Below are 91,948 nucleotides of genomic sequence, written 5' to 3'. Positions count from 1 at the left end.
CCAGCACAGCATAAAGCGCCGCCCGCCAAGTCGACTCGGCGGGCGGCGCTTTTCGCGTGGACGGATCAGACGCCGGCCAGCTCGCGCTTCTTGGCTTCGCGGGCGAGCATCTTGTCGCGCTGCTCCTCGAACTTGAGGACGTCCTGGCCGAGCTTGTCCAGGAAGCCGGCCAGCCGCTCCCGGGTGGCCTCGCCGCGGGCGGTGAAGTCGGTGCGCTCGAAGATGTTCCACTTCTTGAGCACCGGCTGCACGACCTCTTCGAGGTGCTGACGCAGGTCGTAGATGCCGTGCTTGGCCATCAGCACGCCGTTGCGACGGAAGTTCGGCATGCCAGCGCCGGGCATCTGGAAGTTCTCGACGATCAGCGAGATGGCCTCGATGGCCTGGTCGGGGCTCAGGTCGAGCGCCGCGCCGCAGAGGTTGCGGTAGAAGATCATGTGCAGGTTCTCGTCGGCGGCGACGCGCTGCAGCATGCGATCGGCGATCGGGTCGTCGCACACCCGGCCGGTGTTGCGGTGGCTCACGCGGGTGGCCAGCTCCTGGAAGGTCACGTAGGCGACCGAGTGCAGGAATCCGGCGTCGACTTCGGCGGGGGAGGCGAACCCGTTGGTCATGTGGACCATGCGCGCGTTCTCCAGGGCGACCGGGTCGACGCCGCGGGTCACCACCAGGTAGTCGCGCATCACGATGCCGTGGCGGTTCTCCTCGGCGGTCCAGCGGCCGACCCAGGTGCCCCAGGCGCCGTCCTGGGAGAAGTTCTCGGCGATCTCCCGGTGGTAGGACGGGAGGTTGTCCTCGGTGAGCAGGTTGGTGATCATGGCCGCCTTGGCGACCTCGTTGAGCTTGGACTGCTCCGGATCCCAGTCGATGCCACCCATGGCGGCGAAGTTGCGGCCCTCGTCCCACGGCACGTAGTCGTGCGGGTGCCATTCCTTGGCGAGCGACAGGTGCCGGTTGACGTTTTCCTCGGCAACCGGCTCCAACTCCGTGAGCAGTTCGAGTTGAGTCAGATCCCTTGCCATGTAAAAACCCTTCGCTGTCTGGCTTGCGGTCGAACGTCGCGATGCGGCCATACCTTACGGCACCGTAGGTGTGATGCGAAACATTCGTGCGAGGCCACATCGTCGGCTTATGCCGATTTGGTCGTGCTTACGAGTCTAGGTGCTCGGCCCGCAGCGTAGGGACTATCGCTGCGGGCCGCGCGGTGTTAGCGCTTGCCGCCGAGCAGGCCACCGAGCACGCTGCCCAGCGCGCCGCCCGAGTTCTTGGACAGCGCGTCGCCGATCATGCCACCCAGCCCGCCGGTGGAGCCCGCGCCGCCGAGCAGCCCGCCCAGCAGATCGCCGAGCCCGCCGCCGGAGGCCTGTGGTGCGGGCGCCGCCGCACCGCCACCACCGGTGACCTGCTTGGCCAGGTAGGCGAGCACGATCGGGGCCAGGATCGGCAGCAGTTTGCCGATCAGGGCGCTGCCGCCGGCCTCCCCGGTGCCGCCGAGCGCGCTGATCACCGTGTTCTTCTCGCTGCCGAAGACGTTATCGACGATCTTCTCGCCGTCGGCCACGTCGACCTGGTTCAGGTCGACCGCGCCCGCGCCCTCGACGAGGCCACCGTGATTGTCGAGCGCCCCGAGCAGTGCGGCCGCGCCCTGCGGCTGGGCCGCGTTGGCTTGCAGGCCGCCGAGCAGTGTCGGCAGTGCGGCCGTCACGGCCGTCGTAGCGGTCGCCTGGTCGACGCCGAGCTGATCGGCGATCTGGGCGATCGGGACTTGGGAGAGCAAATCATCGAATGAAGTCATCGGCTCCGCCTGGGTAGAGGGGTGCCCGGTAGGCCCGGGTCGCGGCCCAGGGTATCCGTGGTGCCCCCTGTAGGACTCGAACCTACGACCTAGTGATTAAAAGTCACCAGCTCTACCAACTGAGCTAAAGGGGCGCGCCGGAGAGTCTAGCGGACGGTGTGGCTGTGGGCCGAATACCGGTACCCGGTCGGCGTCGGGGGCGCGGATCGGAGCTGGTGGTCGCCGGTAACGGCGGCGCGGGGTCCGGCGATGTCCGGTAAACCTCTGGTGCCCACCGATGTTCGGACTTCCTGTTTCGGGCTGTCATCGAATACTGTTGTTGTGCAACATGTTTGGATCAGGAGAGGGTGTGTGCCCGATGAGGTGGAGTGGCATGGGCGCCGGTCTCGCGATCTTTCGGCGAATCGCAGGGGGTTCGCCGACGGGTAGAAGCCCTGGTCAACCGGATTGTGCCACTGTGGAATTGGTAGCCGATGTAACCACTTTTGTCGCTACCCGTTTGCTGCGGTGGATATCCGGACCGGATGTTCGGACGGGTGCCTCATTTGCCGCGTGTCGACCCGCGAATGCAGGTACGGTGATCGCCTGGTGAATCTCGGAACAATCACCGGCGCTGCGTATTGCGACATCTCGGCGCCCGGTGTGGCAGCTGGGAATTCGATGAGGGTTCGAGTGCCGGGGTGATCGCGATGGGCACGCGAACTCCTGGCAAAGGGGTAGTCGTTACCGCAGGAGGAGGCGGTTCTCACAGGTAGTGGAGCCCGAGTGTGCACCCCCTGCGGCGCACCCGGGCGGGCGAACTATAGCCGGTGGGGTACCGAAATAAAACAACTATTCGCGTCAGCGGTCGGTAATTGATCGAGGGCGACGAGAACGTTCGGAGGCGTTTCGAGCATGGCACGGCAGCAAGAGCGGGCGCGCCGGACACGCGCGGCGATAATCAAGTCCGCGGCCGTCGAGTTCGGGAAGAGCGGATACGCCGCGGCGTCGCTCAACCGCATTCTGGAAGGGTCGCGGGCGACCAAGGGCGCGATGTACTTCCACTTCGACTCCAAAGAGGATCTGGCCCGCGCGGTACTCGAGACCGCGGTCGAGCGCTACCGGTTCTGCGCGGAGCGCTGGCTGGCGCGCACCGACCTCGGTCCGCTCGACGTGCTGCACGGGATGGTCGACGAGATCGCCCTGCGCCTCGAGCACGACACCGTCGTGCAGGCCGAGTACCGCTTGGTGATCGAGCCCGACTTCCATCGCGACGCGGGCAACGGCGGCGGCCGCATCGTCGGCCGCGCCACCCGGGTACTCGCGGTGCGCGCCATCGACGACGGGCAGCTGCGCGCCGACGCCGACCCCGACCGCTTCACCCGCACGCTCGCCGCGGCGCTGGCCGGCCAGCGCTATCTGGTCGACCCGATCGCCACCGGCTCGGCCGCCGATCTGCGCGGGCGCTTCGCCGAGGTGCTCGAGGTTATCGTGGAGTCGATGGCAACCCCGTTGTGGATCCAGCACTTCCGCAACGATGGCTGGCGCGCGCAAGCACGCCTCGACGACCTCGGTTTGGGCGCCTGACCAGCCGATTTGGAAGTCTGCGCACACCTGTCATAAGCTATGCGAGCTCCCAACGGAAACGTTGAAAGCCGGTCCGGAGGAATCCGGGACGAGCCCCCTTCGTCTAGCGGCCTAGGACGCCGCCCTTTCAAGGCGGTAGCGCGGGTTCGAATCCCGTAGGGGGTACAGTCTTCGGACTGTGTAGCAGTACAGCAAGGCCCTGTGGCGCAGTTGGTTAGCGCGCCGCCCTGTCACGGCGGAGGTCGCGGGTTCGAGTCCCGTCAGGGTCGCAAGTCAGCGCCGGAGATTCTTCCGGCGCTTCGCGTTCGGCATTCAGTATGGGTGCCTGCGGCCAGGTAGCTCAGTTGGTACGAGCGTCCGCCTGAAAAGCGGAAGGTCGCCGGTTCGATCCCGGCTCTGGCCACCACAACCCCCTCACCGAAAACACCAGGTGAGGGGGCTTTTTTTGTCCAGACGACGCGGCGGGTCAGCGCATGCGGAGGGCGTTGACCCACAGGCGGGTCGCGGTGAAGACGAGGTCGTCGAGGTTCTCGGTGTCGGCGCCGAGGACGAAGTGGTGGAAGGCCAGGCGGCTGACCATGCTCGACAGGGCGCGTGCGGTCAGCAGCGGGTCGAGGTCGGGGTCGGCGATGCCGCGTTGTTGCAGGTCGGCGATGCTGCGGGCATTGCGGTGGATGAAGGCGTCGGCGCGGTTCTGGCGCAGGGTGCCGAACTCGGGGTCGATGGCGGCTACCTGTTCGAGCAGGCCCATCAGTTTCGCGTTGCGGCGGTAGGCCTCGAAGTAGGCGCGGTTGCTCGCCTCGATGATCGCCGCCGGGTCGTCCTCGGCGTCCACCCGGGCCATGCCGGGGTGCAGCATGTCCTCCTGGGCGTGCTCGAGGATGGCGGCGAAGATCTCCTCTTTCCCGGCGAAATAGGTGTAGAAGGTGCCCGACGAGCACTGGGCTTCCTGGGTGATGTCGACCAGGCGGGTGTCCAGGTAACCCATCCGCTCGAAGACGGTGCGCCCCGCGGCGATCAGTGCCGCGCGGGTGCGCAGACCGCGCGGGGTGGCCGGGAGATCGCGCAACAGCGAGGTGCGCGCCATCGAGGGCGGCGCACTCTCACTGTCGGTCTCCGCGGCACGATCCATGCAGTATTTATATCCCGCCCGCCGCTAGATTCCGGCCTCGGCGGCGACCTCGAGCGCCTTGTGCACGATCGCGTCGATCCGCGCGACGGTCGGCGTGCCCGCGGCCGCCCGGTTCTGCGGAGTGTCCTGCGCGCGCCGCAGCACGCCTTCGGCGATGACGGCCAGCTTCCACAAACCCAGCGTGTGCCAGTACCGCAGCGCGGCCGGATCGCGGCCGGTCAGCGCGAGATATTCGCGCGACATCGCCGCGCGGTCCGGGAAACCGGGTAGTGCCGAGGCGGGGAAGTCACCAGCGATGTCCTCGCCGGGCTCGGCCCAGTAGGCCAGCAGGCTGCCCATGTCGGCCAGTGGGTCGCCGAGGGTGGACAGCTCCCAGTCCAGCGCGGCCACCACCGCGCCGGTGGCGGGGGAGGTGATCACATTGCGCAGGTGGAAGTCACCGTGCACCAGGGTCACTTCGCGTTGTTCGGGGATCGCGGCGGTGAGCCGGCGGGTGAGGTCGTCGAGTGCGGGCAGTTCCCTGGTCTTGGACTGCTCCCACTGACTGCTCCAGCGTTTGAGCTGGCGCTGCGCGTAGGGCTTGTGGCTCGCCAGATCGGCCAGGCCGACCGTCTCGAGATCGACGGCGTGGATGCGGGCGAGAGTGCGTGGCAGCGAGGCCGCGATCGCACCGCGATGGGCCGGGGTGAGCGCCTCGGCCACCGGCATGGTGTCGACGACCTGCCCGTCCACGAACTCCATCAGCACCATCGCGACCTCCGACACCGCCGGATCGTCGAGGACCCCGAGTATCCGCGGCACCGGCACCTCGGTCGACGCGAGCGCGGCCATGATCCTGGCCTCGCGCACCACATCGTGCGCCGAGGCCAGCAGGTGCCCGAGCGGCGGCCGGCGCAGTACCCAGCGGCGCTCGCCGCCGTCTCGCACCAGGTAGGTCAGATTCGATTGGCCGAGGCCGATCCGGTCGAAGCGCAACGGTGCCGTGTGCTCGATGCCGAGCGCGGTGAACCACCGGCCGATCGCCGGCGGATCGACGCCGGCCACGGGTAGTTCAGCCACCGATCGACACCCCGCCACGGAACTGGGCCGCGTCACCGAGCCGCTGACCGCCGTCGATCACCATGGTCTCGCCGGTCACCCAGCTCGCCGCGTCGGAGACCAGGAACGCCACGGCGGCGGCGATATCGGCGGGCTCGCCGATCCGGTCCAGCGCGGTCGCGCCGGCGACGGCCTGCTCGTGTTCGCGCCACAGCGCCTCGGCCAGTTTGGTCCGCACCACACCGGGCGCGACGGCGTTGACCCGCACGGCGGGCGCGAGCTCCAGCGCCAGCTGCTTGGTGAGGTGGGTCAGCGCGGCCTTGGAGGCGTTGTAGAGGCCGATGTTCGGTTCCAGGGTGAACCCGCCGATGGAGGTGGTGTTGACGATCGCGCCGCCGTGCTCGCCCATCCAGGCCTTGGTGACCAGCGAGGTCCACAGCACCGGCGCCCACAGGTTCACGTCGAAGATCTTGGCGAAGCGGGCGTGGTCCTGGTCGATCACCGGGCCGAAGGCCGGATTGGTGCCCGCGTTGTTGACCAGGATGTCGATGCGGCCGAAGCGTTCCATGGTCAGCTCGACGCAACGGCGCGCGGCGTCTTCGTCGACGGCATGCGCGGCGACACCGAGCGCGGTGCCGCCGACCTGCGCGGCGGCCGCGTCGGCGGATTCCTGGGTGCGCGAGGTCAGCACCACCTCGGCGCCCGCGGCGGCCAGCGCCTGGGCGATGGCGAGGCCGATGCCGCGCGAGGCGCCGGTGACGATGGCCACGCGGCCGGTCAGATCCAGTCCGGTCATCTACTTGCTCTCCTTGTATTTGCGCAGTTCCTGGTGCGCGATGCTGCGCTTGTGCACTTCGTCGGGGCCGTCGGCCAGGCGCAGGGTGCGCAGGTGCGCCCAGGCCATGGCCAGCGGGAAATCGTCGGTGACGCCGGCGGCGCCGTGCACCTGGATGGCCCGGTCGACGATCTTGAGCGCGATGCTCGGCGCGGCCACCTTGATGGCGGCGATCTCTGTGCGCGCGGCCTTGTTGCCGACGGTGTCCATCAGATGCGCGGCCTTGAGCGTGAGCAGCCGGATCATCTCGATCTCGATGCGCGCCTCGGCGATCCAGTCCTGGATATTGGCGTTGTCGGCGATCGGGCGGCCGAAGGTCACCCGCGACAGCGCCCGCTTGCACAGCAGTTCCAGCGCGCGTTCGGCCATGCCGATGCTGCGCATGCAGTGGTGGATGCGGCCGGGGCCGAGCCGCGCCTGACTGATCGCGAAACCCTCGCCCTCGCCTTTGAGCACGTCGGTGACCGGCACCCGCACATCGGTGAAGTCGATCTCGGCGTGGCCTTCGCGGTCCTGGTAGCCGAAGACCGGCAGCCCGCGCAGCACGGTGACACCGGGTGCGTCGATCGGGACGACCATCATGGTCTGCTGACGGTGCGGGGCGGCGGCCGGATCGGTTTTGCCCATCACGATCAGCACCCGGCAGTTCTGGTGCAGGGCGTTGCTGGCGAACCACTTGCGGCCGTTGAGCACGTATTCGTCGCTGTCGCGCACCATCGACAGCTCGATATTGGTGGCGTCGGCACTGGCGACGGCGGGTTCGGTCATCGCGAACGCCGAGGCCATGGTGCCGTCGAGCAGTGGTTGCAGGTATTTGCGCTTGTGCTCGTCGGTGCCGAAGAGCTCGAGCACCTCCATATTGCCGGTGTCGGGGGCGTTGCAGTTGCAGGCCTCCGAGGCGAGGTGGCTGCGGCCCATGATCTCGGCCAGCGGCGCGTATTCGAGGTTGGTCAGGCCGGGGCCGCGACCGGGGTGTGGGTGGAACAGATTCCACAGGCCGCGGCGCTTGGCCTCGGCCTTGAGCTCTTCGAGGATCGGTGGCTGGAAGTGCGGGTCGCCGGATTCGCGCATCTGCGCGTCGTAGACCGGCTCGGCCGGATAGACCTGGCTGTCCATGAATTCGAGCAGGTCAGCCCGGTACTTCTCGGCCCGTTCGGACAGTTCGAAGAGTGACATGACCCGAACTTATTTGAAGTTGACGTCAACGTCAACTATCGGACCAGTGTGGCGATCCAGGCGCGGGTGTCGGCCGGATCGATCACATCGTCGAGCTCGAACCCGGTCGCGGCGGTGAGTGCCTTGCCCTGCTGATAGGCCAGCGCCAGCAGCTGCCCGAACAGCGTCTCGCGCTCCTCCGGATCGGTGACCGCCTCGAGTTCCTTGCGGAAACCGAGCCGCACCGCGCCCTCCAGCCCCATCGGGCCGATCTCCCCGGTCGGCCAGGCCACGGTGAAGTTCGGCGCGCGCAGGTGCCCGGCGGCCATCGCCATCGCGCCGAGCCCGTAGCCCTTGCGCAGGATGACCATCCCGAACGGCACACTGAGCTGCGCGCCGAGCACGAACAACTGGCTGAACCGGCGCACCGTCGCGGTCTTCTCCGCCTCGGGCCCGACCATGAATCCCGGTGTGTCGCACAGGGAGACGACCGGCAGCCCGAACGACTGGCACAGCGTGAGGAAATCGCCCATTTTGTCGGCGGCCTCGGCGTCGATGGCACCGCCCAGGTGATGACTGCTGTTGGCGACCAGGCCGAACGGCTCGCCCTGCACCCGCACCAGCGCGGTGACGATCCCGACCCCGTAGTCCGCCCGCAGCTCGAGCACCGAGCCGAGATCGGCGATCGCCTCGATCGCGCGATGGATGTCGTAGGCGCGCAACCGGTTCTCCGGCACCACCTGGCGGGCCAGGCGCGGGTCCGGCGCCTCGAAATCGGTGACGCGGCCCTGGAAGTAGCTCAGGTACTGCTTGGCCAGCGCCACCGCGTGCGCCTCGTCGCGGGCGACCAGGTCGACCACCCCGTTGCGCCGCTGCACCTCGATCGGGCCGATGTCCTCCGGCCGCCACACACCGAGCCCGCCACCCTCGATCATCGCCGGTCCGCCCATACCGATATTGGCGTCGGGGGTCGCGATGATCACGTCGCAGGACCCGGCCAGTGCCGCATTGCCGGCGAAGCAGCGGCCCGACACGATCGTCACCAGCGGTACCCGCCCGCGCAGCGCGCCCAGTGCGCGGAAGGTAGGCACGTCCAGGCCCATGCCGGTCCAGTCGGTGTCGCCGGGGCGGCCGCCACCGCCTTCGGCGAAGAGCACCACCGGAATCCGTTTGCGCGCGGCCAGCTCGAAGGCGCGGTCGGTCTTGGCGTGGTTGACCTTGCCCTGGGTGCCGGCGAGCACGGTGTAGTCGTAGGAGACCACCACCGCCTCGGCCGCCGCCCGGCCGACCCGGTCGGCGCCGATGGTGGCCAGGCCGGTGACCAGGCCGTCGGCCGGGGTGTTGGCGATCAGGTCGTCCTCGCTGCGCCTGCTGCGCTGCGCGGCGACGGCGAGCGCGCCGTATTCGACGAAGCTGCCCGGGTCGACCAGGTCGGCGATGTTCTCGCGGGCGGTGCGGCGGCCGAGTCCGTGTCGTTTGGCGATCGCGGCGGGGCGCGCGTCGTCGAGGGTCACCCGGTGCCTGGCGGCGATCTCCTCGACATCGGCGCGCGGGCGATCGAGGTCGAGTTCGGTGCGCGCGTCACCGGTTTCGCCCGCGCCGGTGCGGGCGATGATCACCAGCGGGTCGCCGGGGGAGACGACCTGGCCCGGCCGCACCAGCACCCGCACGGTCGTGGCGGCCGCGGGCGCGGTGAGCACGTGCTGCATCTTCATCGCCTCGAGCACGGCGAGCTGCGCGCCCGCGCCGAGTTCGTCGCCCTCGGCGGCCACCTCGACCACGGTCCCCGCCAGCTGCGCGCGCACGGCCTCCTGGCCCGGATACAGCTCGACCGCGCCGACCGCGATCTCCGGCCTGCCTGCCGCCGCCACGAACGCGGGCAGGCGTTCGGCGAGGAAATCGGTGGTGACGGCGCCCGCGCGAAAAGCGCTGTCGGCCAGAATCTCCCGCAGGAAGGCGATATTGGTGCCGAGCCCGCCGACGGTGAACTCGGCCAGCGCCGTCTCGGCCTTGCGGGCGGCGGCGGGAAAGGATCCACCGCGGGTGCGGGTGATCACCTTGGCCAGCAGCGAGTCGTAGCGGGGGCTCGGGGTCAGGCCGGGGCGACCGAAGGTGTCGACGCGGACGCCGGGGCCGGTGGGCGGGGCGAAGGAGGTGAGGGTGCCCGCGGTCGGCACGGTCGAGCCGTCGGCGGCCATCGTTTCCATATTGACCCGGGTCTGGATGGCGATACCGTCGGCGGTGGCCGGGTCGCCGGTGCAGGTCGCTTCGTCGGCGCGGATGCCGTCGGGGAGGTCGAGGTCGTCGAGGGCGGTGCCGCGCGCGAGGGCGAGCTGGGTGGCGACGAGATCGAGGCCGGTGACCTCCTCGGTGACCGTGTGCTCCACCTGGATTCGCGGATTGACCTCCAGGAACACGAATTCGTCGGAGGAGACAAGGAATTCGACGGTGGCGAGCCCGCGATAGCGCACGCCCGCGCACAGCCGGGCCGCCGCCGCGTGCAGGTCCCGGCGCAGCGTGTCCGGCAGGTCCTGGGCCGGGGCGATCTCGATCAGCTTCTGATGCCTGCGCTGCACGCTGCAATCACGATCGCCGATGGCCAGGGCGAGGCCGTCCGCCGCGACGATCTGCACTTCGATGTGGCGGGCGCGCTCGAACAGCGCCTCGGCGAACACGGCGGGATCGCCGAACCCGAGCTGCGCTTCGGCCGCGCACTGCCGGAAGGCGTCGTCGAGTTCGGTCGCCGCGCGCACCACCCGCATCCCGCGCCCGCCGCCACCGGCGAGCGCCTTGATCATGATGGCGCCGGGCGTTGCGTCGAAGAAGGCGCGTACGGCGGCCAGGTCGCCGGGCCCGTCGGTCGCGGGCAGGACCGGGACGCCGGCTGCCGTGGCGGCGCGCCGGGCCGCGGACTTGTCGCCGAACAAGTCGAGTACGGCGGCGTCGGGGCCGACGAAGGTGTATCCGGCTGCCGCGCAAGTACGCGCGAATTCGGCGTTCTCGCTGAGGAATCCGTAGCCGGGATGGATCAGCTCGGCGCCGGACTCCTTGACGGCGGCGAGGATCGCGGCGTGGTCGAGGTAGGCGGGCGCGCCGGTGCCGGTCAGTGCGATGGCCTCGTCGGCCAGGTGGACGTGGGGACTGTCGGCGTCGTCCTCGGCGTACACCGCCACCGTCGGCAGGCCGAGTTCGGCGGCGGTCCGGATGATGCGCAGGGCGATCTCGCCACGATTGGCGATGAGCAGTTTCCCGTGGCTACCTGTGGTCACGATCACAGTGTTGTTAAAGTTGACGTCAGTGTCAACTATGTCACCGGGACCCTGCCGACCTGCTCGATTACGCCCGGACCCGGTCTCTGACGTACGCTGCTCCAGCGAAGTACAGCAAGGCCCTGTGGCGCAGTTGGTTAGCGCGCCGCCCTGTCACGGCGGAGGTCGCGGGTTCGAGTCCCGTCAGGGTCGCCACGAAGAAGTCCCCCACACCAGCCCGGTGCGGGGGACTTCTTCAGTTCCGGTGGTCGATGCTGGTGATCCGATAGCGCCCGGCCGACACCTCGGTGGTCCGCATCGTCTGGTTGATCTTCTCGATGGCCGTGTCGCCGGGCCACTGCTGCTGCACGGTGACATTCCACAGGCTGGGATCGGTGGAATCGGCGCGGGTGATGTGGATGCAGTACTTCACGCCGATCGGGAACGTCGCGATACCCGCGGCCAGGGCGGCCTCGTCGCCGACATACGCGTCATCGGTGACATAGGTGCGGGCCTTGGCGGCGTCGCGGTCGACGTAATAGCTGTACTCGAAGCCCAGGATCGCGCCCTGCGGGCTGGCGGTGTCACCCCGGTCGGCGCTGATGGTGATCGACGGGCTGCGGAAGGATTCGCAACCGTCGACGGCGTGCGCGGGCGCGGGCGCGACCAGGGTGGGGGCCGACTCGGTGGTCGGCGCCCCGGCCAGGGCCGCTTGTTTCGCCTCGTCGGCCCGGTCGCCCGGCCCGAGGAAGATATTGGCCGCCAGACCCAGCGCGACGACGAACACGAGCGCGCCGACCACACCCTTGATCACCGCCGCGGCCTTTGTCCGCCCGTGCGGGTCGTCGTAGCGCTCGTCGTCGTAGGACTTGCGCGGACGCCGGCTGATCGTGCCGCCACCGCCGAAGTCCTTGAGCCGTGGCAGGACCGGCATCTCCACGTGGTCACCGCTCTGCTCGGTGGCGGTGGTGGTGGCCCAGTCGTTCCAGTCCACGTCGTCGCGGCGCACCGGCTCGGTGGTGGCGGCGGTCTCGTCGTGCCAGTCGTTCCAGTCGCCGGTGAACCCGTCGTCGTCCTCGTCGTCGGTGCGATAGACCGGCTCGACATAGGCGGGCGGCGCGGCGGGACGGTCGTCGAAGGGCTCCGGCTCCGGCGGCGGCCAGACCTCCGGATTCGTGCCGATGGTCTGCGGTTCGGCCTCGCGCCGCCGCCTGCGCCGCCGCTTGCCCTGCGGTCGTCGCCGGGCAGGCGTGGCGCCGTCCGGCGACGAGAAGTAGGCCCCGAACGGATTGTCCATGCGCGCGGCCTAGGCGGGCGCCGGGACTACCCCCGGCTGACCGTGTTTGGGTGCGGTGGATGGTTTTTCGGTCTCCTGGTCCTGCTGCGGGCGCGCGGCGGGCGGGATCACCCCGCCCTGCATCGGCTGCTGGGTCGACGGCGTGTTCGGCGCGGACTGCACCGGCTGTTCGGTCTTGGGCGCCTGGAACGCCGGCTCCGGCGTGGTCGGCGCGAGCGTCGTCTCCGGCTTGCTCGGGGTGCTCGGCGCGGTGGTGGCCGGCTTGTCGGAGGTGCCGCCCAGCCCACCGAACAGCGTGTTCGAGTTGCCGCCGTTGGTGGACGGCGCCGTGGGCGTGGTCCCGGCCGGGATGGTCGAGGTGCCGTCGGTGCCGGTCACCCCGGCGGCCAGGGTGTCGATGCCGGTGGTCGCCAGCTCGGTCCCGGAGTCGATGCCGTACATGGCGACCTCGGCGATCTTGTCGATCAGATGCGTGCCGAACTCGACACCCGCGTCGATGGCGGCGCTGCCGAGCGAGACACCGCCACTGATCAGCGCCTTCTGCAATGCGAGCTGGGCGTCGGTCGCCGGATCGCCGGTCGATTCGTCGTCGTCATCGTTGAAGCTGTAGGTGCTGTAATCGCTGCCGCCGGTGCCCAGGACGTAGACCCCCGGCGCGACCTCGGTGGCGCCGGGCGGCACGGTCACCCCATTGGTGCCGCCGAGATCGCTGGTGAGGTCTTTGGTGTCGCGGGTGTACTGGTCCATCTCGGTGCTCGCGGTGCCGACCACCCCGACCGCCTCGGTGATGGCCTCTTCGGCGAGTTCGACGATCGCATCCAGATTGCTGCTGTTCACCGCGGGTGCGGCGGCTTTGGCCTTGCGCCGGAAGTCGGCGATGATCGCGTCGACCTTGGCCGCCGCGGTGGCCTGGGTCGAATGTGCCTGGCCGAGCAGGGTACTCAGCCGCTGCCCACGATCGGCCGCCGCCGAGACCTCGGTCGCGGTCTGGCGCAGCGCCGGGGTGGCGGGCGCGGCGGTCTCGGTGGACTCCAGCGCGTACAACCCGAGCCGGTGCGGGTCCTCGGTGGCGGTGGTCGCGGTCGACGCCGAGGTCAGCGCCGCGACCACGTCGGCAGCGGGGTCGGTGGAGGTGTTGGTGCCCAGCGAATTCCGCAGTTCCAGCAGCGGCACCTCGAGCAAGGCGATCACCGGCGCGATCTTGGCCTCGGCCTCGGCGGGGGTGATCGTGCTCAGCGTGGTCTCGGTGACCAGCGATTTCGTGCGCATCACGCCACCTCGCTCGCGGCCGCGTCCAGCCCGCCGGCCAGCCCGGTATCGATCCCGACGACGGTGTCGCCGAACTGATCCAGGATCGTTTGATAGGCGGTGACCAGATTTCCCGCGGTGCTCAGGGTTGCGGCGTGATCGCCGGCGGCCTGGGTCCAGGCGGCGGCGAATTCGCGTCCGAGCGCGCCCAATCCGGATAGATCGACCCCGGCCGCGGTCGCTGTGTCGGTGGCCGCTGTGCCGAGTAGTTCGGAAACCCGGGCTGCCGCACGCTGATACGCGTCGAGCGCTGCCGGGTCGAAGGACATTTCTGCCACGAGGTCTTCCCCTTCACGATCGCGGGTGCTCCCAGAAAAGCGTAACCAGCTCCGGGCCATTGCGGGTGGCTCTGACTGTTACCGCAGGTCGGCCGCTTGGTGACCGGCGGGTAAGGTCGCGGAAGTCATGGGAGTTCTGCTGGTCACGCTGCTCGGGTTCGCCGTGCTGGACGCGCTCGACGTGCTGTTGGTGGCGATCACCACGGCCGTGGTCGCCGACAGCAGGCTGAGCCGTCGATCGCCGCTGGTCGGTGTGCTCAGTTTCATCGGCGGGGTGTTCGCCGTCTCCTTCGCCTTCGGGCTGTGCACGGTGCTCGGCATCGACTTCCTGGTCCGGTTGCTGGACTTCGAGCTGACGCCGACCCTGCGGTACTGGGGTGAGCTGCTGATCGGCGTGGTGCTGATCGCGGTCGCCGCGCTGCCGGTCGGCACCTCGATGAACACCGGCGGCCGCTGGGTGCGGCCGGTGCGGGAGCGGCCCTGGCTGATGGGCGTGGTCGGTTTCACCCTGGGCCTGGCGAAGGTGCCCACCTCGGTGCCGTACCTGGCCGCGCTGGCGCTGCTGTCCGCGCAGCGCCCGCTGCCGCTGGGCTGGCCGCTCATCGTGGCCGCCTACTGCGCCGTCGCGCTGGTGCTCCCGCTGGTCGTGCTGGCGCTCGCGCTGCGCCGCACCCCGCGCACGCGCCGGGTGTACCGGGTGCTCGTGCGCGGGCTGACCCGCTACGGACCGCCGGTGGTGCGGGTGCTTTTCGTGGTGTTCGGCGTCGCGCTGGTGGTGGACGCGCTGGTCCACGGCGGGCAGCTCTGGTGAGGGCCCCGCACGGCCGCTCAGTTTCGTGTCAGGTGGATCGAGTACCGTCATCACGAATCGATGACAGTCGCGGTGCCCGTTTCGCTGGGTCGCCGGGCGTGACCAGGTGAGCAGGGAGGGCGACCCTTGAGGGTTACCGTTGTTGTGCCGACCTACAACGAGCGGGAGAATCTGCCGGTGGCGGTGGAGCGGCTGACGGCGCTGCCGGTCCCCGATCTGCACGTGCTGGTGGTGGACGACAACTCACCCGACGGCACCGGCGACGTGGCCGACAAGCTGGCCGCCGACCTGCCGAACGTGGTGAGCGTGCTGCACCGCACCGAGAAGGACGGCCTCGGCCGCGCCTACATCGCGGGCATCACCCAGGCCCTCGACGAGGGCGCCGACGTGGTGATCCAGATGGACGCCGACCTCTCGCACCCCGCCGAGGTCATCCCGGCCATGCTGGAGAAGCTGAGCTCGCCCGATACCGGGGTCGTCCTCGGCTCGCGCTACGTGCCCGGCGGCTCGACCGCCGCGGAGTGGAAGTGGTACCGCAAGGCGCTCTCGGCGTGGGCCAACTTCTACGTCAACCTGCTCCTTCGCCTCGGCGTCAAAGACGCCACCGCCGGTTTCAAGGCGTGGCAGGCCGACACCCTGCGCGCGATCGACGTGGCCTCGATCCGCAGCAACGGGTACTCGTTCCAGGTCGAGATGAACTACCGCGCGATCAAGAAGGGCTACACGATCGCGGAGGTGCCGATCCGGTTCGAGGAGCGCACCATCGGTGCCTCGAAGATGAGCTTCAAGGTCCAGCTCGAGTCGGCGCTCATGCCGTGGAAGCTGCTGTTCGGCCGCTCGGTCTAGCCCCGCGCCGAAAGGACCCCGCCGGGATCGGCGGGGTCCTTCGCGTTTTCCGGGTCACCGGGTGATGCCGCGCCGCACGCCTTCCAGGGCGATCACGATGACCGGTACCAGCACCACGTGCATGACCGAGAGCGCGATGGTGGAGGCGGTGTCGAAGTCCGCGTCGACGGTCAGCGCGATGGTCGCGATCGTCAGCACCGAGCCGATGACCGCGGCGACGCGCAGCACGCCGGTCCACAGGTAGGAGATCAGCACGGCCAGGGTCAGGCCGATCAGCAGCGGCACCGCCGACATGAGCACGACGCCGCCGGGTGCGACGTCCATGAGCTTGTCGCCGTCGGTGGTCACGAATTCCCCGCCCGCGGCCTCGCCGATACCCCAGACGATCAGGTTGAGCACGACGGCGGCGACGACGCCACCCAGTACGGCGACGGCCCGGTTCAGGACGGGAACTGTGCGGTCGATGGTGGCGGCGATGGTGGTGGTCATGATGTTCTCCCTCACTCGGTGGTGAGACCATCATCAAACCTAAACAATGATTCAGGTCAAGTGTTGGGTGTGAATTATTTTCCGCGAGAACGGAAGACGCAGGTGAGGGCCGTTGACCCGCTTCAGTCCTGCGGCCAGTTGAGCAGCGTGTGCTCATACAGCCGCCGCACCTGCTCGACCTCGTCGTCCATGTCGGCCGGGTCCCACCCGGAGACATCGATCGGCGCCAGCACCGCCACATCCACCACGCCCGAACGCGCGATCGGCGAATCCCGCCAGGCGATCTCCCCGGCATTGCGGATCACCACCGGGATCACCGGGACACCGGCCTGATGCGCGATGTGGAAGGCGCCCTTCTTGAACGGGGCGACACCCGGGGTGTAGGACCGGGTGCCCTCGGGCGCGACCGCGATGGACAGGCCGTTGCGCAGCGTCGAGACCACCGGGGCGAGCGCGGCACGGGCGGCCGCGGAGTCGGCACGGTCGATGAAGGTGACTCCGACGAAGCGCATCAGCGGCCCGAACAGTGGATGGTTGGCCAGTTCCTTCTTGCCGATGCCGGTCACCGCGCCGTCGAGGACCTTCGGCACGATGATCACGTCGAACTGGCTCTGGTGGTTGAACAGGAACACCGCGGGCCGTGGCGCACGGGCATTCTCGATGCCGACCACCTGTAGCCGTACGTCGATCGCGCGCAGGGTGGCGGTGGTGGCGTCGTGCATGAGCCCGTCGGCCATGGCCTGGCGCTTGCGGGTGTAGGACTTGCGCAGGACGCCGGTGAGCGCGCCGCCGATCAGCACGACGAAACCGGCCACGGTGCGCAGATAGTCGACCGGCCGGGGCGCGCGGCGCGGGCGGAAGATGAGCACGGGCCAGCTGTTGGTGATGGCGGCCGCGGCCAGCGGCGGATCGGGGTCGATCGCGACGGGGTGGGCGGCCAGTTCGAGCAGCGGCAGGTCGGTGGCGCTGTCGGCGTAGGCGTAGCCGATCTCGGCGCCTGCCCGTTCGGCGAATTCCCGGACAGCACCGGCCTTTCCGGTGCGCCACAGCGGTGGCCCGTCGGGGTGGCCGGTGAGGACGCCGTCGTCGGTGGCCAGGCGGGTACACAGCACGTCGTCGATGCCGAGACGCTCCGCGGCAGGGGTCACCTGGAAGCTCGTCAGCTCGCTGACCAGCACCACCGTGTGCCCGGCCAGCTGATGTTCGCGCACCAGCCGCCACGCCTCGGGATACAGCCGCCCGTAGATCTCGCTGCGAAATGCCTTGCGCCCCAGCTCCATCAGCTCGGTCTCGGGCACACCGGACCACGTTCGCTCGACGGCTTGCAAGAAGCGCCCATAGTCGCCGTCGCCGCCACCGCGCCGGATGCCGCCGAGCAGTGCGGCCCGTCGTGCGTCACCGCGACGAAACAGCTTGCGTAACAGTCCGTGTCGCGGCAAACCGTCGACCACCGTCCCGCCGAAATCGAAGGCGGCGACCACCTGCGCACCCTGCGGACCCGACCGGATCGCGGCCACCGCCGCGTCGAGTGTGCTCATCAGAACGCGGTCCGGTTGGACGGGTCGAGGGTCGCGGCCCGCGCGATACGCTCGCCGAGATCACGCAACTGCTGCGCGAATTCCACTCGCCGCTCCAGCAATTCGGCCTCGGCGCCCTCGGCGGCGGGCGCGATCAACCCGTGGTTGTCGGCGAGTTTCCACGCGCTGGTGAACAATTCCGACGACACCGACTCGGGGCTGTGCAGCCGCTGCTGCAACAGCATCTGCCTGCCCACCGCCACACATTCGTCGATGAACTCCTTGCGATCGATGACCACATCGGCGGGCCGGGCGACCAGCCGTTCGGCCACCACCAGCTGCGCGTCGAAGAACGAGCGCAGCACACGATGCGCCATCACGAACCCGGAATCGGTGAGCGCGCCGAGGAATTGGCGATCGAGCCGGTCATCGGGGGTGTGTTCGTCCCATTCGGGCACGATCAGCCGGACCTCATTGATGATCTGTTCGGCGAACTCCTGCCGCTCGGGGAAGAAGAACTCGAACTTGAGCAGATCCCGCAGCGCGAACGCCGCTTTCCAGGCCGCGCGCAGCGGATCATCGCCGGGCGCTTCCACTGCGGTCAGCGCGGCCAGTTCGAGAATGGCGCGGTTGACGAACCAGTGCACCGCGCTGTTGCGATAGAACGCCGCCTCCAGATGCGCGCCTGCCTCGATGGCGTAAACAGGTTCCAGCCCACCGCGATACACGGTGACCACTCCCGCCAGCGCGAGCTGTTCGAGCACCACTCGCAGACCCTGCTGGTCGCGCAGGGCGGTCATCTCCCCGGCGGGCAGGCCGCGCGCGTCGATGTAGCCGAGCACGGGGTCGAGCACCGTGCGCACCTCGCCCAGGGTCAGTGCGCGCTCGTGCACGCCGAGCAGGGCCAGCGTGACCAGCGCGTTCACCGTGATCGGAGTGACCTCGTTGATGCCGACGGCCACGTCGAAAGCCAACCGCTGCACCGCTTTCCGCTCGACCTCGGCCAGCGCCGACTCGTCGGGCACGCTGGTCACGCCGGAGTCGGTGCCGCGCAAGGGGATCGTCATCGGGCGCTCGTCGAGCGGGTCACCGTGCGTGGACAGCCCGGCCCGCGCCGAAATCGGTTCCCCGAAACGCACATACACCCGCCCGGCCGAATGCTGCTGGCTGCGCACATATCTGGCCAGCCAGCCGATACCCTCCGCCTTCTTGGTACCACCGGACTGTTCGCTGGCGATGGCGCCCAGCTCGTTGAGCCGCTCGTAGGTGATCGACACCGGCACCAGCATCACGTCCTCGACCCGGCGCGAACGTACCGCGGCGGCAAGGTAATTGAGCAGGCCGTAGCGCGGCGGCCTGAGCTTCCCGGTCCTGGTCCGTCCGCCCTCGAAGTACCACTCCATATTGAAGCGCTTGGCCAGCAGATAGGCGAAGTACTCCTCTACGACCGCCTTGTACACCTCGTCGTCGCCGAAGCTGCGCCGGATGAACACCGTGCCGGTGCGCCGCGCGATCGGGCCCATCGGCCAGAAGCTCAGGTTCGCGCCGCCGATCACGTGATTGGGCGGGAAGTCGTTGCGCGCGAGCACATCACCGAGGACGAAGGCGTCCACATAGGACCGGTGCGAGGGCAGGAACACCAGCGGGTACTTGCGGTTGAGCGTGCGCAGGGCGTCCAGGCCGCCCAGATCGGTGTCGACCTTCCAGGTCGAGGCGTGCACCGGGCGCATGGCCTGGGTGAACAGGTCAGAGACCAGCCGGCTCTGCGCGGCGACCAGTTCGCGCAGCGCCTTCTCGGCATTGCGATAGACCTGGTCGGGCTCGGAACCGATCTCGTCGGCGATGTAGTCGAGTTTGCGCTGGAATTCGGGGGAGTCCAGGATCTCCTCGGCCACCAGCTGCGGCACCTTGTAGCGATCGCCGATGACGGTGCGTTCGGCGCGTTCCAGCGCGACCACGGCGGCCCGCACCACCGCGCGCGCGAACGGTTCCGCGGTCCCGGCGCGCAGCAGCGCGGCGGCCTCGGGATTGTTGGCGCGCAGCTCGCTGAGCCGGGCGGGCGCGCCGACGAGGACCCGATGCCGGTCCGGCTCGGTGCGCAGCAGTCGGCGCTGGACCAGCCGGTTGGGTTTGCGCGGGTTGGTCATCATCACCAGGTCGGCGAAGGTGACGCGGCGGACGCCGTCGCGTTCGGGTGGCAGCCACAGCACCCGCACCGGCACCACGAGCGGGTCGTCGTGCCTGCCTACCAGGCGTTTGATGAGTGCCTTGGCGTCCAGGTCGAGCTGGGTCACCGGCGCGGCGGAGTCGATCTCCCGGCTCAGCCCACCCTCGGCGATCCAGGCGCCGATCACTTCGCGTTCGACGCCGGAGGCCGCGTCGACCAGGGCGACCACCGAGTCCGCCGCCGGTCCGGAACGCCGGCCACGCCGCCTGCCGTTGTCGATCATTCCTCCATTGAAGCCGCAGATCGGCCTCGGCGCACCGAACTTCGGATACCGCGCGTTGCCGCGTCGCGGAGTGGCGAAGAATACCCATTTCGAACGTTCGCAATCCGCGAGGTAATGCTAACCTAACTCGGCTAAGTTAGGTCAGCATTACCTTGGAGGATCGGTGTCGTCGACGGAACAACCCGTACGGGTGGAGTATGTGACCGATCCAGCGGCGGCGATGGCCTCCCTGGCCGCGGCCGACCGATTCGGTGAGTATGTCGTCTACGAGCAACCCGGCGAGTGGGTGTTCGCGGCCGATCCGCTGGGCACCGTCGAACTCGATGCCGGTGAACTGCGCGTGCGCTGGGGTGAGGAGACCACCGCCCGCGCCTGGACCGGCAGCCCCGCCCAGGTCGTCGACGCCGCGCTGGCCGAACTCCCGCTCGACGGCCGCACCGCCTACGGCTGGATCGGCTTCGAATTCTGCGCCTACGCCCTGGCCGCCACCCGCTACCTCAACCAGCGCACGCCCCTGGCCGATCTGATGATCCCGCGGATCGAGGTGCGCATCGACGCCTCCGGTGTGCGGATCAGTGGCGCCACCCCGAACGAAACCTGCGATATCCACGACCTGATCGCCGCGTCGCAGGGCGCCGAGCTGCCCGTCGCCACCCCCGTCGACGTGCGGTCCGACCCCACCGGCTACCAGGACCGGGTCGCCACCGCGGTCGCCGAGATCCGTTCCGGCGGCTATCAGAAGGTGATTCTGTCGCGCAAGGTCGAGCTGCCCTTCGCCGTCGACGTGCCCGCCACCTACCGGCTCGGCCGGGCAGCCAACACCCCGGCACGCTCGTTCCTGCTGCGCCTGGGCGGTCTGGAGGCAGCCGGATTCAGTCCCGAACTGGTGGTCTCGGTCGACGAGGATCGCGTCGTCACCACCGAGCCGCTCGCCGGTACCCGCGCCTTCGGTCTCGGGGTCGAAGCCGACAACGCGGCGCGCGCCGAGCTGCTCGCCGATCCGAAGGAGATCGTGGAGCACGCGATCTCGGTGCAGACCTCCTTCGCCGAGATCACCGCGGTCGCCACGCCCGGCACTCCCGCCGTCTCCGACTTCATGGCCGTGCGCGAACGCGGCAGCGTGCAGCACCTGGCCTCCACCGTGCGCGGCACTCTCGCCCCCGGCCGCACCAGCTGGGACGCGCTCGAGGTGCTGTTCCCCTCGGTGACCGCCTCCGGCATCCCCAAGCAGGCCGGCGTCGACTCGGTCTTCCGCAACGACCACGACCCGCGCGGCCTGTATTCCGGTGCGGTGGTACGCATCTCGCCGTCCGGTGCGCTCGAGGCCACACTGGTGCTGCGCGCGGTCTACCAGACCGGTGAGGGTGCCTGGCTGCGCGCGGGCGCCGGAGTTGTCGGGCAGTCGCGCCCCGAGCGCGAATTCGAGGAGACCTGCGAAAAGCTCGGCAGCGTAGCGCCTTACGTCGTCCGAGCTTGACCGCCTCCCCGCGATTTCTGCCGGACGTGGGGTGCGCTGGACTCGGTCGCCGGGCCGGCGGTCATGACCGTCGGCCCGGGCCGGGCGTTCCCGACGAGTTACCCATGTTCATGCGAAATCAGTGCGCAAGGCTTTCTTGTCGATCTTGCCGACGGCGGTGATGGGTAGGGAGTCGGCCTGGCGGACCAGGTCGGGGAGTTTGTAGGTGGCCAGGCCGCGGTCGGTGAGGAAGGTCTTGAGTTCGACCAGGGTGGGGAGTTCGCCGGTGACCACCAGGACGACGCACACCTTCTCGCCGAGGGTGGCGTCGGGCAGGCCGACCGCGGCCGCGTGCCGGACGGCGGGGTGGGCGAGCAGGTGCTCCTCGAGTTCGTCGCAGGAGATGTTCTCGCCGCCGCGGTTGATCACGTCCTTGATCCGGCCGCTCACCACCAGGTGCCCGCTGGGCAGCTGACGCACCAGGTCGCCGCTGCGGTAGTAGCCGTCGGGGGTGAAGGCGCGCGCATTGTGTTCCGGCGCACGGTAATACCCGCGCAGGGTGTAGGGCCCACGGGTGAGCAGTTCGCCCTCCTCGCCGGGCGCGACATCGTTGCCCTCGCTGTCGACGACGCGCAGTTCGTCGGCGGGGGACAGTGGGCGGCCCTGGGTGGTGCACACCAGCTCGGTGGAGTCGTCGAGGCGGGTGAAGTTGAGCAGGCCCTCGGCCATCCCGAACACCTGCTGCAACGTGCACTTCAGCGCCGGCTCGACCTCACGGGCGTTGACCTCGGCCAGCCGCGCGCCACCGACCTGCAGCAGCCGCAGCGAACTCAGGTCGGCGTCCTCCCATTCCACTGCGGCACTCCACAATTGGGCCAGCGGCGGGACGACGGCGGTGACGGTGACGCGGTGCCGCTCGATCGCGGCGAAGGCCGACTCCGGGCTCGGGTCCAGGGTGAAGGCCAGCGCGCCGCCGGTGGCCACGGTGCCCAGGATGCCGGGGCAGGCCAGTGGGAAGTTGTGCGCGGCGGGCAGGGTCGCCAGGTAGACGTCCGCGGCGGTGAGGCCGCAGACCTCGGCGCTGGCGGTGGCGTTGTAGGCGTAGTCGTCGTGGGTGCGCGCGATCAGCTTCGGCAGGCCGGTGGTGCCACCGGAGACCAGCATCACCGCGATCTCGGCCGGATCGATGACCGGCAGCGAATCGCCATCGGCGGCAACCGAATCCAGGGCGGTGAAGGCACCGGGGTCACCGGCGACGAGGACGTGGCGCAGGCTCGGTACCGCCGCGCGCACCGTGGCGGCCAGCTCGCGGTAGTCGAAATCGCCGAGCCGATCCGGGATCAGGTAGGCCACCGCGCCCGAGAGCGCGGCCAGGTGTTCGATCTCGGCGCGGCGGTGCGCGGGCAGGGTGAGTACCGGGATGATGCCGGCCCGCAGCAGGCCGAACAGCACGGTCGCGAATTCGGGGATGTTCGGCAGCTGCACGATCACCCGGTCGCCGGGGGCGATGCCGAGGGCGAGCAGACCGTGGGCGGTCCGGTCGGCGGCGGCGTCGAGGTCGGCGTAGGTCATCGGGGTGGCGGCGCCGAGGACGGCGGGGCGCTCGGGATGGGCGCGGGCCGAGTCGCGCAGCAGGTCACCGAGGGTGCGACCGGCCCAGTAGCCGGCGGCGCGGTACTGCTGGGCGGCGTCGTCGGGGAACGGGACATAGCCCTCGCGGTGGTCTGCCGAAGCCGAGGTCGACGTCATGAGCTGCCCTCACTGTGTTGCCGTAGTAGGTTAGGCAACCCTATCTCACCAGGTGGGGCCCGCGTCGCACAAAGCGCCGACCGGGTGAACTACCCACCGGCTCTTGCCGATTCGCTCTTTCGCCTGCGATAACTAGACTTTCACAAGTGAGTAAGTGGACTTCCGCGAATATTCCCGACCAGACCGGTCGCACGATCGTCGTCACCGGCGCCAACAGCGGCCTCGGCGCCGCCACCGCCAGGGCGCTCAGTGGTGCGGGGGCGCGGGTGGTCCTGGCCTGCCGGAATATCGCCAAAGCCGAGCAGGTCGCGGCCGGTCTGCCCGGTGACACCGAGGTCCGCCGGCTCGATCTGGCCAACCTCGAGTCGGTGCGCGCCTGCGCCGACTCCCTCGAGCGCGTCGACGTGCTGATCAACAACGCCGGGGTGATGGCGCTGCCGCTGCGGCGCACCGCCGACGGCTTCGAGATGCAGTTCGGCACCAACTACCTGGGGCACTTCGCGCTGACCAACCTGCTGCTGGACCGGATCACCGACCGGGTGGTCACGGTGTCGAGCAACGCGCACCGCATCGGCAAGATCAACCTCGACGACCCGAACTGGGAGCAGCGCCGCTACGACCGCTGGCTCGCCTACGGCCAAGCCAAACTGGCCGACCTGATCTTCGCCTACGAACTGCAGCGCCGCCTCGCCGGTGAGGGCTCGGCGGTCGTCTCGGTGGCCGCCCATCCCGGCTACGCGGCGACCGAGCTCATGTCACACACCGAGTCCATCCAGGACCTGTTCATGTCGCTGGGCAACCGCACGCTGGCCCAGAGTGCCGAGCAGGGCGCGCTGCCCTCGCTCTTCGCCGCCACCGCCGATATCGAGCCGGGCGCGTTCTACGGCCCCGACGGGCTGTTCGAGCTGCGCGGGTACCCGAAGCGGGTGTCGAGTTCGGCCGCCTCGCGGGACCGCGCGGTCGCCGAGGCGCTGTGGGAGCTGTCCGAAAAGCTCTGCGGTCTACTGTGATCATCCACACTCCCGGCGACCTGGCTCGGGACCGCGACGATTCGCCGGTGGTACAGTCCTGAGCATGCAGCGCGCATATTTCTGGTTTAGCGACCCGGCCCTGGGTGGGCCGGTCTGCGACCCTGCGCGCTGACGTCCTCCACCCGAGCCGGATATCTGACCGGCTCGACGGGTAGCGAACTCCGTGGGTCGGCCTTCCAACGAAAAGGACCCACATCTCATGACCACCGCAGCTGATGTCGACTCGCGGCATTCCGATCTCGACGACCAGCGCACCCTCAGCGTAAGCCCGCTGCGCTCGCCGGCCGAGGTCCGCCTCGTCAACCCCATCACCGACGAGCTCGCCGACACCGTGCGCGCCGGCCGCAAGGCCACCGTCGACGTGCTCAACGGCGACGACGACCGCCTGATGGTGATCGTCGGCCCGTGCTCGGTGCACGACCCGGCCGCCGCGCTGGACTACGCCCGCAAGCTGGCCGCCAAGGCCGCGGAGCTCAGCGACCGGCTGCACGTGGTGATGCGGGTGTACTTCGAGAAGCCGCGCACCACGCTGGGCTGGAAGGGCCTGATCAACGATCCGCACCTGGACGGCTCGTTCGACGTCAACACCGGCCTCGGCATCGGCCGCAAGGTGCTCGTCGACATCACCGCGCTCGGGCTGCCGGTCGCCTGTGAGTTCCTCGACCCGATCACCCCGCAGTACATCGCGGACCTGGTCTCCTACGGCGCGATCGGTGCCCGCACCGCCGCCAGTCAGGTGCACCGCCAGCTGTCCTCGGCGCTGTCGATGCCGGTCGGCATCAAGAACGGCACCGACGGTGACGTGCAGGTCGCGGTCGACGGCGTGCGCGCCGCCGCGGCCAGCCACGTCTTCCCCGGCACGGACCTCGACGGCCGCTCCGCGCTGATCCGCACCTCGGGCAACCCCGACTGCCACGTCATCCTGCGCGGCGGCAGCAACGGCACCAACTACGACGCCGCCTCCGTCGCCGAGACCAAGCTGCGCCTGGAGAAGTCCGCGCTGCCCGAGCGGGTGGTGATCGACGCCAGCCACGGCAACAGCAACAAGGACCACAACCGCCAGGTCGACGTGGTCACCGATATCGCCGACCGGCTCGCCGCAGGCGAACAGGGTGTCGTCGGCCTGATGCTGGAGTCCTTCCTCGTCGCGGGCCGCCAGGACCTGACCCTCGGCCGGGCCGCCGACCTCACCTACGGCCAGTCCATCACCGACGCCTGCATCGACTGGACCACCACCGCCGCCCAGCTCGACCGCCTCGCCGCCGCCATCGAGACCCGGCGCGGCTGAATCGGCGAAAAGCACTGTGGCCCCGGCGAAATCCGGGGCCACAGTGCTGTTCTCAGGTCAGTGGATCGTGTAGGCCCAGGTGCCGTTGCATTCGCCGCCCCAGTTCTGTTCGACGTTGTAGCGCCAGGTGCCCGCGGGCGCCACGATGTGCCAGGTGCCCTCGCGCGTCACGATCTTCCGGCCGTCGGGGAGATTGGTGAAGGCGTGCGTGAAGGCGGGGATGTCCCAGCTCGAGCCGTAGTACTCGTAGTTCTGCACCACGATGTGGACGGAGTTGGGGCTGTTGTTCTCGATGACCAGGCACGCGCCCGGCGTCGAGGCCTGGGCCGGTGCGGCGAGCAGCACCGACGTGGACGCGGCGACGGCGGCGACGGCGAGACCGAGACGAGTGGTTGTCGACATGGGGTTGCCTCCTGTGGCTGTCGGTGCGATTCCGGTTGGGCCGCACCGCTTCTGGTTCTATTGACCAATTTACGGGCGGTGACTTGGCGGGCGCTGAGCAAAAACTTGTGGTGCCATTGGCCGGGTGTTCGCCGGTGGCGGCAGACTGATCGGTAATGAAACTTCCTGAACTACCCGATCTGCCCGTGCGGCCCGCGCTCGGCGAGATCGTCGAGACGCTGGCCGGTCACGGGGTGGCGGTGCTGGTCGCGCCGCCGGGGACCGGGAAGACGACCCTGGTGCCGTTGGCGCTGGCCGCCGGGACGAGCGGGCGGGTAGTGGTGGCCGAGCCGCGCCGGCTGGCCGCACGGGCGGCGGCGGCACGAATGGCCGCGTTGCTGGGCGAGCGCGTCGGGGAAACCGTCGGATATTCGGTGCGCGGCGATCGGAAGGTGGGGGCGCGCACGCGGATCGAGGTGGTGACCTCGGGGCTGCTGGTGCGGCGCTTGCAGAGCGATCCTGAGCTGACCGGGGTCGGCACGGTCGTGCTCGACGAGTGTCACGAGCGGCACCTCGACGCCGACCTGCTGCTGGCGCTGCTGCTCGACGCGAGATCTGGTCTACGTCCTGACCTGCACGTACTCGCAACCTCGGCGACAGTCGCGGCGGGACGACTCGCTGCGCTGCTCGGGTCGGGGGAGAGTGGTGTCGCGGGTGGGGGGCTTGCGGTGCTGCCGGGGTCTGATGGGAGTGGGGTCGCGGCCGGGCCGGGTTCGGTAGTGCCCGGGTCTGGTGAGAGTGGGGTAGCGGGGCGGGGTGCGGTGCTGCCGGGGTCTGGTGGGAGTGGGGTCGCGGTCGGGCGGGGTTCGGTGGTGCCGGGGCGGGGTGCGGTGCTGCCGGGGTCTGGTGGGAGTGGGGTCGCGGCCGGGCGGGGTTCGGTGGTGCCGGGGCGGGGTGCGGTGCTGCCGGGGTCTGGTGGGAGTGGGGTCGCGGCCGGGCCGGGTTCGGTGGTGCCGGGGTCGGGGGAGAGTGCGGTGGCGGGCGAGTGGGTGTTGTCGGGCTTCGACGGTGCCGCGCCGGTGTTGGAGGTGCGTGGGCGGGCGTTTCCGGTCGAGGTGGGTTATGTGCCTGCGCTGGCTCGGGAGCGGGTTGAGCAGCAGGTCGCGCGGGCGACCCGGCGGGCGTTGGGCGAGACAGAGGGGGATGTGCTGGTTTTTCTGCCTGGTGTCGGTGAGATCAACCGGGTCGCCGGGTTGCTCGGTGATATCGATGAGGTCGATGTGGTGCCGTTGCACGGTCGGCTGGGTGCGTCGGCTCAGGATGTCGCACTGCGGCAAGGGGTTCGGCGGCGGGTCGTGTTGTCCACGTCGGTGGCCGAATCCAGTCTCACCGTGCCCGGTGTGCGTGCGGTCGTCGACTCGGGGCTGTCCCGGGTGCCGCGTATCGATCATCGTCGTGGACTCTCCGGCCTTGCGACAGTGCGTGTTTCGGCCGCCGTCGCCGAACAGCGGGCCGGTCGCGCGGGTCGCGAGGGCCCCGGCCACGCCTGGCGCTGCTGGCCCGAATACGAGCACCACACCCTGCCCGCCTATCCCGAACCTGAGATCCGCACCGCCGAACTCACCCGTCTCGCACTGGAATTGGCCTGCTGGGGTACACCGGACGGCACCGGCCTGGCCTGGTGGGACGCCCCACCGGCCGGCCCGCTCGCCGTCGCCCGCACCGTCCTGCGTGCCCTCGGCGCCCTCGACGCCGACGACCACATCACCCCGCGTGGCCGCGCCATGGCCGGCCTCGGCCTGCACCCGCGCCTGGCCCGCGCACTCCTCGACGGCGCCGCTGTCCTCGGCCCGAAGGCCGCCGCCGAAATGGTCGTCCTCCTCGACGACGACTCCCTCACCTCGAACACCGACGCCGCCACCGCCCTCCGTACGCTGCGCGCCGAACGCCCACCCCGCTGGACCCGCGAAGTCCAGCGCCTGACCCGCCAGGTCACCGAGGCGACACGCTCTCCGGCCGCGCTGGACCTCGCCGCCGTGCATGACTCCGCGCCCGACACCGCGGCGAGCACGCGCGCTGCGGTCCCTGATCGGGCGGACCCTGCGCCCCCAACCCGATCTGCGGATGCTGCGGCGTTGATGATTGCGCTGGCGCAGCCGGAGCGGTTGGCGCGGCGGCGGGGCGAGGGGTCGGCGTCGTATCTGATGGCGGGTGGGACCGCGGTGACCTTGCCTGCCGGGTCGGGGCTCGGGGCGGCGGAGTGGCTGGCGGTGGCGGTGGCGGATCGGGATCCGGGGCGGGCCGAGGGGCGAATTCGGTTGGCGGCCATCGCCGATGAGGAGCTGGCGTTGGCCGCGGCGCCCGGGCTGGTGGTGTCGGGGGACGAGGTGGGGTGGGACGGGGATGTCGTCGCGCGACGGGTGCGGCGGCTGGGGGCGATCGTGCTGGCCGAGAAGCCGTTGCGTGAGCCGGACCCGGTCGCGCTGGAAGCGGCTGTGCGGCAAGGACTTCGGTCGGATGGTCTGGGGTTGCTGCGATGGGACGATGACGCCCGCACCCTGCGGCAACGTCTCGGTTTCCTGCACCGTGTCCTCGGCTCGCCCTGGCCCGATGTCACCGACGAAGCCCTCCTCGACGACCTGGATCACTGGCTCGCCCCCGACCTCACCACCGTCCGCCGCCGAGCCGACCTCGCCCGCATCGACGCGGGCACCGCCCTGCGCCGGCTGCTGCCCTGGCCTGCGGCCGCCCGTCTCGACGAACTCGCGCCCGAACGCCTCGAAGTCCCCTCCGGCAGCCGCATCCGCCTCGACTACAGCACCGACCAGCCGATCCTCGCGGTGAAAGTCCAGGAGATCCTCGGCTGGACCACCCCACCCACCCTCGCCGACGGCCGCGCCACGATCCTGCTGCACCTGCTCTCCCCAGCCCAGCGCCCCGTCGCCGTCACCGCCGACCTCCCCTCCTTCTGGCAGCACGGCTGGCCCCAGGTCCGCGCCGACCTCCGCGGCCGCTACCCCAAACACGCCTGGCCCGAAGACCCCACCACCGTCGTCCCCCACCGTGGCACCGCCCGCCGAGCCCGCGACCACTGACCCAACGGCCGTCGTCCCCCGCCGCGGCACCGCCCGCCGAGCCCGCGACCACTGACCTACCGGCCGGCCAGTGTCGATGTCGGCGTGGCCTGCGCTGGACTGACCGGCGTCATCGTGCAATCGGCGTCCTGCCAGTCAGTATTCTGACTGAGCGCGTCCGAATTGCACGATGACGCCGGTTGTCGGCCAGGCACTCCCGTCTGCCGTTGTGATCGCCGATTGGAGCGGTCGTCGCGGAATCGGATTTGGACAGGTGATCACCAGGCACTGAGGTACGGGTTTGGCGGCGAATCTCCGCCATCAGAGCCTGGTGATCTTGGTTTATGGCTTGGCACGAACGGCGAGGAGGTCGCCCGCGGTGGTGAGAGTAGGGGTGAAGCCGGCGGTGGTGAGGCGGGAAGTGAGCTGGGCGGGAGTGGGTTTGGCGCTGGTGGGTGGGTCGGTGGGGGAGCCGTAGCCGTAGCAGAGCCAGAGGGTGCCGGTGGGGGCGAGACAGTGGCGGACGAGGTTCCATTCGGCGGTGGCTGGGCCGGTCCAGAAGGCGTTCACGTTGCTCGCGAAGACCAGGTCGAAACCGGTGGCCGGATCGTCCAATTCGCTGAGCAGCCGGTCGGGGGCGATCGCGCCGATCGCGCCGTCGACGATCCTGACCCGGCCCGCGGTGATCTCGGCGGCACAGCGTTCGCGGGCGCGAGTGGTCGCCGTGGTGGATCGGTCGAGGCCGACGATACGGCCGGTGGTCAGGCGCCTGGCGATGTGGGCCAGCGATGCGCCGGGGCCCGGTCCCAGTTCCAGGAGTTGGGTGCCGGGTCGCACGTCCATGAGGTCGGCGAGCCAGTCGAAGCGCGCGTCGTCCACCATCAGCAGACTGCCTCGGTCATCTCCCCATAGTGGCACCGTCGACGCGCGGAGATCGTCGGCGGACGCACCGTGTCGGCCGTGCTGATCGGGCGTCCACGCGCCCTTGCGCCGGCTGGCGTCTACGCGTCAGTGCGCACCGGGCGGCCGGGCCGCGATTCGGGTCGCCGGTGGCCTCGGTCAAGTCGGTCGGCAGGATGCGGATCTTCTTTCGCCGCACCACGCACCCAGCTCGCCGCGATCTGTGACGTCGGCTGACCGCGATCGGCGAGTGTGCTCCTACTGCGGCCACCCGTCGACCGGACCCGGGGGATCGGTGGCGAGCCGGGCGCCCATCCACTCGTCGACCCGCACGCCGCGCTGCACGCCACCCGAGCGGGCAAGTCCCTCGTAGTGGAAACCGTTGCGGCGCACGGCGGCCGCCGATGGGTAGTTGCCGACCACCGCGCGCCAGGTGATGCGCGCCAGGCCGAGTCCTTCCGGGGCGAAACCGAATTCGCAGACCAGCCGGATGACGCGCGACATCAGGCCGCGCCCGCGGATTTCGGGTGCCAGCCAGAAGCCGATCTCGCGGGTGCGCACGCCGCGGTCGACCAGGCCGACCATGCCGTCGACCCGGCCCTCCGCCGCGGTGCGGATCGCCCAGACGGGGGCATTGTCGGCCCAGCCCGGTGCGACGGACCGGTCGAGGAAGTTCTCGGCGTCGGCGCGCGCGTAGGGAACGGGGATGGATGTCCAGCGCTGCACTTCGGGGTCCTGGCAGCACTCGACGATGCGATCGATATCGGCGCCGGTCGGGCGGGTGAGCCAGACGGTCCCATCGGTGAGCGGGTGCTCGTACATCACCCCATCCTGACAGCCCCCGCCCGGATTTTCCGCTGGATTTCCGGCTCCGTAGGATCGATACCGATGGTTTCCCCGCTGCTCACCGACCTGTTCGAATCGCATCGACCGCACCTGCTTTCGGTCGCCTACCGGCTCACCGGCAGCGTCGCGGACGCCGAGGACGCGGTGCAGGAGAGCTGGCTGCGCATGGCGGGTGTGCACCAGTCCGAGATCGACGACCTGCGCGCCTGGCTCACCACCGTGGTCGGCCGGATCTGCCTCGACCATCTGCGCAGCTCCGCGAAGCGCCGGGAAACTTATGTGGGGCAATGGCTTCCGGAGCCGATCGTCAGCAGGCCGGGTTCCGGTGGCGATCCGCTGGAGCTGGTCGTCCGCGATCAGGACAGCCGGCTGGCGGCCATGGTGATACTCGACGCGTTGACCCCGCAGCAACGGGTGGCGCTGGTGCTGCACGATGGAGTCGCGGTGCCGTTCGCCGAGATCGCCGAGATCCTCGATGTCACAGCGGAGGCGGCGCGGCAGTTGGCGGCACGTGCGCGCAAGGCGCTGGTCAGGGCGCCCGAGCCGGTCGCCGACGACGTTCACGACGCGGCCGTGCGGCGGTTTCTCGCCGCGCTGGCCACCGGGGATGTCGCCGCGGTCGCGGCCACGCTGCATCCGGAGGTCACCTTCACCGCGGATGCGGGCGGAACCACCGGTACCGCACTGAATGTTGTCGCGGGAGTAGAGAAATTCGCGCGGCTCGCGGTGAGCTGGTGGCTCGAGCACCTCGGCGAATCGCTGCTGGAGCTGGAATCTGTTGCGGTGAACGGGCAATCGGGGCTGGTACTCACCGATCCGAACTCGCCGTTCGGGCGGCCGGTGCGTGTACTCGCGTTCACGGTGCGTGACGGAAAGATCTGGGCTGCTTACGATTTCGCCAATGTGGCGAAGCTTTCGGGTGCGCGGACGCGCTGACGGGGAGCACCGGACCGGACCCGCGCGATCCGGTCCGATGCGCTCACCGGCCTACGGGTAGGTGGAACCCCAGTTGTGGTTCCCCGTGGACGAACCGAGGTTGAAATCCCCGGTCGAGGAACCCATGTTGTTGTCCGGGGTGGCCGAACCGGTGAAGTAATCGACGATCGGGTTGGCGACGAGGTGATCGTGGATGAACTGCAGTGCCGAACCGGCGACCTCCGACGCAGCCGGGTGCACGATGAAGTCGAGCAGAGGTGAGGCCATGTGAGCCCCTTTCGATATACCACCACGACGTGGTGTGTGAGGTAGAACACGGCGAGGCTAGCTGAGGTTGGAGCAACGCACAATAGCGCAGGTCAATGCGGAAAAACATTTGTGAAACATAGGTGTTCGCTATCGCTCGGCAACGCTCGCTGAAAGTGGGATACGCTGCGGAGATGCCGCCGGAATCGCCCACTGTCGCCCGTTTGCGCCCCTTCGGCTCGACGATCTTCGCCGAAATGACCGAGTTGGCCGTCCGCCATGACGCGGTCAATCTGGGGCAGGGATTCCCGGACACCGACGGGCCGGCGGGAATGCTCGAGGTGGCACGCGCGGCGATCGCCGACGGGCTCAACCAGTACCCGCCCGGGCGCGGGATGCCGGTACTGCGCCGGGCCGTCGCCGACGATCGCGCCCGTCGCTACGGGACCGCCTACGACCCGGCCACCGAGGTGCTGGTGACCGTCGGCGCCACCGAGGCGATCAGCGCCGCCGTGCTCGGGCTGGTCGAACCCGGGCAGGAGGTGGTCCTCATCGAGCCGTACTACGACTCCTACGCCGCGTCGGTCGCGCTCGCCGGAGCGCAGCGGCGCACCGCCCGCCTGGTCGCCGACGGCGACCGATTCGTGCTGGATCTGGACAGTCTGCGCGCCGCGATCACCCCGAAAACCCGCATGGTGGTGGTGAATTCGCCGCACAACCCCACCGGATCCGTGCTCGATCGCGCCGACCTGACCGCCATCGCTGAGCTGGCCCGCGAGCACGATCTGCTGGTGCTGGCCGACGAGGTGTACGAGCATCTGGTCTACGACGGCGTCGAACACGTCAGCATCTCCACGCTGCCCGGTATGCGTGAGCGAACGATCGTAATATCGAGTGCCGCAAAGACATTCAATGTGACCGGCTGGAAGATCGGCTGGGTGTGCGCGCCCGCGCCACTGCTCGACGGCGTGCTCGCGGCCAAGCAGTTCCTCACCTTCGTCGGTGGCGGACCGTTCCAGCCCGCCGTCGCCCACGCGCTCGACGCGGAACGCGACTGGATCGTCTCCCTGCGCGCCGGACTCTCCGACAAGCGGCTGCGTCTCTCGGCGGCCCTGCGCGACACCGGATTCGGTGTGCGCGCCAGCTCCGGCGGCTACTTCGTCTGCGCCGATATCCGTCCCCTCGGTGCCACCGACGGACTCACCTTCTGCCGCGAACTTCCAGCCAGGCTCGGTGTCGCGGCAGTTCCGGTGAGTGTCTTCGCCGACCACGCCGACGACTGGAAACACTTGGTGCGCTTCACTTTCAGTAAACGCGACGAGACGATCGACGAGGGTGTCCGAAGGTTGCGCGCTGGTATCGCGGTGAGCTGACCGTCGGCGGGACAGCCCCGTCGGTCGCCCATCGGCTGTGGTGCGAATATTGCCGATTCCGCGTCGCTTTATGGCCTCGTCGGCCGCGCCGCGCCGCGCCGCGTCGCGTCGGGTCGGGTCGCGTCGGGTCGCGCCGCGTCACGTCGGGTCGCGTCGGGTCGCGCCGCGTCACGTCGGGTCGCGCCGCGTCGGGTCGCGCCGCGTCGGGTCGCGCTGCGTCGGGTCGCGCCGCGTCGGGTCGCGCCGCGTCGCGTCGGGCCGGGCCGGGTCGCGCCGGGTCGGGCCGGGTCGGGTTGCGGTGGCCGGATGGTCGGCTATCTGCTCGCCCACATCTCTGGCCAGACCGAAATCGGTTGTGGCTGCGCGAACCTTGTTGATCTTTCGCTGATCACCGGCGGTCGGCAGGGTCGATTCGGCGGAGTGCTGGTCGCTGCCCGGCGATGACGGGTGCGGGCGCGGGGTGGGCGGATCAGTCGCGGGCGTGGCGGGCCAGGGGAGCGTGCCACTGGTAGTGGCGGGCCAGCAGGCGGAAGCCGATGGCGCCGGTGGCGGCGAGCAGGCCGGTCCAGGCGTGGTAGAGGTCGAAGTGCAGGAGGGTGGCGGTGGCGGCGGCGCCGAAGAGGGCGGGGACGGCGTAGAGGTCCTGGTCGGGGCGCAGGACGCGGGGGACCTCGCCGGAGAGGACATCGCGCAGGACGCCGCCGCCGATGGCCGTGGTCATGCCGAGCAGGGCGGCGGTGGGGGCGCCGACGTCGGCCGAGTAGGCGATCACCGTGCCGGTCACGCAGAACAGGCCGAGGCCGACCGCGTCGGCGACCTCCAGCGGCCCCTTGGTCAGGCGCGGTGACGGCGCGATGAAGAACAGCAGCAGCGCGGTCAGCAGCGACGCGCACAGGTAGGTGAGGTCGGTGAACGCCGCCGGCGGGGTGCGCCCGATCAGCAGATCGCGCACGATGCCGCCACCGAGCGCCGTCGCGGTCGCGAGCACCGCCATCCCGAACAGGTCCAGGCGTTTGCGCACCGCCACCAGCGCCCCGGACGCGGCGAAGGAGATCACGCCCATGAGCTCGCCACTGCGATGCACCGCCGTCACCGCCGAATCCAGCTCCGACACCGAGGGCCCGGCCATGATCACCGCCACCACACCGCTCACCACTGTCTCCTTCACTCCGACATCCCCAGCAGAGTGACACGCCTCCCCACCCACCACCGCCCCGGCCGCACCCGGCGCGTCGCTACGTCATCGCGACCCACCACTGTCTTGGCCGGTCCCGGCGCGTCGCTACGTCATCGCGACCCACACTGCCTTGGCCGCACTCGGCGTCGCTACGTCATCCCGGCGCCCGCCGATGTCCTGGCGGCTGGTGCACGCCTCGGGCGATTCCTGCGGAACTGGTCAGGTTCGACCGCGCCTGGGTGGTCGCGGTGTCGTCCCGGTTCGCTGATGTCTTGGCAGGTGGTGCGCGGATGGTTCCCGAGGGAACTCGTCCAGGCCGAGCCGGGCCGCGGATCGGGTCAGGCCGGGGTGGGGCGGGTGCGGTCGGTGGCGAGGAGGATTGCGATGGTGCCGAGGGCGGTGCCCATCAGGTAGCGCTGGGTGCGCAGCCAGCGGGGGCGGGTGGTGAGGAAGGTCGCGAGGGTGGCGGCGGTGAGCACGATCAGGGCGTTGACGGTCAGGGCGACGGTGATCTGGACGGCGCCGAGGGACAGGCTCTGTAGCCAGAGGGTGCCGCGGGCCGGGTCGACGAACTGGGGGATCAGGGCCATGTACATGATCGCGATCTTGGGGTTGAGCAGGTTGGTGACCAGGCCCATCGTGAACAGCCTGCGGGTCGGATCGTGCGAGAGTTCGGCGGGGGCGAACACCGAGACCCCGCCCGGGCGCAGCGCCTGCCAGGCCAGCCACAGCAGGTAGGCCGCACCCGCCAGCTTGACGGCCAGGTACAGGCCGGGGACCACGGCGAACACGGCGGTGATCCCGGCCGTCGCGGCCAGCAGGTACACCCCGAACCCCGCCGCCACCCCGGCCAGCGAGATCAGCCCGGCCCGCCGCCCCTGCGCGACGGTCCGCGACACCAGATACATCATGTTCGGCCCGGGCGTGAGCACCATGCCGAGCGCGGCCACCGCGACCCCGAGAACCGCCGTTGTCTGCAACATGCACCGAGTCTGACCTGGTCGAGACCCCATTGTCGCGGTCCAGTCGCGACCCGCTGGCCTCGCCGGCCCAGACAAGCGCGACGGTGCGGAGACCCGCGTCACGCATGCCGCCAACTGCTTCACCCCAGGTCGTGTCGGTGCAGGTCCGTACAATCGACAAAGGCCGCCCGGGGAGGAGGTCGTACAGGTGACGTCCCGACCACCCGCGGGGGCGAGTCTTCGAATACGCGCGCGAACCGCGCCTCTTCAGTACAGGAGCAAGGTGTGACCGACGGTCCGCTGATCGTGCAGAGCGACAAGACCCTGCTGCTCGAGGTCGACCACGAGCTGGCAGGCAACGCGCGGCAGGCCATCGCGCCCTTCGCGGAGCTGGAACGTGCGCCCGAACATGTGCACACCTACCGGATCACCCCGCTGGCGCTGTGGAACGCGCGCGCGGCCGGGCACGATGCCGAGCAGGTGGTCGACGCGCTGGTGAGTTTCTCCCGGTACGCGGTGCCGCAGCCGCTGCTTGTCGACATCGTCGACACCATGGGCCGCTACGGCCGTCTGCAGCTGGTCAAGCATCCCGCGCACGGGTTGAGCCTGGTCAGCCTGGACCGCGCGGTCCTCGAGGAAGTGCTGCGGCACAAGAAGATCGCCCCGATGCTGGGCGCGCGCATCGACGACGACACGGTGATCGTGCACCCGTCCGAACGCGGCCACATCAAGCAGATGCTGCTGAAGATCGGCTGGCCCGCCGAGGACCTGGCCGGCTATGTCGACGGCGAGGCGCACGAGATCGGCCTGGACTACACCGAGGGCAAGTGGCACCTGCGCGACTACCAGGAGATGGCCGCCGACTCGTTCTGGGCAGGCGGCTCCGGTGTCGTCGTGCTGCCCTGTGGCGCGGGCAAGACCATGGTCGGCGCCGCCGCGATGGCCAAGGCCAAGGCGACCACGCTGATCCTGGTCACCAATACCGTCGCGGGCAGGCAGTGGCGACGTGAGCTGCTGGCACGCACCACGCTGACCGAGGACGAGATCGGCGAGTACTCCGGTGAGCGCAAGGAGATCCGCCCGGTCACCATCGCCACCTACCAGGTCATCACCCGCAAATCCAAGGGCGAGTACAAGCATCTGGAACTGTTCGACAGCCGCGACTGGGGCCTGGTGATCTACGACGAGGTGCACCTGCTGCCCGCGCCCGTCTTCCGGATGACCGCCGACCTGCAGTCCCGGCGCAGGCTCGGCCTCACCGCCACTCTGGTCCGTGAGGACGGCCGCGAGGGCGATGTGTTCTCGCTGATCGGCCCCAAGCGCTACGACGCGCCGTGGAAGGACATCGAGGCGCAGGGCTGGATCGCCCCCGCCGACTGCGTGGAGGTGCGGGTCACCCTCACCGACGCCGAGCGGATGGCCTACGCCACGGCCGAGCCGGAGGAGCGCTACAAGCTGTGTTCGACCGCGCGCACCAAGATCCCGGTGGTCGAGTCCATCCTCGACCGGCACAAGGGCGCGCCGACCCTGGTGATCGGCGCCTATCTCGACCAGCTCGACGAACTCGGCGTCGACCTGAACGCCCCGGTCATCACCGGTGCGACCAAGAACAAGGAGCGCGAGGCGCTCTTCGACGCGTTCCGGTCCGGGGAGATCCCGGTCCTGGTGGTGAGCAAGGTCGCCAATTTCTCCATCGACCTGCCGGAAGCCTCGGTGGCGGTGCAGGTTTCGGGCACCTTCGGCTCCCGGCAGGAGGAGGCGCAGCGCCTCGGCAGGCTGTTGCGGCCCAAACAGGATGGGGGACAGGCGCATTTCTATTCGGTCGTCGCCCGCGACACTCTCGACGCCGAGTACGCCGCGCACCGGCAGCGTTTCCTGGCCGAACAGGGCTACGCGTACCGCATCACCGATGCCGACGATCTGCTCGGACCGCCGATCGGTGACGGCGCGTAGCCCTCATCCCCAGGTCGGGACGCGGTACGGTGCGTTGAGCTGAACCCATCGAGAGCTAAGTGGAGGCAACTCCTCCGCAACCTGTGCTAGGAAGGAATTGTGCGCCGCTTCGAATTCGTGGTCGACCGTGAACACGCTCATGCGGTCAACGAGACCTTCACCGGATTGCGCCGACTACGCCTGGTGGCCCTGCTCGTGGCCGCGCTCGCCGTCGCGGCGACGGCCGCGCTGCTGTGGAGCGGGCAGGCGTGGGGATACCTGCTGGCCGTGGTGTGCGTGCTCGCCGCGGCCATCGCGCTGTGGGTCGCGCTGTGGACGCCACACCGCTCCAGCATCGAAAAACTCTACCAGGACGGGCCTTTGGTGCCCGCCGTGGTCTCCGAGTCCGAGCCGTCGGGCATCGTGCTGCTCGCCCTGGTCGACATCGCCGAACCCACCGCGCCGACCCGCAGCTGGGCCCTGATCACCCGCAAGGTGCGCGCCCTGCCCGGCCACGCGCCCCAGCGTGGGGAGCGCGTGCCCGCCGTCGCGGTCCGCACCGACCGCGCACCCCGCCAGGTGGGTGAGCGCTGGCAGCTGGTCACCGCGATGCCGATCTCCTGGGGCACCCGCGACCAGGCCGTCATCGACCGCGCCGCCGCCGCCATCACCGAACTCGAGTGGCGCCTGCTCGCCGAAAACCTCGCCCTGGCCGCCCGGGTCAAACGCACCGCGACCAAACGCCTGCTGCTCGACCCACACCAACTCCCCGCCGGCCTCGACTGAGCGGTACATGCGCCGGTCCGGCGTCGCAGACCCGGACCTCTCCGAGCCCAGCGTGCGGATCTGCCAGGTGTGGTGTGCCGGATCACTGGGCCCAGGCGCGGACCCCTCCGGCCCAGCGTGTGAGCCTGCCGGGCTGGCGGCGTAGGTGCGGATCTCTCTGGTCCAGCGTGTGAGCGTGCCGGGCTGGCGGCGTAGGTGCGGATCTCTCTGGTCCAGCGTGTGAGCGTGCCGGGCTGGCGGCGTAGGTGCGGATCTCTCTGGGTGTTGTGTGCCGATGCTGGACCTGCGACCACCGCCGGGTGATCGACTCTCGGGTCGCGCCGAGGGTGATCCGGGGTGGGCGTGGGGACGTTCGGCTGGGACGATGGACCGGTCCGTCTCCGGGGAAAGGGCGTGCGTGACATGCGATGGTCGGCCGGAGTGTGCGCGGCACTCGCGCTGCTGGTGCTGGGAATCGGCCCTGCGGTCGCGGATCCGGCGCTGATCGGGGCGCCTGGTCTCGGCGACCCGTACTACCCGCTCGACGGCAACGGCGGCTACGACGTGCGCCACTACGACATCGGCGTCGCCTACGACCCGCCCACCCACCACCTGCGCGGCACCGCCCGCATCGACGCGCTCGCCACCCAGCCGCTGGCCCAGTTCAACCTGGACTTCCGCGGGCCCGAGGTGGCGATGGTGACCGTCAACGGGCAGCCCGCCGGCTTCACCCGCGACGGTGAACACGAACTGGTGGTGACCCCGCTGCTGCCGCTGCCGGCCGGCCTGCCGATGCGGATCGTCGTCGACTACGCGGGCACGGCGGCCGACACCGAGGGCAAGGGCTGGACGCACGCGCCGAGCGGCGGCGCGTTCGCGGTCGGCCAACCACACAGCGCGAGCACCTGGTACCCACTCAACGACACGCCCCTGGACAAGGCGACCTTCACCCTGCACGCCTCGGTGCCCGCCGGCTGGGAGGTCATGTCCACCGGGGAGCGCACCAGGCACGAGATGCGCGACGGCCGGCTCGAAACCACCTGGGAGACCAGGCATCCCGTCATCGGCTACCTGACCACCATGGCCGTCGACCACTTCACCTTCCTGGAGAACCGGCGCGCGGACGGCACCCCCGTTCTCAGCGCCTTCGCCCCGGAATCCGAGCACAACCGCGACGACGAGCAGCGGGTACCGGAGATTCTCGACTTCCTCGAAAACCTCTACGGGCCCTACCCGTTCGATGTCGCCGGCGGCATCTACGTCGACGCCGAGATCCCGTTCTCCCTGGAAACCCAGACCCGTCCCACCTACGCGCCCTGGACCGACCTCAACACCGTGGTGCACGAACTGGCCCACCAGTGGTGGGGCGACACCATGTCGGTGCGGCAGTGGTCCGACATCTGCCTCAACGAATGCTTCGCCAGCTACACCGCCGACTACCTGTGGATCGAGCGGATCGACGGCGCCGACGTCGACACCAAGTACCGCGAGGAGATCGCGGAATACCTCGACGACGCCGAGTTCTGGGACATCGCCCTGGCGAATCCCGGTGCGGGCGACGAGTTCACCTCCGTCTATTACCGCGGCCCACTGTTCCTGCACGCCCTGCGCAAACTGATCGGCGAGGACGTCTTCTTCACCGCGCTGAAGGATTTCGTGCACGCCCACCGCGACGGCCACGCCTCCATGCCGGAGTTCCGGGAGTTCCTGCAGACCCGCACCTCGATGCCGCTGGGCGAGTTCCTGGCCGAATGGCTCGACGGAACACGCGCACCACGCGACGCCTTCCTGTATCCGGGCACGCTCGGCGGCTGACCACTGGCGTAATCGTGCAATTCGCCGCCGCGTAATCGGAATACTGACTGCGAACGGCCGAATTGCACGAATACGCCGGCCTGATCGGCGTCAGTCCGCCGAGGACCGGGCGCGCGCCCGCTCCGCCCACCGCTGCATACGGTCGAATTGGCTACGCGCGGCGGTCAGTTCGCCGCGGGCGCGATGGTCGGCGGTCTGGGCGAAATGGCGTTGCTGTTCGGCGTGTTCGAGCTCGGTGCGCAGCTGGTCGATGCGGGCTTCGGCGGCGGTCAGCTCGGATTTCGTCTGCGCGGCAGCGGCCTCGGCCTCGTCGCGGGCCGTGCGGGCCGAGGCGAGACCGGCTTCGGCGTCGGCGAGTTCCTCGGCGCGGCGGGCCGCCTCGGAATCCTGCTTCGACGCCTTGGGGCGGGGCGCTGACTTGCCCGACGGCGCGCTCGCTTTACCGCCGGTGATCGCCACCAGACCGGCCGGTCCGAAACCGTCGTAGGTGACCGTGGCCGCCAGCACACCCGCGCGGACCTGATCGGCGACGCCGGCATCGGCCAGGGCGGCGGTGAGGGTCTGGCCGACCTCCCGCAGGGTCTGTGCGGACGCGACCCGGCCGTGCTCGGCGGACAACTCGCCCGCGCGCTTGGTCATCGCGTTCACCACCTGCTGACGTTGCGTGCCGAGCGCGCGCAGCTTGTCGCCGGAGAGCTGACGTTGCGCCGCACGCAGGGCGTCACCCAGATCGAGCAGTGCGGCGATCTCGCGCGGTGCGTGCCGGGCGAGCAGGTTCACCGTCCAGGCGGCGACCGTCGGTTTGCGCAGCGCGGTGACGGCGGCGGCGAGCTCGCGGTCGCCGTCGGCGCGGGCCGCGGCGGCGCGCTCGGTACGAGCCTGCACGAACTCGCCGGGGTCGAGGCCGTACAGCTCGCCCGCGACATCGTCGATGCTCATCTCCCCGATGGTAGCCAGCCGACGGGGCCGAGCGCGGCAGGCGCGGTCTTGGGTATCGTCACCGGCGGTCATGTATGCCTGAACCGTTCGGTGAGTGAGGTTTTCAGTGTTTTTCCCAGGAAAGCGACTGCTGGCACGGCTCGTGTTCGCGCCCGTAGCCACGGTCGCGCTGGTCGGAGCGGTAGTCGCCTGCTCCTCCGGTGAGGAATCGGCTGCGTCGGTGTCGGCGGGGTCGTGTGTCGAGATCACCGACAACTCCGCCGACGCGATGACGGCCAGTCTCGGCGACTGCGGCTCGGCGGCCACCGACTACCGGATCGCCCAGGTCGTGAGCGCGCCGGCGGACTGCGCCGTCGACACGGCCATCTTCACCGGCACGGTCGGCGATACCGAGACCACCCTGTGCCTGACACCGAACTTCGCCGAGGGCAAGTGCTACGCCGATGCCGGGACGCGGCCTGCCGAGTCGGTCGAGTGTTCGGCACCGGAGGCCACGTTCAAGGTCGTGCAGCGGATCGACGGCGCGACCGACGAACTGCAGTGTGGCGCCGGCGCGACCCAGTTCCGGTTCGCGAAGGACCCCGAGGCCACGTTCTGCCTGGCCAAGCCGTAATTCAGTCCAGCAGGGCCACCGACGCGATGCGGTGCAGCGTGAAGTGGCGGGTGGCGCCGGTGACGGGGTCGATGGCGTCGAGCTGGCCGTTGCCGACTCGCAGTGGCTCCACCACGCGCTGGGTGGCGACGCCCTGGGCGTCCACGTAACCGATATTGACCGGTCGGCCGACCCGCGCGGCCAGCTGTAGCAGCGCGAGCGTGGCGGCGGTGCCGGTCCGGGTGCCGTCGGCGCGCACGGATCGGCTGCTGCGCGCGCCTGCCGCGCGTTCGCCCGCGCGCAGTTCGGTGACGAGCAGGGCGAGTTGTTCGTCGCTGGGTGGCGTCGGCCGGTAGGGCTTGCGGGCGAGGGGGCGCACGGCGATGCGGGCGCCGCGGGGCCGCAGGTCGACGATCGCGCCGCCGGAGTCCTCGCCCGCGGGCGCGAACCCGGCAGCGCGGAGCTGATCGAGCAGTTCGCCCAGCGGGGCCAGCGCGATCGCCACCGTGGGGGCGATGGCGCGCAGGGCCAGCGTCTCGGCGACGGGGGCGGCGAGAACCTGGGCCAGCAGGGCCGGGTCGTCGCTGCGCAGGAAGGACTGGGCCATGCCGGCGCGGAGCTGTCCGTGTCGGCGGGCGACGTCGTCGATGAGGTAGGTCAGCGACTGCGGGACGGGGGTGCGGGAGTGGTTGGCGAACAGGGCGTGCAGTTCGGCGGCGGTCATGCCCGCGTCGAGCGCGCGCCGCACCGAGGCATCGCCGACGCGGTAGACGGTGGCCGCGCCCGCGGACTCCACATCGGCGACCAGGGCGATCCGGCCACGCAGTTCGGGAACCAGCGGGCCGGGCGCGATCACCGTCAGATCGGCCTGCACCAGCACGTGGTCGACCGGTTCGGGCAGGGCGGTGGCCATCTCGGCCTCGGCGACGCCGCTGCCTGCGCCGTGCAGCAGCGCCCTGGCCGCGGAGTCCAGCGCGCCGCGACCGAGCAGGCCGACCGTGGCGGCCTCGGCCAGCGTCGCGGTCACCGCGTCGAGCCGGAAGTGTCTGCGCCGTCGCGGCATCCGCCAGGCCAGCAGCTTGCCGATGTCGGCCGGGGTCAGCGCGGTGCCGCTGGGGAATTCGGCGAGCAGGCCGAGCACGGCGTGCCGGTCGCGCACAGCGTGCGGAATGCGTAGTTCGGCCGACAGCGCGGCGATCGGCTTGTCGGCGGCATCGCGCAGGCCGATCATCCACGGCATCCGGTCCAGCTCCAGCCAGGCCTGGGCGAGCAGCACCCAGCGGGTCGCGGGCGGGGCGTCGAGCCAGGCGTCGGCGGCGGGGGTGGGCGCCCAGAAGTCGTCGGTGGAATCGAGATCGGGCGCGGGTTCGGGCAGGCCCTTCTCGACCAGTTTCGCCGCGGTGAGCAGCTCCAGCAGGAGTCCGGTGCGCTGCTCGTCGATGCCGGTCTGCTTGGCCAGCCTGCGTAATTCGCGGACTCCGAGACCGCCTGCGCGCAGGGCGGGGGCGGGCAGCTTGCCCAGTGCGTCGAGCAGATCGGCGCAGTCGCGCAGCAGCTCGCCGACCTCGCCCGCGCCGACCGCGTTCACCTCGGCGGGCGCGTTCTTGGTCAGGGCCGGCTTCGGCGGAGCGAGCGCGTGCGGGTCGGTGACGGGTTCGCCACGAAGTAGCTGACCGACCGTCACCGGCAGTTCCACGGTCTCGTCATCGATCCGGTGCAGCAGCCGCGCCGCCAGCAGGCGCTGCACGGGCCGGTCGGCGGGCGTGCCGGGCGCGGCGTCGCGGGTGCGCCCGCGCGGGCCGGTGGTGGCGAGTTTGTCGAGCAGGGCGCGCTCGGCCGGACTCGCCTGCGTCAGCGCGGTGGTCACCTCGGGCTCGGTGAGTGCGTCGGGCAGCGCGGTGGTGGCGCCGAGCGGCCAGGGCAGCGCCTCGACGGCCGACGGGGTGACGTGCAGGTCGTCGCCGGTCTGCCAGACCAGCGCGCGGTCGAGCAGGCGGGTCAGCGCGGCGGTGACGGCGGTCTTGGTGACGCGATCCTTCAGCTGCGCGTGCAGGGTGGCGCGGGTCAGCGGGGTGAGGGTGGTGCCGATCGTGCGGGCGTCTTCGTTGGCGACGAGTGCTTCGATGACGGCGAACTCGAGGGTGTCCAGCTCGTCGGCGGCACGCAACACCGACGCGCGCTGCTGGGCGCGCACCGCGAGCACCGACATCGACGCCGGTAGCGGCACCGCCAGATCGGGCCGCAACTGCAGCAGTTTCACCAGTTGGGCGTCGGTGCGCGCACCGAGCCAATCGGCGAGGGAGTCCGTCGCGATCATCGAGGAAAGCCTACCGTTTCGGCGCCCGCGAACTCACGGCACCAGCCGCCGCCGGACACCTCTGTGTCAGAATGAGCCGGTGGTGAACAAATCGAAGAAACCCTACGTCGACAACGGGTGGCCGCAGGTGGCCGACGGCGAGCACGCCGTGACCGAGCTGTCGTCGACCCGCGCCGGTAACCTCTCGCCCTTCGGCGAGGAGACCGAGTTTCCCGTCCCGGCTGCCAAGCTGCCCTACGTGCACCCGCAGACCGTGATCAACCGGGTGTAGTCCGACGGGAAAAGCAAGAGCCCGCATCCGGTGAGGATGCGGGCTCTTGTTGTCTGCGTGGGCGATCAGGAGGGCAGCAGGCCCTTGTTCGCCTGGAAGAAGTCGATGACGGCCGGGTCCAGCTGCGTACCCTTGGCGTTGTTGACGAAGTCGATGGCCTGCTGCGGCACGGCGATGCCCTGCTGCTGCACGACGGTGAGGGCGCGGTCCACGGCCTGGAAGACTTCCTGGCTCGGGTCCTGCACCTGCGGGACGCTGACCTCGGGGACCCAGCTCGGGGCCGACGGCGCGATGCGCTCGGTCGGGCCGCTGCTCAGGCCCAGTTTGGCCGAGCAGGAAGGCCACGCGCCCCAACCCTGGGAAGCGAGCACCTTTTCGGCGATGACGATCTGCTCTTCACGGGTGGCCTGGTTGGCGGTCGCGGCGTACTCGCCGCCGCCGTGGGCGTTCCAGGTCGAGGGCGAGAACTGCAGCCCGCCCTGGTAGCCGTTCCCGGTGTTGATACCCCAGTTGCCGCCGGCTTCACACTGTGCGAGGCGATCCCAGTCGGAGTCGGGGGCCGCGCTGGCGTTTCCTGCGAGGGCAGCGGTTGCGGTGCCGAAGATCGCGCCGGTGACGGCGACCTTGGCAGCAGTGCGCCCGGTGGAAGTCGGCTTGCGGTGGCGTCCACTCATATCGGGTTTCTTCCTCTCGTGCGCACCTGCATGTGGTCCGGACTGAGAGGTCTCCCGGTCCGCCCTCACCCCTGATTCCAATCGGGGTCCGGTACCCGCGGGGTGAGGTTCGGTGCGGCGGGCCGGTGGTTCCGGGGTTTGCCCCGGCTGAGAGAAACGGTACGACGGTCAGCGGCGAAAGTCACTATTTGGTAACCGGCGGGTCTACGGGGGTCTCGGGGTGGTCTCAGGGTGATCCCTGAGGTGTCCGCGCAGGTAGTCGGCACGCTGGGTGTGCGCGACGGTTGCACGCTCAGTTCGTTATCTCGTCGTGATGTGATGAGGATCACATGTTTAGTCAGCGGGCACGGCGGCCGGACCACAGCGCGAACCCGAGTCCGAGCAGGAATCCGACGGGGACGAGCATCGCGAGCAGATACAGCCACAGGCCCGGTTCGCTGTCGGACACGATCGGGGTGAGGAAGATGCCGACCACCGCCAGGATGCCGATCCCGAACAGTGCGACGGCCAGGTGCAGCAGGCGATCGCTGCGACGCCGAGGTGAGTTGGTCACTGATGCACCGTAAAACTGATGTGCTCGCGGTATAGCCACCGGGGTAGACTCTGGGCACATCGCGTCCTGCATGTTGCGGGGCGCGTTCTTCTCGCGACAACGCAGAACTAACCGGGACCACAAGGGTTCTGGTGTCGAATGATGAACGGGTGAGCGCAGTGCCGACCGGCCGGGTGAAGTGGTACGACGTCGAAAAGGGCTTCGGCTTCCTTTCCCAAGACGAGGGCGAGGACGTCTACGTCCGTTCCTCCGCGCTACCCGAGGGCGTCGAAGGGCTCAAGCCCGGACAGCGCGTCGAATTCGGCATGGCCGCGGGCCGCCGTGGCCCGCAGGCGCTGAGCCTGAAGCTGCTCGAGGCGCCGCCGAGTGTGCGCGGCGACCGCTCCGCCGCCCCGGCCCGCAAGGACGCGGGGCCGCGCAAGTCGCCCGACGAGCTGCACGGGCTGGTCGAGGACATGATCACGCTGCTCGAGACGAAGGTCCAGCCGGACCTGCGCCGCGGCAAGTACCCGGATCGCAAACTCTCCCAGCGCATCTCCGAGGTGGTCCGGGCCGTTGCCCGCGAACTCGACCACTGAGCCGAATCGGCCCCCGCACACCGTGTGTCCGGGGGCCGAGCTGTATCAGGGTGCCGTGGTGTCGGGCTCCGGAGTGACGATTGACCAGGCCGCGTGGGGGATGTAGGACTCGCGGCCGGTGGCGGTGTCGCGGGCCAGGATCGGGAGCTGGACCTCGATGCCGATCAGGCGCAGGTCGGGTTCGGGCTGTGACTCGATGGTGAGGGCGCGGGCGCGCTCCGGGTAGTCGGCGAAGCTCAGGACGCGGTCGACCTGTTCGCCGGTCGGGCGCTGGTAGATGAGCTGGATCAGCCACGGGGACTCGGCGATCTTGTCCGGCAGCGAGAGCTGGACCGGCAAGCCGGAGGGGACCGCCAGCTCGGTGGTCTCGCCGTAGCGGCAGTCCTGCATGGTGACGGTGCAGAACATGAACGGGTCGACGGTGACGGCCTCGCCGTGCGCGTAGGCGGTGATCCGCGGATCGTGTTCGGTCGCCTTCGAGACGGCGACGCCGACCCAGATCGCGGTGATCAGGGCGACGGCAGCTAGGCCGGCCGCGACCAAGGCCAGGGGCGTGCGAACGTTGAGCTTGTTCACCGGATGGGGTCTCCTGTCCCTCGCGGAACCGAACCGGGGCCTGCCCGGAACGGATGGGTGGTGGTCGGTACTTCCTGCTCGGCGTGCTGCGGGCGGTTGCCACCCAGACCGGGCAGCAGCGAATGCCCGGTGTAGCTGGCGAACGTCTGGATCAGGCCGACCAGCAGGATCGCACTGATCACCGCGAAACCCTTCCAGAATTCGATCGGCAGCAGCACACCGGCCGCCCCGCCGATGACCCAGCTCAATTGCAGCACCGTCTCCGAACGGCCGAAACCGGACGCGATCGACTCCGGCGGCAAGTCGTCCTGGATCGCCGCGTCGAGCGAGACCTTCGCCAGCGCGCTGGCCGCCGAAGCCACCAGCGCGGCGAAGACGGCGCCGAACAGATTGCCGGTGAACGCGGCGAACAGCGCCACCACCGCACACGAGGCGGTGCAGCCGAGCACCACCAGCGACGGCCTGCCCAGTTGCAGGCGGGCACCGGAGGCATTGCCGCCGAAGTTGCCGATGCCCGCCGCCGCGCCTGCCGCGGCCAGCATGGCCGCCTGCTCGGTGGGACTGCCGCCGGAGCCCTTGGCGACGAAGGCGATGTAGAAGGTCAGAAAGCCGGTGAGCACCCGGATGGCGCTGTTGCCCCACAGTCCGGTGACCACCGCGCGGCCCAGCGGCTGACGCCGTTTCCGGGCGGGCACGGTCGACTCCTGACCCGGTTCGAGCACCTCGGTGTGCGCGTCGGAGCCGTGGTAGCTCAGCGTCGCGGGCACCTCGCCCTCGGTCACCTCCACCCAGGACGGAATCCGCAGACTCAGATACGCGCCGGCCACCGAGAGACCGATGGCGAACACCAGCGCGCCGGTCGACCCGGCGATCAGCGCCGCCAGCGCGGCCAGCGCACCGGCCCCGATGGTGCCGCCGACCAGGCCGAACACCGTCAGCCGGGAGTTGGTGCGGACCAGATCGATATCGGGCGGCAGCACGCGCGGGGTGACCGCGCTCTTGAGCACCGCGAACGATTTCGAGCCGACCATCATGCACAGGGCCAGCGGATACAGGCCCCAGGTGTCGATATTGAAGATCAACAGCACCGCGAAGGCCGTGCGCAGGCCGAAAGTCGTCGCCAGTGCCAGCCTGCGACCCCGCTGCAACCGGTCCAGCAGCGGTCCGATCAGCGGCGCGATCACCGCGAACGGCGCGATCGTGATCAGCAGATACAGCGCCACCTTCACCTTGGACTCGGCCGTCGCGCTCGCGAAGAACAGCGTGTTGGCCAGGGCGACGGCGATCGCGGCGTCGAGGGCGAAGTTGGCCATCGTGGCGTAGGTGAGCGCGGTCAGGCCGGACTGATCGGCGCCGTCGGCCTTCGCGGCCCGCTGGAAGGTGGCGAAACCGCGTTCGGTGAGTTCGCGGCTGCGCATGGCGGCGACGCGGGTGACGGTCAGCTTGCGGGGCACGCGTTGCGGGATCTCGTCGACGGGTTCGCCGGCGCGGGGGAACGGGCGGGTGCCCGCCGGGCCGTGGCCGGGCGGGTGCGTGCTCGGCTCGGCACGATTGCCGTGACCCGGCTTGCGGGCGGTCAGGTCCCTGGTCGGGGTGTCGTCGCCGAGGGGCGCGTTGCCGGGGGTGTGGCGAGGGTCACCGGTGGACTGATGGGGATCGCGCCGCGGGTCGTCGGTGGACTGGCGGGGATCGCGCCGCGGGTCACCGGTGGACTGGCGGGGATCGCGCCGCGCCGGGGGGTCGGTGCGGCTCGTGGGCTCGACGGGTCGCGGGTCGGTGGTGGACTGGCGGGGATCGCGCGGGTCGGTGCGGCTGGTGGGCTCGGCAGATCGGCCGGTTCGATCCTGAGGCGGCGTGTCGTTCGGCGAGTCGGGGCGGTTGCGCCGGAACAGGCCGCGTGAACGGGTCGTCGGCGGATCGGGTCGGGGGAAGACCTTGCGTGGCTGGCGTGGCTCCTCGCTCGCGCGCGGCGGGTACTGCCCGAAGCCGGGGTGTCGGCCGGGTGGGGCGCCCGCGGCGGTGCCGTCCCGGCGACCACGGTCGGGACCGGACGGTTCGCGGGGCGTAGTCACAGTCCAATTCTGTCGCACGCGGGGATTGCGCGTTCACTCGCGGCGCGGCAGTGTCGGCCACATCTCGCTATTTCGGGACGAACCGGACTTCGAACAGGCGCGGCCAGTACTTGCCGGTGAGCAGGAAGTGGTCGGTGCCGGGCAGGTTCGCGATGCCGTTGAGGACATCGGTGCCCGCGCGCTCGTCGTCGGTGAGCAGTCCGCTGGCATCGATCACCCCGGTCACCCGGCCGGTGTCCGGGTCGATTCGCAGGATGTCGTCGGTTTGGTAGTTGTTGGCGTAGACGGTGCCGTCGGGTGCGCAGTCGAGTTCGTTGGGTTTGGGATTGCGGTAGCCGGACAGGGTCACCGAGCCGGTCTCGGCGAAGGTCACCGGGTCGCGGAAGGTGAGGGTCGGCGTGCCGTCGCTCATCACCAGCCGGTCGGGTTGCGCGCACAGGCCCCAGCCCTCGCCCGAGTAGCCGACCCGGCCGGTCTCGGCCAGGGTGACCGGGTCGCGGGCGATGGCGATCTCGTTCTTCCAGGTCAGCTGCCAGACGATGGCGCCCGCCCTGGTCATCCCCTCACCGAACAGCTGCGCGGGCAACTCGACGCGCGCGGTCTCGGCGCCGGTCCGCTGGTCGGCGGCCCGCGCGCTCGACACGCCCCACATGCCGGTGCTTTCGTAGCGGACGCCGTCGACCACCTCCAGACCCTGGGTGAAGGCCCGCGGATCGTGCGGTGACGAGCCGATCACCGCCACCCGCAGGCGGTCCGGTCCGGCGTCGTCGGGACTGCTACAGGCCCCCACGCCGAGCAGGCTGACCAGCACTGTGACGGCCAACGAACTCCGATTGCGCTTCATACGGCAAAATGTATGCCGTGAGCGCAGTATCTGTTTCGGAGTCCGGCGTGCGTCCCGTTCTGGCCGATGCGGCCGAAGTCGCACGTCGTGCGCTCGTCGAGTTGGAACCCGACGGGGTAGGAGCCCATCTGGGGGTGAGCGCCGAGGACGACACGGCGGCCACCCACCGGTTCGAGGCGACCCTGGCGGGTTACCGCGGCTGGCAGTGGGCCGTGGTCGTGGCCGCGCCGCCGGGTGCGGAGGCGGCGACGGTCAGCGAGTCGGCGTTGCTGCCCGGCCCCGACGCCCTGATCGCCCCCGATTTCATCCCGTGGGAGCAGCGCGTGCGCCCCGGCGATCTGGGTCCCGGCGATCTGCTCGCTCCGCCCGCCGACGACCCCCGCCTGGTCCCCGGCTATGTCGCCACCGGCGACCCGGTCATCGACGAGGTGGCCCGCGAGGTCGGCCTCGGCCGTGTCCAGGTGCTCAGCCTCGAGGGCCGTGTCGATGCGGCCCAGCGCTGGTATACCGAGTTCGGCCCCGACACCGAGATGGCCAAGGCGGCCCCCTCCACCTGCGGTTTATGTGGCTTCTACGTGCCACTGGCCGGCGCCCTGCGCGAATCGTTCGGTGTCTGCGCCAACGCGATGGGCGCCGACGGCCACGTCGTCCACATCGAATACGGCTGCGGCGCCCACTCCGACGTCGTCGCCCCCAGCGGCAACGGCTCCCCCCGCTACGAAGCCTTCGACGACCACGCCGTCGACTACGTGAACATCCCCCGCACCACCCAGGAAACCGCCGAAGCCGAAGCAGTCGAAGCCACGACCGCCGAAGCCACCGCCCACACCACAGGCACCCAGCCGGAGCCGGCCGCCGAGGTGATCGCCGCCGAGTCCGCTGCGGAGGCAGCGACCACCGTTGAGTCCGTGTCACCGGCCGACGCGGGCGCGTCGAACGCCGAAACCACTTCCACCGTGGACCCCGAGACAGCCGCGAACCCCGCGTCACCTGCCGAAGCAGCCGCCACGACTGCCGAGCCCGCCACCGAAATCGCTGCGGACGCCGAACCAACCCTTGCTGCGGAGCCGGTGCCGGCCACCGAGCCTGCGGCAGAGTCCCGGTCCGCGAAGGCATCGCCCGAGCCCGACGCGGCGGACGTAGCCGCTGCTGCGGAGCCGGTGCCGGCTGTCGAGGGCGTGGCAGAGTCCCGGTCCGTGGATGCGTCGCCCGAGCCCGACGCGGCGGACGTAGCCGCTGCTGCGGAGCCGGTGCCGGCTGTCGAGGGCGTGGCAGAGTCCCGGTCCGTGGATGCGTCGCCCGAGCCCGACGCGGCGGACGTAGCCGCTGCCGCGGAGCCGGTGCCGGCTGCAGAGGCCGTGGCAGAGTCCCAGTCCGTGGATCCGTCGCCCGAGCCCGACGTGGCGGTCGAGGTCTCCTCGGCGACGTCGGAGCCCGCAGTGTCGGCCACCGATGCGGCCGCCGGTCCGGACGAGAGCGCCGCCGTCACCGAGCCGGTCGCCGCCGAACCTGTGGCGACTCCTGCGGCAACCGACACCGCTGCCGTGGCAGCCGAGCCCACTGCCGACGCGGCGACCGAATCATCCGCCGAGGACAGCGCTGCCGATCAGGCCACGGCGGAGACCCCCGCCGCTGAGGGTGCTCCCGCCGAGCCGGCTGTTATCGAGACGTCCGCCGGTGCGGATGTTGCCGCACAAGAGGGGCCCGAGACCGTGGCTGACCAGGTGGCACGCACCGAGCCCGCGGGTGACGACGCCGACGGCCAGGTAGCCGGGGACACCGCCCCCGGTTCGGCTGGCGTGGTGAATGGGCACGGATCGCCGGTGGCGCGCTGAACGGAGTGGCGGATTGCTTCGGGACCGCGGAGTTGCGGGCCGGAGTGCTTGCCGCCTGGCGGGATTCGCCGACCCGGTTGCGGGAGGACAGTGCCAGTGAGGCCGATCTGGTGGCCGCGGGGTATCGGGATCGGTTGCTCACCGAGCTCGCGCAGAACGCGGCCGACGCGGCGGCGAAGGGCGGGGTCGGCGGGGAGCTGACCGTCCGGGTGCTGGACGGGCGGTTGCACATCGCGAATACGGGTGCGCCGCTGGATGTCCCGGGGGTGCACGCGCTGACGGCGCTGCGGGCTTCGGGGAAGAGCGAGGCCGCGCAGGTCGGCCGGTTCGGGGTCGGGTTCACCGCGGTGCGGACCGTGGGTGACGAGATCGAGGTGCGGTCGACCACGGGTTCGATCCGCTTCTCGCGGGCCGCGACCCTGAATGCTTTGCACGACATCGGAATCACGATCCCGGACGATCTCGCCACCATCGTGCCGCCGGTCCTGCGCCTGGCCTGGCCGGTGCCGACCACCCCGCCCGCCGGCTCCGACACCGAGATCGTCATCCACCTGCGCGAGGACATCGACGCCGAAGCCCTCCTCGACACCATGCGTGCCGAGGCCCCCGACCTGCTGTTGGAACTGCCTGCCCTGCACCGCATCCGGATCGGCACCGACGAATTCACCAGCACCGTCACCGATCTCGGCGACCTCACCGAACTCGCCATCACTCTCCCCTCCGGAATCACCCGCCGCTGGTGGCAATTCCGCACCGAGCGCGCCCGCTGGCTGCTCCCGCTGCGCGACGGCCGCCCCGTCCCGGCGGCCCCGGATGTCCTGCGCGCCCCCACCCGCTCCGACGAGGAACTCTCCCTCCCCGCGATCCTGGTCGCCGATCTCCCCATGCAACCCGACCGCCGCCGCCTGCTCCCCGGCGCCCACCTGACCGAAACCGTCACCGGCTACGCCGATTTCGCCCGCGCCCTCCCGCCACGCGACCGGCTCACCCTCGTCCCACCCCCCGGCTTCGCCCGCAGCGAGACCGACGCCCTGCTCCGCGAAGCCGTCATCACCGAACTCCGCACCAACACCTGGCTTCCTGTCTGCCCCACCCCCGCCGCCGCACCGCCGGACCTCCTGGCTCCGGATGCCGCCAGTGCCACGGCAGACCCATCCGAGTCCGCTACTCGCGCCGTCGAATCATCCAGCGGCGCAGGCGAACCGCGAGGCAGGCGGACTGATGATGTGGCGTCTGGAATCCCCACCCGCACCACCGTCTTCCCCGACCTCACCCCGGAACTCGCCGATCACCTCGCCGAAATCACCGGCCCCCTGGTCGTCCCCGAACTCTCCGGCCGCGAGCACCAAGAACGCCTCTCCGTCCTCGACGTTCACCGCCTCGGCCCGGCCGCCCTCGCCGAGTCCACCAGCGGCCTGGATCGCGAACCCCGCTGGTGGCAGCGCTTCTATGCCGCCCTGGAACCCTTCGTCACCGATTCCCGCATCGCCGAGGAACTGGGTGCGCTCGCGGTCCCGCTGGCCGACGGCCGCGTGGTGACCGGTCCGCGCACCGTCGTGCTCGACGATCAGCTCACCGTCGCCGTCCCGGTGCACTGGGCCCGCCTGGTGCATCCGGACGCCACCCACGCCCTGCTGGCCCGGCTGGGCGCCCGCAGCGCCTCGGCCGACGACCTGCTCGCCGACCCCGGTCTGCGCGACCTGCTCGACCAGGACCCCGCCGACCCGGACACCGTCGCCGCCGTCCTGCGGCTGGCTCCGTTCGCCGCACCGCACGAACTGCCCAGCTGGCTCGGCCTGCTCGAATTGCCCGACGACACCGGCGAATTGCGCCCGGCCGACGAACTGCTGCTCCCGGATGCCCCGTTGGCCGAGGTCCTGGCCGACGATTCATCGTTCGGTACCGTCGCCGACGCCACCGTGGCCGAGTACGGCGAACAGGCCCTGCGCGCGATCGGCGTCGGCTGGGATTTCGCGGTGCTCACCGACCCGGACCCGGTCGGCCCCGACCACGATCTCGACGATGAGAACACCTGGTGGGACAGCCTTTCCGAGGATCCACGCACCCTCACCGCGGTCCGCGACCTCGACCTGGTCGACGACCGCCGCTGGGCGAACGCGCTGCAACACCTGCTCGCCGAACCCCGCACCCGCGCCCTGCTCGCCGATCGCGACGGCTACACCGCGTGGTGGTTGCACCAGCATGCCCACCTCGACGATGTCCCGCTCGGCCGCCTGCGCCATCCCGACGACGCCGAATTCGCCGGTCTGCTCCCGGCTTTCCCCGCCGCGGGCTTCGACCCGCGCGACCTGGACGCCCTGCGCCCGCTGCTGGTCCGCCCCGAGGTGATGACCGCGGCGTTGGCCGAGGAACTTCTCGACGCCCTCGCCGATCCCGCGCGCACCCCGGCCACCGATGTCGTCGCCCGCACCCACACCCGCCTGGCCGCCGCGGTCGCCGACGGCGCGCTCGACCCGCGCGATCTCGACCTCCCCGAGCAGGTTCGCGCGCTGTCCGGTGCGGTCGTCGCGGCGAGCACGGCCATGGTGCTCGACCAGCCCTGCTTCGGTCTGGTGGTCCCGCCGCAGCGTCTGGTGGCTGGTGCGCACGCCGAGGCGCTGGCCGCGCTGCTGGATCTGCCGCTGGTCTCCGAGGAGGTCAGCGCCGAAGTCCTCGGCGCGGGCAGGCGGACCACCTGGGCCGCCGACCCGCTGGGTGTGGTGTTGGCGCAGCTGTGGTCCCCGCCGGACACCGCCGGCGATCTGGTGCTGCACGAGACCCTGGAGGTGCATCTGCGCGGTGCGCTGACCGGCACCGTGCGGGTGCCGTGGTGGTGCACCGACGACGCGGTGCACGTGCAGGTGCCGCGCGGCTGAATCAGGCCGCGTGCGAGGTGATCATCGCGGCGAGCAGGTCGAGCTGGGTCTGCACCGACTCGCTGTCGTCGTCGACCAGCCAGCGCAGCACGATGCCGTCGATGACCGACAGCGCGAAGCGGCTCAGGTCGGTGACGGGGGTGGTCCAGGTGGTCTGGGTGGTATCGCGGCAGTGGTCGAGCACGTCGGCGACGGTGCTGTCGTTGAACCCGTACTGTTCGCGCGCGATGGCGATCTTGGCGGGGGTCGCCTCGCCCTCACGCAGCGCGTAGGTGGTGGTCTCGTAGGTGAGCAGCTGACGTTCCGGAGTGGCTTCGATGTTGCGCCACATCAGTTCCAATGTGTCGCGCACCAATTTCTGAAGCGCTTCTTTTCCGGTTCCCGTGTCGGCCCATACCGACTCTTCGGCGTCGACGGAATCGCGCAATTCGATCGACAGCGCTTTGACCAGCTCGGTCATCAGCGCGTCCTTGTTTTCGAAACAGTAATGCACCACTCCGAGCGAGACGCCGGCCGCTTGGGCGACATCACGCGTGGTCACGCCCGCCACGCCCTTTTTCTCGGCGAGACCGATCGCTGCCTCGATCAGGTGGGCTCGTCGTTCTTCGACGCTCAATCGGGAGGACACGTGAGCGAGTTAAGCGCTCGCGTCGCAAACAGTCAATTCGCCGGACCGCGGGAAAATCCTGGACATATGACCAGTTGATGTGGTTGTCTCCGTACCGGAAGTTGCGAAGGAGTCGCCTGATGCCCGTGTCCCGCCGCACCGTACTCACCGCCTCGGCGCTGAGTGCCGCCGTCGCGCCCCTGCTGCCCACGCTGGGAGCGGCTGTCGCGCAGGCGAATCCCCTAGCAGAAGAATTCGAATTCGGAATGGGAATCGGCGATCTCACCGGTCCCGCCGCGGAATGCGGCATGATGGGCTACTCGCAACTCGACCAGGCCACGGCGGGAATTCATCTGCGCCCCCGCGCCAGGGCCTTCGTCATCGGCGCGGGCGACAATCGCGTCGCCTACGTCGCGGTGGAGAACGGCGCGGTGTTCGGGTCGGTGCATCGCGGCGTGCTGCTCGCGCTCGCCGAACGTTTCGGCGACCGATACACCGAGCGCAATGTCGTGCTCACCTCCACGCATACCCACGCCAGTTGCGGCGGTTCGGCGCACGACTACGCCTACACGCTGGCGACGCTGGGCTTCCAGCAGCAGGTCTACGACGCCGAGGTGGCCGGGATCGTGGAGGCGATCGTCGCCGCCGACGCCGATGTCGCGCCGGGCAGTATCGCGCTGGGGCGCGCGGAATTGCACGATGCCAGCGTCAACCGCTCGCGCGTCGCCTTCGAGCGCAACCCGGCCGCCGATCGCGCGGTCTTCCCCGACGCCGTCGACCCGGCGGTCACCACCCTGGTCTTCCGGCGCGGCGGCCGCGAGGTGGGCGCGCTGACCTGGTTCGCCACCCACAACACCTCGATGACCAATGCCAACCGCCTGATCAGCTCGGACAACAAGGGCTACGCCAGCTACGCCGCCGAGCAGCTCGAACACGGTGTGCGCCACCTCGACGGCCCGCCCGGCTATGTCGCCGCGTTCGCGCAGACCAACGCCGGTGACATGTCACCCAACCTCGGCCTCACCCCGGGCAACGGCCCGACCACCGACGAGTTCGACAACACCAGGATCATCGGCGAACGCCAGTACAGCGCGTCGAAAACAGCAGCGCGCCAAGCGGTCACGATGCCGGGCCGGGTCGGCGCGATGCTGTGCTACGTCGACCTCGCCGATCTCGCGATCGACGGACGCTACACCCCCGACGGTGCACCCCGGCGCACCGCACCGGCGGCCGCTGGTGTCTCACTGGCGGCGGGCAGCGTCGAGGACGGACCCGGTCTGCCGGGCGGCCCGATCCCCGAGGGTGTGCGCAATCCGATGATCGATTTCCTCGGCGGCATCGACCATCCGCACCCGGCCTGGCTGGCCGACGCACAGGCGCCCAAGGCGATCTTCGCACCGCTGGGCCTGCTGCCGCCGGTGCCGTGGGTGCCGAATGTGGTTCCGGTGCAGCTGGTTCGGCTCGGCGAGCTGTATCTGGCCGCGGCCGGCGCGGAATTCACCATCGTCGCCGGGCTGCGGGTGCGGCGCGCGGTGGCCGAGGTGCTCGGCGTCGGGGTCGAGCAGGTCCTGCTGCAGGGTTATGCGAACGGCTACCACGAGTACGTGACGACGCCGGAGGAGTACGACGCGCAGCAGTACGAAGGCGCCTCGACCCTGTTCGGGCGCTACACCCTGTGCGGCTATGTGCAGGAATTCACCAGGGTGGCACAGGCATTCGTCGCCGGGGCGGCCATCGGCCGTGGGCCGGCGCCGCGCGATGTCTCCGGCTTGCAACCGAACTTCGCCACCGTGCCCGGCCCGGACGCGACGCCACCGGGGCGCGGCTTCGGTGACGTCATCGAACAGCCGGTCGCCACGGCGCGCGGACACCGGGTGGCCGCCGAATTCGTCTCGGCGCACCCCAAACACAATCCACGCCGCGGCGACACCTTCCTGACGGTGGAACGGCGCACGGGCGCGGGCGCGTGGGTGCGGGTGGCCAACGAGGGGGAGTGGGATGTGCGCTTCCACTGGCGCTCGGGCGGCGCCGCGGTCTCGATCGCCCGGTTCACCTGGGACATCCCGGCCGCCGCCGAGCCGGGCACGCACCGTTTCGTGCACTACGTCGACGTGCTGGGGACCGACGGTGCCCTGCGTCCGGTCGTCGGAACGAGCGCGGAGTTCGAAGTCAGCGCCTAATCGGTCTGCAGACCCACCTGGGCGCCCTTGTCGCCGCGGCGGGCCGAGCGTCGCTGGAGCAGGAAGATCGACGACCCGAGCGCACCGACCACCAGGCCCATCACGCACACCGGCCGGGCCTCCGCCAGGGCCGGGACCAGCCACGACAGTGCGGTAGCGAGGATCCATGCGGCGAAACCGATCAGCACCACCGGCCGCGGATCGACCAGGAAACGAGGCAGCTGCGGAATCTCAGAGGTGACAGGTCCGGCTTCCATACCCAAACAGTAGCCGCGTGAAACCCATTCCGGGAGCCGCACGTACCGTAGAGTTCTGCACTGTGACGATGCCCTCCGACGTCCGCGCCCTGGCCGGTGACCTCTCACTGGCCGTCGTGCGGCTCACGCGACACCTGCGCGGTCGGCGTACCGACGCGCAGATCTCGCTCACCCAGCTGTCGGCCCTGGCCACGCTGGCCCGAGATGGCGCGATGACGCCCGGTGCGCTGGCCGGCCGCGAACGAGTCCAACCGCCGTCGATGACCCGCGTCATCGCCTCGCTCTCCGAACTCGACCTGGTGCACCGCCGCCCGCATCCGACCGACGGCAGACAGATCATCGTCTCGCTCACCTCCGCCGGTCGCGCCCTGATCGACGACGAGACCCACGCCCGCGAGGCCTGGATGACCGCACAGCTGTCCGGGCTGAACCCCGAGCAGCTCGCGGTGCTGGATCAGGCCGTGGAGATCATGAACCAGATCGTCGCCGGGTCGGAGTGATCAACCCTGCGCTCGCGCGTCGTCGGCCGGTACCACCTCGTGCCCGAGCGGGAACAGCGACAGCGGAACCAGTTTGAGATTTGCCCACGCGAACGGCAGCCCGATGATGGTGACCGCCAGCGCGAGACTGGTCGCGATATGCCCGATCGCCAGCCAGATCCCCGCGACGACGAACCAGATCACATTGCCGATCAGCGAACCGGCGCCCGCGCTCGGCTTGTCGACCACGGTGCGCCCGAACGGCCACAGCACATAGCCAGCCAGGCGCAGCGAGGCGATGCCGAACGGGATGGTGATGATCAGGACGAAGCAGATCAGCGCCGCCAGCAGGTAGCCCAGGGCCATCCAGAAGCCGCACAGCACCACCCAGAGAATGTTCAAGATCAACTGTACGAACTTCATGCTTCCAGCATGCCAGGATGAGCGCGTGGCCGCTGTGATAGACATCGACGATCCCGCCGACCCCAGGGTCGACGATTTCCGTGATCTGTCCTCCGCCGACCGCAGGCCCGACCTGCCCGGCCGCAAAGGGCTGGTGATCGCGGAAGGCGTCGTGGTGGTGCAGCGGATGCTCGGCTCCCGATTCGCCCCGACCGCCCTGCTCGGCGTCGCCAAACGCTACGAGGCCCTCGCCGACGACCTCGCCGGCCGCGACATCCCGTACTACCGCGCCACCGCCGAGGTGATGGCGCAGGTGGTCGGCTTCCACCTCAACCGCGGCGTGCTCGCCGTCGCGCCGCGACCGGCCGAACTCACCCCCGCCGCGGTACTCGCCGGCGCGCGCACGGTAGCCGTGCTCGAAGGCGTCAACGACCACGAGAACCTGGGCTCGATGTTCCGCAACGCCGCCGGACTCGGCGCCGACGCGGTGTTGTTCGGTGACCGGGTGGCCGATCCGCTCTATCGTCGGGCGGTGCGGGTGTCGATGGGACATGTGTTGCGGGTGCCGTTCGCGAGCCTGCCGTCCTGGCCGGACGGGCTGGAACTGCTGCGCGAGCGCGGTTTCCAGATCATCGCGCTCACCCCGGATCCGGCGGCGGTGAACCTGGCGACCGCCATGACAGGGGAACGGGTGGCGCTGCTGCTCGGCGCCGAAGGACCCGGACTCACCGAGGAGGCCATGCGCGCCACCGATGTCCGGGCGCGCATCCCGATGTCACCGGGCACCGATTCACTCAATGTCGCCACCGCGGCCGCGATGGCGTTCTACGAACGGGTGCGGACCTCGTGAAGCCCGACGGTCCCTATCGCGCGCAACCGGATTCGGTGCCCTGGGCGGCGGGCGGCACCGTCACGGTGCTGGTCGCAGTGCTCGCCGCGGTCGCGGTATACGCCTTCGGGTCCGCGCTGGCCGCCATCCATCCGCTGCTCGCCATCGTGGTCAACGTGGTGGCGGCGGTCGGTGTGGCGCCGACGGCGTGGCGGTGGCGGTACACACCGGTGGTGCGCTGGGTCCTGGCCGGGGCCGCGGCCGGGCTGGTCCTGGGGTGGCTTGCCGTGCTCGTCGACGGGCTCAGCGGCTGGCTGTGATCACCGCCCGCGCAACCAGCCGAACAGCCCGCGCCGCGGCGCCGCATCCGGGCGCGGGGCGGGTTCCGGCGCGCGGCCTTTCGGATACAGCGTGAACCCGCAGACCGCCAGCGAACCGGGCGACAGCTCGGCGTGCCCGGCGCCGCGATAGCGGAAACCGAGCCATTCGTCATTGGCCGCGTCGGCGAAATCCGGCGGATCGAACGGCAGCGACTGCGGTTCCGGATGATCCCCACCGAGCCACGGCACCGGATGATCACCCGCCCAATACGGCCGCTCCCACACCATCGGCAGCCCCTCGTTCTCCAGGATGTCGACTCTGGTCGAACTGAACGAGCGCCGGAATTCGCCACGCTCCCAATGCGCGAACGCACCCCAGTGCACCGTCGCATCGAACGACACCAGGAACGTGTGCTCGGAAGCCAGCGGCCGCACCAGCAGATCCGGCAGCTTGGTCGGCTCGACCAGCGCGGCCTCGGCCGTGCACACCACGGTGAGTCCCGGATAGCAGCCGATGTAGACCTCGTTCCGGTCCGGCGCCGCGCACCCGTCCAAGGTGCCGATCATGATCGGCCGGACATCGTGCTCGCAGTACAGCTGCCCCGCGAGCGCGGCGGCGGCCGCCGGGTCGGGATCGGGACGTTCCTTCAACACCGCGACAGGATCCGCGGTATCGACATACCAAATTGAAGAAACCACTGCGCAGTTCCGCCTCTCCGCGTTTTTTGGCCAGACTTGGGTGCGGGGGGCTTTGGGTCGGCGGCCGGCGGAGTCGAGTCGGCTGGTTAGCCCGTTCCCGGTGAGTTACCCATGTGCTTGCGTGCTGCTGTGCCCGCGTGCGCGGTGGCCTTTCAGTGGCCGGAGCTGCGGACGCCGAGGAGGACGTCTTCCCAGGAGGGCATGGGGGCCTTGCCGCGCTTCGGGCGGGTGGGCTTCGGGGTCGGCTTTTCTGCTGCCGGCTCTTCCGGGGTCGGTCGTTCCTGCTGGGCCGCCGGCTGAGGCTGGGGCGCGGGGGTAGGGGTGGCCGGGATCGGGGCCGCTGGGACGGCAGGGATCGGGGCCGTGGGGACGGCGGCGGCCGGGATCGCCGCGGCGCCACCGCCTGCCGCGACCTGGCGCTGCTCGTAGTACTCGTCGAGCGTGGGCTGCGGGCGGGCGGTCGGGCGCGCGGTCGGCGTGAGCTGTTCGCGCGGACGCGGTTCCACCGGGATCGGCTGTTCGACGACCGGCGCGGCCGGCTCGGCGGGCAGGATGGTGGCCAGCCCGCGCAGCGCGCGCCCGAAATCGGGATCGATCAGGTCGGTGGCCGGATCGTCGAGCGGGGAGACCGAACCGCCGTGCGCGTCGGGCTGGTAGCGCCAGTGCGCGGCGATCTCGGAATGACCGTGCCGCCACTGCAATTGCGCGACCCAGAAACCCTTTTCGTCTTTCCAGGCGTCCCACTCGGCCTGTTCGATGGTGTGGCCGCGCTCGGCGAAGGCCGCGGTGACGATCTCGTGCAGCGTCTCCACCGCGGGCCCGTCGGGGCGGACCGGATGCGCCTTCTGCGCCAATTCGGCGGCGCGAGCACGCTCGAGCAGCACCGGGTAGGCGAAACGTTCGACTTTGGTGGCGGGCATGCCGGATTCCGCCTGGACCTGCTCGACGGACGCCCCGGCTCGGATACGGGCCTGGATATCGCGAGGACGCATGGACGCCTCCGTTTCGATCTCGATCTGGCCGAATCGTGCGAGGTCGCCGCGCGCCGCTGCGCGGAGCTTGTCGTCGGCGGGCAGCCGGAACTTGGTACCGGACTCGATGTCGCTGCACACGATGTGCGTGGAGTCGGGCGTCACCCCGATCACTCGAAGTTCACGCACCGTTACCTCCTTATCGCGTCGGCTACGACACCGCCCACTTTCCTAGACAGTAGTGCACATTACTTGCCCGCGGCAGCAGACACGCACGCCGAAATCGCGCACGGGGGCTCCCGGTCCGGCTAATCTGAGCGGCTCCCCACCCGAATTCCGGTCCTGTGCAGGCATTTTGGTGATGGATCAACATCATTTAGCAATGCTCGCGAATGCAAATTTTGCGAACTCACACAAAGGGCCGGTGTGTCGGCGAACGTAAAAGTTCGCCGGCACACCGGCGGAGATTGCGGTCTTATCTCAGAGCTGGCCGACGACCCAGTCGATCGAACGGGTCAGCTGCGAAACATCTTCCGGATCGATCGCCGGGAACATGCCGACGCGCAGCTGGTTGCGGCCCAGCTTGCGGTAGGGCTCGGTGTCGACGATGCCGTTGGCGCGCAGGACCTTGGCGACCTGGGCGGCGTCGACCGCGTCGTCGAAGTCGATCGTGCCGACGACCTGCGAGCGGTGCGCCGGATCGGTGACATACGGGGTGGCGAACGAGCTCGACTCGGCCCAGGTGTAAAGGCGCGAGGACGAGTCGAGGGTGCGCTTGACGGTCCAGTCCAGGCCGCCGTTGGCGTTCATCCACTCGATCTGGTCGGCGAACAGCAGCAGGGTGGCCAGCGCCGGGGTGTTGTAGGTCTGGTCCTTGCTGGAGTTGTCCACAGCCACCGGCAGCGACAGGAACTCCGGCGTCCAGCGACCCGATTCCTTGATCTCGGCGACACGAGCGAGCGCGGCCGGGCTCATGATCGCGATCCACAGGCCACCGTCGGCGGCGAAGCACTTCTGCGGGGCGAAGTAGTAGACATCGGCGTCGGCGATGTTCACCGGCAGGCCGCCCGCGCCGGAGGTGGCGTCGATGGCGATCAGCGCGTTCTCCGAACCGGCCGGACGCGACACCGGGATGGACACACCGGTCGAGGTCTCGTTGTGGGCCCAGCCGATGAGGTCGACGCTCGGGTCCGACACGGGCTCGGGCGCGCTGCCCGGCTCCGACGACACCACGATCGGGTCACCGATGAACGGGTTGCCCTTGGCGACCGAGGCGAACTTCGAGGAGAACTCGCCATTGGTCAGGTGCAGCGAACGCTCGCGGATCAGGCCGAACGCGGCAGCGTCCCAGAACGCGGTGGTGCCACCGTTGCCGAGCACGACCTCGTAGCCCTCGGGCAGCGAGAACAGCTCACGCAGGCCGTTGCGAACGCGCGCGACCACGTCCTTGACCGGCTTCTGGCGATGGGAGGTGCCGAACACCGAGGCGCCCACAGTCACCAGGGACTGCAGCTGCTCCGGGCGGACCTTGGAAGGGCCGCAACCGAACCGTCCGTCGGCGGGCAGAAGGTCGGCGGGAATCGTCGGGAAGGCACTGGTCATGCGGGCGAGTTTAGTGGTCGCGGGATCGCCGTGGTGGTGGTGGGTCAGCGCCTGTGAGGCGCACCACGCGCCACCGGTTACCGGCGGGTCGGGGCTGGGCGCGCTCGACGGTTCGCGGAGTGCGGGGAATTTGCCTCTGTGAGCTGGCCGATCGGTCTACTCTTCCGGGATGAGCCTTGTAGTGGCCGACTCGGGGTGGGGCCTGGTCGACCGGATCGCGTGGGCGTTGGGGCGGCGACCGGGGTTGTTGTCGGAGGGGGCGCGGCGGGAACTGCTGATGAGAGGGTTGCCCGCGGTGGCGACGGTGCTGTCGGTGCGGTCGCGGCGCGGTGAGGGCGGGCATCGCTTCTCGCTGCGGGTGCAGGTACCCGACGAACTCGCCTACGACGCCCGGGTGCGGCAGCGGGTGCGTAGCCAGGACCTGGAGTGGATGCAACCCGGCGACTCGGTGGGCTGCCGCGTCGACCCTGGCGACCGCGACCGCGTAGTGCTGTTCGTCCCCGAGACCCCCGAGACCGGCCGCAAAGCCGCCGCCAAGATCCTCGCCAACGGCCGCCGAGCCGAGGCCACAGTCCTCGCGGTCGCCCCGATCGCCGCCGACTACACCGGCCGCGACGACCCGGTCCTGCGCCTCGACCTCGAACTACGCGCCTGGGACGAACCGACCCCATGGCGAGTCCGCCTGATCCAGCCGGTCCCCCTGGCCGCGATCGGCTACCTCGAACTAGGCACCCGCCTCCAGGCCGCCTTCTTCACCGTCGACCGCGGCCACTCCGTCGCAATCGATTTCTCCGCACTGTCCTGAGCCGCGGCCCTTGGTATCATTCGAATGAATCGATCGATGTTTCGAAACGTTCGAATCGCTGAAGGAGGTGCCATGGTCGCGCAACCGCTCGAAGAGCGCACGTTCTTACCTGACGACGGCGGAAGTCTGGCGCCTGTCATGAGCTTCCTGGAAGCGCATGAGCGCCGGTGGGGTGCCGCGGCGAAGCCGAGCTATGCGTTGGTGGGCGCGGACGAGGGCGATCGGATCGAACTTCCCGCCGATGTTCATCAGGCCCTGAAGCAGGTGGTCGCGGCATTGTTGGCAGGTCGGGCCGTCACCATCGCGCCGCACAGTATGACCTTGACATCGCAGCAGGCAGCCGATCTGCTCGGCGTCAGCAGGCCCACTGTGAAACGGCTCATCGAAAAAGGCGAGCTGCCCGCGCAACGGATCGGCACCCGGCACCGGCTACAACTCGACGACGTTCTCGACTACCGCGAGGTCCGCCGTCGCCGCCAATACGACGCGCTCGCCGAAACAGCCGTCGACATCTCCATCGAAGACGACCCTGCCGACATCGAGCGCCACCTACGCGAGGCACGACGCCTGGCGGCGGAACGGCACAGGGGCAAGCGCAACGACTGAGGGGGAGCGGCGGTGTTCGCGGTACTCGAGTCGCGTTTCGACGATGCCCTGGTGGTGAATTGGGAGCCGCACGAAGGCACTTTCGGGCTTCCCGACCCTGATGACGAGCATGTAGTTGCGGCCGCGGTCGTCGGTGGAGCCGACACGATCGTTACCCAGAATCTGCGAGATTTCCCGGCCGACCACCTGCCGGACGGGCTATCTGTGCGCTCGGCAGCACAATTCGCCGCCGACACGGTCGCGGTCTCGCCGGAAACTGCGGTGTTTGCGCTGCGCACCATGCTCAGTCGATACCGGAACCCAGTTGTTGCGGAGGAAGACGCGCTGAAGATCCTGGTGTCGCGCTACCGGGTGTGGGCCAGTGCTCCGCCCTTCAGGGCGGGGGTGAAGGCCCACGCGGGAGGCTCCCGGGGCCGAGCGTGCCCGAGACCGGACTATCCTGTCGGACTCTTCGGGTAGGCTCGAAACGTGCAGCTCCGGTACAACTTCCGCGTCTACCCGACGCCTGGCCAGCGGATCGCGTTGGCGCGGGCGTTCGGGTGCGCGCGGGTCGTGTACAACGACGCGCTCGCGGCACGAATGCACGCCTACCGGTCCGGTGCGCCGCGTCTGTCGGCCGGTGAGCTGTCGAAGCGGTTGACCGAGTCGAAGAAGTCGCCGGAGCGTGCGTGGCTTGCCGAGGTGTCGTCGGTGGTGTTGCAGCAAGCCCTCGCCGATCTCGATACCGCGTACCGCAACTTCTTTGCCTCGGTGACCGGAAAGCGGAAGGGCGCGCGGGTGGCGCCGCCGAGGTTTCGTTCCCGCAAGGACAATCGGCAGTCGATCCGGTTCACCCGCAACGCGCGTTTCGCGGTCACCGACGGCGGGAAGCTGCGTTTGCCGAAGGTCGGGGACGTGGCGGTCCGTTGGTCGCGGGTACTGCCGTCGGAGCCGTCGAGCGTGTCGGTCGTCAAGGATGCGGCGGGCCGCTATTTCGCGTCGTTCGTGGTCGAGGTGAACCCGGAGTCGTTGCCCGGCATCGACGCCGAGGTGGGTATCGATCTGGGACTGGCGACGTTCGCGGTCTGCTCGGACGGCAAGGTCATCACCTCCCCGAAGTTCTTCCGCCGTGCCGAACGACGGTTGCGGAAAGCGCAACAGGGCTTGTCCCGCAAGGACAAGGGTTCGAAGAACCGGGCAAAGGCACGCCTGCGGGTCGCCAAGGTCCACGCGAAGGTGGCCGACGCCCGGCGCGACTTCGCGCATAAACAGTCCACGGCCCTGATTCGTGAGAACCAAGCGGTCTATGTCGAGGACTTGTGTGTGAAAGGTTTGGCGCGGACCCGGTTGGCGAAGTCGGTGCATGATGCCGGGTGGGGCATGTTCACCCGCATGTTGGAGGAGAAAGCCGCCCGGTATGGGCGGGTAGTGGTGAAGGTGGACCGGTTCTTCCCATCGACGCGCACATGCTCGACGTGCGGTGTGGTCGGGGAGAAGAAGCCGCTGCATGTCCGCATGTGGGCCTGCCCGTGTGGGGCGGTCCACGATCGTGATCTGAACGCTGCCAAGAATATCCTCGCCGCTGGACGGGCGGAGAGGTTAAACGCTTGCGGAGGGATGGTAAGTCCTGCCGCGTAGCGGGAGGCATGTCCCTATGAAACAGGAACCCACCGAGAGCGCCCGTGCGGGTGCTGGTAAGAATCCTCGGCCCTAGGCCGGGAAGGACGTCAAGGGATGGATGCTGCCGTCGACCTTCTACAGTCAGCGAATTGAGCGGACGACTGCACCACTGCCCGAGCGCAACGAGGGGTCAGCGGGTGCCGGGGTGCGTCACGGTGCGGACGTCGAGAAGGCCTGGCAAACCGGAGAAGTCCTTGGGGTTCACCGTGTAGAGCGGCAGCCGGTGCACCGACGCGATGGCGGCGATCATCAGATCGATGCGGCGCGGCTTGGGATTGCGCCCTGCGGTGAGTACCGCCGCGATGATGTGCCCGTAACGCCGCGCTGCCCGGGTGTCGAAGGGGAGAGGATCGAACAGGGCCTCGGCGTTCTGGAGCCGCTCGATCCTGGCCGCCCGCTCGGTCGCGTCGGCGGCGTAGTGCGGGCCCGCTGCCAGCTCGGCCATGGTGACCGCGCTGATCACCAGTTCGGCGGGCAGTTCGGACGGCTCCAATTCGTCCAGCAGAATCACCACATTCGTATCGACGAGGCCGCGCGATTCCGCATCCATCACTCGCCCTCCTGGGCGAATTCGCCGCGCCGGTAGGCGCGATCGTAAGGGTCGTACAGTGAGTCGTCGATGGTGCTCTCCGCGTCGGCGGACCATGTTTCGCTCGAGGCAGGCAGGCCGGCGAAAGCCGCCAGTACTTCGTCGCGGGGCACAGCGATGCGCCGTCGCTGATGCCGATGCGGAATCAGATCGGCGACCGGTGTTCCGTCCACGGTGATCGTGTAAGACTGGCCGCTGCGAACATCACGGAGCACCCTGCTCGCGTCATTGCGCAACTCCCGCTGCGGAATCTCTGGCAACTCGGCCGGTGTGCTCATTTCTCCAGGTTAGCCGGTGTGCTACAGCAAAGCTACGGTGTCGCTACATGCGGTCATTTCTCCAGCGTCGCCACAAGGAAGTCGGTCTGGTCGCGGACCACGCGGTCGAAATCCGCTCCGGCGCTGAGTGCGTCGAGATGGTCGATCGGGTAGTGGCGCAGCGTCGCTCGGGGTGCGCGTTCGGCGGCTCGCAGGATCGGTCGCTGGGGAACGAGGGTGTCGTTGTCGGCGACACAGACCAGCAGGGGACAGCGGACCTTGCCGGCGACCCGGACCGGGCGGAACGAGCTCGCACGCAGGAACGGGCCTGCGCAGACTTCGTTGCGCCATCGCGATCCCGCGCCGAGCGCGCGGTCGAGGCCCGGCCGCGCACTCGGCTGCGTGAACACCCGGACCGTGCCCGGCGCGCCGACGATGGGCACCCGTACGGTGGACCGCCCGAACCGGTCACGCACGGCGTTGACCAGCAGCCGGGCGTTGTTGCGAGGATCGCTCGCCATGGCGAAAGCGAGCCCGTCGACCATCGGGAACAACGCCACCGCCGCGGCGATCCGCGGATCGTCGGCAGCCACACGGACGACCAGCCCGCCACCGTTCGAGAAGCCCCAGACCGCCACTCGGCGGCCGTCGACCATGTCGAGGTCGCGTGCGAAGGCGATGGCGGCGGCGAGGTCGGCTTGTTGGCGCCGGTAGTCGACGAGCTGGCGAGGTTCGCCGGAGCTGTCACCGAGATGACGGAAGTCGAAGGTCAACGCCGCGAGCCCGGCGGTGGCGAAGTGCTCGGCGAACCGGGGCAGTCCGTCGCGGCGGGTGAGGCTGAAGCCATTGCACAGCACAACGCACCCGAGCCGTTGACCCGGCGCGCGCCGTGCCGGCAGATACAGCGTCGCCGCGCACCGACCGTTTCCGGAGCGAAAATAGAGCTCGGCCATGTCACACCACCCCGACCGGCCGTTCACGACGGCCGAGGACTCGCCGCGCGACCGACGGGCGGAACAGCGCGGTGGGTGGGTCGACCATCCCCGCGACCCGCAGGAACGCGACGGTGAGGTCGCTGTCGTGTGCGGCGGCGGCGTGCAGGCGGCGGATATAGGTGTTGACCAGGCGCACAGCCGGGGTGCGTTTGCCCGTGACACCGGCGAAGGCGAGGTCGCCGCCCGCGGCCATCTGCCATGGCACCTCGGCCGCCGCGGCGACCTTGCGCATCACCCGGCGCGCGTGCGGGAGGCGGGGGCCGGACAGGGCCTCGCGCAGGGCGAGGGCTTCCATGGCCGCCACGCTCATCCCCTGCCCGTAGATCGGGTTGAAGCTGCACAGCGCGTCACCGAGGACGAGCAGCCGGTCCGGGTAGCGGGCGAGCCGCTCGTAACGGTGCCGCACGCTGGCCGGGAACCGGATGCGCACGGGCTCGCTCACCGGTTCGGCATCGCGCACCGCCTCGTAGATATCGGGGACCGCGAACGATCGCGCGTACTCGAGCAATTCGGCGACGGTGCCGGGCGGCCGGTCGCCCAGCAGTCCCATCAGCGTCAGGATGTGGCAGCCGTCCTCGATCTCGGCCAGCGCACCGCCACGGGAGTGTCCCGGTGCCGGCGGTGCCAGGATCGCGTGATCGCCGTCGAGTGCGCCCGCGCGCAGGCGCAACACCACGGTCGCGTAGGCGATATCGGCGCTGACCTGCGCCACGGCGGGTTCGGGGTAGCCGAGCGCGGCCAGCCAGCGCGGGGTGCGGGAACCACGGCCGGTGGCATCGACCACCAGGTCGGCCGGGATCATCTCGGCCGCGCTGCCGTCGACCCGGCCGATCACCTCGACACCGGTGACCCGGTCGTCGCTCGCGCACAACCCGACCACATCGTGCCGGTCGGCGAACACCACAGCTGGCAAGGACCTGACCCGTTCGCGCACATAGTTTTCGATCAGCGGCCGGGTAGCGCTGATCACCGCCGTGCCACCCGCTGCCTGGCGCAGCCGGTACCCGTTCAGATACATGCGCGCGTCACCGGACTGGTCCAGCGCAGGCGCGCCGCGGTCGGCGAGCTCGGCGCTGAAACCGGGAAACAGCTCGTCGAGGATCTGCTGGCCGCGACCCATCAGCGCGTGGATATGGCGGCCCTGCGGCACCCCGCGACGTTGCGCGGGCTCGGCCGGCAGCTCATCGCGTTCGATGACGATCACTTCGCCGAACCGCTCGGACAGTACCCGTGCGGCGAGCAGCCCCGCCATGCTCGCGCCGAGCACGACAGCGCGGTCGGTGGAATCGGTGATACCCATGTCGTCCTCCTCGGTCATCGCGAAGTGTGTCCGCGATGACTGCTCGGTCGACAGGCCAGAAGCTGCTCAGTTGTGCTCGGTGCAGGCGAAGCCGTGCACGTCGCGTTCCCACAACCAGGCGACCACCCCGCTGAGCCCCTGGCTCAGGTGCCGCCGATAGGTGCTGAACGGCAGACCGAGCAGCGCGGCCGCCGACTCCTGGGTCGCCGCCGGACGCAGATAGGTACGGTCGAGCGCGCGCAGCTGTTTGTCGGCGCGCGCGTCCGCGCCCAGTGCGGTGATCGCGTCGCGGAGCAGTCGTTCGACGGCTGCGGCGTCCGGTTGCCCGGCGGTGTAGTCGTGCAGCAACCTGGTGCGCAGCAAGGGATTTCGGGCCAGCGCGCTGGGCGTGCGCAGGTCGTGCAGTGCTTGTTTGACCGCTTGCGCGAACTCGGGCTGGGAGAGCACCAGCAGGTCAGGGCCGGTCGGTGCGGCCGGGCTGAAGTCGCGGGCCAGCGCGCGTTCGGTGACCAGCTCGAGCCAGCTGTCGACCGGCACCCGCCGGAAATCGTGGGCGAACAGGCCGTACCGGCGCCCGCCGACCACGAAATCGGCGCCGGTGGCGCGGGGCAGGTCGGCGACGGCGAAATAGTCGTCCCAGCGTTCGGGTTCGGCCAGGGTGAGCAGATCCCAGGCCAGGTTCGGTGTGCGCAGATAGTGCTGCATGGTCAGCACCGGTGTGGCGTTGAGGGTAGGGGAGGGGTCCTGATACGCGGTGCGGTCGATGATGAACCTGGTCTGGGTCACCACCTCACCCGGCCGCAACGGCTGGGCGCCGGTGGCGAAGGCCAAGGCTGCTCGCGCGCCGGGGTCGGCGGCGATCTCGGCCGGGTCGGCGGCGGTGAGATCGAGAATCACCAGCAGCCCTTGGACATCGTGGTTCTGGTCGCGCAGCACATGGAACCCACCGGGCTGCCGATCGAACCAATGCCCCGCGATGGCCGCGGACTCCGCGCCCTCCGCCGCCGCGACCAGCTCGACCACGGTGCCGCGCTCGCCGGGCGTGGCGGGTTCGGGATAGGCGCAGCCCCACGATTCCCAATCGACCGGCGACAGCACACCGGGCAGATTCCGGAAGACGAACTTGAGATCGAAGATGGCCCGCTGCTGTGTCCGGCCCGTTGTACCGCGCAGCACGCTCCGGATATGGGTCCAGACACCGTGGAAAACGCGCTGATAACTGTCGATATCGCGCCAGCGCAACTCCGCGTCGAGCACATCGCGGGCCAGTTCGTGCGGGTAGAGGCCATCGCTGCCCGGATACACGAACGACAGTTCACGCAACCAGCCGAACAGCGCGTTCGCGTCGCCGGGGCCGAGCACATCGCGCAGCAACGCCTCGGTGGTCACCCGCGCCAGGGCGCACACCTCCAGCGCCTGCCGATGCCGATCCGACGGCACCACGTCCACGAATCGGCGCAGCAGGGTCGTCACCAGATCCGGCGACAGCGGATCGTCGGGCAGTTCCGCGTCCCTGGCATGCAGGTCGGTGAGCAAGGCGAGCCCGAGCGGATGACCATGGCTCACCCCGGCGATCCGATCCCACCGCCGCGCGTCCACCCCCTGCACCCGCAGATACTCCCGCGCCTGGACCGGACTCAAATTCCGCAAGGCCACCACCCGGAACAATTCCCCCAACCCCGTCTCGGCCCGCCACCCCGCATCCGGCGGCTGTCGCCCCGCGATCACGGTCAGCGCCGTCGCGGGCAGCCGAGGCAGCAACCGGCGCCGCACCCAGTCATCCACCGGCGCCAGCCGCTCATAGGTATCGATCAGCAACACCAACCGCCCACCCACCTCGGCCGGCACCGGGCCCACCGCATCGAGCACCTCCCCCGGCACCGGCGCGACCTCACGCCCATCCACCCGAACCACCGCCGCCCCGGCCGCCTCCGCTATCCCCGCGAACATATCCAGCAGACTCGATTTCCCGATCCCACCCGGCCCATGCAAAAACAACACCGAAAACAGCGACTCCTCGCTGTCGAGCGCCCCCTCGAACAACGCCAGCTCAGCGCCCCGCCCCACAAAACTCCGCCGCCGCCGCGCGGCAAGCACATCCCCCAGCACCCGACCTTCCGGTTCCGCTGCCATATGAGCCGATTCTACGGCGACACCAACCGCGCGGCGCCTGCACTTGATGCCGAGAGTCGGGCGGGTTCGGACTGATCAGCGAGCCGGATCGGCGATGGCTCCCAGCGGTGGGGCGCCAAACGGTGGCGTCAGCGGGTGAGGTCTGTGAAGGCTATGTCGCCGATGATCACGTGCTCCATGCGGAGGAGCCCATCGCGGTGTATCTGGTGCAGGCGGTATTCGCGGGCGTGGGCGTCGAGACGGAATTCCAGCACCTCGGCGATATCGAACTTCGTATCGAGCATGACGACAAGGTAGAGCGGGATTCCGACTCGCGCGTACTGGGCCTTCTTGTCGAGCAGGTCCTCGGCCGCGGTCGACGGTGACGATACTTCGACCACGATCAGCGCGTCGCTCGCCTTTGGCTTGTCTCCCGGTTGATCCAGGCATCGGTACACCGTCACGTCGGGTCGCCGGAAGGTGAATTTCGGGACGCGCCACAGCACTACATCGATGTCGGTCTCGGCGCGGAGACACGGTTCGGTGGTCGGCAGATCTTCCATGGCGCCCGCGAGGCGGCGGGCGACGCGGTTGTGTTCGGGCGTCGGCGATTCGCAGACGATGACGTGGCCGTGCACCACCTCGATCTCTCGCGAGATCTTCTCGGGAAGCCGGCGGTACTCGTCTTCGGTCATCACGTGCGGCAGCGAGTCCATGGCCTGGATCGTCATGGGCCGAGCCTACCGACCCGGTCCGCGCTCACAGTTCGACCAGGTCCAGATCGGTCTGAGCGAAGTCGTCGCCGATGCAGAGCAGCGGTTCGCCCGCGGCCCACGCCACCGCGTAGGTCAGACAATCCCCGAAGTTCAACGCCGCCGGGTGCCTGCCCTTTCCGAACCGGAGAAAGGCGGTTTGCGCTGCTCGCCAGTGCTCGGCGCTGAACGAGACGACCTCGAAGTCTCGTTCTTGCAAAAAGGCGGCCAGGAGAGCCTTCCCGAGCGGACCGACCTTGTGTGTGAGGACAAGGCTCGTCTCGACCAGTGTCGGGGCGCCGATCCGGCACACCGCGGCCGCGCCGATCTCGCGGCCGAGCTGCTCGCCCGCGGGTTCGCCGAGGATGCACGCGACGATCGCCGAGCTGTCGATGATCACACGCCACCAGGCCCGTATCCGAGGATCTCCTCGCGTTCGGTCTTGGTGACAGCGACACCGAACACCTCCCTGGGCAACTGGGGCCAGATCTGCGAACGCAGGAACCCGACGAACTGCTCGCCGCCGTCCTGGCGCCCGGTCGGTCGGCCGAGTCGTTCGAGCTGATCATGTAAGGCCATCCGAACAGCCGCGGTCTTGCTCATCCCGGTCCGCGCGGCCAACTCCGCCGCCAGCCGCTCTGCTTCCGGGTCCTTGATATTCAGCGCCATGGTGTAATGGTACCTTCTTGGGAGGATGGTACCAATGCTGCGTCGACCAGTCGCTGAATAGCGAAAGGCAGGGCGGCGGCCGGGGTGGGTCAGCGGGCGATGGTGGACCAGCCTGCGACCTGTTCGGGGGTGCGGGGGCCCGGGCCGGTGTAGATGGCGGCCGGGCGGACCAGTTTGCCGAGCTGCTTCTGTTCGAGGATGTGTGCGCACCAGCCCGCGGTGCGGCCGCAGGTGAACATGGCGGGCATCATGTGTGCGGGCACCTCGGCGAAGTCGAGGATGACCGCGGCCCAGAACTCGACGTTGGTCTCGATGGCGCGGTCGGGGCGGCGTTCGCGGAGTTCGGCGAGGGCGGCCTGTTCGAGGGCCGCGGCGACCTCGAAGCGGGGGGCGTCGAGGCGCTGGGCGGTGGCGCGGAGCACGCGGGCGCGCGGGTCTTCGGCGCGGTAGACGCGGTGGCCGAAGCCCATCAGCTTTTCTTTGCGGTCGAGGATGCCCTTGACCAGTGCCCGTGCGTCGCCGGTCTTTTCGACCGCTTCGATCATCGGGAGCACGCGAGCCGGTGCGCCGCCGTGCAGCGGGCCGGACATGGCGCCGATCGCGCCGGACAGCGAGGCCGCCACGTCGGCGCCGGTGGAGGCGATGACGCGAGCAGTGAAGGTGGAGGCGTTCATGCCGTGCTCGGCGGCCGAGACCCAGTAGGCGTCGATCGCCTCGGTGTGGCGCGGGTCCGGGTCACCCTTCCAGCGGGTCATGAACCGCTCGGTGACGGTGGTGCACTCGTCGATCTTGCGCTGCGGAACGGCGGGCTGGTAAATGCCGCGCGCGGACTGGGCGACGTAGGACAGCGCCATCACCGAGGCGCGGGCCAGGTTCTCGCGGGCGGTCTCGTCGTCGATGTCGAGCAGCGGCTCGTAGCCCCAGATCGGGGCGAGCATGGCCAGGCCGGCCTGCACGTCGACGCGCACGTCACCGGTGTGCACCGGCAGCGGGAAGGGCTCGGCGGGCGGCAGGCCGCGGCCGAACTCGCCGTCGACCAGCAGGGCCCACACGTCGCCGAAGGTGACGCGGTTGGTCACCAGGTCTTCGATGTCGACGCCGCGATATCGCAGCGCGCCACCATCCTTGTCCGGCTCGGCGATGTCGGTGGTGAAGGCCACCACGCCTTCCAATCCGCTGACGAAATCCTGTGGTACCGAGCTGGCAGTCATGGTGACTCTCCTTGCAGGGGCATGCCGATCTTCCTGAACGATAGTCCTGCGCATACCCGCTGGTAACCTCGCCCCCGGCCCGCCACGGCTCCGCGTGCCCGCCGCGCTCGCGTACCGTCTGTCCCCATGCGTGACCCGGAACCCGCGGCACCCGCCGACCTCGCCGCGATGCGCGTGGACTACGGCGATCCCCTCTCGGTCCCCGCCGCCGAAGCCGACCTCGACGAGAGCTGGGTGGCAGGCGGCTGGGAACCGTTGCTGCGCCGCTGGATCGATCAGGCCAGGAGCCTGGGCGTGGCCGAACCCAACGCGATGGTGCTGGCCACGGTCGCGCTGACCGGCCCGGTCCCGCGCCCCGTCGCGCGCACGGTGCTGTGCAAGGGGCTCTCGCCGGCGGGCGTCACCTTCTACACGAACTACGACTCGGCCAAGGGCGACCAGCTCGCCGCCGACCCGTACGCCGCCGCCACCTTCGTCTGGCCTGCGCTCGCCCGCCAGGTGCACGTGCGTGGGCGCACCGAACGGGTACCTGCCGAGGTGACGCTGGCCTACTGGCAGTCCCGTCCGCGCGAGTCGCGGCTGGGCGCGTGGGCCTCGCAACAGTCGCGCCCGGTCGGTTCCCGCGCCGAACTCGACCGCGCGCTGGCCGAGACGACGGCCCGCTTCGCCGAGGTCGACGACATCCCCGTGCCCCCGCACTGGGGCGGCTACCTGCTGCGCCCCGACGAGGTCGAGTTCTGGCAGGGCCGGCACGGCCGCCTGCACAACCGGATCGTCGTCCGCGTCGACGGCGAACACACCGCGGTCGTGCGATTGCAGCCGTAGCAAGAATAAATCGTGGGATCTTTCCGCGCCGAACGCTAACGTGCCGTGAGTGAAGCTGCTCGCTGATACCGAACCTCTGCGTAATCGCGACTATCGCAGGCTCTGGACCACCAATATCGTCACGGTTGTCGGTGCGCAGTTGTCGGTGGTCGCGGTGCCGCAGCAGATCTTCCAGATCACCGGTAGTTCCGGGTATGTGGGGCTGGCTGGGCTGTTCGGGCTGGTGCCGCTGGTGGTGTTCGGGCTGTGGGGTGGTGCGCTGGCCGATGTGATGGATCGGCGGACCCTGCTGATCATCACCACCGCGGGTACGGGGGCGACGGCGGTGGCGTTCTGGGTGCAGGCCGCGCTCGGGATGAGCAATGTGTGGCTGGTGCTGGGCCTGTTCGCCGTGCAGCAGGCCTTCTTCGCGGTCAACCAGCCGACCCGCAGCGCGGCCATCGCGCGGTTGCTGCCGCCGGAACAGATCGCCGCGGCCAGTTCGCTGTCGATGACGGTGCAGAACGTCGGCATGATCGCGGGCCCGGTGCTGGCCGGTCTGCTCATCCCGGTGCTCGGCCTGCCCACGCTGTATCTGCTCGACGCCATCGCCCTGCTCGCCACCCTGTGGGCGGTGACCAAGTTGCCGTCGTTCCCGCCGACCGGCGATCAGCGCCGGGCCGGGCTGCGCGCGGTGATCGACGGCTTCCGCTACCTCACCGCCCAGCGCATCCTGCTCGCCTCCTTCGTCGTCGACATCATCGCCATGGTCTTCGGCATGCCGCGCGCGCTGTTCCCGCAGATCGCGCACGAGACCTTCCACGACCCGGCCGAGGGCGGCGTGGCGCTGGGCCTGCTGTTCGCGGCCATCTCGGCGGGGGCGGTGCTGGGCGGGGTGTTCTCCGGCTGGGTGCCCCGGATTCGCAGGCAGGGCCTGGCGGTGATCGTGTGCATCGTGATCTGGGGCGTGGCCATGGTCGGCTTCGGCCTGGCGGTCGGGCTGACCGGGCACCTGTTCGGGCTCGGGGTGTGGTTGTGGATCGCGGTGGCGTTCCTGGCGCTGGGCGGCGCGGTCGACATGATTTCGGCGGCTCTGCGCACGGCGATGTTGCTCAATGTCTCCACCGACGAGATGCGCGGACGGTTGCAGGGGGTGTTCATCGTGGTCGTCGCAGGTGGGCCGCGCATCGGTGATGTTGCCCACGGTTTCGCCGCGGCCAGTCTGGGTACCGCTGTAGCTGCCGCGGGCGGTGGTGTGCTGGTGGTGATCGGCGTGGTGCTGGCCGCTCTGGCCTTCCCCGCGTTCGTGCGATACCGGGTCACCCGCGCACATGCCGTCCGGGTGGCCGAACAGCCAGTCCAGGAGCCGAAAGTGTGACTGCGGTAGATTTGTGCCGACCTCACCGCGCAGCGGTCCGAGTGTGAGGAGAACGCATGACAACCCTGATTGCTACTCCCCGGTCGGCAGGAGTTAGCGTTACATCAAGCGCGCCGCTGCCGACCGCATCGGCGCCTTCGGTTCGGCGCCGGGTTTCAGGGCTCGGCGAGAATCTCAACTAGCCTGAGAGGGATCCTTCCGTGCCCGCTGAGAACATCACCAACGTCGCCGACGCCAAGGCGGTACTGCAGTACCCCGGTGGCGAGTTCCCGATCTCGGTCACCACGGCCGCGGAGGGCAACGACGGACTCGACCTGGGCAAGCTGCTGGCCAGCACCGGTTACGTCACCTATGACCCCGGCTTCATGAACACCGCGTCGACCAAGTCGGCCATCACCTACATCGACGGTGAAGCGGGCATCCTGCGCTACCGCGGCTACCCGATCGACCAGCTGGCCGGCCGCTCGACCTTCATCGAGGTCAGCTACCTGCTCATCTACGGCGAGCTGCCGACCCAGGCCCAGCTCGACGACTTCACCGATCGCATCCGCCGCCACACCCTGCTGCACGAGGACCTGAAGCGGTTCTTCGACGGCTTCCCGCGCAACGCGCACCCGATGCCGGTGCTGTCGTCCGCGGTGAACGCGCTGTCGGCCTACTACCAGGACTCGCTTGACCCGCGCGACCCCGAGCAGGTCGAGCTGTCCACCATCCGCCTGCTGGCCAAGCTGCCCACCATCGCGGCCTACTCGTACAAGAAGTCGGTCGGCCAGCCGTTCCTCTACCCGGACAACTCGCTGAGCCTGGTCGAGAACTTCCTGCGGATGACCTTCGGCTTCCCGGCCGAGCCCTACGAGGTCGACCCCGAGATCGCCGCCGCGCTCGACATGCTGCTGATCCTGCACGCCGACCACGAGCAGAACTGCTCCACCTCGACGGTGCGCCTCGTCGGCTCCTCCGACGCCAACCTGTTCACCTCGGTGTCCGGTGGCATCAACGCGCTGTGGGGCCCGCTGCACGGTGGCGCCAACCAGGCCGTGCTCGAGATGCTCGACGAGATCAAGGCCAACGGCGGCGACGTCAAGGAATTCATCCGCAAGGTCAAGAACAAGGAAGACGGCGTGAAGCTCATGGGCTTCGGGCACCGCGTCTACCGCAACTACGACCCGCGCGCGACGCTGGTCAAGCAGGCCGCCGACAAGATCCTGTCGAAGATCGGCGGCGACGACCAGCTGCTCGACATCGCCAAGCAGCTCGAAGAGGCCGCCCTCACCGACGACTACTTCGTCTCGCGTCGCCTGTACCCGAACGTCGACTTCTACACCGGCGTCATCTACCGGGCCATGGGCTTCCCGACCCGCATGTTCACCGTGCTCTTCGCCATGGGCCGCCTGCCGGGCTGGATCGCGCACTGGCGGGAGATGCATTCCGAGCCGCTCAAGATCGGCCGTCCGCGCCAGATCTACACCGGCTACGGTGAGCGCGACTACCTTGATATCGGTACTCGCTGAGCGGCGACCGCCGACTCTGCCCACAACCACGTTCTCCGCGCGAGCGGGGATGACCCTAGGATAGCCGAATGACCAAGCCGGAGATCGAATTCCAGGAGGGCCCCGCGCCCACCGAGCTCGTCATCAAGGATCTCGTCGTTGGCGAAGGCGCCGAAGCGGTGCCCGGCGGCACCGTCGAGGTGCACTACGTCGGCGTCGAATTCGACACCGGCGAGCAGTTCGATTCTTCGTGGGACCGCGGCGAGGCCATCGTCTTCCCGCTGCGCGGCCTGATCCAGGGCTGGCAGGACGGCATCCCCGGCATGAAGGTCGGCGGCCGCCGCCAGCTGACCATCCCGCCGGAGCTCGCCTACGGCAAGGCCGGTTCCGGCCACGGCCTCTCGGGCAAGACCCTGGTCTTCGTGATCGACCTGCTCGCCGCGAACTGACCTGCTGAACGAAACTGTTGCCGGGTTCCGATTTCGGAGCCCGGCAACAGGCGTTTCTACAGGTGGCTCGACAGCTGGCTATCCAATGTCCAGACCGAGACGTTGCTGATTCCACTCCGCCGCTGGTAGGTGTTTCGTTCGCAGATGATGCACAGGTCGCCGCAGCCGAGGCCGGATTGCGCGTGTTCGACGAAGGAGATGCCGGTCTCGGAGCCTGACAGCAAAGCTGTGAGGAACTCACTGTTCCAGGCGAATTCGTGCAGGGTCCAGGGGAGCTTATGGGCGAGGGTCTGGTGTAGTAGCTCTACGAACCGCTCGGCGCATGAGCGGCGGTGCGCACCGTTCGAAACGTGGTTGATGTGGTTCCCGGTCTCGACCACGGTGGTTATCGGCAAGATGAAAGTGTGTCCGGCTGCGGTCCGCCGACGGAACTCCGCCAGCACAGCGCCGTGGTCCTGGTCTCGACCCGGCACAGCCAGCAAGTTGCAGAGGACCGAGGTATCGATGAAGGTGACGGCCTGACTCACTGGTCGCCGCCGAACAGTCTTTCCACGGCAGCCATGTCGACGTCGCGGTGCTCTGGGCGAACCATCCGTCCGCTACTGACCAGGTCCCCGAGGCGGCCCGCCGCCATCGCTTCGGCGAAGCCATCCAGATCGACCAAGCGGGTGAGTTCAGTGTGCCCGTCTTCCGTGCGGTGACAAACAACGACACCAGTGTTCAGCGTCCCCGTGAGCTCGTTGAGGAGGGCTGGACTGTGTGATGTGAAGAGGACCTGGGTTGCCATGTTTTCACTGACACTTTGTAGCAGCCGCAACACGCGGCCTGATTGCGATGGGTGTAGTCCATTCTCGAGTTCCTCGAGGACGAGGAGCACACTCGGGATGTCGGGAAGCTCATTGGCGATGTCGAGCCCGCGCGTGGCCGTGAGAAGTGCCGTCGCGATCGCGGCGAAGCGGAGAAGTCCATCGCTCATCTCGCGTGCTGGAGTCAGCTGGGTCGGACCAGCGCCGTACTGCTCCTCGAGCGCGAGCATGACGTCACCCAGCTCTGACCCGGTGATGCGCACATTGTGAATGCCGTCCCCGCCGACAGCCCGGATCAGGCCGACTACCTGGCTGAATACGTTGTTCTCCTCACGCTCCAATCGCCGCAGTGCGGCTGAGAGGTTCTCGCCGGTTCGACGCAGTTCGGTATCGCGACCGGGCACGTAGCCACGCATGAGATGCGGCACTGGGTCGAGGTGGAAAACACCTCGCAGCGCTGAGATGACAATCGACGCACCGTCGACGACGGACTGCGCTGACGGCGTTTCCGGTTTGAGCGCCATCGCGGCTTGCGCGGTCACCAATCGACTGTCGCGAAAGAACTCCGTTGGATTCGGCCCCGGTTTGCCGTTGAAGACTTCGACCCCGAGGATCGGACCGTCCGGTTGTCGGGTGGTGAGCAGCTCGACATACCAGCGCTTGCCCGAAGCCATGTCGCCCGGCCCACGGAGGTGCTCTTCCACAATCCGTAGTTCTGGCCGAACCTCGATCCGTAGGTCGAGAAGGTAGAGCTCGTCCTGGAACTCGACGGTACATCCGAGGGCGAACTCGTCGGATCCGTGTGGTGCGCAACCTATCGATCCGCCCCTTACCGTCCCTGCTTCGCGTTTGCGGCCGTCGAGAGCGTCGCGGAGGTCTTCCCCACCCGCCAGTCGCGTCAAAACCTCGATCGCATCGAGCGCATTGGACTTGCCTGAGCTGTTGAGCCCGGTCAGTACTGTGATGGCCTCGATCGGCAGGACCTGGTCCCGGAACGACTTGAAGGAGGTGAGGCGGACCTCTCGAAGAGTTGCTGTGGCCACGTGCCAACCATAGCCGGATGAACCTGCGATGTTGCCCGATAGCAGCGCGGAGTATTGTGCCCGCGTATGACGGAGCTTGTGCTCCCGCGTGATTCGTTGCCAATGCGTTGTCCATGACAGTGACTTGTTCGATTCGCCCGGGGCCGGTTCTTCGGGAGTTTCGGGAGGGAGATTCTCGATCATGTTCCAAGACAGGCTTGTCCGCCGTGCACTGGCGGTGGCACTTCCAGTGGTGGTCGGTCTGGCCGGGGCCGGCGTGTGCTCGGCGAACGCTGATCAGCAGACGCGATACGCGGCCGGGCTGTCGAGCGCGGGGCAGGGGTATCGCACCGCGGTCGCACCGGATCTGCGCACGGTGTCGGCGTCGGTCGACGAGGGCCGGTTCCTGCTCGCGCCGGACCGGAGCCGGGTGATCGTCGAATCGGCGACCGGTGATCCGATCGGCGAGATAGCCACCTCGTTCACCACGGTGAGCGGCAACAAGATCGACCTGGCGACAGAGATCGCGGCCGATGGGCGCAGTATCACGGTGACACCGCGGCCGAGCGCGGCCGCTAGCGGCGAGCTGAAGGCCATCGCGACCTCGCCCACCGCGCAGTTCCCCGACCCGGTGCAGAACGCCGCCGCCATCGGTGCAGGCATCGGCGTGATCGCGGCCGCGGTCGTGTGTATCCCGATGATCACCACGATGATCCTCTACCTGCCGTGTGTCGGCCTGGTGGGTCTGCCGAACGCGTTGGTCGGCGCGTTGATCGGTGCGGTGGTCGGCGTGGTCGCGCCGGACATCATTCCGCAGATCCTGCCCTGATCGGCTGACTCGCCGCGGCCCGTATTCCGGTGCGGGCCGCGGTTATTCGCGCACAACCTCGACCGGGTCGGTGAGCGCCAGCGCGAGCGCCGACTGCTGGGCCTGGCCGCGCGACGGCAGTGCTTCGAGTGCCTTACCGGTCTGGGTGTTGAGGTTGCCGACGATGTTCTGCATCGCGCCGACCCCGCCGGTGAGCTGCTCGACAGCCGAGAGCAGTTGCGCGCCACCCTCTTCGGCGAGGGTCGGCAGGCCCTCGGCGAGCGCCGCGCCCTGGGTGAGCTGGTCACGGGCGCTGTTGAGCCGTGCCACCACGGTGCGCAGCAGTGTGCCCAGGTCAGTGTTCGGGTCGACGGCCGCGCCGGTCAGCTCGCTCAAACCGTCGAGCTGCGTGCCAGCCTGACTCGAAACACTTTGCAGTGCTTCGAGTTTGGTGATGATTCCGGCGAGCTGTGGGTCGTTCGCGAACGGCAGCCCGCGCAGCAACGGCAGGATCTGCTCGAGCCCGGAGCCGACGGCGGTGGCGGTGCTCTGCACCCCGGCGATGGTGACGCCGGTCGCGGCGAGCGCGTCGGCGAGCTGGGTGGCCTGCTTGGCCGCCCCGTCGACGGTCTGGTTCAGCAGCGCGATGGCCGAGGTGAGCTCGCCCGCACCCTGCTTCGCGTAGTCGAGGAAGCCCAGCATCTCCTGTGCGCCCCCGCTGAACTGGTCGGCGCCCGAGGCGGCCGCGTCCACGCCGGCGGCGAGCAGCTGCGCGGTGAACTGCACCGAGGTCATCTGGTTGCGGGCCTGCGAGACCGCGGCCAGCGCCGCGTCGACACCGGAGGCGCCGATCCGGTGCGTCACCACATCGACCGCGCCGTTCACCGTGCCGGTGTCGGCGCCGTCGTGGGTGGTCACGGTGACCTTGGCGCGCTGCGGGTCCGGGGTGGCCAGGGTGGCCATCGAGGCGGTGAGGTCGGCGGGCAGGGTGATCACCGCGGCGTAGTCGGCGGGGTCGACCTCACCGGGCTTCGCGACCGTCCATTGGTAACCGCCCGCGTCCTGCACGGCCTTGGCGACCCGCTCCCCGGTCGGCCCGGTGTCGGCGTTCACCAGCGCGATGCCGGTCGGGGCCGAATCCTGACCGGCGCAGGCGGCGATCCCACCGCCTGCCAGCAGCACGGCGGTGGCGAGGCAGAGCAGACGAGCGCGTTTGTCGATCACGGTGGCGACGGTATCGGGCCGGTGCATGCCGCTCGTGGGAGATGTCTGAGAGTTCGTTGAGGATGCGGTGCGACTCAGTAGGCGGGCCGGATCGGCAGGTCGATGACCAGGCGGGCGCCACCGAGCGGACTGTCCTCGAAATAGGCTCGGCCGCCGTGTAATTGGGCCTGCTGGGCGACCAGGGCGAGGCCGAGGCCGGAACCCGCCTTGGTGGCGTTCGTGCCCCGGGCGAAGCGGGCGAACACCGTGTCGCGCTCCCCGGGCGGCACGCCGGTGCCGTTGTCGTCGACGGCGATGACGATGTGGTCGCCGGGGCGGCGATGCGCCGAGACCACGGCGTGCGTCGCGCCACCGTGTTTGACCGAGTTGGTGAGCGCGTTGTCCACCGCCAGGCGCAGGCCGGCGGGCAGGCCGCGGGTGATCAGTTCGGCGTCGGTGTCGATGCGGACCTGCAGGCCGGGGTTGTGGCGCATGGCGTCGTGGGCGGCCTGATCGCACAGGTCGGCCACATCGGTGGGCACGTGGTCGGCCTCGGCGGTCAGGTCACCGCGGGCCAGTCGCTCGAGGGCGGTCAGCGTCGACTCGACGCGGGTCTCGTTGCGGGCCAGGTCGTCGAGGATCTCGCGGCGCTGCTCGTCGGTGAGATCGAGGGTGCGCAGGACCTCGAGGTCGGTGCGGATCGCGGTGAGCGGGGTGCGCAGCTCGTGCGCGGAGACGGCGGCGAAATCGCGGGCCGTCTCCAGTGCGGCGGCGGTCTCGGCCTGCGCTTCGTCGACCCTGGCCAGCATGGTGTTCACCGCGTCGGCCAGCTTCACCGCCTCGGCGACACCCGAACCGTCCACCGGCCGCGCCGGATTCGCCGGATCGGGAAACGCGCTGCGGGCCGAGACCTGCTCGGTCAGGGTCACGATGGGCCCGACCGCGCGTCCGGCCAGCAACCAGCCGAGCGCCGCGGCCGCCGCCACCGCGATACCGGCGCCCGCGAGCACCCAGCGCTGCTGGTCGGCGGTCGCCTTGGCTGCCTCGGTGGTCGGAATAGCCAGCGAGACAGTGCGGCCCGGCGGCTGGTTCTCGGTGGTGGTGAGCACCCGATAGGGCTGGTCGTTCACCTCGACGGTCTGCGAACCGGGCGACAGCGCAGGCAGCTGGGTCGAGCTCGACGCGGTGACCTGCCCGTCGTCGCGCACGGTCAGCGCCATGGTGTTCTGCAGGCCGGTCAGGTTGACGAAGCCGGTCGCGAGCACCGGCTCGATCAGCACGATGCGCGAGGCGATCTCGAGCTGCTGATCGGTTTGCGTCACGTTATTGCGTTCGATCGCCTGGAAGCCGACGAAAGCGGCGATCGTGACGATGATGACGGCGCCCGCCGCGGCGGCCCCGGCGACTCGCGTTCGCAGCGAAAACGATTGTCTCCGACGACGTTTCGGCGGGGCCTCGGTCATTTCGGTTCCCGCAGCACGAATCCGACGCCGCGGATCGTATGCAGAATCCTTGGCGTGTCATCTATTTCGAGTTTGCGCCGGAGGTATCCGACGAACACGTCGACGACATTCGTATCCGCTATGAAATCGTAACCCCACACCAATTCCAGCAGCCGTTCCCGGGTGAGTACCACTCCGGCATTCCTGGCCAGCGTCGACAACAATTCGAATTCTCGTTTGGTGAGCTCGATTTCCCGTCCGTGCAACAGTGCGCGATAGCCCGCGACATCCACCTGCAGCGGACCCACCGACAGCGTGCCGGGCGCGCTCGCCTCCGGCGTGTCGGTGCGGCGGCGCAGCAGGGCCCGGATCCTGGCCACCAGCTCGGCCAGTTCGAACGGTTTCACCAGGTAGTCGTCGGCGCCGGACTCCAGCCCGGCGATCCGGTCGTCGACCGAGGCGCGGGCGCTGAGCACGCAGATCGGCACGTCGTTGCCCATCGCCCGCAGCGCCGTCACCACCCCGGCGCCGTCGAGGACCGGCATGTTCATGTCGAGAACCACGGCGTCGGGCGCGTGCTCGGCCACCGCGCGCAGGGCCGCGGCGCCGTCGCGGGCCACCAGCACCTGGAACCCGGACAGCCGCAGTCCACGTTCGACCGAGGCGAGGACGTCCTCGTCGTCGTCGACGACCAGGACAGCGGCAGCGGCACGTTCGGTCACCCGGCAATCCTAGGTGTGCGCGGTGACGGAGCAGGTCAGGAGGTCGGAGCGACCGGGTCGCCGTCGCGATCGGTTCGCTCGCCCGTCGGGATGCCGAGTGGGGGATTGGCCAGGATCCGGTCCGACAGCGCGGTGAGCACGGCCGGATCCTCGATGGTCGCCGGGGTTTCGACGTGCTCGCCCGCGGTCAGCTGCCGGATCGTCTTGCGCAGGATCTTGCCGGAGCGGGTCTTGGGCAGCCCGGAGACGATGATCGCGTCGTAGAGGGTGGCGATGGCGCCGATCTGGTTGCGGACCCGCTCGACCAGTTCGGTGCGCAACTGCTCCTGATCGACCTCGACACCCTGCTTGAGCACCACATACGCCAGCGGCAGACTGCCTTTGAGCTCGTCGGGCATGCCGATCACCGCGCACTCGGCGACCGCCTCGTGCCCGGAGATCGCGGCCTCGATACTGCCCGCCGACAGCCGGTGCCCGGCGATATTGATGACGTCGTCGCTGCGACCGAGGACGTAGAGATAGCCGTCCTCGTCGAAATAGCCGGAGTCGCCGGTCAGATAGTGGCCGGGGAAGGTAGCCAGGTATGAGCGGATGAACCGGTCGCGATCGCGCCAGAGCCCGGTGAGCGCGCCGGGCGGCAGCGGCAGCCCGATGACGATATTGCCCTCCACGCCCGCGGGCACGGCATTGCCGTTGGCGTCGAGCACCCGCAGCCGGTACCCGGGCACCGGCACCCCCGCCGAACCCGCCTTGACCGGCAGTTCCTGCAGGCCGAGCGGGTCGGCGCAGATCGGCCAGCCGGTCTCGGTCTGCCACCAGTGATCGACCACGGGGGTGTCGGGATGGTCGGCGAGCAGGGTGCCGGTGGCCCAGTCGAAGGTGGCCGGGTCCAGCCGTTCACCCGCGCAGAACAGGGCCCGCAGCCGGGACAGGTCGTGGCGCCGGGCGGCGGTGGCCTCCGGGTCGGCGCGGCGGATCGCGCGCAGGGCGGTCGGCGCGGTGAACAGCACCCGCACGTTGTGCTCGTCGACGATCCGCCAGAAGGTGCCCGCGTCGGGGGTGCCGATCGGCTTGCCCTCGTAGAGCACGGTGGTGGCGCCGACCAGCAGCGGCGCGTAGACGATGTAGGAGTGGCCGACCACCCAGCCCACATCGGAGGCCGCCCAGAACACCTGACCAGGCCCGACGTCGTAGATATTGCGCATCGACCAGGTCAGCGCGACCGCGTGCCCGCCGTTGTCGCGCACCACGCCCTTGGGTTTTCCGGTGGTGCCGGAGGTGTAGAGGATGTAGAGCGGATCGGTCGCGGCGACCGGGACCGGATCGGCCGGGGTCACGCCGTCGACGGTGGCGTCCCAGTCGACCCAGCGCGCGGCCACCGTCTGCTCCGAGGACGGCAGCACGTCGGTGGCGGGCAGGGGCGCGGGGAACTCGATGGTCGGGAACTGCGGACGCTGTTTGACGATCACCGTGCGCACCGAGGTCGTCGTGGTCAGGTCCAGTGCCTGCAGCACGATCGGCGGGTAGTCGACGCGGCGGCCCGGCTCGATCCCGCCGGAAGAAGTGACCACCAATACCGGCTCGGCGTCGTCGATGCGGGCGGCCAGCTCGGGCGCGGCGAAGCCGCCGAAGACCACCGAGTGCACCGCGCCGATGCGCGCGCAGGCCAGCATCGCGATCACCGCTTCGGGCACCATCGGCAGATAGATCACCACCCGATCGCCGGCCACCACGCCGAGATCACGCATGGCTCCGGCGAATCGGGATACCTCGTCGAGCAATTCGGCGTAGGTATAAACGGTCGTGGTGTCCGTCATAGCGGAGACATATATGAGCGCGGCCTGATCGGCGTGTCCACCCTCGTCGACAGTGCCCGCGCGCACGTGCCGGTCCAGCGCGTTCACACAGGTGTTGAGCGCGCCGTCGGGGAACCAGCGGGCCGAGCGCTTGTCGGCGGCGTCGACGATCTGTTGCGGTGCTACGTCCCACTCGATGGCCTGAGCTGCGGCGGACCAGAAGTCGGCTGGGTCTACCAGACTGGTCTGGTAGACCGGTCGGTACTCGTGTTCGGTGTCCAAACCCGTGACTCCCTAGCCTCGCTTCGATGCCCGCTCGATAGATCCAGATGATTGTGGCAGACTTCACGCGACACCCGAGGGGGTGCCGCGACCTTTGGTTTTGCCTGGAACGGGCAGGTCATCGCGCGGACCTCTACCGGGAGTGAGCCAAGAAGTTATTGATCCGTTAGAATCTGATGTCACTTATCGGAGCAGTCGTAGACGCAATTTCTCGGCCAGCCGTAGTTCTCGGCCAGCACTGCCTGGCGAGCCAGCATTGTGTATGTGCGGGTTCGTCGGTGACGCTTGGTAGACCGCTAGGCATACGAGGCCAGTTTGGAAAGTGAGTGGGAGATGCGTGACGCCGCTAGGTCCGGCAGCAAGCGCTGGGCGCTCGGCAACTGGGCCCTTCGCTGGAAGGTTACGGCCGTGCTCGCCGTGCCCCTCGCGGTGGCGGTCGGGCTCGGCGTGTCGAGGATTACCTCCGAGTTCTCGGAGGCCAATCGGCTTTCCACGATCAACGAGCAAGTCGGCACGATTCCGGCGGTCACCGCGCTCAGCGCGGTCTCCGCACAGGTGACCGGCGGTCAGATGGTGCCCGTCGGACCGGGCCTGACATTGGTCAGTGACGAGGACCTCGCCACCCTCGACGCGACGATCAGCGGCGCCGAGGCGGCGCTGGGCAAACTCACCGAGGTACCCAGGGCCCACGCCGCGCTCGAACGGATGGTGAAGACCGCCAAGGACGTGCGGGCCCAGGGCAAAGCGCTGACCGCCAGCGCGGGGCCCGCCCTCGCCTCGGTCGAGCAGGTCACGCGGGACGGCGTGGATCTCGTGGAGACGATCATCGCCCAGGTGAGTGACCCGGTGATGGATACCTCCAAACTGCGCCTGGTCGACTCGCTCAACACCCGTTCGGCGCTGATCTCCCAGCTCGCGGGTATCTCGGAGATGCTGCGTGGAATAGATTCCGGCGCGCAGAACTTCCTTACCGGCATCGCGACCGAACAGCACCTACTCGGGGTCTTCGCGTACCGGTTCGACGAGGGCAACCCGATCATCGCGGAGCTCGTCGCCCAGACCGACGCGCGCCTCGCCATGCTGAGCCGACCAGAGGTGCAGGCCGGGCAACTGCCGGTCAGCGACATGCGTACCTCGCTCTACTCCAGCCTCACCGCCTACGAGCAGATCGTCGACCAGTCCACCAAGTCGATCGCGTCCACCATGGATGAGCTCACGAGCTCGGCGGCGACCGGGGCGTGGACCTACACCGCGGTGGTCATCTCCACGATTCTCGCGGCGCTGGTGCTCGCGATGTTCGTGGCCCGCTCGATGATCGTGCCGCTGCACCGTCTGCGCCTGGCCGCGCTGCGCGTGGCCGAGTCCGATCTGCCGGACGAGGTCGCCCAGCTCCGTAACGGCGCCGCCCCCGAGGACGTGCCGCTCGAGCCGATGCCGGTGCGCTCCGACGAGGAGATCGGCCAGCTGGCCCGCGCCGTCGACGACATCCACGGTCAGGCACTGCGCCTGGCGAGTGATCAGGCGCAGATGCGTTCGCAGGTCAACGACATGTTCGAGACCCTGGCCCGGCGCTCCAAGTCGCTCGTCGACCATCAGCTCACCCTCATCGAGGCGATGGAGTACGACGAGAAGGACCCGCGTCTGCTCGAGAACCTCTTCCGCCTCGACCACCTCGCGGCGCGCATGCGCCGTAACGGTGACAACCTGCTCATCCTCGCCGGCACCAAGCAGCGCCGGACCAAGTCGGCCCCGGTCGAGATCGCCGACGTGCTGCGTGCCGCGATCTCCGAGGTCGAGGACTACGAGCGGGTCAAGCTCGGCGCCACCCCGCGCGGCTCGCTGGTCGAACCGGCCGCCTCCGATATGGCGCACCTGTTCGCCGAGCTGCTCGACAACGCGCTGCGGGCCTCCCCGCCGGAGACCGACGTCAAGTTCACCTTTGCCCAGGCCCACGACCAGGGTCTGCTGATCGAGGTCGCCGACCGCGGTATCGGTATGCCGCCGCAGGAGATGTCGGAGATCAACCGCAGGCTCGAGCAGACCGCCGAGCCGGGCCCCGACACCGCACGCCACATGGGTCTGTTCGTGGTCGGCCGGCTGGCCGAGCGTCACGGGCTCACCGTGCGGCTGCGCCCGACCTTCGACACCGCGCGTGATCCGGGCGTCACCGTCACCGTGCACGTGCCGGTCGGCCTGATCGTCTCCGGTGGCGGCGGCCCGGTCGTCGCGCCGCCGCAGCAGGTCACGCCGCAGCAGCCGCAGCCTCAGCAACAGCAGCGTCCGAATCCGCAGAACCAGCCGAGCACCATGCAGACCCGGGCGATCACCCGCACGCCGGGCGGCAACATGATGGTCACCGTCGACCCGGGCGTCAGCGGTCCGGACCCGGCCGGTGCCGGTGGTGGGCTGCCGCAGCGGCAGCCGGGCAACTCGATGGCCACCGGCCTGCAGCAGGACGCGGCCGAGCAGTCCTCGCCGACCCTGCGTCCGGCGGCGCCCGGTCAGGGCAATGTGCCGCAGCGCGGCAAGCTCGCCGCGGCCGCCATGCCCAAGCGCACTCTCTCGCCGGGTGGACCGCCGCGTCCGCCGGGCCCGCTCGCGCCCGGTCAGCCGGGACAGCCCGGTCAGCCGGGTCCGGGTCAGCCGGGCGACAAGCCCGCCGGTCCGCCGCAGTCGGCTGGTGGTCTGCCGGTCCGTCAGCCGGGCGCCAACGGCGCGCCGGCCCGGGAGTCGGCGCCGTCGGCCTCGGGTGGCCTACCCCAGCGGGAACCGGCCAAGCCGCCGCAGCAGAGCACCCCCGGTGGGCTGCCGCAGCGGTCGCCGGGTGCCAACGGCGCACCGCCGCGCGACCCGTCGATGGGTCTGCCGCAGCGCGACGCCGCCAACCGGTTGCCGCAGCGCGACCAGACCGGCGGCCTCCCGCAGCGTGATCCCGCCGGTGGTCTGCCCCAGCGTGAGCAGACCGGTGGCCTGCCGCAGCGTGATCCGTCCGGTGGTCTGCCCCAGCGTGAGCAGACCGGTGGCCTGCCGCAGCGTGATCCGTCCGGTGGTCTGCCGCAGCGTGAGCAGACCGGTGGGCTCCCGGTGCGTGATCCGGCGACGGGTCTCCCGCAGCGTGATCCGTCGGGTGGTCTGCCGCAGCGTGAGCAGACCGGTGGGCTCCCGGTGCGTGATCCGGCGACGGGTCTGCCGCAGCGTGACTCCGCACCGATCCAGCGTGATCCGTCGACCGGCCTGCCGCAGCGCGGTGCCGGTGGGCCGCAGCGTGATTCGGCGCCGATCCAGCGTGATCCGTCGACCGGTGGTCTGCCGCAGCGCAGCCCGGCCAACGGCCTCCCGCAGCGTGATCCGGCCCCGCGTCTGCCGCACCGCGAGCAGTCCGGTGGGCTGCCGGTGCAGCGTGATCCGTCCGGCGGTCTGCCCCAGCGTGAGCAGACCGGTGGCCTGCCCGTGCGTGATCCGGCGACCGGTCTCCCGCAGCGTGATCCGGCCAACGGCCTGCCGCAGCGTGAGCCGACCGGTGGTCTCCCGCAGACGAACCCGGCCGGTGGACTCCCGCAGCGCGGCGCGCAGCCCGGCGGCCTGCCCCAGCGCAGCGCCGGTCAGCCCTCGGCCACCGACGGGCAACCGCCGCGTCCGGCCGCGCCGAATGGGCTGCCGCAGCGCGATCCTGGCGCTACTGTGGTACCGCAGGCGAACGCCGGGACCGGAGTGGCTCTGCCGCAACGGGATCGGGAACCTGCGGAGCCGGAGAACGCCGCGTCGGCAGGGCGCGATCCGGGTCGGCACAGTTACCGGTCGAATCCGGCCAAGACTGCGTCGTTCTTCCAGACCAGGTTGCAGCCGGCACCGGAAGGCGATTCCGTCATGGGCGGGACGCCGATCTTCGCGGAGATGATGTCGGCGTGGCTCACGGACGAGAATTCCGACCGGTCCCAGGCCGCCGCCGCCTTCGAATCACCCGGTGACGACGGCTGGCAGGCGGCCCGGCGGGCCAGCGAGGCTCAGCCCGAGGTTCGTACCGCCGCGGGCTTGCCTCAGCGCAATCCGGGCGGCAGGCTCGTGCCAGGTGGTGTCACCGGCAAGGCCGACAGCACTCCGCAACGTGATCCCGAAACGATCAGGTCCAGCTTGAGCCGTCACCAGCAGGGCGTCCGGGATGGCCGCGCAATGAAGGCAATGAACCTAACCGGAGATAAAGGAGACCGATGAACCCCGATCTAGGTGGTACGAACCGTCAGCTGGATTGGCTGGTTTCGAACTTCGCCAACGAGGTTCCTGGCGTAGCCCATGCCGTCCTGGTCTCGGCTGACGGCCTGCTGATGGCCGCGAGTGCCCAGCTTCCGGTGGATCGCGCGGAGCAGCTCTCCGCCGTGACCGCCGGTCTGGCGAGTCTGTCCGTCGGCGTGTCGAATCTGTTCGAGGGCGGTACTGTACTGCAGTCCGTCGTCGAGATGGAGCACGGTTACCTGCTGCTCATGGCAGTCGGTGACGGCTCCTACCTCGCGGTCCTGACCAACACCTCGTGTGACATCGGTCAGGTCGGCTACGAAATGGCTTTGTTGGTCGAGCGTGTGGGCCAGACCGTCCAGGCCACGCCACGCGTCACGATGGGTTCCTGATGGTGGGATGGACATAGACGATCACCGCATGGGGAGCGCCGAGCCCAGCCTCGTCCGCCCGTACTCGTTGACTGCCGGCCGCACCAGGCCGGCGGTCGAGTTGGCGTTGGAGGCACTCGTCGCATCGCATCCGGTCGCCATGGAGCGGCAGTTCGAACTGAACAACCTCGAAACGTCCATCGTGGAGTTGTGCAGGCAATCGCCGTCCGTTGCCGAGATAGCTGCCCAATTGGGTATACCGATCGGTGTAGCGCGGGTACTCGTGGCCGACCTCATCGAGGCCGGACATGTGCGAGTCTCGGCGACTTTGAAAGACGATTCCAGCGACGATGAACGTCGCGAGCTGATCGAAAGGGTTCTCAGTGGACTCCGGCGTATTTGATTCGACGGCGCAGGTCGACACCCGCACGAGCAAGCCGACTTCGGCGAAGATCGTTGTCGCCGGTGGCTTCGGTGTCGGTAAGACCACGTTGGTCGGTGCGGTGTCGGAGATCGTTCCGCTGCGCACCGAGGCGCTGGTCACCAACGCCAGTACCGGAATCGACAACCTGACCGGCATTCCGATGAAGTCGACCACCACGGTGGCGATGGACTTCGGCCGCATCAGCCTCGCCGACGACCTGGTCCTGTACCTGTTCGGTACGCCGGGCCAGTACCGGTTCTGGTTCATGTGGGACGACCTGATCAAGGGCGCCATCGGCGCCGTGGTGCTGGTCGACACCCGCAGGCTGGAAGACAGCTTCGCCGCTGTCGACTACTTCGAGGCTCGCGGTCTGCCGTTCCTGGTGGCGCTCAACGAGTTCGACGACGCGCCCAAGTACCCGCTCGAGGACATCCGCCAGGCCCTGGCCGTCCCCGCCGACGTCCCGATCATGTCGATCGACGCCCGTCGCCGGGAACCCGCCAAGCAGGCCCTGGTCTCCCTCACCGAGTACGCACTGCGCAAGGTCATGCAGGGCCACTGACCCCGGAACGGGGCTGCCGCGATGAAGGCCGCAGCCCCGGAGGTCAGTAGTCGTGATATCAGCTGGGCTAAAATGCTATCATTGGTTCGTCCCTGCTGAACCCTGACGCGGAGGTGGCTCAGATGAAGAACGTGACGGTCCGAAATCTGAGCGACGCAGTGCATCGCGCGATCCGCCAACGCGCGGCAACGCATGGCCGGAGCATCGAGGCGGAGATCCGGGCGATCCTCGCCGATGCTGTCGATCGGCCTGACCGGGTGAAACTCGGTTCGATGCTCTCGAGTGTCATCAGTGCCGACAGCAGGCTCGCCGACGACGAACGCGAGGTCTACTTCGGCCGGGATCGGACTCCGGCCGAGCCGATGGAGTTCGGCGGGTGATCATCCTCGACACCAATGTCATCAGCGAAACCACCACCAAGCGGCCTGATTCCCGGGTCATGGCGTGGCTGGACGCACAGGTGAGCGAGACGCTACATCTGTCGGCGGTCACCGTGGGCGAGCTCCGATATGGCATCGCGTCCATGCCCGCTGGGCGTCGGCGCGACGAGTACACCGATTGGCTGGAAAGCTACACGCTGCCGGCCTTCGCGGGCCGAATTCTCGACTATGGGATCGATGCCACCGCGGAGTACGCGCGTTTGATGTCGGGTGCTCGCTCGTCGGGAACAGCGATCGGCACCGCCGACGGCATGATCGCGGCGACAGCAGCCGCGGCGGGCTTCCTCGTCGCCACCCGCGACACTACTCCCTTCGAAGCCGCGGGGGTTCCCGTCATCGATCCCTGGAAGCCGACTACCGGCTGAGTCGATAGGCTCTCCTGGTGCGCATGTCGGCGAATGAGCTGCTCGGTCAGCTGCTCGATTCCGGGACCTTCGTGAGCTGGGATCAACCCCCGGTCGAGCCCTCGATCACCCCGCGCTACCGACAAGAGCTTGGGGACGCCGCCCGGCGCGCGGGGACCGATGAGTCCGTGCTCACCGGCGAGGGGTTGTTGCGTGGTCGCCGGGTGGCGGTGATCGCGTGTGAGTTCGCG

General features: G+C 69.5%; 85 protein-coding genes, 5 tRNA genes and 1 pseudogene (1 of these 91 running past the window's edge). 42 read left to right on the top strand and 49 right to left on the bottom strand.

Annotation, left to right across the window (positions count from 1 at the left end; translation table 11 throughout):
- Positions 1–65: 65 nt before the first annotated feature.
- The 3 genes from ACFXK0_RS06380 to ACFXK0_RS06370 form a co-directional block, all read right to left on the bottom strand.
- Entirely contained in the window at positions 66–1,022 is a 957-nt protein-coding gene (locus ACFXK0_RS06380; RefSeq protein WP_379408789.1) for an acyl-ACP desaturase, read from the bottom strand.
- 185 nt (positions 1,023–1,207) lie between these two features.
- Positions 1,208–1,795, bottom strand: coding sequence for a DUF937 domain-containing protein (locus ACFXK0_RS06375; RefSeq protein WP_379408787.1), 588 nt, complete (start codon positions 1,793–1,795; stop codon positions 1,208–1,210).
- 58 nt (positions 1,796–1,853) lie between these two features.
- A tRNA-Lys gene (locus ACFXK0_RS06370) sits at positions 1,854–1,929 on the bottom strand.
- Positions 1,930–2,689: 760 nt separating this feature from the next.
- Here ACFXK0_RS06370 and ACFXK0_RS06365 point away from each other — a divergent pair.
- The 4 genes from ACFXK0_RS06365 to ACFXK0_RS06350 all read left to right on the top strand — a co-directional run bounded on the left by ACFXK0_RS06365 (position 2,690) and on the right by ACFXK0_RS06350 (position 3,767).
- Positions 2,690–3,361 carry a TetR family transcriptional regulator gene (locus ACFXK0_RS06365; RefSeq protein WP_379408786.1) on the top strand — a complete coding sequence of 224 codons (672 nt, stop codon included), beginning with the start codon at positions 2,690–2,692 and terminating at the stop codon, positions 3,359–3,361.
- Between the two features lie 92 nt (positions 3,362–3,453).
- A tRNA-Glu gene (locus tag ACFXK0_RS06360) sits at positions 3,454–3,526 on the top strand.
- A 30-nt stretch (positions 3,527–3,556) separates the two neighbouring features.
- Positions 3,557–3,630, top strand: a tRNA-Asp gene (locus tag ACFXK0_RS06355).
- Between the two features lie 60 nt (positions 3,631–3,690).
- Positions 3,691–3,767, top strand: a tRNA-Phe gene (locus ACFXK0_RS06350).
- 60 nt (positions 3,768–3,827) lie between these two features.
- On the opposite strand, the gene ACFXK0_RS06345 is transcribed toward ACFXK0_RS06350, so the two are convergent.
- From ACFXK0_RS06345 to ACFXK0_RS06325, 5 genes are read right to left on the bottom strand one after another with little or no spacing between them, the layout of a single operon-like run.
- Complete coding sequence (locus tag ACFXK0_RS06345; RefSeq protein ID WP_379408785.1) at positions 3,828–4,493, bottom strand: TetR/AcrR family transcriptional regulator; 666 nt, start codon at positions 4,491–4,493, stop codon at positions 3,828–3,830.
- A gap of 24 nt (positions 4,494–4,517) precedes the next feature.
- Positions 4,518–5,552 carry a phosphotransferase family protein gene (locus ACFXK0_RS06340; protein ID WP_379408783.1) on the bottom strand — a complete coding sequence of 345 codons (1,035 nt, stop codon included), beginning with the start codon at positions 5,550–5,552 and terminating at the stop codon, positions 4,518–4,520.
- Positions 5,545–6,327 (bottom strand): SDR family oxidoreductase, encoded by a 783-nt coding sequence (locus tag ACFXK0_RS06335; protein ID WP_379408782.1) that lies wholly within the window; start codon positions 6,325–6,327, stop codon positions 5,545–5,547. The genes ACFXK0_RS06340 and ACFXK0_RS06335 overlap by 8 nt, the downstream gene beginning before the upstream one ends.
- The gene (locus ACFXK0_RS06330; RefSeq protein ID WP_379408781.1) at positions 6,328–7,542 is read right to left on the bottom strand and encodes an acyl-CoA dehydrogenase family protein; all 1,215 of its coding nucleotides are present in this window, start codon (positions 7,540–7,542) and stop codon (positions 6,328–6,330) included.
- Positions 7,543–7,577: 35 nt separating this feature from the next.
- A complete protein-coding gene (locus tag ACFXK0_RS06325; protein ID WP_379408779.1) occupies positions 7,578–10,790 on the bottom strand; it encodes a carboxyl transferase domain-containing protein in 3,213 nt (1,070 codons plus the stop codon).
- Between the two features lie 118 nt (positions 10,791–10,908).
- Here ACFXK0_RS06325 and ACFXK0_RS06320 point away from each other — a divergent pair.
- Positions 10,909–10,985 (top strand) — tRNA-Asp (locus tag ACFXK0_RS06320).
- 40 nt (positions 10,986–11,025) lie between these two features.
- Here ACFXK0_RS06320 and ACFXK0_RS06315 read toward each other — a convergent pair.
- The 3 genes from ACFXK0_RS06315 to ACFXK0_RS06305 are packed head-to-tail and all read right to left on the bottom strand — an operon-like array spanning position 11,026 to position 13,652.
- Complete coding sequence (locus tag ACFXK0_RS06315; protein ID WP_379408778.1) at positions 11,026–12,066, bottom strand: hypothetical protein; 1,041 nt, start codon at positions 12,064–12,066, stop codon at positions 11,026–11,028.
- A 9-nt stretch (positions 12,067–12,075) separates the two neighbouring features.
- Positions 12,076–13,335, bottom strand: coding sequence for a hypothetical protein (locus ACFXK0_RS06310; RefSeq protein WP_379408777.1), 1,260 nt, complete (start codon positions 13,333–13,335; stop codon positions 12,076–12,078).
- Positions 13,335–13,652, bottom strand: a complete 318-nt coding sequence (locus ACFXK0_RS06305) for a hypothetical protein (RefSeq protein ID WP_379408776.1) — start codon at positions 13,650–13,652, stop codon at positions 13,335–13,337. The genes ACFXK0_RS06310 and ACFXK0_RS06305 overlap by 1 nt, the downstream gene beginning before the upstream one ends.
- A gap of 127 nt (positions 13,653–13,779) precedes the next feature.
- On the opposite strand from ACFXK0_RS06305, the gene ACFXK0_RS06300 reads away from it, so the two are divergent.
- Together ACFXK0_RS06300 and ACFXK0_RS06295 are read left to right on the top strand one after the other, a co-directional pair.
- Complete coding sequence (locus tag ACFXK0_RS06300) at positions 13,780–14,463, top strand: GAP family protein (protein WP_379408775.1); 684 nt, start codon at positions 13,780–13,782, stop codon at positions 14,461–14,463.
- A gap of 126 nt (positions 14,464–14,589) precedes the next feature.
- Positions 14,590–15,309, top strand: coding sequence for a polyprenol monophosphomannose synthase (locus ACFXK0_RS06295; protein WP_379408774.1), 720 nt, complete (start codon positions 14,590–14,592; stop codon positions 15,307–15,309).
- Between the two features lie 54 nt (positions 15,310–15,363).
- On the opposite strand, the gene ACFXK0_RS06290 is transcribed toward ACFXK0_RS06295, so the two are convergent.
- From ACFXK0_RS06290 to ACFXK0_RS06280, 3 genes are all read right to left on the bottom strand, one after another.
- On the bottom strand, positions 15,364–15,798 hold the full coding sequence (locus ACFXK0_RS06290; protein ID WP_379408773.1) for a DUF6069 family protein: 435 nt from the start codon (positions 15,796–15,798) through the stop codon (positions 15,364–15,366).
- Between the two features lie 122 nt (positions 15,799–15,920).
- Positions 15,921–17,336, bottom strand: a complete 1,416-nt coding sequence (locus ACFXK0_RS06285) for an HAD-IB family hydrolase (RefSeq protein ID WP_379408771.1) — start codon at positions 17,334–17,336, stop codon at positions 15,921–15,923.
- On the bottom strand, positions 17,336–19,765 hold the full coding sequence (locus tag ACFXK0_RS06280; RefSeq protein ID WP_379408770.1) for a glycerol-3-phosphate 1-O-acyltransferase: 2,430 nt from the start codon (positions 19,763–19,765) through the stop codon (positions 17,336–17,338). The genes ACFXK0_RS06285 and ACFXK0_RS06280 overlap by 1 nt, the downstream gene beginning before the upstream one ends.
- A 190-nt stretch (positions 19,766–19,955) precedes the next feature.
- Here ACFXK0_RS06280 and ACFXK0_RS06275 point away from each other — a divergent pair, with 190 nt between their 5' ends.
- Positions 19,956–21,242 carry a salicylate synthase gene (locus tag ACFXK0_RS06275; protein WP_379408803.1) on the top strand — a complete coding sequence of 429 codons (1,287 nt, stop codon included), beginning with the start codon at positions 19,956–19,958 and terminating at the stop codon, positions 21,240–21,242.
- Positions 21,243–21,350: 108 nt separating this feature from the next.
- Here ACFXK0_RS06275 and ACFXK0_RS06270 read toward each other — a convergent pair whose 3' ends face one another.
- The gene (locus ACFXK0_RS06270) at positions 21,351–22,970 is read right to left on the bottom strand and encodes a (2,3-dihydroxybenzoyl)adenylate synthase (RefSeq protein WP_379408769.1); all 1,620 of its coding nucleotides are present in this window, start codon (positions 22,968–22,970) and stop codon (positions 21,351–21,353) included.
- 146 nt (positions 22,971–23,116) lie between these two features.
- Here ACFXK0_RS06270 and ACFXK0_RS06265 point away from each other — a divergent pair, with 146 nt between their 5' ends.
- Together ACFXK0_RS06265 and ACFXK0_RS06260 are read left to right on the top strand one after the other, a co-directional pair.
- Positions 23,117–23,980 (top strand): oxidoreductase, encoded by an 864-nt coding sequence (locus ACFXK0_RS06265; protein ID WP_379408768.1) that lies wholly within the window; start codon positions 23,117–23,119, stop codon positions 23,978–23,980.
- A gap of 220 nt (positions 23,981–24,200) precedes the next feature.
- The gene (locus ACFXK0_RS06260; RefSeq protein WP_379408766.1) at positions 24,201–25,289 is read left to right on the top strand and encodes a 3-deoxy-7-phosphoheptulonate synthase; all 1,089 of its coding nucleotides are present in this window, start codon (positions 24,201–24,203) and stop codon (positions 25,287–25,289) included.
- Between the two features lie 57 nt (positions 25,290–25,346).
- Here the strand turns inward: ACFXK0_RS06260 and ACFXK0_RS06255 are convergent, their stop codons facing one another.
- Entirely contained in the window at positions 25,347–25,691 is a 345-nt protein-coding gene (locus ACFXK0_RS06255) for a hypothetical protein (RefSeq protein ID WP_379408765.1), read from the bottom strand.
- 155 nt (positions 25,692–25,846) lie between these two features.
- Between ACFXK0_RS06255 and hrpB the strand changes: the two genes are divergently transcribed.
- Positions 25,847–28,765, top strand: a complete 2,919-nt coding sequence (hrpB, locus tag ACFXK0_RS06250) for an ATP-dependent helicase HrpB (RefSeq protein WP_379408764.1) — start codon at positions 25,847–25,849, stop codon at positions 28,763–28,765.
- A 321-nt stretch (positions 28,766–29,086) separates the two neighbouring features.
- On the opposite strand, the gene ACFXK0_RS06245 is transcribed toward hrpB, so the two are convergent.
- Complete coding sequence (locus tag ACFXK0_RS06245; protein ID WP_379408762.1) at positions 29,087–29,626, bottom strand: class I SAM-dependent methyltransferase; 540 nt, start codon at positions 29,624–29,626, stop codon at positions 29,087–29,089.
- Between the two features lie 276 nt (positions 29,627–29,902).
- Positions 29,903–30,466 (bottom strand): GNAT family N-acetyltransferase, encoded by a 564-nt coding sequence (locus ACFXK0_RS06240; RefSeq protein ID WP_379408761.1) that lies wholly within the window; start codon positions 30,464–30,466, stop codon positions 29,903–29,905.
- 66 nt (positions 30,467–30,532) lie between these two features.
- On the opposite strand from ACFXK0_RS06240, the gene sigJ reads away from it, so the two are divergent.
- On the top strand, positions 30,533–31,426 hold the full coding sequence (gene sigJ / locus ACFXK0_RS06235; protein WP_379408760.1) for an RNA polymerase sigma factor SigJ: 894 nt from the start codon (positions 30,533–30,535) through the stop codon (positions 31,424–31,426).
- Positions 31,427–31,477: 51 nt separating this feature from the next.
- Here the strand turns inward: sigJ and ACFXK0_RS06230 are convergent, their stop codons facing one another.
- On the bottom strand, positions 31,478–31,693 hold the full coding sequence (locus ACFXK0_RS06230) for a hypothetical protein (protein WP_379408758.1): 216 nt from the start codon (positions 31,691–31,693) through the stop codon (positions 31,478–31,480).
- A gap of 173 nt (positions 31,694–31,866) precedes the next feature.
- Here ACFXK0_RS06230 and ACFXK0_RS06225 point away from each other — a divergent pair, with 173 nt between their 5' ends.
- Together ACFXK0_RS06225 and ACFXK0_RS06220 are read left to right on the top strand one after the other, a co-directional pair.
- Positions 31,867–33,045: a pyridoxal phosphate-dependent aminotransferase gene (locus tag ACFXK0_RS06225; protein ID WP_379408757.1), complete on the top strand. Its 1,179-nt coding sequence runs from the start codon at positions 31,867–31,869 to the stop codon at positions 33,043–33,045.
- A gap of 306 nt (positions 33,046–33,351) precedes the next feature.
- The gene (locus ACFXK0_RS06220; protein ID WP_379408756.1) at positions 33,352–33,489 is read left to right on the top strand and encodes a hypothetical protein; all 138 of its coding nucleotides are present in this window, start codon (positions 33,352–33,354) and stop codon (positions 33,487–33,489) included.
- Between the two features lie 25 nt (positions 33,490–33,514).
- Here the strand turns inward: ACFXK0_RS06220 and ACFXK0_RS06215 are convergent, their stop codons facing one another.
- Together ACFXK0_RS06215 and ACFXK0_RS06210 are read right to left on the bottom strand one after the other, a co-directional pair.
- Positions 33,515–34,174, bottom strand: coding sequence for a trimeric intracellular cation channel family protein (locus ACFXK0_RS06215; protein ID WP_379408802.1), 660 nt, complete (start codon positions 34,172–34,174; stop codon positions 33,515–33,517).
- 386 nt (positions 34,175–34,560) lie between these two features.
- On the bottom strand, positions 34,561–35,205 hold the full coding sequence (locus ACFXK0_RS06210) for a LysE family translocator (RefSeq protein WP_379408754.1): 645 nt from the start codon (positions 35,203–35,205) through the stop codon (positions 34,561–34,563).
- Between the two features lie 264 nt (positions 35,206–35,469).
- Between ACFXK0_RS06210 and ACFXK0_RS06205 the strand changes: the two genes are divergently transcribed.
- The 3 genes from ACFXK0_RS06205 to ACFXK0_RS06195 all read left to right on the top strand — a co-directional run bounded on the left by ACFXK0_RS06205 (position 35,470) and on the right by ACFXK0_RS06195 (position 39,696).
- A complete protein-coding gene (locus tag ACFXK0_RS06205; RefSeq protein ID WP_379408752.1) occupies positions 35,470–37,137 on the top strand; it encodes a DNA repair helicase XPB in 1,668 nt (555 codons plus the stop codon).
- Positions 37,138–37,236: 99 nt separating this feature from the next.
- Positions 37,237–37,902: a DUF3239 domain-containing protein gene (locus ACFXK0_RS06200; protein WP_379408751.1), complete on the top strand. Its 666-nt coding sequence runs from the start codon at positions 37,237–37,239 to the stop codon at positions 37,900–37,902.
- 402 nt (positions 37,903–38,304) lie between these two features.
- Positions 38,305–39,696: a M1 family metallopeptidase gene (locus ACFXK0_RS06195; RefSeq protein ID WP_379408800.1), complete on the top strand. Its 1,392-nt coding sequence runs from the start codon at positions 38,305–38,307 to the stop codon at positions 39,694–39,696.
- Positions 39,697–39,786: 90 nt separating this feature from the next.
- Here the strand turns inward: ACFXK0_RS06195 and ACFXK0_RS06190 are convergent, their stop codons facing one another.
- Positions 39,787–40,635, bottom strand: a complete 849-nt coding sequence (locus ACFXK0_RS06190) for a hypothetical protein (RefSeq protein ID WP_379408749.1) — start codon at positions 40,633–40,635, stop codon at positions 39,787–39,789.
- 106 nt (positions 40,636–40,741) lie between these two features.
- Here ACFXK0_RS06190 and ACFXK0_RS06185 point away from each other — a divergent pair, with 106 nt between their 5' ends.
- Complete coding sequence (locus tag ACFXK0_RS06185; protein WP_379408748.1) at positions 40,742–41,248, top strand: hypothetical protein; 507 nt, start codon at positions 40,742–40,744, stop codon at positions 41,246–41,248.
- Position 41,249: 1 nt separating this feature from the next.
- Here ACFXK0_RS06185 and ACFXK0_RS06180 read toward each other — a convergent pair whose 3' ends face one another.
- Positions 41,250–43,544 carry a helicase-associated domain-containing protein gene (locus ACFXK0_RS06180; protein ID WP_379408746.1) on the bottom strand — a complete coding sequence of 765 codons (2,295 nt, stop codon included), beginning with the start codon at positions 43,542–43,544 and terminating at the stop codon, positions 41,250–41,252.
- Between the two features lie 79 nt (positions 43,545–43,623).
- Between ACFXK0_RS06180 and ACFXK0_RS06175 the strand changes: the two genes are divergently transcribed.
- A complete protein-coding gene (locus ACFXK0_RS06175) occupies positions 43,624–43,815 on the top strand; it encodes a hypothetical protein (protein ID WP_379408745.1) in 192 nt (63 codons plus the stop codon).
- Between the two features lie 65 nt (positions 43,816–43,880).
- Here ACFXK0_RS06175 and ACFXK0_RS06170 read toward each other — a convergent pair whose 3' ends face one another.
- Together ACFXK0_RS06170 and ACFXK0_RS06165 are read right to left on the bottom strand one after the other, a co-directional pair.
- Positions 43,881–44,489: a transglycosylase family protein gene (locus tag ACFXK0_RS06170; protein ID WP_379408744.1), complete on the bottom strand. Its 609-nt coding sequence runs from the start codon at positions 44,487–44,489 to the stop codon at positions 43,881–43,883.
- Positions 44,490–44,826: 337 nt separating this feature from the next.
- Positions 44,827–45,042 (bottom strand): hypothetical protein, encoded by a 216-nt coding sequence (locus ACFXK0_RS06165; protein ID WP_379408743.1) that lies wholly within the window; start codon positions 45,040–45,042, stop codon positions 44,827–44,829.
- A 158-nt stretch (positions 45,043–45,200) separates the two neighbouring features.
- Here ACFXK0_RS06165 and ACFXK0_RS06160 point away from each other — a divergent pair, with 158 nt between their 5' ends.
- The gene (locus ACFXK0_RS06160; RefSeq protein WP_379408798.1) at positions 45,201–45,620 is read left to right on the top strand and encodes a cold-shock protein; all 420 of its coding nucleotides are present in this window, start codon (positions 45,201–45,203) and stop codon (positions 45,618–45,620) included.
- A 45-nt stretch (positions 45,621–45,665) separates the two neighbouring features.
- Here ACFXK0_RS06160 and ACFXK0_RS06155 read toward each other — a convergent pair whose 3' ends face one another.
- From ACFXK0_RS06155 to ACFXK0_RS06145, 3 genes are all read right to left on the bottom strand, one after another.
- Positions 45,666–46,196: a DUF2771 domain-containing protein gene (locus ACFXK0_RS06155; protein WP_379408741.1), complete on the bottom strand. Its 531-nt coding sequence runs from the start codon at positions 46,194–46,196 to the stop codon at positions 45,666–45,668.
- Entirely contained in the window at positions 46,193–48,268 is a 2,076-nt protein-coding gene (locus ACFXK0_RS06150) for an MFS transporter (RefSeq protein WP_379408740.1), read from the bottom strand. Before ACFXK0_RS06150 ends, ACFXK0_RS06155 begins: the two co-directional genes overlap by 4 nt.
- 67 nt (positions 48,269–48,335) lie before the next feature.
- Positions 48,336–49,112, bottom strand: coding sequence for a glutaminyl-peptide cyclotransferase (locus tag ACFXK0_RS06145; protein ID WP_379408739.1), 777 nt, complete (start codon positions 49,110–49,112; stop codon positions 48,336–48,338).
- A gap of 8 nt (positions 49,113–49,120) precedes the next feature.
- Here ACFXK0_RS06145 and ACFXK0_RS06140 point away from each other — a divergent pair.
- A pseudogene (locus ACFXK0_RS06140) lies at positions 49,121–49,996 on the top strand (DUF3027 domain-containing protein); the annotation flags it as partial.
- A gap of 956 nt (positions 49,997–50,952) precedes the next feature.
- Positions 50,953–53,823 carry a sacsin N-terminal ATP-binding-like domain-containing protein gene (locus ACFXK0_RS06135; RefSeq protein WP_379408738.1) on the top strand — a complete coding sequence of 957 codons (2,871 nt, stop codon included), beginning with the start codon at positions 50,953–50,955 and terminating at the stop codon, positions 53,821–53,823.
- Position 53,824: 1 nt separating this feature from the next.
- On the opposite strand, the gene ACFXK0_RS06130 is transcribed toward ACFXK0_RS06135, so the two are convergent.
- Entirely contained in the window at positions 53,825–54,451 is a 627-nt protein-coding gene (locus tag ACFXK0_RS06130; RefSeq protein ID WP_379408736.1) for a TetR/AcrR family transcriptional regulator, read from the bottom strand.
- 119 nt (positions 54,452–54,570) lie between these two features.
- On the opposite strand from ACFXK0_RS06130, the gene ACFXK0_RS06125 reads away from it, so the two are divergent.
- Positions 54,571–56,610 (top strand): neutral/alkaline non-lysosomal ceramidase N-terminal domain-containing protein, encoded by a 2,040-nt coding sequence (locus ACFXK0_RS06125; protein ID WP_379408735.1) that lies wholly within the window; start codon positions 54,571–54,573, stop codon positions 56,608–56,610.
- On the opposite strand, the gene ACFXK0_RS06120 is transcribed toward ACFXK0_RS06125, so the two are convergent.
- On the bottom strand, positions 56,607–56,867 hold the full coding sequence (locus ACFXK0_RS06120; RefSeq protein ID WP_379408734.1) for a DUF2530 domain-containing protein: 261 nt from the start codon (positions 56,865–56,867) through the stop codon (positions 56,607–56,609). The genes ACFXK0_RS06125 and ACFXK0_RS06120 overlap by 4 nt on opposite strands.
- Positions 56,868–56,935: 68 nt before the next feature.
- Here ACFXK0_RS06120 and ACFXK0_RS06115 point away from each other — a divergent pair, with 68 nt between their 5' ends.
- Positions 56,936–57,367: a MarR family winged helix-turn-helix transcriptional regulator gene (locus ACFXK0_RS06115; RefSeq protein WP_379408796.1), complete on the top strand. Its 432-nt coding sequence runs from the start codon at positions 56,936–56,938 to the stop codon at positions 57,365–57,367.
- On the opposite strand, the gene ACFXK0_RS06110 is transcribed toward ACFXK0_RS06115, so the two are convergent.
- Positions 57,368–57,769 carry a YccF domain-containing protein gene (locus ACFXK0_RS06110; RefSeq protein ID WP_379408733.1) on the bottom strand — a complete coding sequence of 134 codons (402 nt, stop codon included), beginning with the start codon at positions 57,767–57,769 and terminating at the stop codon, positions 57,368–57,370. It abuts the gene before it with no gap.
- A 25-nt stretch (positions 57,770–57,794) separates the two neighbouring features.
- Between ACFXK0_RS06110 and ACFXK0_RS06105 the strand changes: the two genes are divergently transcribed.
- Together ACFXK0_RS06105 and ACFXK0_RS06100 are read left to right on the top strand one after the other, a co-directional pair.
- Complete coding sequence (locus ACFXK0_RS06105) at positions 57,795–58,598, top strand: TrmH family RNA methyltransferase (protein WP_379408731.1); 804 nt, start codon at positions 57,795–57,797, stop codon at positions 58,596–58,598.
- On the top strand, positions 58,595–58,897 hold the full coding sequence (locus ACFXK0_RS06100; protein ID WP_379408729.1) for a DUF2537 domain-containing protein: 303 nt from the start codon (positions 58,595–58,597) through the stop codon (positions 58,895–58,897). The genes ACFXK0_RS06105 and ACFXK0_RS06100 overlap by 4 nt, the downstream gene beginning before the upstream one ends.
- Here ACFXK0_RS06100 and ACFXK0_RS06095 read toward each other — a convergent pair whose 3' ends face one another.
- The 3 genes from ACFXK0_RS06095 to serC all read right to left on the bottom strand — a co-directional run bounded on the left by ACFXK0_RS06095 (position 58,898) and on the right by serC (position 62,169).
- Positions 58,898–59,596 carry a DUF6928 family protein gene (locus tag ACFXK0_RS06095; RefSeq protein WP_379408728.1) on the bottom strand — a complete coding sequence of 233 codons (699 nt, stop codon included), beginning with the start codon at positions 59,594–59,596 and terminating at the stop codon, positions 58,898–58,900.
- A gap of 152 nt (positions 59,597–59,748) precedes the next feature.
- A complete protein-coding gene (gene sepH / locus ACFXK0_RS06090) occupies positions 59,749–60,756 on the bottom strand; it encodes a septation protein SepH (protein WP_379408726.1) in 1,008 nt (335 codons plus the stop codon).
- Positions 60,757–61,047: 291 nt separating this feature from the next.
- A complete protein-coding gene (serC, locus tag ACFXK0_RS06085) occupies positions 61,048–62,169 on the bottom strand; it encodes a phosphoserine transaminase (RefSeq protein ID WP_379408725.1) in 1,122 nt (373 codons plus the stop codon).
- 169 nt (positions 62,170–62,338) lie between these two features.
- On the opposite strand from serC, the gene ACFXK0_RS06080 reads away from it, so the two are divergent.
- From ACFXK0_RS06080 to ACFXK0_RS06065, 4 genes are all read left to right on the top strand, one after another.
- Positions 62,339–62,974 carry a hypothetical protein gene (locus tag ACFXK0_RS06080; protein ID WP_379408723.1) on the top strand — a complete coding sequence of 212 codons (636 nt, stop codon included), beginning with the start codon at positions 62,339–62,341 and terminating at the stop codon, positions 62,972–62,974.
- A gap of 72 nt (positions 62,975–63,046) precedes the next feature.
- A complete protein-coding gene (locus tag ACFXK0_RS06075) occupies positions 63,047–63,580 on the top strand; it encodes a helix-turn-helix domain-containing protein (protein WP_379408722.1) in 534 nt (177 codons plus the stop codon).
- Between the two features lie 12 nt (positions 63,581–63,592).
- Positions 63,593–64,039, top strand: a complete 447-nt coding sequence (locus ACFXK0_RS06070; protein WP_379408721.1) for a hypothetical protein — start codon at positions 63,593–63,595, stop codon at positions 64,037–64,039.
- Positions 64,040–64,048: 9 nt separating this feature from the next.
- The gene (locus ACFXK0_RS06065) at positions 64,049–65,197 is read left to right on the top strand and encodes an RNA-guided endonuclease InsQ/TnpB family protein (protein ID WP_379408720.1); all 1,149 of its coding nucleotides are present in this window, start codon (positions 64,049–64,051) and stop codon (positions 65,195–65,197) included.
- Positions 65,198–65,369: 172 nt separating this feature from the next.
- Here the strand turns inward: ACFXK0_RS06065 and ACFXK0_RS06060 are convergent, their stop codons facing one another.
- The 9 genes from ACFXK0_RS06060 to ACFXK0_RS06020 all read right to left on the bottom strand — a co-directional run bounded on the left by ACFXK0_RS06060 (position 65,370) and on the right by ACFXK0_RS06020 (position 73,124).
- Entirely contained in the window at positions 65,370–65,789 is a 420-nt protein-coding gene (locus ACFXK0_RS06060) for a type II toxin-antitoxin system VapC family toxin (RefSeq protein WP_379408718.1), read from the bottom strand.
- Entirely contained in the window at positions 65,789–66,106 is a 318-nt protein-coding gene (locus ACFXK0_RS06055) for a type II toxin-antitoxin system Phd/YefM family antitoxin (protein ID WP_379408717.1), read from the bottom strand. The genes ACFXK0_RS06060 and ACFXK0_RS06055 overlap by 1 nt, the downstream gene beginning before the upstream one ends.
- Before the next feature lie 53 nt (positions 66,107–66,159).
- Positions 66,160–67,038: an alpha/beta hydrolase gene (locus ACFXK0_RS06050; protein ID WP_379408716.1), complete on the bottom strand. Its 879-nt coding sequence runs from the start codon at positions 67,036–67,038 to the stop codon at positions 66,160–66,162.
- Position 67,039: 1 nt separating this feature from the next.
- Entirely contained in the window at positions 67,040–68,398 is a 1,359-nt protein-coding gene (locus tag ACFXK0_RS06045) for an FAD-dependent oxidoreductase (protein ID WP_379408714.1), read from the bottom strand.
- Between the two features lie 48 nt (positions 68,399–68,446).
- A complete protein-coding gene (locus ACFXK0_RS06040; protein ID WP_379408713.1) occupies positions 68,447–70,513 on the bottom strand; it encodes an ATP-binding protein in 2,067 nt (688 codons plus the stop codon).
- 128 nt (positions 70,514–70,641) lie between these two features.
- Complete coding sequence (locus tag ACFXK0_RS06035; protein ID WP_379408712.1) at positions 70,642–71,223, bottom strand: Uma2 family endonuclease; 582 nt, start codon at positions 71,221–71,223, stop codon at positions 70,642–70,644.
- 28 nt (positions 71,224–71,251) lie between these two features.
- Positions 71,252–71,644: a type II toxin-antitoxin system VapC family toxin gene (locus ACFXK0_RS06030; protein WP_379408711.1), complete on the bottom strand. Its 393-nt coding sequence runs from the start codon at positions 71,642–71,644 to the stop codon at positions 71,252–71,254.
- Complete coding sequence (locus tag ACFXK0_RS06025; RefSeq protein ID WP_379408709.1) at positions 71,641–71,913, bottom strand: type II toxin-antitoxin system VapB family antitoxin; 273 nt, start codon at positions 71,911–71,913, stop codon at positions 71,641–71,643. The genes ACFXK0_RS06030 and ACFXK0_RS06025 overlap by 4 nt, the downstream gene beginning before the upstream one ends.
- A gap of 89 nt (positions 71,914–72,002) precedes the next feature.
- Complete coding sequence (locus tag ACFXK0_RS06020) at positions 72,003–73,124, bottom strand: citrate synthase 2 (protein WP_379408708.1); 1,122 nt, start codon at positions 73,122–73,124, stop codon at positions 72,003–72,005.
- 126 nt (positions 73,125–73,250) lie between these two features.
- Between ACFXK0_RS06020 and pdxH the strand changes: the two genes are divergently transcribed.
- The 4 genes from pdxH to ACFXK0_RS06000 all read left to right on the top strand — a co-directional run bounded on the left by pdxH (position 73,251) and on the right by ACFXK0_RS06000 (position 77,245).
- Positions 73,251–73,949: a pyridoxamine 5'-phosphate oxidase gene (pdxH, locus tag ACFXK0_RS06015; protein ID WP_379408707.1), complete on the top strand. Its 699-nt coding sequence runs from the start codon at positions 73,251–73,253 to the stop codon at positions 73,947–73,949.
- A gap of 49 nt (positions 73,950–73,998) precedes the next feature.
- Positions 73,999–75,306 carry an MFS transporter gene (locus tag ACFXK0_RS06010; protein ID WP_379408706.1) on the top strand — a complete coding sequence of 436 codons (1,308 nt, stop codon included), beginning with the start codon at positions 73,999–74,001 and terminating at the stop codon, positions 75,304–75,306.
- Between the two features lie 200 nt (positions 75,307–75,506).
- Positions 75,507–76,817: a citrate synthase gene (locus ACFXK0_RS06005; RefSeq protein WP_379408704.1), complete on the top strand. Its 1,311-nt coding sequence runs from the start codon at positions 75,507–75,509 to the stop codon at positions 76,815–76,817.
- 68 nt (positions 76,818–76,885) lie between these two features.
- Complete coding sequence (locus tag ACFXK0_RS06000; protein WP_379408703.1) at positions 76,886–77,245, top strand: FKBP-type peptidyl-prolyl cis-trans isomerase; 360 nt, start codon at positions 76,886–76,888, stop codon at positions 77,243–77,245.
- A 56-nt stretch (positions 77,246–77,301) separates the two neighbouring features.
- On the opposite strand, the gene ACFXK0_RS05995 is transcribed toward ACFXK0_RS06000, so the two are convergent.
- Positions 77,302–77,772 carry a hypothetical protein gene (locus tag ACFXK0_RS05995; RefSeq protein ID WP_379408702.1) on the bottom strand — a complete coding sequence of 157 codons (471 nt, stop codon included), beginning with the start codon at positions 77,770–77,772 and terminating at the stop codon, positions 77,302–77,304.
- Positions 77,769–79,277 (bottom strand): AAA family ATPase, encoded by a 1,509-nt coding sequence (locus ACFXK0_RS05990; protein WP_379408700.1) that lies wholly within the window; start codon positions 79,275–79,277, stop codon positions 77,769–77,771. The genes ACFXK0_RS05995 and ACFXK0_RS05990 overlap by 4 nt, the downstream gene beginning before the upstream one ends.
- Before the next feature lie 34 nt (positions 79,278–79,311).
- Here ACFXK0_RS05990 and ACFXK0_RS05985 point away from each other — a divergent pair, with 34 nt between their 5' ends.
- Complete coding sequence (locus ACFXK0_RS05985) at positions 79,312–79,902, top strand: hypothetical protein (RefSeq protein ID WP_379408699.1); 591 nt, start codon at positions 79,312–79,314, stop codon at positions 79,900–79,902.
- Between the two features lie 42 nt (positions 79,903–79,944).
- Here ACFXK0_RS05985 and ACFXK0_RS05980 read toward each other — a convergent pair whose 3' ends face one another.
- The 4 genes from ACFXK0_RS05980 to ACFXK0_RS05965 form a co-directional block, all read right to left on the bottom strand.
- Positions 79,945–81,105 (bottom strand): hypothetical protein, encoded by a 1,161-nt coding sequence (locus ACFXK0_RS05980; RefSeq protein WP_379408698.1) that lies wholly within the window; start codon positions 81,103–81,105, stop codon positions 79,945–79,947.
- Positions 81,106–81,179: 74 nt separating this feature from the next.
- Entirely contained in the window at positions 81,180–82,547 is a 1,368-nt protein-coding gene (locus ACFXK0_RS05975) for a sensor histidine kinase (RefSeq protein WP_379408697.1), read from the bottom strand.
- Positions 82,544–83,248: a response regulator transcription factor gene (locus ACFXK0_RS05970; protein ID WP_379408695.1), complete on the bottom strand. Its 705-nt coding sequence runs from the start codon at positions 83,246–83,248 to the stop codon at positions 82,544–82,546. The genes ACFXK0_RS05975 and ACFXK0_RS05970 overlap by 4 nt, the downstream gene beginning before the upstream one ends.
- A 35-nt stretch (positions 83,249–83,283) precedes the next feature.
- The gene (locus ACFXK0_RS05965; RefSeq protein ID WP_379408694.1) at positions 83,284–85,326 is read right to left on the bottom strand and encodes an AMP-binding protein; all 2,043 of its coding nucleotides are present in this window, start codon (positions 85,324–85,326) and stop codon (positions 83,284–83,286) included.
- Positions 85,327–85,659: 333 nt separating this feature from the next.
- Between ACFXK0_RS05965 and ACFXK0_RS05960 the strand changes: the two genes are divergently transcribed.
- The 7 genes from ACFXK0_RS05960 to ACFXK0_RS05930 form a co-directional block, all read left to right on the top strand.
- Positions 85,660–89,538, top strand: a complete 3,879-nt coding sequence (locus tag ACFXK0_RS05960) for an ATP-binding protein (protein WP_379408693.1) — start codon at positions 85,660–85,662, stop codon at positions 89,536–89,538.
- A complete protein-coding gene (locus ACFXK0_RS05955; protein ID WP_011207200.1) occupies positions 89,535–89,948 on the top strand; it encodes a roadblock/LC7 domain-containing protein in 414 nt (137 codons plus the stop codon). Before ACFXK0_RS05960 ends, ACFXK0_RS05955 begins: the two co-directional genes overlap by 4 nt.
- Positions 89,949–89,955: 7 nt before the next feature.
- Positions 89,956–90,330 (top strand): DUF742 domain-containing protein, encoded by a 375-nt coding sequence (locus ACFXK0_RS05950; protein WP_019044950.1) that lies wholly within the window; start codon positions 89,956–89,958, stop codon positions 90,328–90,330.
- The gene (locus tag ACFXK0_RS05945) at positions 90,311–90,913 is read left to right on the top strand and encodes an ATP/GTP-binding protein (protein ID WP_379408692.1); all 603 of its coding nucleotides are present in this window, start codon (positions 90,311–90,313) and stop codon (positions 90,911–90,913) included. Before ACFXK0_RS05950 ends, ACFXK0_RS05945 begins: the two co-directional genes overlap by 20 nt.
- 122 nt (positions 90,914–91,035) lie before the next feature.
- Entirely contained in the window at positions 91,036–91,293 is a 258-nt protein-coding gene (locus tag ACFXK0_RS05940) for an Arc family DNA-binding protein (RefSeq protein WP_379408691.1), read from the top strand.
- Positions 91,290–91,718 carry a type II toxin-antitoxin system VapC family toxin gene (locus ACFXK0_RS05935; protein WP_379408689.1) on the top strand — a complete coding sequence of 143 codons (429 nt, stop codon included), beginning with the start codon at positions 91,290–91,292 and terminating at the stop codon, positions 91,716–91,718. Before ACFXK0_RS05940 ends, ACFXK0_RS05935 begins: the two co-directional genes overlap by 4 nt.
- A gap of 23 nt (positions 91,719–91,741) precedes the next feature.
- Positions 91,742–91,948, top strand: partial view of a carboxyl transferase domain-containing protein gene (locus tag ACFXK0_RS05930; RefSeq protein ID WP_379408688.1) — the 5' end (the start) only. 1,305 nt of this gene lie beyond the right edge of the window; the window shows 207 of its 1,512 coding nt (coding positions 1–207); its start codon is at positions 91,742–91,744; its stop codon lies off the right edge, out of view.

Source organism: Nocardia sp. NPDC059177 (assembly GCF_042755165.1).
Taxonomy (GTDB): Bacteria; Actinomycetota; Actinomycetes; order Mycobacteriales; family Mycobacteriaceae; genus Nocardia.
Note: the sequence above shows the minus strand (reverse complement) of the source record. Positions and strands in the feature narration are given on the sequence as shown.

Excerpts from the sequence above, each read along its gene's own strand:
- ACFXK0_RS06380 (WP_379408789.1), bottom strand. The coding sequence starts at position 1,022 with ATGGCAAGGGATCTGACTCAACTCGAACTGCTCACGGAGTTGGAGCCG.
- ACFXK0_RS06375 (WP_379408787.1), bottom strand. The coding sequence starts at position 1,795 with ATGACTTCATTCGATGATTTGCTCTCCCAAGTCCCGATCGCCCAGATC.
- ACFXK0_RS06365 (WP_379408786.1), top strand. The coding sequence starts at position 2,690 with ATGGCACGGCAGCAAGAGCGGGCGCGCCGGACACGCGCGGCGATAATC.
- ACFXK0_RS06345 (WP_379408785.1), bottom strand. The coding sequence starts at position 4,493 with ATGGATCGTGCCGCGGAGACCGACAGTGAGAGTGCGCCGCCCTCGATG.
- ACFXK0_RS06335 (WP_379408782.1), bottom strand. The coding sequence starts at position 6,327 with ATGACCGGACTGGATCTGACCGGCCGCGTGGCCATCGTCACCGGCGCC.
- ACFXK0_RS06330 (WP_379408781.1), bottom strand. The coding sequence starts at position 7,542 with ATGTCACTCTTCGAACTGTCCGAACGGGCCGAGAAGTACCGGGCTGAC.
- ACFXK0_RS06315 (WP_379408778.1), bottom strand. The coding sequence starts at position 12,066 with ATGGACAATCCGTTCGGGGCCTACTTCTCGTCGCCGGACGGCGCCACG.
- ACFXK0_RS06310 (WP_379408777.1), bottom strand. The coding sequence starts at position 13,335 with ATGCGCACGAAATCGCTGGTCACCGAGACCACGCTGAGCACGATCACC.
- ACFXK0_RS06300 (WP_379408775.1), top strand. The coding sequence starts at position 13,780 with ATGGGAGTTCTGCTGGTCACGCTGCTCGGGTTCGCCGTGCTGGACGCG.
- ACFXK0_RS06290 (WP_379408773.1), bottom strand. The coding sequence starts at position 15,798 with ATGACCACCACCATCGCCGCCACCATCGACCGCACAGTTCCCGTCCTG.
- ACFXK0_RS06285 (WP_379408771.1), bottom strand. The coding sequence starts at position 17,336 with ATGAGCACACTCGACGCGGCGGTGGCCGCGATCCGGTCGGGTCCGCAG.
- ACFXK0_RS06280 (WP_379408770.1), bottom strand. The coding sequence starts at position 19,765 with ATGATCGACAACGGCAGGCGGCGTGGCCGGCGTTCCGGACCGGCGGCG.
- ACFXK0_RS06270 (WP_379408769.1), bottom strand. The coding sequence starts at position 22,970 with ATGACGTCGACCTCGGCTTCGGCAGACCACCGCGAGGGCTATGTCCCG.
- ACFXK0_RS06260 (WP_379408766.1), top strand. The coding sequence starts at position 24,201 with ATGACCACCGCAGCTGATGTCGACTCGCGGCATTCCGATCTCGACGAC.
- ACFXK0_RS06255 (WP_379408765.1), bottom strand. The coding sequence starts at position 25,691 with ATGTCGACAACCACTCGTCTCGGTCTCGCCGTCGCCGCCGTCGCCGCG.
- hrpB (WP_379408764.1), top strand. The coding sequence starts at position 25,847 with ATGAAACTTCCTGAACTACCCGATCTGCCCGTGCGGCCCGCGCTCGGC.
- ACFXK0_RS06245 (WP_379408762.1), bottom strand. The coding sequence starts at position 29,626 with ATGGTGGACGACGCGCGCTTCGACTGGCTCGCCGACCTCATGGACGTG.
- ACFXK0_RS06240 (WP_379408761.1), bottom strand. The coding sequence starts at position 30,466 with ATGTACGAGCACCCGCTCACCGATGGGACCGTCTGGCTCACCCGCCCG.
- sigJ (WP_379408760.1), top strand. The coding sequence starts at position 30,533 with ATGGTTTCCCCGCTGCTCACCGACCTGTTCGAATCGCATCGACCGCAC.
- ACFXK0_RS06230 (WP_379408758.1), bottom strand. The coding sequence starts at position 31,693 with ATGGCCTCACCTCTGCTCGACTTCATCGTGCACCCGGCTGCGTCGGAG.
- ACFXK0_RS06225 (WP_379408757.1), top strand. The coding sequence starts at position 31,867 with ATGCCGCCGGAATCGCCCACTGTCGCCCGTTTGCGCCCCTTCGGCTCG.
- ACFXK0_RS06220 (WP_379408756.1), top strand. The coding sequence starts at position 33,352 with ATGGTCGGCTATCTGCTCGCCCACATCTCTGGCCAGACCGAAATCGGT.
- ACFXK0_RS06215 (WP_379408802.1), bottom strand. The coding sequence starts at position 34,174 with ATGGCCGGGCCCTCGGTGTCGGAGCTGGATTCGGCGGTGACGGCGGTG.
- ACFXK0_RS06210 (WP_379408754.1), bottom strand. The coding sequence starts at position 35,205 with ATGTTGCAGACAACGGCGGTTCTCGGGGTCGCGGTGGCCGCGCTCGGC.
- ACFXK0_RS06195 (WP_379408800.1), top strand. The coding sequence starts at position 38,305 with ATGCGATGGTCGGCCGGAGTGTGCGCGGCACTCGCGCTGCTGGTGCTG.
- ACFXK0_RS06190 (WP_379408749.1), bottom strand. The coding sequence starts at position 40,635 with ATGAGCATCGACGATGTCGCGGGCGAGCTGTACGGCCTCGACCCCGGC.
- ACFXK0_RS06180 (WP_379408746.1), bottom strand. The coding sequence starts at position 43,544 with ATGATCGCGACGGACTCCCTCGCCGATTGGCTCGGTGCGCGCACCGAC.
- ACFXK0_RS06170 (WP_379408744.1), bottom strand. The coding sequence starts at position 44,489 with ATGAGTGGACGCCACCGCAAGCCGACTTCCACCGGGCGCACTGCTGCC.
- ACFXK0_RS06145 (WP_379408739.1), bottom strand. The coding sequence starts at position 49,112 with ATGAAGCGCAATCGGAGTTCGTTGGCCGTCACAGTGCTGGTCAGCCTG.
- ACFXK0_RS06125 (WP_379408735.1), top strand. The coding sequence starts at position 54,571 with ATGCCCGTGTCCCGCCGCACCGTACTCACCGCCTCGGCGCTGAGTGCC.
- ACFXK0_RS06120 (WP_379408734.1), bottom strand. The coding sequence starts at position 56,867 with ATGGAAGCCGGACCTGTCACCTCTGAGATTCCGCAGCTGCCTCGTTTC.
- ACFXK0_RS06115 (WP_379408796.1), top strand. The coding sequence starts at position 56,936 with ATGCCCTCCGACGTCCGCGCCCTGGCCGGTGACCTCTCACTGGCCGTC.
- ACFXK0_RS06110 (WP_379408733.1), bottom strand. The coding sequence starts at position 57,769 with ATGAAGTTCGTACAGTTGATCTTGAACATTCTCTGGGTGGTGCTGTGC.
- serC (WP_379408725.1), bottom strand. The coding sequence starts at position 62,169 with ATGACCAGTGCCTTCCCGACGATTCCCGCCGACCTTCTGCCCGCCGAC.
- ACFXK0_RS06080 (WP_379408723.1), top strand. The coding sequence starts at position 62,339 with ATGAGCCTTGTAGTGGCCGACTCGGGGTGGGGCCTGGTCGACCGGATC.
- ACFXK0_RS06075 (WP_379408722.1), top strand. The coding sequence starts at position 63,047 with ATGGTCGCGCAACCGCTCGAAGAGCGCACGTTCTTACCTGACGACGGC.
- ACFXK0_RS06060 (WP_379408718.1), bottom strand. The coding sequence starts at position 65,789 with ATGGATGCGGAATCGCGCGGCCTCGTCGATACGAATGTGGTGATTCTG.
- ACFXK0_RS06055 (WP_379408717.1), bottom strand. The coding sequence starts at position 66,106 with ATGAGCACACCGGCCGAGTTGCCAGAGATTCCGCAGCGGGAGTTGCGC.
- ACFXK0_RS06050 (WP_379408716.1), bottom strand. The coding sequence starts at position 67,038 with ATGGCCGAGCTCTATTTTCGCTCCGGAAACGGTCGGTGCGCGGCGACG.
- ACFXK0_RS06045 (WP_379408714.1), bottom strand. The coding sequence starts at position 68,398 with ATGACCGAGGAGGACGACATGGGTATCACCGATTCCACCGACCGCGCT.
- ACFXK0_RS06040 (WP_379408713.1), bottom strand. The coding sequence starts at position 70,513 with ATGGCAGCGGAACCGGAAGGTCGGGTGCTGGGGGATGTGCTTGCCGCG.
- ACFXK0_RS06035 (WP_379408712.1), bottom strand. The coding sequence starts at position 71,223 with ATGACGATCCAGGCCATGGACTCGCTGCCGCACGTGATGACCGAAGAC.
- ACFXK0_RS06025 (WP_379408709.1), bottom strand. The coding sequence starts at position 71,913 with ATGGCGCTGAATATCAAGGACCCGGAAGCAGAGCGGCTGGCGGCGGAG.
- ACFXK0_RS06020 (WP_379408708.1), bottom strand. The coding sequence starts at position 73,124 with ATGACTGCCAGCTCGGTACCACAGGATTTCGTCAGCGGATTGGAAGGC.
- pdxH (WP_379408707.1), top strand. The coding sequence starts at position 73,251 with ATGCGTGACCCGGAACCCGCGGCACCCGCCGACCTCGCCGCGATGCGC.
- ACFXK0_RS06000 (WP_379408703.1), top strand. The coding sequence starts at position 76,886 with ATGACCAAGCCGGAGATCGAATTCCAGGAGGGCCCCGCGCCCACCGAG.
- ACFXK0_RS05990 (WP_379408700.1), bottom strand. The coding sequence starts at position 79,277 with ATGATCGAGAATCTCCCTCCCGAAACTCCCGAAGAACCGGCCCCGGGC.
- ACFXK0_RS05975 (WP_379408697.1), bottom strand. The coding sequence starts at position 82,547 with ATGACCGAGGCCCCGCCGAAACGTCGTCGGAGACAATCGTTTTCGCTG.
- ACFXK0_RS05960 (WP_379408693.1), top strand. The coding sequence starts at position 85,660 with ATGCGTGACGCCGCTAGGTCCGGCAGCAAGCGCTGGGCGCTCGGCAAC.
- ACFXK0_RS05955 (WP_011207200.1), top strand. The coding sequence starts at position 89,535 with ATGAACCCCGATCTAGGTGGTACGAACCGTCAGCTGGATTGGCTGGTT.
- ACFXK0_RS05950 (WP_019044950.1), top strand. The coding sequence starts at position 89,956 with ATGGACATAGACGATCACCGCATGGGGAGCGCCGAGCCCAGCCTCGTC.
- ACFXK0_RS05940 (WP_379408691.1), top strand. The coding sequence starts at position 91,036 with ATGAAGAACGTGACGGTCCGAAATCTGAGCGACGCAGTGCATCGCGCG.